This is a genomic window from Gordonia soli NBRC 108243, assembly GCF_000334455.1.
Lineage (GTDB): Bacteria > Actinomycetota > Actinomycetes > Mycobacteriales > Mycobacteriaceae > Gordonia > Gordonia soli.
Genome location: NZ_BANX01000007.1, coordinates 57,672 through 170,994, shown reverse-complemented (window position 1 = coordinate 170,994; position 113,323 = coordinate 57,672). Strand labels below are relative to the sequence as shown.

General features: G+C 67.6%; 111 protein-coding genes (2 of these 111 only partly in view). 64 read left to right on the top strand and 47 right to left on the bottom strand.

The window, feature by feature from the left end:
* Both paaK and GS4_RS06050 read left to right on the top strand, forming a co-directional pair.
* A protein-coding gene (gene paaK, locus GS4_RS06055) for a phenylacetate--CoA ligase PaaK (RefSeq protein WP_007618559.1) crosses the window boundary here: on the top strand, positions 1-1,097 show its 3' portion. 220 nt of this gene lie to the left of the window's left edge; only the last 1,097 of its 1,317 coding nucleotides appear in the window; its start codon lies off the left edge, out of view; the stop codon is at positions 1,095-1,097.
* A gap of 13 nt (positions 1,098-1,110) precedes the next feature.
* On the top strand, positions 1,111-2,079 hold the full coding sequence (locus GS4_RS06050; protein ID WP_007618557.1) for an AraC-like ligand-binding domain-containing protein: 969 nt from the start codon (positions 1,111-1,113) through the stop codon (positions 2,077-2,079).
* A gap of 115 nt (positions 2,080-2,194) precedes the next feature.
* Here the strand turns inward: GS4_RS06050 and GS4_RS06045 are convergent, their stop codons facing one another.
* The 3 genes from GS4_RS06045 to GS4_RS06035 all read right to left on the bottom strand — a co-directional run bounded on the left by GS4_RS06045 (position 2,195) and on the right by GS4_RS06035 (position 6,211).
* Positions 2,195-3,307: an NDMA-dependent alcohol dehydrogenase gene (locus GS4_RS06045; protein WP_007618555.1), complete on the bottom strand. Its 1,113-nt coding sequence runs from the start codon at positions 3,305-3,307 to the stop codon at positions 2,195-2,197.
* Positions 3,308-3,339: 32 nt separating this feature from the next.
* Entirely contained in the window at positions 3,340-4,827 is a 1,488-nt protein-coding gene (gene styD / locus GS4_RS06040) for a phenylacetaldehyde dehydrogenase StyD (protein WP_007618553.1), read from the bottom strand.
* A 184-nt stretch (positions 4,828-5,011) separates the two neighbouring features.
* Complete coding sequence (locus GS4_RS06035) at positions 5,012-6,211, bottom strand: MFS transporter (RefSeq protein ID WP_007618551.1); 1,200 nt, start codon at positions 6,209-6,211, stop codon at positions 5,012-5,014.
* Positions 6,212-6,395: 184 nt separating this feature from the next.
* Between GS4_RS06035 and GS4_RS06030 the strand changes: the two genes are divergently transcribed.
* Positions 6,396-6,944: an MOSC domain-containing protein gene (locus GS4_RS06030; RefSeq protein WP_007618549.1), complete on the top strand. Its 549-nt coding sequence runs from the start codon at positions 6,396-6,398 to the stop codon at positions 6,942-6,944.
* Here GS4_RS06030 and GS4_RS06025 read toward each other — a convergent pair.
* Complete coding sequence (locus tag GS4_RS06025) at positions 6,941-8,116, bottom strand: RsbRD N-terminal domain-containing protein (RefSeq protein WP_007618547.1); 1,176 nt, start codon at positions 8,114-8,116, stop codon at positions 6,941-6,943. The two genes, GS4_RS06030 and GS4_RS06025, sit on opposite strands and share 4 nt — an antisense overlap.
* 221 nt (positions 8,117-8,337) lie before the next feature.
* Between GS4_RS06025 and GS4_RS06020 the strand changes: the two genes are divergently transcribed.
* The 12 genes from GS4_RS06020 to GS4_RS05965 all read left to right on the top strand — a co-directional run bounded on the left by GS4_RS06020 (position 8,338) and on the right by GS4_RS05965 (position 24,222).
* Complete coding sequence (locus tag GS4_RS06020) at positions 8,338-10,962, top strand: aminotransferase class III-fold pyridoxal phosphate-dependent enzyme (RefSeq protein WP_007618545.1); 2,625 nt, start codon at positions 8,338-8,340, stop codon at positions 10,960-10,962.
* 7 nt (positions 10,963-10,969) lie between these two features.
* On the top strand, positions 10,970-12,439 hold the full coding sequence (locus tag GS4_RS06015; RefSeq protein WP_007618543.1) for a sugar ABC transporter ATP-binding protein: 1,470 nt from the start codon (positions 10,970-10,972) through the stop codon (positions 12,437-12,439).
* Complete coding sequence (locus GS4_RS06010) at positions 12,436-13,482, top strand: ABC transporter permease (protein ID WP_007618541.1); 1,047 nt, start codon at positions 12,436-12,438, stop codon at positions 13,480-13,482. The genes GS4_RS06015 and GS4_RS06010 overlap by 4 nt, the downstream gene beginning before the upstream one ends.
* A complete protein-coding gene (locus GS4_RS06005; RefSeq protein WP_007618540.1) occupies positions 13,479-14,492 on the top strand; it encodes an ABC transporter permease in 1,014 nt (337 codons plus the stop codon). Before GS4_RS06010 ends, GS4_RS06005 begins: the two co-directional genes overlap by 4 nt.
* Before the next feature lie 42 nt (positions 14,493-14,534).
* Positions 14,535-15,767 carry a sugar ABC transporter substrate-binding protein gene (locus tag GS4_RS06000; protein WP_007618538.1) on the top strand — a complete coding sequence of 411 codons (1,233 nt, stop codon included), beginning with the start codon at positions 14,535-14,537 and terminating at the stop codon, positions 15,765-15,767.
* Between the two features lie 59 nt (positions 15,768-15,826).
* A complete protein-coding gene (locus GS4_RS05995) occupies positions 15,827-16,588 on the top strand; it encodes a 5-oxoprolinase subunit PxpA (RefSeq protein ID WP_040509708.1) in 762 nt (253 codons plus the stop codon).
* Positions 16,588-17,478, top strand: a complete 891-nt coding sequence (locus GS4_RS05990; RefSeq protein ID WP_007618533.1) for a 5-oxoprolinase subunit B family protein — start codon at positions 16,588-16,590, stop codon at positions 17,476-17,478. The genes GS4_RS05995 and GS4_RS05990 overlap by 1 nt, the downstream gene beginning before the upstream one ends.
* A complete protein-coding gene (locus GS4_RS05985; RefSeq protein WP_007618531.1) occupies positions 17,471-18,445 on the top strand; it encodes a 5-oxoprolinase subunit C family protein in 975 nt (324 codons plus the stop codon). Before GS4_RS05990 ends, GS4_RS05985 begins: the two co-directional genes overlap by 8 nt.
* A gap of 100 nt (positions 18,446-18,545) precedes the next feature.
* Positions 18,546-19,871 carry an aspartate aminotransferase family protein gene (locus GS4_RS05980; protein ID WP_007618528.1) on the top strand — a complete coding sequence of 442 codons (1,326 nt, stop codon included), beginning with the start codon at positions 18,546-18,548 and terminating at the stop codon, positions 19,869-19,871.
* A complete protein-coding gene (locus GS4_RS05975) occupies positions 19,868-21,742 on the top strand; it encodes an acetyl/propionyl/methylcrotonyl-CoA carboxylase subunit alpha (protein ID WP_007618526.1) in 1,875 nt (624 codons plus the stop codon). The genes GS4_RS05980 and GS4_RS05975 overlap by 4 nt, the downstream gene beginning before the upstream one ends.
* Entirely contained in the window at positions 21,739-23,202 is a 1,464-nt protein-coding gene (locus tag GS4_RS05970) for an NAD-dependent succinate-semialdehyde dehydrogenase (protein ID WP_007618523.1), read from the top strand. Before GS4_RS05975 ends, GS4_RS05970 begins: the two co-directional genes overlap by 4 nt.
* 45 nt (positions 23,203-23,247) lie before the next feature.
* The gene (locus GS4_RS05965; protein ID WP_007618522.1) at positions 23,248-24,222 is read left to right on the top strand and encodes an ABC transporter substrate-binding protein; all 975 of its coding nucleotides are present in this window, start codon (positions 23,248-23,250) and stop codon (positions 24,220-24,222) included.
* Between the two features lie 213 nt (positions 24,223-24,435).
* Here GS4_RS05965 and GS4_RS05960 read toward each other — a convergent pair whose 3' ends face one another.
* From GS4_RS05960 to GS4_RS05945, 4 genes are all read right to left on the bottom strand, one after another.
* Entirely contained in the window at positions 24,436-24,846 is a 411-nt protein-coding gene (locus tag GS4_RS05960) for a DUF2834 domain-containing protein (protein WP_007618521.1), read from the bottom strand.
* Positions 24,847-24,925: 79 nt separating this feature from the next.
* Positions 24,926-25,453 (bottom strand): SRPBCC family protein, encoded by a 528-nt coding sequence (locus GS4_RS05955; RefSeq protein WP_007618520.1) that lies wholly within the window; start codon positions 25,451-25,453, stop codon positions 24,926-24,928.
* A 129-nt stretch (positions 25,454-25,582) separates the two neighbouring features.
* On the bottom strand, positions 25,583-26,377 hold the full coding sequence (locus GS4_RS05950; protein ID WP_007618518.1) for a 3-oxoacyl-ACP reductase: 795 nt from the start codon (positions 26,375-26,377) through the stop codon (positions 25,583-25,585).
* Between the two features lie 175 nt (positions 26,378-26,552).
* Positions 26,553-27,068, bottom strand: a complete 516-nt coding sequence (locus tag GS4_RS05945) for a flavin reductase family protein (RefSeq protein ID WP_007618516.1) — start codon at positions 27,066-27,068, stop codon at positions 26,553-26,555.
* Between the two features lie 254 nt (positions 27,069-27,322).
* Here GS4_RS05945 and GS4_RS05940 point away from each other — a divergent pair, with 254 nt between their 5' ends.
* Together GS4_RS05940 and GS4_RS05935 are read left to right on the top strand one after the other, a co-directional pair.
* Complete coding sequence (locus GS4_RS05940; RefSeq protein ID WP_007618514.1) at positions 27,323-28,516, top strand: acyl-CoA dehydrogenase family protein; 1,194 nt, start codon at positions 27,323-27,325, stop codon at positions 28,514-28,516.
* A gap of 60 nt (positions 28,517-28,576) precedes the next feature.
* Complete coding sequence (locus GS4_RS05935; RefSeq protein WP_007618512.1) at positions 28,577-29,413, top strand: mycofactocin-coupled SDR family oxidoreductase; 837 nt, start codon at positions 28,577-28,579, stop codon at positions 29,411-29,413.
* An 81-nt stretch (positions 29,414-29,494) separates the two neighbouring features.
* Here GS4_RS05935 and GS4_RS05930 read toward each other — a convergent pair whose 3' ends face one another.
* A complete protein-coding gene (locus GS4_RS05930) occupies positions 29,495-32,098 on the bottom strand; it encodes an ATP-binding protein (protein ID WP_007618510.1) in 2,604 nt (867 codons plus the stop codon).
* A gap of 279 nt (positions 32,099-32,377) precedes the next feature.
* Between GS4_RS05930 and GS4_RS05925 the strand changes: the two genes are divergently transcribed.
* Both GS4_RS05925 and GS4_RS24740 read left to right on the top strand, forming a co-directional pair.
* On the top strand, positions 32,378-32,773 hold the full coding sequence (locus GS4_RS05925) for a nuclear transport factor 2 family protein (RefSeq protein ID WP_007618508.1): 396 nt from the start codon (positions 32,378-32,380) through the stop codon (positions 32,771-32,773).
* 18 nt (positions 32,774-32,791) lie between these two features.
* Positions 32,792-33,427, top strand: coding sequence for a 3,4-dihydroxy-2-butanone-4-phosphate synthase (locus GS4_RS24740; protein ID WP_007618506.1), 636 nt, complete (start codon positions 32,792-32,794; stop codon positions 33,425-33,427).
* Positions 33,428-33,785: 358 nt separating this feature from the next.
* Here GS4_RS24740 and GS4_RS05915 read toward each other — a convergent pair whose 3' ends face one another.
* The 5 genes from GS4_RS05915 to GS4_RS05895 all read right to left on the bottom strand — a co-directional run bounded on the left by GS4_RS05915 (position 33,786) and on the right by GS4_RS05895 (position 39,237).
* Complete coding sequence (locus tag GS4_RS05915) at positions 33,786-34,937, bottom strand: Rv3169 family protein (RefSeq protein ID WP_007618504.1); 1,152 nt, start codon at positions 34,935-34,937, stop codon at positions 33,786-33,788.
* A gap of 115 nt (positions 34,938-35,052) precedes the next feature.
* A complete protein-coding gene (locus GS4_RS05910) occupies positions 35,053-36,774 on the bottom strand; it encodes a PEP-utilizing enzyme (RefSeq protein ID WP_007618502.1) in 1,722 nt (573 codons plus the stop codon).
* Positions 36,771-37,967: a hypothetical protein gene (locus GS4_RS05905; RefSeq protein WP_007618501.1), complete on the bottom strand. Its 1,197-nt coding sequence runs from the start codon at positions 37,965-37,967 to the stop codon at positions 36,771-36,773. The genes GS4_RS05910 and GS4_RS05905 overlap by 4 nt, the downstream gene beginning before the upstream one ends.
* Complete coding sequence (locus tag GS4_RS05900; protein ID WP_007618499.1) at positions 37,964-38,341, bottom strand: PEP-utilizing enzyme; 378 nt, start codon at positions 38,339-38,341, stop codon at positions 37,964-37,966. Before GS4_RS05900 ends, GS4_RS05905 begins: the two co-directional genes overlap by 4 nt.
* A 116-nt stretch (positions 38,342-38,457) precedes the next feature.
* The gene (locus GS4_RS05895; RefSeq protein ID WP_007618497.1) at positions 38,458-39,237 is read right to left on the bottom strand and encodes a helix-turn-helix transcriptional regulator; all 780 of its coding nucleotides are present in this window, start codon (positions 39,235-39,237) and stop codon (positions 38,458-38,460) included.
* Between the two features lie 186 nt (positions 39,238-39,423).
* On the opposite strand from GS4_RS05895, the gene GS4_RS05890 reads away from it, so the two are divergent.
* From GS4_RS05890 to GS4_RS05840, 11 genes are read left to right on the top strand one after another with little or no spacing between them, the layout of a single operon-like run.
* Positions 39,424-40,134, top strand: a complete 711-nt coding sequence (locus tag GS4_RS05890; protein WP_007618495.1) for a 3-isopropylmalate dehydratase small subunit — start codon at positions 39,424-39,426, stop codon at positions 40,132-40,134.
* 12 nt (positions 40,135-40,146) lie between these two features.
* Positions 40,147-41,658, top strand: a complete 1,512-nt coding sequence (locus GS4_RS05885) for a hypothetical protein (RefSeq protein ID WP_007618493.1) — start codon at positions 40,147-40,149, stop codon at positions 41,656-41,658.
* Positions 41,655-43,154: an AMP-binding protein gene (locus tag GS4_RS05880; protein ID WP_007618492.1), complete on the top strand. Its 1,500-nt coding sequence runs from the start codon at positions 41,655-41,657 to the stop codon at positions 43,152-43,154. Before GS4_RS05885 ends, GS4_RS05880 begins: the two co-directional genes overlap by 4 nt.
* A complete protein-coding gene (locus GS4_RS05875) occupies positions 43,147-43,755 on the top strand; it encodes a hypothetical protein (RefSeq protein ID WP_007618491.1) in 609 nt (202 codons plus the stop codon). The genes GS4_RS05880 and GS4_RS05875 overlap by 8 nt, the downstream gene beginning before the upstream one ends.
* The gene (locus GS4_RS05870) at positions 43,752-45,494 is read left to right on the top strand and encodes a pyruvate, phosphate dikinase (protein WP_007618490.1); all 1,743 of its coding nucleotides are present in this window, start codon (positions 43,752-43,754) and stop codon (positions 45,492-45,494) included. Before GS4_RS05875 ends, GS4_RS05870 begins: the two co-directional genes overlap by 4 nt.
* A complete protein-coding gene (locus tag GS4_RS05865; RefSeq protein ID WP_007618489.1) occupies positions 45,491-46,072 on the top strand; it encodes a biotin/lipoyl-containing protein in 582 nt (193 codons plus the stop codon). The genes GS4_RS05870 and GS4_RS05865 overlap by 4 nt, the downstream gene beginning before the upstream one ends.
* Entirely contained in the window at positions 46,065-47,504 is a 1,440-nt protein-coding gene (locus GS4_RS05860) for an acetyl-CoA carboxylase biotin carboxylase subunit (RefSeq protein WP_007618475.1), read from the top strand. Before GS4_RS05865 ends, GS4_RS05860 begins: the two co-directional genes overlap by 8 nt.
* Positions 47,501-49,003, top strand: coding sequence for a hydroxymethylglutaryl-CoA lyase-like TIM-barrel protein (locus GS4_RS05855; RefSeq protein WP_007618470.1), 1,503 nt, complete (start codon positions 47,501-47,503; stop codon positions 49,001-49,003). The genes GS4_RS05860 and GS4_RS05855 overlap by 4 nt, the downstream gene beginning before the upstream one ends.
* Before the next feature lie 13 nt (positions 49,004-49,016).
* On the top strand, positions 49,017-49,511 hold the full coding sequence (locus tag GS4_RS05850) for a Zn-ribbon domain-containing OB-fold protein (RefSeq protein ID WP_007618468.1): 495 nt from the start codon (positions 49,017-49,019) through the stop codon (positions 49,509-49,511).
* Entirely contained in the window at positions 49,508-50,644 is a 1,137-nt protein-coding gene (locus GS4_RS05845; protein ID WP_007618466.1) for a thiolase family protein, read from the top strand. The genes GS4_RS05850 and GS4_RS05845 overlap by 4 nt, the downstream gene beginning before the upstream one ends.
* A 27-nt stretch (positions 50,645-50,671) precedes the next feature.
* Entirely contained in the window at positions 50,672-51,835 is a 1,164-nt protein-coding gene (locus tag GS4_RS05840) for a tyrosine-protein phosphatase (RefSeq protein WP_007618464.1), read from the top strand.
* 40 nt (positions 51,836-51,875) lie between these two features.
* Here the strand turns inward: GS4_RS05840 and GS4_RS05835 are convergent, their stop codons facing one another.
* Positions 51,876-52,334 carry a nitroreductase/quinone reductase family protein gene (locus tag GS4_RS05835; protein WP_007618462.1) on the bottom strand — a complete coding sequence of 153 codons (459 nt, stop codon included), beginning with the start codon at positions 52,332-52,334 and terminating at the stop codon, positions 51,876-51,878.
* Positions 52,335-52,445: 111 nt separating this feature from the next.
* On the opposite strand from GS4_RS05835, the gene GS4_RS05830 reads away from it, so the two are divergent.
* The 3 genes from GS4_RS05830 (at position 52,446) to GS4_RS05815 (ending at position 54,982) form a co-directional block, all read left to right on the top strand.
* Positions 52,446-52,970 carry a hypothetical protein gene (locus tag GS4_RS05830; protein ID WP_007618461.1) on the top strand — a complete coding sequence of 175 codons (525 nt, stop codon included), beginning with the start codon at positions 52,446-52,448 and terminating at the stop codon, positions 52,968-52,970.
* Between the two features lie 280 nt (positions 52,971-53,250).
* Positions 53,251-53,775: a copper chaperone PCu(A)C gene (locus GS4_RS05820; protein ID WP_007618458.1), complete on the top strand. Its 525-nt coding sequence runs from the start codon at positions 53,251-53,253 to the stop codon at positions 53,773-53,775.
* A complete protein-coding gene (locus tag GS4_RS05815) occupies positions 53,768-54,982 on the top strand; it encodes a Dyp-type peroxidase (protein ID WP_007618456.1) in 1,215 nt (404 codons plus the stop codon). The genes GS4_RS05820 and GS4_RS05815 overlap by 8 nt, the downstream gene beginning before the upstream one ends.
* On the opposite strand, the gene GS4_RS05810 is transcribed toward GS4_RS05815, so the two are convergent.
* From GS4_RS05810 to GS4_RS05790, 5 genes are read right to left on the bottom strand one after another with little or no spacing between them, the layout of a single operon-like run.
* Positions 54,964-55,719, bottom strand: a complete 756-nt coding sequence (locus GS4_RS05810; protein WP_007618454.1) for an ABC transporter ATP-binding protein — start codon at positions 55,717-55,719, stop codon at positions 54,964-54,966. The genes GS4_RS05815 and GS4_RS05810 overlap by 19 nt on opposite strands.
* Before the next feature lies 1 nt (position 55,720).
* Positions 55,721-56,482 (bottom strand): ATP-binding cassette domain-containing protein, encoded by a 762-nt coding sequence (locus GS4_RS05805; protein WP_007618451.1) that lies wholly within the window; start codon positions 56,480-56,482, stop codon positions 55,721-55,723.
* Positions 56,479-57,333: an ABC transporter permease gene (locus GS4_RS05800; protein ID WP_040509647.1), complete on the bottom strand. Its 855-nt coding sequence runs from the start codon at positions 57,331-57,333 to the stop codon at positions 56,479-56,481. The genes GS4_RS05805 and GS4_RS05800 overlap by 4 nt, the downstream gene beginning before the upstream one ends.
* Positions 57,330-58,415, bottom strand: coding sequence for an ABC transporter permease (locus GS4_RS05795; RefSeq protein WP_007618447.1), 1,086 nt, complete (start codon positions 58,413-58,415; stop codon positions 57,330-57,332). The genes GS4_RS05800 and GS4_RS05795 overlap by 4 nt, the downstream gene beginning before the upstream one ends.
* Positions 58,412-60,007, bottom strand: a complete 1,596-nt coding sequence (locus GS4_RS05790; protein WP_007618445.1) for an ABC transporter substrate-binding protein — start codon at positions 60,005-60,007, stop codon at positions 58,412-58,414. Before GS4_RS05790 ends, GS4_RS05795 begins: the two co-directional genes overlap by 4 nt.
* Before the next feature lie 150 nt (positions 60,008-60,157).
* Here GS4_RS05790 and GS4_RS05785 point away from each other — a divergent pair, with 150 nt between their 5' ends.
* Entirely contained in the window at positions 60,158-60,448 is a 291-nt protein-coding gene (locus GS4_RS05785; protein ID WP_007618443.1) for an ArsR/SmtB family transcription factor, read from the top strand.
* Between the two features lie 41 nt (positions 60,449-60,489).
* On the opposite strand, the gene GS4_RS05780 is transcribed toward GS4_RS05785, so the two are convergent.
* Positions 60,490-61,773, bottom strand: a complete 1,284-nt coding sequence (locus GS4_RS05780; protein ID WP_007618441.1) for a lipase family protein — start codon at positions 61,771-61,773, stop codon at positions 60,490-60,492.
* A 108-nt stretch (positions 61,774-61,881) separates the two neighbouring features.
* Between GS4_RS05780 and GS4_RS05775 the strand changes: the two genes are divergently transcribed.
* The 4 genes from GS4_RS05775 to GS4_RS05760 all read left to right on the top strand — a co-directional run bounded on the left by GS4_RS05775 (position 61,882) and on the right by GS4_RS05760 (position 64,865).
* On the top strand, positions 61,882-62,484 hold the full coding sequence (locus GS4_RS05775; protein ID WP_007618439.1) for a MarR family winged helix-turn-helix transcriptional regulator: 603 nt from the start codon (positions 61,882-61,884) through the stop codon (positions 62,482-62,484).
* A 106-nt stretch (positions 62,485-62,590) separates the two neighbouring features.
* A complete protein-coding gene (locus GS4_RS05770; protein ID WP_007618437.1) occupies positions 62,591-63,316 on the top strand; it encodes an MOSC domain-containing protein in 726 nt (241 codons plus the stop codon).
* 12 nt (positions 63,317-63,328) lie between these two features.
* Positions 63,329-63,871: a carboxymuconolactone decarboxylase family protein gene (locus GS4_RS05765; protein WP_007618435.1), complete on the top strand. Its 543-nt coding sequence runs from the start codon at positions 63,329-63,331 to the stop codon at positions 63,869-63,871.
* 118 nt (positions 63,872-63,989) lie between these two features.
* Positions 63,990-64,865 carry an alpha/beta hydrolase gene (locus tag GS4_RS05760; RefSeq protein WP_007618428.1) on the top strand — a complete coding sequence of 292 codons (876 nt, stop codon included), beginning with the start codon at positions 63,990-63,992 and terminating at the stop codon, positions 64,863-64,865.
* Positions 64,866-64,925: 60 nt separating this feature from the next.
* Here the strand turns inward: GS4_RS05760 and GS4_RS05755 are convergent, their stop codons facing one another.
* Positions 64,926-65,786, bottom strand: a complete 861-nt coding sequence (locus GS4_RS05755; protein ID WP_040509686.1) for an LLM class flavin-dependent oxidoreductase — start codon at positions 65,784-65,786, stop codon at positions 64,926-64,928.
* Positions 65,787-65,850: 64 nt separating this feature from the next.
* On the opposite strand from GS4_RS05755, the gene GS4_RS05750 reads away from it, so the two are divergent.
* Positions 65,851-66,648: a PaaI family thioesterase gene (locus tag GS4_RS05750; protein WP_007618424.1), complete on the top strand. Its 798-nt coding sequence runs from the start codon at positions 65,851-65,853 to the stop codon at positions 66,646-66,648.
* A gap of 71 nt (positions 66,649-66,719) precedes the next feature.
* Here the strand turns inward: GS4_RS05750 and GS4_RS05745 are convergent, their stop codons facing one another.
* Genes GS4_RS05745 through GS4_RS05715 form a run of 7 tightly spaced genes read right to left on the bottom strand, consistent with a single transcriptional unit; the run spans position 66,720 to position 74,264 of the window.
* Complete coding sequence (locus GS4_RS05745; RefSeq protein WP_007618422.1) at positions 66,720-67,943, bottom strand: allantoate amidohydrolase; 1,224 nt, start codon at positions 67,941-67,943, stop codon at positions 66,720-66,722.
* Positions 67,944-67,948: 5 nt separating this feature from the next.
* Positions 67,949-68,641, bottom strand: a complete 693-nt coding sequence (locus tag GS4_RS05740) for a helix-turn-helix domain-containing protein (protein ID WP_439644607.1) — start codon at positions 68,639-68,641, stop codon at positions 67,949-67,951.
* The gene (locus tag GS4_RS05735; RefSeq protein ID WP_007618418.1) at positions 68,638-69,963 is read right to left on the bottom strand and encodes an FMN-binding glutamate synthase family protein; all 1,326 of its coding nucleotides are present in this window, start codon (positions 69,961-69,963) and stop codon (positions 68,638-68,640) included. Before GS4_RS05735 ends, GS4_RS05740 begins: the two co-directional genes overlap by 4 nt.
* A gap of 34 nt (positions 69,964-69,997) precedes the next feature.
* Positions 69,998-70,738: a GltB/FmdC/FwdC-like GXGXG domain-containing protein gene (locus tag GS4_RS05730; protein WP_007618416.1), complete on the bottom strand. Its 741-nt coding sequence runs from the start codon at positions 70,736-70,738 to the stop codon at positions 69,998-70,000.
* A complete protein-coding gene (locus GS4_RS05725) occupies positions 70,723-71,622 on the bottom strand; it encodes a class II glutamine amidotransferase (RefSeq protein WP_007618414.1) in 900 nt (299 codons plus the stop codon). Before GS4_RS05725 ends, GS4_RS05730 begins: the two co-directional genes overlap by 16 nt.
* Before the next feature lie 40 nt (positions 71,623-71,662).
* Positions 71,663-73,039 carry a type III glutamate--ammonia ligase gene (glnT, locus tag GS4_RS05720; protein ID WP_007618412.1) on the bottom strand — a complete coding sequence of 459 codons (1,377 nt, stop codon included), beginning with the start codon at positions 73,037-73,039 and terminating at the stop codon, positions 71,663-71,665.
* A 34-nt stretch (positions 73,040-73,073) separates the two neighbouring features.
* Positions 73,074-74,264: an NAD(P)/FAD-dependent oxidoreductase gene (locus GS4_RS05715; RefSeq protein ID WP_007618410.1), complete on the bottom strand. Its 1,191-nt coding sequence runs from the start codon at positions 74,262-74,264 to the stop codon at positions 73,074-73,076.
* 329 nt (positions 74,265-74,593) lie between these two features.
* Here GS4_RS05715 and GS4_RS05710 point away from each other — a divergent pair, with 329 nt between their 5' ends.
* From GS4_RS05710 to GS4_RS05685, 6 genes are all read left to right on the top strand, one after another.
* Complete coding sequence (locus GS4_RS05710; protein WP_007618408.1) at positions 74,594-74,980, top strand: cupin domain-containing protein; 387 nt, start codon at positions 74,594-74,596, stop codon at positions 74,978-74,980.
* 14 nt (positions 74,981-74,994) lie between these two features.
* A complete protein-coding gene (locus GS4_RS05705) occupies positions 74,995-75,498 on the top strand; it encodes a dimethylamine monooxygenase subunit DmmA family protein (protein ID WP_007618406.1) in 504 nt (167 codons plus the stop codon).
* Positions 75,499-75,569: 71 nt separating this feature from the next.
* Positions 75,570-76,481, top strand: coding sequence for a PDR/VanB family oxidoreductase (locus GS4_RS05700; RefSeq protein WP_439644608.1), 912 nt, complete (start codon positions 75,570-75,572; stop codon positions 76,479-76,481).
* A complete protein-coding gene (locus GS4_RS05695; RefSeq protein WP_007618404.1) occupies positions 76,481-77,491 on the top strand; it encodes a heme-dependent oxidative N-demethylase family protein in 1,011 nt (336 codons plus the stop codon). Before GS4_RS05700 ends, GS4_RS05695 begins: the two co-directional genes overlap by 1 nt.
* Before the next feature lie 165 nt (positions 77,492-77,656).
* Positions 77,657-79,024, top strand: a complete 1,368-nt coding sequence (locus tag GS4_RS05690; RefSeq protein WP_007618403.1) for an ammonium transporter — start codon at positions 77,657-77,659, stop codon at positions 79,022-79,024.
* A gap of 147 nt (positions 79,025-79,171) precedes the next feature.
* The gene (locus GS4_RS05685) at positions 79,172-79,819 is read left to right on the top strand and encodes a helix-turn-helix domain-containing protein (RefSeq protein ID WP_007618402.1); all 648 of its coding nucleotides are present in this window, start codon (positions 79,172-79,174) and stop codon (positions 79,817-79,819) included.
* Positions 79,820-79,852: 33 nt separating this feature from the next.
* Here the strand turns inward: GS4_RS05685 and GS4_RS05680 are convergent, their stop codons facing one another.
* On the bottom strand, positions 79,853-80,863 hold the full coding sequence (locus GS4_RS05680) for a LacI family DNA-binding transcriptional regulator (protein ID WP_040509682.1): 1,011 nt from the start codon (positions 80,861-80,863) through the stop codon (positions 79,853-79,855).
* Between the two features lie 200 nt (positions 80,864-81,063).
* On the opposite strand from GS4_RS05680, the gene GS4_RS05675 reads away from it, so the two are divergent.
* From GS4_RS05675 to GS4_RS05650, 6 genes are all read left to right on the top strand, one after another.
* Positions 81,064-82,062, top strand: coding sequence for an asparaginase (locus GS4_RS05675; RefSeq protein WP_007618399.1), 999 nt, complete (start codon positions 81,064-81,066; stop codon positions 82,060-82,062).
* Positions 82,063-82,065: 3 nt separating this feature from the next.
* Entirely contained in the window at positions 82,066-82,944 is an 879-nt protein-coding gene (locus GS4_RS05670; RefSeq protein ID WP_007618396.1) for a polysaccharide deacetylase family protein, read from the top strand.
* A gap of 183 nt (positions 82,945-83,127) precedes the next feature.
* On the top strand, positions 83,128-84,504 hold the full coding sequence (locus GS4_RS05665) for an MFS transporter (RefSeq protein WP_007618394.1): 1,377 nt from the start codon (positions 83,128-83,130) through the stop codon (positions 84,502-84,504).
* Entirely contained in the window at positions 84,501-85,265 is a 765-nt protein-coding gene (locus GS4_RS05660) for an SDR family NAD(P)-dependent oxidoreductase (RefSeq protein WP_007618392.1), read from the top strand. The genes GS4_RS05665 and GS4_RS05660 overlap by 4 nt, the downstream gene beginning before the upstream one ends.
* 24 nt (positions 85,266-85,289) lie before the next feature.
* Positions 85,290-86,027 carry an SDR family NAD(P)-dependent oxidoreductase gene (locus GS4_RS05655; RefSeq protein WP_007618391.1) on the top strand — a complete coding sequence of 246 codons (738 nt, stop codon included), beginning with the start codon at positions 85,290-85,292 and terminating at the stop codon, positions 86,025-86,027.
* Between the two features lie 86 nt (positions 86,028-86,113).
* The gene (locus GS4_RS05650) at positions 86,114-86,302 is read left to right on the top strand and encodes a hypothetical protein (RefSeq protein ID WP_157226517.1); all 189 of its coding nucleotides are present in this window, start codon (positions 86,114-86,116) and stop codon (positions 86,300-86,302) included.
* Between the two features lie 150 nt (positions 86,303-86,452).
* Here GS4_RS05650 and GS4_RS05645 read toward each other — a convergent pair whose 3' ends face one another.
* Complete coding sequence (locus tag GS4_RS05645; RefSeq protein ID WP_051989631.1) at positions 86,453-86,806, bottom strand: hypothetical protein; 354 nt, start codon at positions 86,804-86,806, stop codon at positions 86,453-86,455.
* 209 nt (positions 86,807-87,015) lie between these two features.
* Positions 87,016-87,507 (bottom strand): MarR family winged helix-turn-helix transcriptional regulator, encoded by a 492-nt coding sequence (locus GS4_RS05640; RefSeq protein WP_051989630.1) that lies wholly within the window; start codon positions 87,505-87,507, stop codon positions 87,016-87,018.
* A 118-nt stretch (positions 87,508-87,625) separates the two neighbouring features.
* On the opposite strand from GS4_RS05640, the gene GS4_RS05635 reads away from it, so the two are divergent.
* From GS4_RS05635 to thpD, 4 genes are all read left to right on the top strand, one after another.
* Entirely contained in the window at positions 87,626-88,009 is a 384-nt protein-coding gene (locus GS4_RS05635) for a DUF5313 domain-containing protein (RefSeq protein ID WP_007618386.1), read from the top strand.
* A 239-nt stretch (positions 88,010-88,248) separates the two neighbouring features.
* Complete coding sequence (locus tag GS4_RS05630; RefSeq protein WP_007618385.1) at positions 88,249-89,232, top strand: TauD/TfdA dioxygenase family protein; 984 nt, start codon at positions 88,249-88,251, stop codon at positions 89,230-89,232.
* Between the two features lie 85 nt (positions 89,233-89,317).
* Complete coding sequence (locus tag GS4_RS25555; protein ID WP_157226516.1) at positions 89,318-89,461, top strand: hypothetical protein; 144 nt, start codon at positions 89,318-89,320, stop codon at positions 89,459-89,461.
* A 130-nt stretch (positions 89,462-89,591) separates the two neighbouring features.
* The gene (gene thpD / locus GS4_RS05625) at positions 89,592-90,485 is read left to right on the top strand and encodes an ectoine hydroxylase (RefSeq protein ID WP_040509680.1); all 894 of its coding nucleotides are present in this window, start codon (positions 89,592-89,594) and stop codon (positions 90,483-90,485) included.
* A gap of 102 nt (positions 90,486-90,587) precedes the next feature.
* Here the strand turns inward: thpD and GS4_RS05620 are convergent, their stop codons facing one another.
* Positions 90,588-92,072 (bottom strand): MFS transporter, encoded by a 1,485-nt coding sequence (locus GS4_RS05620; protein ID WP_007618383.1) that lies wholly within the window; start codon positions 92,070-92,072, stop codon positions 90,588-90,590.
* Between the two features lie 105 nt (positions 92,073-92,177).
* Between GS4_RS05620 and GS4_RS05615 the strand changes: the two genes are divergently transcribed.
* From GS4_RS05615 to GS4_RS05605, 3 genes are all read left to right on the top strand, one after another.
* Positions 92,178-92,657, top strand: a complete 480-nt coding sequence (locus GS4_RS05615) for a MarR family transcriptional regulator (protein ID WP_007618377.1) — start codon at positions 92,178-92,180, stop codon at positions 92,655-92,657.
* Positions 92,654-93,547, top strand: a complete 894-nt coding sequence (locus tag GS4_RS05610) for an SDR family oxidoreductase (protein WP_007618375.1) — start codon at positions 92,654-92,656, stop codon at positions 93,545-93,547. The genes GS4_RS05615 and GS4_RS05610 overlap by 4 nt, the downstream gene beginning before the upstream one ends.
* A gap of 99 nt (positions 93,548-93,646) precedes the next feature.
* A complete protein-coding gene (locus tag GS4_RS05605; RefSeq protein WP_245555580.1) occupies positions 93,647-94,366 on the top strand; it encodes a glycosyltransferase family 2 protein in 720 nt (239 codons plus the stop codon).
* Between the two features lie 3 nt (positions 94,367-94,369).
* On the opposite strand, the gene GS4_RS05600 is transcribed toward GS4_RS05605, so the two are convergent.
* The 4 genes from GS4_RS05600 to GS4_RS05585 form a co-directional block, all read right to left on the bottom strand.
* On the bottom strand, positions 94,370-94,978 hold the full coding sequence (locus tag GS4_RS05600) for a class I SAM-dependent DNA methyltransferase (RefSeq protein ID WP_007618371.1): 609 nt from the start codon (positions 94,976-94,978) through the stop codon (positions 94,370-94,372).
* Positions 94,975-95,751, bottom strand: a complete 777-nt coding sequence (locus tag GS4_RS05595) for a PIG-L deacetylase family protein (RefSeq protein ID WP_007618369.1) — start codon at positions 95,749-95,751, stop codon at positions 94,975-94,977. Before GS4_RS05595 ends, GS4_RS05600 begins: the two co-directional genes overlap by 4 nt.
* Positions 95,748-96,722, bottom strand: a complete 975-nt coding sequence (locus tag GS4_RS05590) for an acyl-CoA dehydrogenase family protein (protein ID WP_007618367.1) — start codon at positions 96,720-96,722, stop codon at positions 95,748-95,750. The genes GS4_RS05595 and GS4_RS05590 overlap by 4 nt, the downstream gene beginning before the upstream one ends.
* 460 nt (positions 96,723-97,182) lie before the next feature.
* Entirely contained in the window at positions 97,183-97,653 is a 471-nt protein-coding gene (locus GS4_RS05585; RefSeq protein WP_007618357.1) for an RDD family protein, read from the bottom strand.
* Between the two features lie 447 nt (positions 97,654-98,100).
* Here GS4_RS05585 and GS4_RS25550 point away from each other — a divergent pair, with 447 nt between their 5' ends.
* On the top strand, positions 98,101-98,442 hold the full coding sequence (locus tag GS4_RS25550; RefSeq protein ID WP_157226515.1) for a hypothetical protein: 342 nt from the start codon (positions 98,101-98,103) through the stop codon (positions 98,440-98,442).
* Between the two features lie 1,239 nt (positions 98,443-99,681).
* On the opposite strand, the gene GS4_RS05580 is transcribed toward GS4_RS25550, so the two are convergent.
* The 4 genes from GS4_RS05580 to GS4_RS05565 all read right to left on the bottom strand — a co-directional run bounded on the left by GS4_RS05580 (position 99,682) and on the right by GS4_RS05565 (position 103,151).
* A complete protein-coding gene (locus tag GS4_RS05580) occupies positions 99,682-99,981 on the bottom strand; it encodes a hypothetical protein (RefSeq protein ID WP_007618355.1) in 300 nt (99 codons plus the stop codon).
* Positions 99,982-100,015: 34 nt separating this feature from the next.
* Entirely contained in the window at positions 100,016-100,684 is a 669-nt protein-coding gene (locus GS4_RS05575) for an MspA family porin (RefSeq protein WP_007618354.1), read from the bottom strand.
* Positions 100,685-101,155: 471 nt separating this feature from the next.
* Entirely contained in the window at positions 101,156-102,028 is an 873-nt protein-coding gene (locus GS4_RS05570) for a siderophore-interacting protein (RefSeq protein WP_040509645.1), read from the bottom strand.
* Positions 102,029-102,056: 28 nt separating this feature from the next.
* The gene (locus GS4_RS05565; protein WP_007618352.1) at positions 102,057-103,151 is read right to left on the bottom strand and encodes an alpha/beta hydrolase; all 1,095 of its coding nucleotides are present in this window, start codon (positions 103,149-103,151) and stop codon (positions 102,057-102,059) included.
* Positions 103,152-103,321: 170 nt separating this feature from the next.
* On the opposite strand from GS4_RS05565, the gene GS4_RS05560 reads away from it, so the two are divergent.
* Positions 103,322-104,215 carry a ribokinase gene (locus GS4_RS05560; RefSeq protein ID WP_245555579.1) on the top strand — a complete coding sequence of 298 codons (894 nt, stop codon included), beginning with the start codon at positions 103,322-103,324 and terminating at the stop codon, positions 104,213-104,215.
* Here the strand turns inward: GS4_RS05560 and GS4_RS05555 are convergent.
* The 3 genes from GS4_RS05555 to GS4_RS05545 all read right to left on the bottom strand — a co-directional run bounded on the left by GS4_RS05555 (position 104,212) and on the right by GS4_RS05545 (position 107,568).
* Positions 104,212-105,369 carry a metallophosphoesterase gene (locus tag GS4_RS05555; RefSeq protein ID WP_007618350.1) on the bottom strand — a complete coding sequence of 386 codons (1,158 nt, stop codon included), beginning with the start codon at positions 105,367-105,369 and terminating at the stop codon, positions 104,212-104,214. The two genes, GS4_RS05560 and GS4_RS05555, sit on opposite strands and share 4 nt — an antisense overlap.
* A gap of 101 nt (positions 105,370-105,470) precedes the next feature.
* On the bottom strand, positions 105,471-107,003 hold the full coding sequence (locus tag GS4_RS05550) for an MFS transporter (protein ID WP_007618349.1): 1,533 nt from the start codon (positions 107,001-107,003) through the stop codon (positions 105,471-105,473).
* On the bottom strand, positions 106,984-107,568 hold the full coding sequence (locus GS4_RS05545; protein ID WP_007618348.1) for a TetR/AcrR family transcriptional regulator: 585 nt from the start codon (positions 107,566-107,568) through the stop codon (positions 106,984-106,986). Before GS4_RS05545 ends, GS4_RS05550 begins: the two co-directional genes overlap by 20 nt.
* A gap of 85 nt (positions 107,569-107,653) precedes the next feature.
* Here GS4_RS05545 and GS4_RS05540 point away from each other — a divergent pair, with 85 nt between their 5' ends.
* Positions 107,654-108,502, top strand: a complete 849-nt coding sequence (locus tag GS4_RS05540) for a sulfurtransferase (protein ID WP_007618347.1) — start codon at positions 107,654-107,656, stop codon at positions 108,500-108,502.
* Positions 108,503-108,511: 9 nt separating this feature from the next.
* Here the strand turns inward: GS4_RS05540 and GS4_RS05535 are convergent, their stop codons facing one another.
* The 3 genes from GS4_RS05535 to GS4_RS05525 all read right to left on the bottom strand — a co-directional run bounded on the left by GS4_RS05535 (position 108,512) and on the right by GS4_RS05525 (position 110,019).
* On the bottom strand, positions 108,512-108,862 hold the full coding sequence (locus tag GS4_RS05535; RefSeq protein ID WP_007618346.1) for a UBP-type zinc finger domain-containing protein: 351 nt from the start codon (positions 108,860-108,862) through the stop codon (positions 108,512-108,514).
* Positions 108,863-108,885: 23 nt separating this feature from the next.
* Positions 108,886-109,323, bottom strand: coding sequence for an SRPBCC family protein (locus GS4_RS05530; RefSeq protein WP_007618342.1), 438 nt, complete (start codon positions 109,321-109,323; stop codon positions 108,886-108,888).
* Positions 109,324-109,389: 66 nt separating this feature from the next.
* Positions 109,390-110,019: a TetR/AcrR family transcriptional regulator gene (locus GS4_RS05525; protein ID WP_007618340.1), complete on the bottom strand. Its 630-nt coding sequence runs from the start codon at positions 110,017-110,019 to the stop codon at positions 109,390-109,392.
* 253 nt (positions 110,020-110,272) lie between these two features.
* Between GS4_RS05525 and GS4_RS05520 the strand changes: the two genes are divergently transcribed.
* The 3 genes in view from GS4_RS05520 to GS4_RS05510 are tightly spaced (at most 50 nt apart) and all read left to right on the top strand, a layout consistent with a single transcriptional unit that may run on beyond the window.
* Positions 110,273-111,076 (top strand): SDR family NAD(P)-dependent oxidoreductase, encoded by an 804-nt coding sequence (locus GS4_RS05520; RefSeq protein ID WP_007618337.1) that lies wholly within the window; start codon positions 110,273-110,275, stop codon positions 111,074-111,076.
* A 50-nt stretch (positions 111,077-111,126) separates the two neighbouring features.
* Positions 111,127-112,254 carry a DUF5938 domain-containing protein gene (locus GS4_RS05515; RefSeq protein WP_007618335.1) on the top strand — a complete coding sequence of 376 codons (1,128 nt, stop codon included), beginning with the start codon at positions 111,127-111,129 and terminating at the stop codon, positions 112,252-112,254.
* Between the two features lie 11 nt (positions 112,255-112,265).
* Positions 112,266-113,323 carry the 5' portion of an AMP-binding protein gene (locus GS4_RS05510; protein WP_007618333.1) on the top strand. It continues 490 nt past the right edge of the window, so the window shows 1,058 of its 1,548 coding nt (coding positions 1-1,058); the start codon lies at positions 112,266-112,268; its stop codon lies off the right edge, out of view.

Here is a 113,323-nt window from a genome sequence, read left to right as displayed (position 1 = left end):
CGAAAGCCGATCTGCGCGAGAACTATCCGTTCGGGATGCTGGCGGTGACACAGGACGAGGTGTCCCGCATCCATGCCTCGTCGGGGACCACGGGTCGGCCGACGGTGGTCGGCTACACCGCGAACGACGTGGACAACTGGGCCGATCTCGTCGCGCGTAGCCTGCGAGCCGCCGGGGTGCGGCCGTCGGACAAGGTGCACGTCGCCTATGGCTACGGACTGTTCACCGGTGGACTCGGTGCGCACTACGGCGCGGAGCGACTGGGCTGCACCGTGATCCCGATGTCGGGTGGTATGACCGATCGCCAGATCCAGCTGATCGAGGATTTCCGGCCGGACGCGATCATGGTGACGCCGTCGTACATGCTGACCATCGTCGATGCGATGCTCGCCAAGGGCATCGACCCCGCATCGACCTCGCTGCGTACCGGGGTGTTCGGCGCAGAACCGTGGACCGAGCAGATGCGCAAGGAACTCGAGGCGCAGCTCGACATGGACGCGGTCGACATCTACGGCCTGTCCGAGGTGATGGGGCCCGGTGTCGCGATGGAGTGTGTGGAGACCAAGGACGGTCTGCACATCTGGGAAGACCATTTCTACCCGGAGATCATCGATCCGATGACCGGTGAGGTGCTGCCCGACGGCGAGGAGGGTGAGTTGGTCTTCACATCGTTGACCAAGGAGGCCATGCCGATCATCCGTTACCGCACGCGGGACCTCACCCGGCTGTTGCCGGGGACGGCGCGGTCGATGCGGCGGATGCAGAAGGTCACCGGTCGTACCGACGACATGATCATCCTGCGCGGGGTCAACCTGTTCCCGACTCAGATCGAGGAATTGATCCTGACCGTCCCGGCGCTGGCACCGCAGTTTCAGTGCGTCCTCGAGCGGCCGGGGCGAATGGACCAACTGACCGTCCGGGTGGAGTACCGTCACGACGTACCGGCCGAGCATCGGGGAGCTGCCGCCGTCGAACTGCAGAAGCTGATCAAGAACCGTATCGGCGTCACCGTGACCGTCGATGCCGTCGAGCCGGCCGCTCTGTTCCGCTCGACCGGCAAGGCCAAGCGACTGGTCGACAACCGGCCGAAGGACTGAACGAGGAGCCGCGATGCCGCGACCCGAAGACGATGCGGAGCGCACCGGCGTGGACGTTGCGTCGAGTGTGGGTTTCGACGCCTGGCGAGAAGCGATCTCGTCGGCATTCGTGCCGCTCGACGCCACACCCGTCACCCGGGCGGGAGAGTTCCGTGGTGCACTCGACTCGATCGCCATCGGCGATCTGCAACTCTCCGACGTCATCGGTGATCGGTCCCGGGTTCGCCGTTCGGAGAGGATGATTCGTCGTGCCGATCCCGGAGTCATCAAGGTCGGCGTGCAGCTGAGGGGACACAGCACCGTGCATCAGCGCGGCCGGTACGCAACGCTCGGCCCGGGTGATCTCGCGGTCTACGACACCAGCGTCGAGTACGACCTTCATCTCGAGGATTCCTTCGACATGCTCGTCGCGGTCATACCCCGACGGTCACTGCGCGTGGCCGACCGCGAGCTCGCCGACGCGACCGCACGTACGGTCGGTACCGGCGTCGGGACCGGTGCACTCCTGCGGCCGTTGCTGATGTCGCTGCGTGCCGGTGCATCCGATGCCGGCATGGTCGGCGGTCTGGTCGAGGATGCGGTCGCCGACCTCGTGAGCGCGGTGATCCGGTCGTCCGCGCCGATCGATTCACTCGGTGCGGGGGAGACCGTGCTGCTCAGCGCACGCGCCTACATCGAGGCGCACCTGCACGATGCGAACCTGTCTCCGACCTCCGTTGCCGCACATCATCATGTGTCGGTGCGGCAGTTGCAGAAGTTGTTCGCCTACGACGGGCAGACCGTCGCGACGTTCATCCGCCAGCGGCGGCTGGACCGGTGTCGACGCGACCTCGCCGACGTCGCCCAGCAACATCGCAGCATCGGCGCCATCTGCGCATCGAACGGTCTCGTCGACGCATCGCACTTCTCCCGCCTGTTCAAGCAGACCTACGGCGAGTCACCACGGCGGTTTCGGGACTCCCAGCTCATCGCCGACCTCTGAGCGTTCGGTGGCCGACAGACGACGAAAGTCCTCCGGGACAACCTGGTTGCGGTGTCCCCGGAGGACTCTCGTCGCGTAGTGCCCGTCGATCAACTGTCCCGACCGGCCACGCCGGTCAGTAGCGGATGAGGCCGCGCACGTTCTCGGCGCGCCGCATCGCCGCGTAGCCCTCGTTGACCTGGTCGAGGGTGTACTCGGTGGTGATCATCTCGTCCAGCTTGAGTTGTCCCTCCATGTACAGCCGTAGCAGGTGCGGGATGTCGAAACGGATGTTGGCGTTGCCGAACCACGCGCCCTTCAGCGTCTTCCGCATCGCGGTCAGGTCGAACAGACTGAGGCTGACCTCGGTCTGCGTCAGGTCTCCGACCGAGACCTGCACGCACACACCGCCCTTGGCGACGAGGCTCATCGCCGGTGCGATCAGGGCGCCGTCGGCGACGTCGACGGTGATGAGGACCTTGTCGGCGAGTTGGCCCCAGGTGATCTCCTGCAGCAGTTCGAGCGCCTCGTCGATGGTGGCGACCGCGTGGGTCGCGCCGAAGACCTTCGCCTGGTCTCGCTTGAAGGCCGACGGGTCGACGAGAACGACATGCCGTGCGCCGGCGAGTGCGGCGCCCTGCACCGCGCCGCAGCCGACACCGCCCATGCCGAGGACGACGACGGTCTCACCGGCGGAGACACCGGCCGCGTAGACCGAGGAGCCCCAGCCGGTGGTGACGCCGCAACCCACGAGTGCAGCCTTGTCGAGCGGGATGTCCTTGGTCAGCTTGACGCAGGATGCCTCGTTGACGACGGTGACCGGCGAGAACGTGCCGAGCAGGCACATCAGGCCGGCGTCCTGGCCGTTGACGTGATGCCGCGCGGTGCCGTCCGAGAGCTGCACTCCGGCAAGCAGGTTCGCGCCGAGATCGCAGATGCTGGACTTGCCGGTGGCACACGACGGGCAGCGACCACACGCCGGGATGAAGCCGAGTGCGACGTGGTCGCCGACCTCGACGGTGGTGACGCCCGGGCCGATCTCGGTGACGACGCCGGCACCTTCGTGCCCGCCGATGTAGGGGTACATGCCGACCGGGACGCTGCCGTCGCGGACGTGCTCGTCGGAGTGGCACATGCCGGAGGCGGCCAGTTCGACCTTGACCTCGCCGTACTTCGGCGCGTCGAGTTCGAGTTCCTCGATTTTCCAGTCCTGCCCTGGTTCCCAGAGCACCGCTGCTTGAGTCTTCATGGTTCGGGTTCCTCTCGTGATGGTCGGTGTCGTCAGAGGACGACGGTGACGACCTTTTCCTCGGTGTTGGCTTCGATTCCGGCCCAGCCCAGTTCGCGTCCGATGCCGCTGGTCTTCATGCCACCCCAGGGCAGCGCGGGGTCGATGGCGGCCCAGCCGTTGATCCAGACCGCGCCGGCGCGGACGCGGCTCGCGAGCGAGTGTGCGTACGAGACGTCGCGCGTCCAGATGCTGGCGGCCAGTCCGTAGTCGGTGTCGTTGGCGATCGCGATGGCCTCGTCGACGTCGTCGAAGGGGATGACGGTGCCGACCGGTCCGAAGATCTCCTCGCGGGCGATCGTCATGTCGTTGGTGGCGTCGGCGAAGATGGTCGGCCGCACGAAGAATCCGTCACCCTCGTGGGGCTCGCCGCCGGCGACCACCCGCGCACCCTCGCGCTTGCCCGACTCGATGTAGGAGAGAACGGAGTCGCGCTGTTTGGCGTTCACCAGTGCGCCCAGGGTGGTGGTCTCGTCCAGCGGATCACCCAGCACCTGCGCCGAGGCGGCTCCGGCGAGTCCTTCGACCACCTGGTCGTAGAGCGAACGATGCACCAGCACACGCGTTCCCGCCGCGCACACCTCGCCCTGGTTGAAGAACAACCCCATCGCGGTCCCGTTGATCGCGGCCTCGACATCGGCGTCGGCGAGGATGATCTGTGGTGATTTGCCGCCGAGCTCCAGCGTGACGCGCTTGAACGTCTCGGCGGCGACCTGACCGATGATCCGACCGACGCGGGGGCTGCCGGTGAAGCTGATCTTGTCGACGGCGGCGTGGCGCACGAGTGCGTCCCCGGCCACGTGGCCGAGGCCGGGCACGACGTTCACGACTCCCGCAGGCAGTCCGGCCTCGTCGAGCAGACGTGCCAGATGCAGGATCGACAGCGGAGCGTCCTCCGGCGGCTTGACCACCACCGTGTTCCCGGCCGCGAGGGCCGGTCCGAGCTTCCAGGCGGCAATCATCAGCGGGGTGTTCCACGGGATGATCGCGCCGATCACGCCGACGGGCTCACGCACGGTGTACGAGTGCGTCGGCTGACCGAAGTAGCCTGCGGTCGGGATGGTCTGACCGGTGATCTTGTCGGCCCACCCCGCGAAGTGACGGAAGGTGGCCGCGGCGTTCGGGACGTCGAGCATGCCGGGCTGACCGACCGGCTTACCGATGTCGAGTGCCTCGAGCCGGGCGAGGATCTCACCGTCGCGCTCGATCAACGCGGCGACCCGGTTGAGGATCTGTCCGCGCACCACCCCGGGCGTTGAGCCCCACTCACCGTCGAGCTGCGTTCGTGCCGCACGGACGGCGTCGTCCACGTCCTCCACCGACGCCGAGGCCACCTGGGCAAGCACGCGTTCCGACGCCGGATGCAGGTCGTCGAAGGTCGCTCCGCCGGCTGCGGGACGCCACCGGCCACCCACGAACAGATCGACCACGGTGTCGGGAGGGAGGAGGTCCCCCACCGCCACATCCTGCACTGATGTCATGTTTCGCTCCCATCGCTCGGGCCGAGATCCTCGAGCGGGACCCAGCCGTCAGGCGTACGTGCCTGCTGTCACCAGGGTTGCGAAATGTGATGCCGGTTACTTGCACACATGCGCATGGTTTGTTGTCCATGTGCGCATGGCGGGGCGTGGTCGGCGTGGGAGTCCGACGGCCGGAGCCGACGGTTCAGGGTGTCGGGCGCCGACTGATCTGAACCATGCGCAAGGTCGCGGCCGCTGCCGCGATGCCGGCCAGCACCAGCATCGGCGGCACTATCCCCGCCCACGGCTCGATCGTCGTGAGCAGGACCGGGAGTCCGAACCCGACGTAGGTGAAAACGTAGAAGATGCCGGTGACCGTGCCGCGGGACTCGCGACTCACCCTGGTCTCGACGTCGACGAGTCCGTTGCGGAGGCAGAGGCCGTACGCGATTCCCAGGGTGACGGCGGCGACGCCGAAGAGGGCGAGTGACGGGTGCGCGCCCCCGACAGCGGCCAACGCGAAGCCGATCGCCGACAGTGCTGCACCCACGACTCCCGAACGTGGCCCCCAGTCGAGGCGTCGCGCGATGATCTGGATGACCACGCCGGAACCCAGTGAGACGACGGCGGCGATCCCCGGGACGAGTGGTCCCTCGTATCGGTCGTTCAGACGCTCGGCGAGGGTGACGATCGCGACCGTGACCGAGGCGAAGACCCAGAGCGCCATCGGGATCGACCACGACAGCGCGGGTCCGATACCCCGGTCCCCGATCGCCCGGTCTCCTGTTGCCGGATGCTCGGTGCCATCGTCTGGCGGGGATGTCGGGTCGGCGACGACATTGCTCGCCCATCGCAGTCCGGCCGCGACCGAGACGAGTGTCAGGGCACCTGCGACCGCGAACGGGATCGCGGCGGCATCGGTGCCGAACCCCTGGGCGATGAGGGCCGATGCGAGCGGCCCGATCGCGAAACCGGAGGTGAGGATGGCTCCGGCGAGAACGGCACCACGCTTTCCGCCGACATCGGCCGTCCACGCGGTCCCGGCGCTGACCGCCAGCCCGACACCCAGACCGACGACGAGTCGCCCGACGAAGATCCCGACCTCGTCGTGCCACCCGGCCATGGCGATGTTGCCGAGACCGGCCGCGGTCGCTCCGGTGAGGACGATGACCCGACGGCCGAGTCGGTCCGAGAGGTTGCCCCCGATGAGCAGACTGGGCAGCAGGCCGATGGCATAGATCCCGAACGCGCCGTTGAGCACCGCTCGCGACAGACCCTCGGCGTCGGCGAGTACCGGCAGGACCGCGGCGAAGTGGTTCGCCGACCACCCGCAGCAGAAGAGCACGGCCAGGATCGTCACCAACCGGATGTCGGTTTGTCTCGACGCCGTCGTCCGAGTCGTCACGTCGGCATCTCCTCCTCCGTCGGCAGCCATCGCAGATACGACAATATGCGTTGCTAACGACATCGCGTCCATCGACCGTCGCTCTCGAGGAAAGACTGATCGAGTGGTCAGGGGACGACCGGGACGTCCCGGGGTCCGGCGGCCGGACACCTACGCCGGACGCCAGGCTCGTATCGTCGATCTCATGCAGTACCGCGTCGAGATCGTCTCCCTGCTCGTGTCGCCGGGGCATGCCTACTTCGGTCGGCCCAAGGACGGGCCGGCCGACTCGGTCGAGACCTCGACGCCCGATCGGGTGGAGATCGTCGCGGACAAGGGGATACGCGGCGACCGCTTCTTCGGCGTGCGTGCGCACACCGAGGCCGCGGTCACCTTCCTCGCTCTGGAGGCATGGCAGGCGGCGGCCGGCGCTGTCGATCCGGCGGTCGCGCGGCGCAACGTGGTCACGCGTGGCCTGGAACTCGATCCCCTGCGCGGTGTCGAATTCGAGATCGACTCCGGCGACGGTCCGGTCCGGTTCCGAGGCGGACGGCCCGCCCACCCGTGCTCGTGGATGGACACGATGGCAGGCGATGGTGTGCGGAAAGCGTTGATCGGTCGTGGCGGACTCCGTGCACAGCCGCTGACGTCGGGCGTGTTGCGGGTCGGCCCGGCGGTCGTGGTCACCGACGTCGATCTGGACCCCGAGCGTGCCGCGGAACAGGTGCGGCGTGCGCAACCGCTGGCGGGCTAGCGCCGCCCCGGATGATCGACCGCGAAGGCGATCGCGGTGGTCGCCAGATCGCGGGTCCGGGACACGTCGAGCCCGGTGAGTGCGGTGAAGTCGCGCAGCCGTTTACGGACGGTGTTGCGGTGCCGGTAGGTTCGTTCGGCCACGTCGGCGATGGAGCCACCGTGTTCGACGAGGTCCCCGACCGTCTCGAGGATCGCGGTGCGCTCGTAGTGACTGAGGTCGTCGAGAGGACCGAACACCGCGGCGTGGACCGCGTCGGCGACTTCGCCGCCGGCCCCGGCGACCGCATGTAACCAGTCCTCGCGGACGTGGCGGACGCCCGCCGTCGACCGGCCGTGCACTGCCGTGCGTGCCAGCCGGATCGCGCGCGGGACATCTCCCAGACCGTCCGCGTCGACGATCGTGCAGACGTGATCGCCGAGCGATCCGAGGGCGGTGGCGATGTCGACGTGATCGCGCGGTGCGTGGATCACGGCTCGCAGTTCCTGTGCGTACCAGCTGAAGTAGTACGGCACGGCGATCGTCTCCAGCTGGCGGACGCATTCTCCGACCAGCTCCGGTCGCGGCACCGGAAACGCGCCCACCAGGCACACGAAGTCACCCGACACCGGGAGGTGCAGGATCTGCGCGGCGTTGTCGACCGACTGCTGCGTGTCCGCACCGTCGATGAGGAGCTGGTCGAACGCGGCCGAGCGGATCTCGTCGAGGCTGCCCTGTGCGACCTGGTAGCCGTCCACCACCTCCTCGGTGTTGGTCTCGACCGTCTCCCACACCATCAACGACGACAGCTCGAGGAAGTCCGCCCGGGTCCCGATGCCGAGATGGCGGCCTTCGGTGATCAGCGCTTCCCACAACACCTTCAGGTCGATGCGAAAGGAGTGCAGCACGGTGGCGAGCGGCACCTGCTGTTGGGCGCGGATGCGTCCGACATCGAACGCGGCGTCGCTCAGCGATCGGGGGATGGAGTCGCCCACGAGACGCAACAGCGCGAGACGCAGCGTGCGGTCCATGTGGTAGCGCAGATCGTCCCGGCTCACCGGCCCGCCGGTGTACCCGGGTTCGTCGGCGATGGTGCGGTCGACCGCGCGATCGATCACCTCCTCCAACCGGATGCCGAGCACCCGGCGGGCGGCGTCCCGCACCAGTCGTGTCGTGTGGTCGTCCGTCGCCATCCGTGCCCTCCGTCGCCCGTGAAACCGGGGTGTAACACGCACTTAGTTCGTCCGGAACATGAATGGTCGAACCAGTTCTCAAATGTGCATCACGCACAGAATAGCGGGGATATCCGCGCGATAACTGTCATTGACCACAGCAGAATGGGGCATTTGAATGTGTTGTACCGCACAGGGCCGGCCCGGTCCGGACCCGGATCTCGCGGAGTGAGAGGACGTCGATGACCAACCCATCCACCAGTTCGATCGACACTGGTGATCCCGCAGCCGCCGCCGTGGAGGTGACCCTCCGCGAGGAGTACGACATCGCCGTCGGCGGACTGCACTTCCTCGGTGGGGAACTGGACCGCAACTATCGCGTGCGCACCACCGACGGCGAGGCCTACCTCGCGAAGGTCCAGATCGACGCACATGTCCGCGGCGAGCTGCAATGGCAGGAGGACATCCTCGTCCACCTCGCCGACCACGGTTCCGACGTCGCGGTCCCCAGCATCGTGCGTGCCACCGACGGGCGGCTGAACGTACCGATCGACGCGGGCACCGGAACAGGAGTGCTGCGAGTCCTGAACTGGGTCGACGGCGTCGAATTGGCCCGTGTGCCCGACCACTCCGACGCTCTGCTCGTCGAGCTCGGTGCGACCGCCGCACGGATCACCCGCGCGTTGGACGGGTTCACGTCGTCGAGTCTGCAGCCGACGCATCACTGGGACGTCCTCAACTCCCGACGCGCGATCGAACTGTGCCTCGCCGACGACCCGGCACTCGCCGAGCGTCCCTATGTGCAGACCGCTCTGGCGTGGTTCGACGGTGTCGCCCATCTGCTGGACTCCCTGCCCCGGGCAATGGTCCATCACGACCTCAACGACAACAACGTGTTGGTCGTCGACCGCGACGGCGAGCAACACGTGTCCGGCGTGCTCGACTTCAACGATGCCCTGCTCAGCGCGCGGATCACCGAGCTGGCCGTGGCGGGCGCCTACGCGATGCTGCGCAAGGACGATCCGCTCGACACCTTCGGCCACCTGGTCGCCGGGTACACCTCGGTCACCCCGCTCACCGACGTCGAGATCGATGTCCTCTACCCACTCGCCGCCGCACGTCTCTGCGTGCAGGTGCTGACCTGGACCAGCCGAGGCCGGGCGAATCCCACCGCGTACGGCGCGATGCGGATGCAGTACACCCATCCGGCCCTGCTGCGGGTCCTCCAGATCGACCCGGTCGTCGCGCGTGCACACCTCCGCGCGATGGCCGGGTCAGCCACTCCGCCGCCGATGGACTCCGCGGAGCGGTTCCTCGCTCGTGCGGAACCGGCCGCGGTGCTGCCGGGTGCACTGTCGCCGCGCTGGATCGGTGACTCGGTCGACGCGAGGGCCGCCGACACGGAGGTGACGGCGACGCCGCATCAGTCGGTGCACTCGCATCGATCCGACCGGTGGCATCGTGAGACGGGTGAGCCATCGACCATCTCCGTCGGTGCCTCGTTCTGGTCGTGGTACCCGTTACAGGTCGCGACTCCCTTCGCGGGGCAGGTCATCGGCATCGATCCGCTGACGATCGACCACACCGACGCGAGCGGTGGCCGGGTGGTCACGGTGTGGCCGGGTGTACAGCCGATCGTCGAGCAGGGTGACTCCGTCGAGGCCGGTCGGATCGTCGGGGACGCCCCGACCGGTTCCCCGGACCATCCGGGCTGGCAGTTGCAACTCGCGGTCGATCCCGAGGCCGCCGCCGTCCTGCCCTCGCACATCCGTCCCACCGACGTCCACCACTGGGACGCGGTGACCCCCGACCCGGCGCAACTCCTCGGCGCATCCCCGCTCACTCCTGTTCGCGGATCGGTCAGCCGTGCGGAACGGATGACCCCGACCACCGGTCGGGGGGTCTGGCTCGTCGACGCGGACGGAGTCCGACACCTCGACGCCGCCGACGGCGACGTGATCGTCGGGCACGGCGATCCCCGGCTCGTCGAGGCCGGAGAGCGTCAGCTCCGCGCGTTGGACTCGCATCATGGTCCTTCGTCGGCGTCGGATCGTCTGGCGACGCGTCTGCTCGAGACGATGCCTGATCAGCTCGACACCGTGCTGTTCACCGACTCGCTCACCGATGCCCGTGACCTGGCGTACCGGCTCGTCGTCGCCGTGGCCGGCGACACCGATCTCGTGGCGGCTGACAACGGTTGCGGCGGAGCAGATCTCGCCGCGCTCACCGGAGCCGCGCACCGGCTCGGTGGTCTGCGGATCGCCGACGAGTCGACGGTCGGTCTCGGCCGGAACGGTGTGCATCGGTGGGGGTTCGAGAGCTCCGGCAGCGTTCCCGATCTGGTCGTCCTCGGCGCGGCCCTCGCCAACGGGCATCCCGTCGGTGCGGTCGTCGCATCGCAGGCACTGGTCAGAGCCGCGGGTCTCGGTCCCGACGACGTCGCCGCACACGCCTGCAGTCCGGTAGCCGGCGCGGTCGGGTGCGTGGTGCTCGACATCCTCGAGACCGATGCCCTCCGCGAGCGGGCGGCCTCGGTGGGGGAGTACCTGCGCGAGTCCCTGACGGCCCTGATGGCCGACCACCCGCTGATCGGCAGGATCCGCGGAGCAGGGCTGGCGATCGGGATGGACCTGATCGCCGACCCGGTGGGGCGTGCACCCGCGGTCGGATACGCACGTGCAGTACGTCGACGGCTGAGGAATCACAGTGTGGTGGTCGGGCAGCTCACGACGAGGGACAGCAGCACCCTGCTGATCATCCCGCCCATGGTCTTCTCCCGGGCCGACACCGACCTGCTCGTCGAGCGGTTGTCGGATGTGCTCGCGATGGCCGACATCCGTCCATCCGGACCTGTCACGAATTCATGAGGTCGACATGACACACATCGAGATACGCAATGTCAGCAAGAGATTCGGCGCCACCTCAGCACTGTCGGACGTGAGTCTGTCGGTCGACACCGGTCAGGTGCACGGCCTGCTCGGTGAGAACGGCGCGGGAAAGTCCACCCTGATGAAGGTGCTCTCGGGCATCGTCACCCCCGACTCGGGGACGGTCACCATCGGCGGTCGATCACTCACGCCCGGCTCGCCGACCGCGTCGCGCGAGATCGGTCTCGCGATGGCCTACCAGGAGTTGAGCGCACCGCCGAACATCACGGTCGCGACCAAGCTGTGCCTACCCAAGTTGCCGACCCGCTTCGGGATGGTCTCCCAGCGGGAACTCGTGGCCCGCGCCACCGACCACCTGCAGCGGTGGGAGGCATCGCACATCGATCCCACGGCGACGATCAGTGAGTTGAGTCTGGCTGCGCGACAGGAGGTCGAGATCGTCGCTGCTCTCACCACGGCGCCGACCCTGCTCGTCCTCGATGAACCGACCGCTGCCCTGCCCGACCCGAACTGGTTGTTCCGTCAGCTCGAGCGCGTCACCGCGGAGGGGACGTCGGTCATCTACATCAGCCACAAGCTCGCCGAGATCGAGCGGATCTGCGACACCGGCACGGTGCTGCGCAACGGCCGGACGGTCGGTGAGTTCCGCCGGGGCGAGTTCTCCGAGGACGCCCTCGTGGAGCTAATGATCGGACGATCGTTCAACCACGCATTCCCGGCCAAGTCCGACCGACCGCACGGTGAAATCGCAGTCCGGGTGGTCGATCTCGCGGTCGGTCCGAAGCTCGACGGCGTCACCCTCGAGGTCCGTGTCGGCGAGGTGGTCGGCGTCGCCGGGCTCGAGGGGCAGGGACAGAAGGAGCTGTTCTACACCCTCGGCGGCGAGATCCGCGCCGAGTCCGGGACCATCGACGTCGCCGGCGGCGACGACGGTGTGGACGTCGCGCTCGTACCCGAGGAGCGTAAGACCGAGGCCCTGTTCCTCGACATGCGCTCCGACTTCAACCTCACCTTCCCACTGGCACAGCAGTACTCGACCGGATCGGTGATCTCGGTCAGCCGACGACAGCGCCTGGCGCACGCGCTGGCCGACAAGATCAACCTCCCGTTGCCGATGCTCGAACGTCCGATCTCGAACTTGTCGGGCGGCAACCAGCAGAAGGTCGTCTTCGGCCGCGCCATCGCCCAGTCGCCACGCTGCCTGCTGCTCTTCGATCCCACCCGAGGTGTCGATGCCGCAACCAAACTGGAGATCTACAAGATGACCCGCGAATTCGCCGCGGCCGGCCACGCGGTCCTCGTCTACTCGACCGAGATACCGGAGCTGGTCGGACTCTGCGACCGGGTGTGCTCCCTGTACGAGGGCCGGATCGTCGCCGAACACACCGGTGACGATCTCACCGAGGCAACCATCATGCGCTCCATCCTGGGCCGCACCCCGGAGGAGGTCCGATGAGTTTCGACAGTCTGAGTCGCCGCAGCGTCGCGAGTGGACGGGAGACCGTCATCGCGCTGGCGATCTTCGCGGTCTGCTACGGCGCCGTCCTGTTCGTCACCCCGTTTGAGCGGAATGCATACGCGTTCAACAACTTCGTCGTTCTGATGACGCCCCTCGCGATCGCCGCGGCCGGCACCACACTCGTCCTCATCACCGGCGGGTTCGACCTCTCGGTCGCGGGGACCATCAGTCTGGCGAACGTCGTCGCGGCCACCACCATGGCCAAGTATCCGAGCATGCTCTGGCTCGTCATCATCGGCGTCATCGCGATGGGACTCCTCGTCGGCCTGATCAACGGACTGTTGATCGTCAAGGTCGGGCTCCAATCCCTCGCCGTCACCCTTGGCGCGTTCATCGTGCTCACCGGCATAGCGTTGGTGATCCTGCCCGCACCCGGCGGCGAGGTCCCGGAGTCGTACGCTCTGGCGCTGGTCGACCCGATCGGCGTCCTGCCGGTGGCGGCGATCGTCCTCGCGGTCCTCGCCGTGGCCTGGTGGTTGTTCAGCACGTCGCCGATCGGGGTCTCAGCCTTTGCAATCGGCGCCGACCGGCAGGCCGCCAGGATGTCGGGCATCAAGGTCGACGGTGTCGAGGTGCTGTGCTACACGCTCGCCGGAGGCCTCTACGCCGCGGCCGGCCTCTACCTGACGGCGATCACCGCCTCGGGCGACCCGAACTCCGGTCGCCCGTTCCTCCTGACCTGTTTCGCCGCGATGGCGCTCGGGCTCGTCGGTTTCAAGGGCGGCTCCGGTAGCGCCGTGGCCGCGATGCTGGGTGCCGGCAGCCTGATCGCATTGCCCAAACTCCTCTTCGCCGCGGGTGTCGAGGACTTCTGGTCGGGAGCTTTGCAGGGAGTCGTGATCATCCTCGCCCTGGCGTTGCCGATCCTCGGCCGCCGGATGTCGGCGGCCCGCGCAGCATCGTCCGCGTCACCTACCGCCCGAACTGCAGTCGCCGTACAGGCATCCAGCACACAGAACCCGGAGAAGGTGGCCCGATGACCGACGTCAGTGAAGCCGTGGGCACGACGCCCGCGGGCAATGCGCAGGCAACGCCGGCATGGCGGTCACGACTGGCCGACCTGGTCCGCAGCCAGTCCTTTGTCGTCTGGGTGCTGCTCATCGTCGGGTTCCCGCTGTCGCGACTGGCGAGTGAGAGCTTTCCCTCGACCAGCCTGCTCGTGAACGTCCTGATCCTCGGGTTGTTCCTCTCGGTCGTCGCCTTCGGGCAGGGACTGGTCGTACTGACCGGTGGCATCGACCTCTCGGTCGCCTCCCAGGTCGCCCTGGGAGCCTTCGCGACGGGTTCCCTCGCGTCGTCGGGTGTGCCGGTGGTCGTCGCAGTGCTCCTGGCACTGGTGTTCTGCGCCGTGGTAGGCGCGGTGAACGGAATCCTGGTGACCCGGATGGGCTTCCCGCCCTTCATCGTCACCCTCGCGGTCGGCACGATCCTGGCCTCGATCCTGCTCGGAGTCGCCCAGGGGGCCCCGGCCCAGGCCTCGCCCCAGGTGCTGGCCGACCTGATGGACCGCAGCACGACCCTGCTCGGCGTCCCGGTCGCGATCTGGATCTTCGTCGTCGTCGCCGCGCTCTGTCTCTTCATCCAGCATCGGACGACGCTGGGTATGCGGGCCTACGCACTCGGCAACAGCGTTGCCGCGGCCCGGAACTCCCGACTGGACGTGCATCGGGCGACCACGTCGGTGTACAGCGTCGCGGGTATCGCCTACGGCCTGGCCGGGGTGATGCTGCTCGGGTACTCCTCGGGCGCCGACCTCAATGTCGGTGAGTCGTGGTTGCTCCCGAGCATCGCCGCGGTCGTCGTCGGTGGCTCGTCCATCCGCGGCGGCTCCGGGTCCTACGGCGGCACCCTGGCCGGAGCACTGCTGCTCACCCTCATCGGGATCGACATCAGCGCAACCGGACTCGCGGAGGGATGGAAGCAGGTCGTGTACGGCCTGGTCATCGTCATCGCCCTCGTCGGTGCCCGGTTGGCCGCGCGCCGCCGCTGACCGCCGACACCTCGAACGCCACCACGACAGAAGAAGACCTCCATGAGACTCCGAATCCCACCCAAGTACCTGGCCGGACTGATGGCCGCGCTGACCGCGGTCACCCTGACCGCATGTACCGCGCAGGACGACGGCAAGGACAAGATCTTCCTCGACCTCAGTTACAGCGGCAACAACTGGCAGGACGAGGCAGCGAACCTGGCACTGGCCGTGGCGAACTCGCCGGAGAACGCCGGCAAGTACACGATTCGCAAGCAGATCTCTGGCACCGACATCCAGAAGCAGATCTCAGATCTGCAGTCCATGATCGCCGCCGAGGCCAAGCTGATCGTCCTGTACCCGCTGTCGCCGACCGCGCTCAACCCCGTCATCCGCCAGGGCTGTGAGCGTGGTGTCACCTTCGTCGCCTACGACTCGACGGTGCGTGAGCCCTGCGCATACAACGTCGCCTTCATCACCGGAGCCCGCACGGATCCGTCCGAGGAGGCGTTCTTCGGGGCGCAGACCGCTCAGGCGTTGGTCGATCTGCTGGGCGGTGAGGGCAAGATCTTCATGAACCGCGGCGTGGCCGGGACCTCGACGGACCAGGTCCACTACGACACCGCCAAGGCGGTGTTCGACCGCAACCCGGGCATCCGGGTCGTGTCGGAGTACTACGGGAGTTGGGACACCGCGGTCAGCCAGCAGGAGACGGCCAAGGCGCTGGCGGCGCATCCCGACATCGACGGCGTGTGGTCGCAGGACGGGGAGGTCGGCGTCATCAAGGCGCTGCAGGCGGCCGGTAAGCGGGTGCCGGTCACCGGCGAGAACGGCAACTACTTCCGGAAGATGCTGAGTCGGGGGTGGCCGGGCGTCTCGTCGGGGTCGCCGCCTGCGCAGGCCGGCGTGGCGATGCGGGTCGGTCTGAAGATCCTCCGCGACGGCCCGGACTCGGTGCCCAAGAACGTCGAGATGCCGCTTCCCTGGGTCACCACCTCGACGGCGAAGCCGTGCCCGGGAAGCGAGTTCGTCGACGGCTGCAACTTCTTCCCGAACGAGTCGGACACCTTCGTCACGGAGATCTTCCAGAAGGACCTGCTCCCGCAGAGTTCGCTGACCGCGGCCCGGACCGGGCAGCCGATGGCCGACCTGCAACCCCTCGGTGACATCGACGGCTTCGCGCAGCCCCCGTGGCGCCGGAGTTACACCCGCGCGGAGTGCGACAGTGGATGGACGAACGGCCCCGTGACGTCGGGACAGCTGCCCGCAGGTCTGCCCGGTTGCGTCCAGGAGTGAACGTCGTGGCAGGAGTGAACGTCGTGCGCGGCTCGGCCGGGCACGGAGAGGAAGACACGATGACCGAATCCATCGACATCAACGCCGACATCGCCGAGAGCTTCGGCCGCTGGGGTCTGGGTGACGACCAGGAATTGGTGGGGCTGGTCTCCACGGTCAACATCGCCTGCGGGTGGCATGCGGGCGATCCCGCGACGATGCGCGCCGCAGTCGAGATGGCCGCCGAGGCCGGCGTGAACATCGGCGCCCACCCGGGTTTCCCGGACCTCCTGGGCTTCGGTCGACGGCAGATCGAGATGTCCGACCGGGATGCCGTCGACTACACGCTGTATCAGGTCGGTGCGCTGATGGGACTGGCGAGCACGAGCGGGGTGACGCTGTCGCATGTCAAACCGCACGGTGCGTTCTACGGATCCATCGCACGCAGCGCCGAGCGCTCGGTCGCGATCGGACAGGCACTACAGGCCTTGCAGCCGGGTATCCCGCTGCTGCTCGCGCCGGGGCCGGGGGTCGACGCACTCCGCGCAGCGGGCCTGCCCGTGGTCGCCGACAACGCGTGCGACCTCGAGTTCGACGACGACGGTCGCAACATCATCGAACCACGTCCCGCCCGCCGCGACCCCGACTCCGTCGCGGCCCAGGCGCTGCGGATGGCACGCGGAACCGCGATGACAGTGTCCGGTCGTGAGGTCGAGATGCCGGTGCAGACGATTTGTGTGCACGGCGACCGGCCGAACGTCATCGAGGTCGCCCGTGCGGTCCGACGCGTGCTCGCCGACAACGGCGTCGCGGTGCGGTCCGCATTCGAGGCCGGCTCCTGATGGAACTCGCCGACGGCGCCCGGTTGAGCTATGGCGGAGAAGAATTCGTCTTCGTCGAGATGACCGAGCACATGTCCCTGCCGGGGGCGCTGCGCATCCAGGCGATCGCCGATGCGCTTGTCGACCTCGACATCGACGGGGTACGCGACGTCTGCCCATCGAACGCGTCGTACATGGTCCGGGTCGATCCCGACCGGTGTGATCCGCGGTCCCTGCTCGACCCGATCCGGGATCAGCACCGACGATTCGTCGGGGCCGACGACGTGGCGCTCGAGACCGAGATCCTCGAGGTCCCGGTCCTCTACGACGATCCGTGGACGACCGAGACGGTCATGCGTTTTCGGGACCGACATCAGTCCGACCACGAGAACGACCTCGAATACATCACGCGCGTCAACGGTTTCGAGTCGACCGACGCGTTCATCGCAGCGCATTCGGGCAACCCGTTCATCGTGACGTTCATGTGCTTCGTCCCCGGCAACGCCGAATCGATGCAATTGGTGCCGGAGGAGATGCAGATCCAGGCGCCCAAGTACGTCCGCCCGCGCACCGACACCCCGGAGCGCGCCCTCGGTCACGGCGGCGCGTTCGCGACGATCTACCCGGCACGCGGGGCCGGTGGCTACCAACTCGTGGGACGCGCCGCGACTCCCGTGTTCGACCTGTCGCAGACACTGCCGGACTTCGCAGCTGATCCCGTTCTCGCTCACGCCGGTCTCCTGGTGAAGTACCGGCCGATCGATCGTGACGAGTACGACGCGGTCCGCGTCGAGGTCGAAGAACGGCGGTACCGATACCTTCGCCGTCCCGTCACCTTCACCCTCGCCGACTTCCTGGACGATCCGTTGGACTACAACCGCCATCTTCTCGAGGAACTACACAGTGATTGACGTCGTCGAGGCCGGAATGCAGACCGTGGTACAGGATCTGGGACGACACGGCTACTTCGCGATCGGCCTGCCACCGTCGGGACCGATGGACCACCTGTCCCATCAGGCGGCGAACGCATTGGTCGGGAACGCTCCCGGAGCGGCAACTCTCGAGTCGGTGTACGTCGGTCCGACACTGCATCTCACCCGCGACGCGGTCGTCGCGGTGACCGGTGCGGAGACCGATCTGCGGGTGGACGGGCAGCCGATGCCCACCTGGACGACGCTCCCGATCCGGGCGGGTTCGACCCTCAGCGTGGGCGCCGCGACCCGCGGAGCCCGGAACTACGTCGCTGTGCGCGGTGGGATCGGCACACCGATGGTGATGGGTAGCCGCTCGACCTACCTGTCATCGGGTATCGGCGGGATCGACGGCCGTGCCCTGCAGGTGGGTGACGTGATCGCGACCGCGCACGATTACGGACCCCTGACCCGCCTCGGTCACACCGTCGATCCCGAGCTACGGCCGGACCTCGACGAGACCCAGTCGATCCGAGTCGTGTTGGGCCTGTGTAGTTATCGCTTCACCTCGGCGAGTATCGAGGCGATGTTCTCGTCCGACTTCACCGTCGGCATCGAGGCGAATCGCGTCGGCTACCGACTCAGCGGCCCGAAACTCGAGTTCGTGGATCGCGAGGCTCCGTTCGGCGCCGGCGACGATCCCAGCAACGTCGTCGACCTGGGCTATCCGATGGGGTCGATCCAGGTCCCGGGCGGCGAAGAACTGATCTGTCTGCTCCGGGACGGCGTCACCGGAGGTGGGTACGCCACCGTCGGCACGATCATCAACGTCGACATCGACCGGCTCGCGCAGATGAAGGCCCCCGACACCGTCCACCTCGAACGGGTGGACGTCGACGACGCCCTGCGCGAACGGCGGGCCCGTGGCGAGCTGATCGACCGCCTGTATCGCGCCGCACTGGCCTGACCGAACCGTGTCAGACCCGACCACGCAGACACGCACACCGCATGTCCGCGATCTCGACATGCCCCGACATCGACTGGAGTGAGCAGTGAACACGAAGAGCATGCACATGGCCAACGCCTTCGACGGATCCGCGATCGACGGCCTCGACCCCGCCGCCCGGTCGCTGATCGGACGGCGCGACGCCGTCCTCGCGTCCAGCTACCGACTCTTCTATCAGGAGCCGGTCGCCCCGGTCCGCGGTGAGGGCGTCCACCTCTACGACGCCGACGGAAACGAGTACCTGGACGTCTACAACAATGTGCCGGCCGTCGGCCACAGCCACCCGCATGTACAGCAGAAGGTGAGTGCGCAGCTCGGCGTGCTCAACACCCACACCCGCTATCTGACCGAACCCATCATCGACTACTCGGAGCGGCTGCTCGGACTTTTTCCCGATGCACTGGCCAAGGTCGTGTACACCTGCACCGGCAGCGAGGCCGTCGATCTCGCGCTGCGCATCGCGCGGTATCAGACCGGCGCTCGCGGGATCATCTGCACCACCCACGCCTATCACGGCACCACCGCGTCGGCGGCCGAGATCTCCCCGAGCCTCGGCCCCAACAATCCCGTCGGCTCCGAGGTCGTCCTGGTCGATGTGCCGGACACCTATCGCGACGACCCGACCGCGGCGGCAGAGGATTTCGCCGGCCGCGTCCGGGCCGCGATCGGCGACCTGCAGGAACGTGGCGTCGGGGTGGCAGCGATGATCGTCGATTCGATCATGTCCAGCGACGGTGTCCAATCCCACCCCGTCGGGTTCCTCGCACCCGCCGTGGAGGCGGTGCATTCCGCGGGCGGGTTGTGGATCGCCGACGAGGTGCAGCCGGGTTTCGGGCGTCTCGGCGAGAGCTGGTGGGGGTTTCAGCGTCACGGAATCGACCCCGACCTGGTGGTCCTCGGCAAGCCGATGGGCAATGGTGTACCCGTCGCGGCGCTCGTCGGGACCGAGGCGGCGACCGAGCGATTCGGCCAGGATATCCGCTACTTCAACACCTTCGGCGGCAACCCGGTCAGCATCGCCGCCGCATCGGCGGTCCTGGACGTGATCACCGACGACCTGCTGGTCGACAACGCCCGGGTGGTCGGTGGCCGACTCGACGCCGGTCTGCGTGAACTCGCCGCCGCACACCCCGAGATCGGGGACGTACGCGGCAGCGGGCTGTTCATCGCAGCGGAATTCGTGTCCGATCCGGAGGCCAAGACCCCCGACCCGGCGGCGGCCGCGCGGATCGTGAACGAGTTGCGGCGCAAGCGCATTCTCATCAGCGCATCGGGGCGGCATGCCAACGTGCTCAAGATCCGCCCACCGCTGCCCTTCAGCGGCGCGGACGCGGACCGGTTCCTGACCGCCCTGTCCGAGGTCCTCACCGAGCAGGCGGGCCGATGACCGATCGACGGATCTCGAGCGTGCTCGTCGCCAATCGCGGTGAGATCGCCGTCCGCATCATCCGTGCGGTCCGGGACGTGGGTTGTCGGAGTGTTGCGGTCTACGCCGACCCGGACGCGTCGGCCCGGTTCGTCGGGCTGGCGGACGAGTCCGTCGCGCTCGGCGGCCAGACCTCGGCGGAGTCTTACCTCGACATCGCGAAGGTGGTCGCGGCCGCCGTCGACACCGGTGCGGATGCGGTCCACCCCGGCTACGGGTTCCTTTCCGAGAACGCCGATTTCGCGCAGGCGGTGATCGATGCGGGACTCACCTGGATCGGTCCGTCGCCGGCCTCGATTCGCGCGCTGGGTGACAAGGTCACCGCCCGACGCATCGCCGAGCAGACGGGTGCGCCGATGGCGGCCGGGACCAAGGACCCGGTCGACACTGCTGCGGCGGTGGTCGAGTTCGCCGAGAAGCACGGTGTCCCGGTCGCCATCAAGGCGGCCCACGGCGGCGGCGGTCGCGGCATGAAGATCGCCCGCACCCTCGATGAGATCCCGGAACTCTTCGAGGCGGCGACCCGCGAGGCGCGCGCTGCATTCGGTCGTTCGGAGTGTTTTGTCGAGCAGTATCTCGACCGAGCTCGACACGTGGAGGCGCAGGTGATCGCCGACCAGCACGGCGCCGTGGTGGTCGCCGGGACGCGCGACTGCTCGCTACAGCGCCGGTTCCAGAAGTTGGTCGAAGAGGCGCCCGCCCCGTTTCTGTCCGAGGTGCAGCGGTCCCGGATCGCGGAGTCGGCCAAGGAGATCTGCCGCGCAGCGGGTTACCACGGCGTCGGCACGGTGGAGTTCTTGGTACAGGACGACACCATCTCGTTCCTCGAGGTCAACACCCGGCTCCAGGTCGAGCATCCCGTCACCGAGGAGACCTCGGGCATCGACCTCGTCGAGCAGCAGTTCCGCATCGCCGAGGGCAAGCATCTGGAGATCGTCGAGGACCCGACCCCCCGTGGGCACTCGATCGAGTTCCGCATCAACGGTGAGGACGCCGGCCGTGGCTTCCTGCCGATGCCGGGGCGGATCACCGACTATCGCGAACCGTCCGGACCCGGTGTCCGCGTGGATTCCGGGGTCACGGCCGGAGACGAGATCGGCGGTCAGTTCGATTCGATGCTGGCGAAACTGGTCGTCACCGGCGCCGATCGGCAACAGGCCCTGCGCCGCGCCGCCCGCGCCCTGGCCGAGTTCCGGATCGACGGTATGGCAACGGTTCTCCCGTTCCACCGACACATCGTCACGCACCCCGCGTTCGTCGGCGACGGGGACTCCTTCGGTGTGTACACCACCTGGATCGAGTCGGAATGGGAGAACGTGATCGAGGCGGTCGACCTCGACGATGTCGCGATGTTCGACGACGCCCTGGAGATCGACGACCCATCCGGTCTCGGTGAAGTCGTCGTCGGAGAGGCGATCGTCGGCGATCACTCGGTTGCATCCGCGGCCGGGGCGTCGTCGACCGTGGTGGTCGAGGTCGACGGTTGCCGGGTGGAGGTGTCGTTCCCCGGTGGACGCGGCGCCCATACCGCGACAACTCGTACTGTCGCGTCGGCGACGAGAACTGTTGACACACAACGTAATGTGACTCCGAGAGCCTCGAAGCCGCCGAGGGGGGCGGTGGTCGCGCCGATGCAGGGGACCGTCGTCCAGGTGTCGGTGACCGAAGGTCAGGAGGTGTCCGTCGGCGACCCTATCGCGGTCCTCGAGGCCATGAAGATGGAGAACCCGATCATGGCCCACCGAGCGGGGATCGTGGCAGATGTCGCGGTGGAGACCGGGGCGCCGGTGGCGCGGGGCGCTGTGCTGGCAGAGATCGTGGAGAAGAGATGAGCGGCACAGTGATCACAGCGGACCCGACCACCATCGGCCTCTCGACGGACCTGTGGATTGACGGACGGCGACGCCCCGCGATGGACGGTGGCGAGTTCTCCGTGCACGACCCGGCGACCGAAGTCGTGATCGCGACTGTCGCCGACGCCACCGCCGAGGATGCCCTCGACGCCCTGACCGCGGCAGCGGCCGTACAAGACTCGTGGGCGGCCACCGCACCTCGGGAGCGGTCGGAGATCCTCCGGTCCGCGTTCGAGATCGTCTCCGAGCGGTCCGAGGACTTCGCCCGCCTGATCTCCTCGGAGATGGGCAAGACCCTTGCCGAGGCCCGTGGCGAGGTCGCCTACGGCGCCGAATACCTGCGCTGGTTCGCCGAGGAAGCGGTCCGGATCGACGGCCGGTTCACACGCTCGCCCTCGGGGGCCGGTCAGATCATGGTCACCAAGGTCCCGGTGGGGCCGGTGCTGGCGATCACCCCGTGGAACTTCCCGTTGGCCATGGGAACCCGCAAGATCGGCCCTGCCCTGGCGGCGGGCTGCACCATCATCGTGAAACCCGCGGAGGACACCCCGCTGACGATGCTGCTGCTGGCCGAGGTGTTCGACGCCGCCGGTCTGCCGCCCGGGGTCTTGTCCGTGCTCCCGACCACCTCGTCGGCGCTCGTCGCGGAGACCCTGATGGGCGATCCGCGGCTGCGCAAGGTCACGTTCACGGGGTCCACCGCGGTCGGCAAGGTCCTGGTCCGCAGCTCTGCCGACCAGCTGCTGCGCACCTCGATGGAGCTCGGCGGCAATGCGCCGTTCCTGGTTCTGGACGACGCCGACATCGCCGAGGCGGTCGACGGGGCGATGGCAGCCAAGATGCGCAACGGTGGGCAGGCCTGCACGGCGGCCAATCGCTTCTACGTCACGGAGTCGGTGGCGAGCGAGTTCACCGATGCACTCGCCGCGCGCATCGCGGCGCTTCGCGTGGGCCCCGGCACCGACCCGCTGACCGATGTCGGTCCGCTGATCAACCGCCGCCAGGCCGAGCGGGTGGCTCGACTCGTCGAGGACGCGGTGACCGACGGAGCCCGGCTCCGGGTCGGTGGTGCGATCGGCATGGGCGAAGGACATTTCTTTGCACCGACCCTCCTCGACCAGGTCCCGGCCGACGCCCGGATCCTGCGCGAAGAGATCTTCGGTCCGGTCGCAGCGGTGGTGACCGTGGCCGACGAGGACGAGGCGGTCGTGGCCGCCAACGCCACCGACTACGGACTCGCCGGCTACCTCTACACCCGAGACGTCGATCGTGCGGCGCACGTCTGCGCCCGCATGGCCACCGGCATGGTGGGCATCAACCGGGGCATCATCTCCGACGTGGCCGCGCCGTTCGGTGGTGTGCGCCAATCCGGATTCGGCCGCGAGGGCGGTGCCGAGGGCATCGAGGAGTACCTCGACGCCAAATACATCGCGATCTAGATCTCACCTGGGCCGGCTTGCGCGGATTGGTAAGGCTGCCCTAACGTGCTGGCTGTGAATCGTCGCAGCCGACTCGGCCTATGTGCATTCGTCGCCGCCGTCTTCGTCGTCCTCGCAGGGTGTTCGGCGCCCGACGACGGCGATTCCGGGAGTGGTGAGACGATCACCGTCGACCATCAGTACGGGACGACCACCGTGCCGGCGAATCCGAAGAGGGTCGTCGTGTTCGGTGGCATCTGGACCGACTCGCTCGTGAAACTCGGTGTCCCGATCACCGCGGAGTTCGTCACCGCCGGATACGCCGGTCCCGGCAACCGATTCGAATGGACGCCGGAACACAGTGGTGAGGTCGTCGCCGGCAGCGGGCCGCCCGATGTCGCACAGGTGGCTGCGTTCAAACCCGATCTCATCGTGGCCGGTGAGGTCGGCTACCTGCCGGACCAGAGCACCTACGAGCGACTCAGTCGGCTGGCGCCCACCATCCCGGTGACGACCAAGGGCGCGGTCGGGGACCGGTGGCAGGACACGATGGTCACCGCCGGGAAGATCTTCGGAAAGCAGGAACAGGCGGCTGCGGCGATCGCCGACGTCGAGGGCAAGCTCAGTGCCGCACGCGCCGAGTACCCGAACGCCGCGGGCAAGACCTTCACCTTCGGGCAGCTCAGCCCGGACCAGCGGTTCGCGGTGGTCACGTCCGAGAACGATCCGGCGACCAGACTTCTCGCGCAACTGGGTCTACGGCTCGACCCTGCGGTGATGGGCCTATCCGACAGCGGGCAGCGGACCTTCGTGTCGCAGGAGCGGGTGGACCTGCTGTCTTCTGACGTGCTCGTCTTCTGGCCACTCGTCGGCGGTCCGGCCGCGTTCTCGCGGGTGCCGGGCTGGGACCAACTGCCGGCGGTGCGATCCGGCACCACGCTGTTCCTGAACAACGACAACGCAACCGGGTTGGGCTCGCCGACCGTCTACTCGGTGCCCTGGTTCATCGACACGATGAAGCCGGTCCTCGCCAAGATCTGAATCCGTCGCCGCCGGGTCGGAACCCCTCGGAATCACTCCGTCATGGCCTGGACACCGAGCACGATCGCCAGGGACGCCTCGCTCGGCGGCACCGGTGCCGGGCTCCGCGCTGTAGATCATGATCCGGAGGTCGTCGTCGGCGACGACCATCGTGTCGCAGTCGAGTGTGATGTGTCCGACCTGCGGGTGGTCGATGACCTTGTGTCGGCCGGATCACGAGGTCGGTCGGCCACCGCTACTCGGTGCGAGCTCGGCATCGTCGCGGTTGTTCGGCAACGCTGCGGCGATTGCCCGGTCGCGGGCGTACAGGAACGCTGGTATCGCGGTTGCGATGCCCACACTCCACGTGAGCACAAATGATGCGAACCACCAGCGGAGTATGTTCAGTCGCTTGCTCTCCAGCAGTGCCCACGCGTGAAATCCGATGACGACGAACGTCAGATCGATCATCGCGAAGCGACCCGGAACCGTCTTCCAGATACCCCCGACGAAGAAGTCCTGTGTTGATCGCCAGCCGTTGTCGAGGACGTATGGCACCGCAACCGAGTTCTGTGTGACGAACGCGGTCGCCGCTATAGCTGCCAGAAGCCGGCGTCGTAGTGGCGAGTGTGGACCGATGTCCATCGGGCTCCCCTTCCTTTCCTCGTGTCGGCCCGTCTCGGGCCGTTATCGGTGTGAACCGTCGGAGCGTCGGCGAAACCGTCTAGGGCTTGTGCGCGCTCGCTGTGACAGCGCGCTTCTCCACCTGCTTGAGCGTCAGGGTGAAGATGGCCTTGAAGCAGGCGGCGAAGATGGGTTCGGTCAGTGCAAGAATTGGGTTGTGAAGACCGAAAACCGTAGTCCAGGTGACCTTTGTGCGATCACCGTGCTGCGCGAACTCGACCCGACCGAGTTCATGCTCGGTCTTGGGGCGGGATTCACGAATCCGACACTCCATGAGGTTCGGGCGTTCGAACGCAGTGATCTCTTCGCGGAGGAGTACCAATCCGCTGTCGACTACCCGGACCGCGCCGAGACCGTTCTTCTCGTCCCGTCCGGGGACTGCGATCGTGACCGACCGCACCATCGGCAGATCAGACAAACGCTCGTGGTCGATGTAGGCCTCGAACACGGCTGCGATGGGGGCGTCGATGGTTCGGGTGACGTCGATTCTTCTCATTGCGCGGACCTTCTCACTGGGGGCGGTGCGATCGGGCGGGGCTCGAGTAGGAAGAGACAGGTCGAACTCCATGCCCCCTAACCTGCACTTATATGTAGGCTAACCTACATGCTCTGGCGAGTGTGCGCTATCGCCCGTCCGCGGCGTCCTGTGCGGGTACCCAGTGCCTCGGGAGACAGGGACTGCCCGCCATGACAACGGTCAGTTGCTGACGAGCCCGCCGTCGACCACGAGGTTCTGCCCCGTGACCGCGCGCGCCCAGGGAGACGCGAAGAACAGCACGGCGTCGGCGAACTGTTCGGGCGTCGTGACCTCACGCAGTGGAGTGGCTGCCGCGATCGCGTCGAAGACGGCCTCGGGGGTTGCCGCGCTCGCATCGGTCGTACGCAGCAGCCCGCCGCTGACCATGTTGACCGCGATGCGGCGCGGTCCGAGGTCGGCAGCGAACGTCCGGGTCACCGACAGCAGTGCGGCCTTGGCCGCGGTGTAGTCGTGGTAGGGCACCACCGGATTCTGGAAGAGATTGGTGCCGACGTTGATCACCCGCCCCGAGCCGGACTCCGCGAGATCGGGGAGGGCGGCCTGGATCACGTTGACCGCACCCTGGATCGATCCCGAGAACTGTTGTGCGAAGGCCTCGTAACCGATCTCGTGCGCGTGGGGGCGCGCGTCGCCGTCGAACGAGAACTCGATCAGCGCGTTGTTCACCACGGTGGTGACCGGTGCGTCGAATGCCGCGTGTGTCCGTTCGATCAGTGTGTCGACCTCGGAACGCACACGTACGTCGGCTTTCACGGCGATCGCGCGACCGGGATGAGCGGCGGCCAGTGCCGTCGCGGCGTCGGCACTGCGGTGATGGTTCACCACAACCCGGGCGCCCTCGCGGAGGAATGCCTCGGTGATGCTGCGTCCGAGACCGCGTGCGCCGCCGGTGACCACGACCACCTGGTCGGTGAACTCGATCGAACCGGTGCGCGGGGTGCGTGGCTGTGTCATGTGCGGCCTCTCGTGTACAGCGAAGGCCGAGATGCAGCCGTGGCCGCGGTCGACGTTCCCTTCGCCAGTGCCAACTGGTGCAGGTTCGATGGGTGTGATCTCAGCCGTCTGACGACGGCACCCCTGTCGGACCGCCCGACCCTATCACCGTCGCGTCGCGAACCCGGACCGCTCGTCAGTGCACGAGTGAGTGGAATCCCGAGCGGTAGAAGACCAACGGATGATGCGACTCGTCACCCACTCGCAGTTCCACGACTCTCCCCACCACGAGATCATGATCGCCGAGGCGCTGCACGGAATCGATCTCCGCGTCGATCCACGCGACCGCGTCGTCGAGTCGAGCGGTGCCGAACTCGCTTGCCGACCAATTGGTCTCGGCGAATTTGTCGCCGCCGGATCGGGCGAATCGACGACAGATCTCCTGCTGGTGGTGGCCGAGCACGTTGGCGCAGAACCGGCCGGTCTCCGCGATCCGCGGGAAGGTCGTCGACGTGTGTGCGACGAAGGCTGCAACCAAGGGCGGGTCCAACGACACCGAGGTGAACGAGCCGACGGCGAGTCCGACGGGTGTCTCGTCGTGAGCCATCGACGTGATCACCGCGACGCCGGTGCAGAACCGGCTCAGGGTGTCCCGGTAGAGCTCGCCCGAGATGACCTCCGAGTCACCGGCGGGGGAGGTTGTGGTGGCCATGATCGGCACCTTTCGGTCGGTCGGAGGGGCCCCGAGTGGATGACTGTCGCCGTGTGACAGGCAGGGGCACAGCGTCAATGGTGGACCGGTGTGGTCGGTTTGTCGTCGGTCCACGGCACCTGTTCTCCACAGACCACGTAGTGGACCACGTAGCCGCCACGCTGTGACGGCACTGCCCCACAGAGCAATGTGACTCACGTCATATACAGGGAGGCTGCCACCACGGGCGGCCGGAGCAGAGGGCGGACAACCGCATGACCATCACAGCCGAAACACTCGTCGACATCAGTGCGCGCGGCGCCGAGTACCTCGAACGCGCGCGATCGGCCGCCCGGGTCATCGAGGCCGAGGCCGACCAGATCGAGGCCACCACGACCATCACGCGGACCGCGTACGATGCGATCGCCGATGCCGGGCTCTTCTGGATTCTGGTGCCGCAGGAATACGGCGGTGCCGGACTCGACATCGTCAGCGCCTTCAAGGTGGTCCAGGAACTCTCGCGCGCGGACGGATCGACCGGCTGGGCGTTCATGGCGAACTCCTGCAGCACCGGCGTGGCGGTCGGCTTCATGCGCCCCGACGGCGCGGAGGAGATGTTCGGCGGCGTCGACAAAGGCATCACGGCCGGGATGGTGGTGCCCGCCGGTACCGGTGTGCGCGTCGACGGCGGCTTCCGGGTCAACGGTCGGTTCCAGTTCGCCAGCGGCTCCGCGCATGCGTCCTGGATCGGCGCGGGGTTCGTCGTCCTGGACGTCAACGGCGAGCCGATCATCCTGCCCGACGGCAACCCCGACTGCCGGATCACCTGGCTCCCACGCGACGAGGTCGAGTTCACCGGCAACTGGGACGTGATGGGCATGGTCGGCACCGGCTCATACGACTACCAGGTCAACGATCGGTTCGTCCCGGACAAGTTCACGTTCGAGACGTTCTCGACCACACCGGTGCGGCCGGAGCCGGTCTACCAGCTCGGGCTGCTCGGCATCGGTGTCGGTGGACACGCACCGGTTGCCCTCGGGCTGGCGCAGCGCGCGCTCGAGGAGATCGCGACCCTGGTGTCGACCAAGGTCCGACCGGGCTACGACGGTGTGGTCGGCGACTCCGACCTGTTCCGACACGACTTCGCACGTCACGAAGCCCAGTTCCGTGCCGCGCAGGCCTACGTCTACGAGGCGTTCGGTGAGGCCGAGGCGGCAGCTGCAGCGGGCGATGAGATCTCTGCGGAGCAGCGCGCCCGGCTGCGTCAGGTCGCCACCTGGGCCCAGGAGGTGGCCGGTGACGTGGTCATGTTCGCGCATCGCTGGGCGGGCAGCGGCACCGTCCGCAACCCCAGCGCCCTCGGGCGCTGCGTCCGGGACGCGGCAGTCGCGACCCAGCATGCGCTCGTCGACCGTAAGACCCTCGTCGACGCCGCCGTCGACATCCTGCCCGGATACCAGAAGAGCTGACCCGGCGGGACCCCCGCCACCGATCACAACCACGCCGTCAGGCGCACGAAGGGACACATCATGGGACAACTCGACAACAAGGTCGCTCTCGTCACGGGGGCGGCACGCGGACAGGGCCGTTCGCACGCCATCCGGCTTGCCGAGGAGGGTGCGGACATCATCGCGCTCGACATCTGTTCGTCACTGGACACCACCGAGTACGAGGGGGCGACCCGAGAGGATCTCGACGAGACCGCACGCTTCATCGAGAAGTACGACCGTCGCGTACACACCGCGGTCGTCGACGTGCGTGATCTCGCCGGACTCGAGACCGCCGTCGCCGAGGGCATCGCCGAACTCGGACGCCTCGACACCGTCGTCGCCAACGCCGGCATCTTCTCGTCGGCGCCGCTGCACGAGCTGACCGAGCAGCAGTGGGACGAGATGATCGCGGTGAACCTGTCGGGTGTGTGGAAGACCATGCGCGCCACCGTTCCCCACCTCATCGAACAGGGCGAGGGCGGTTCGATCGTGCTGATCAGCTCCACCGGTGGGCTGCAGGGCTTCCCCAACTTCGCTCACTACGTCGCCGCCAAACACGGCGTCACCGGTCTGGCGCGGACCGCGTCCAACGAGCTCGGCGCGCACCGCATCCGTTGCAACTCCATCCATCCCACCTCGGTGCTCACCGACATGATCGACCACGAGGCGATGTACAAACTGTTCCGCCCGGACCTCGAGAAGCCCACCCACGCCGACTTCCGGGACGCCTGCCAGCAGGGCATGAACGTGCTGCCCATCCCGTGGTTGGAGCCGGTGGACATCTCGAACGCGGTGGTCTGGCTCGCCTCCGACGCGGCGCGGTATGTCACCGGCATCGCGTTGCCGATCGACGCCGGCGCCCTGTCGAAGGTCTGATGATCCTCGGTTGCGGGCCGGCGGGAGTCCCCGGCCCGCAACCGATCCCAGGTATGGAAGCGGATGCCGACGTCGCGGGTGTCAGCCGACGAGTGCTTCGGCGACCTCGGCACGCTTGTTCAGGCACAGCTTGTGCAGGATGTGCTCGACGTGCCCCTCGACGGTCCGGGTGGAGAGCACCAGCTTCTCGGCGATCATCCGGTTGCTGAGGCCGGTCGCGACGAGGTCGGCGACCTCTCGCTCGCGCGGCGACAGGGCCGCAGTCGGTTCGTCCGCGTCGCGCGGCTCGGCCGTCGCGGCCGGCGCCGAACCGAAGACGTAGTCGTAGAGCTCCGAGGTCGACATCGCCCGACCGCGCGCCCAGGCCTTGTCGAAAGCGGCATCGTCGACCTGTCGATGCAGCGTGTCGACCGCTTTGCTGCGCAGCGAGTTCCAGTGCTCAGAGCCGTACAGTTGCTGGCCGAACGATCCCCACATCGACGAAGCCGCACCGAGAACGACGACCGCCCGGAGCCCGGCGCCCTGTTCGGCGAGTGCCCAGCCGAGAAGGTCGGACATCAGCGTGGTCCCCACGGTGTCGCCGAACCCCCGATGCCGTTCCAGCGCATCGGCAGCCGATGTGACGGCGTCGTCGATCCGGCCGTCGAGCAATGCCACCAGCCCGAGGCCGTATGTGGCGTACGAGTGGAACCAGGTCTCGTCGACCGCCAGGGTGTCGGTGTGGACTGCCGAGAACACCCGTTCGGCGCGCTCGATGTCCGGCAGCGACGACAGCAGCATCCCGCGGTGGATGGCGAGGGTCGCCGACAGCACCGGCCCAGCCGCGTTCTCGCCGTATACACGCTCCGCCTCATCGAGATACACGGTGGCAGTGTCGAAGTCGCCTGCGAAGAAGTCTCGGAGACCGAGCGTATGGGTGACGAACCCGGCTGTCACCACATCGTGTTCGCGGTCGGCGATGACTCCTGCCCGCTGCAGGGTGAACGCGGCGGACTCCCGGTCACCCTGCAGTGTCTGGACGAGGGCGAGTACGCCGAGGATGCGGCCCTTGACGATCTGCGGGACATCGGGGAGTTCGAGCGCCATGGTCAGCCACAGCCGGTGCTCGCGCACCGAGATCCCGCACGCCCACAGGAAGCGGCCGGCCCCTAGTGCGTCGGCTGCGACGCGTCCCTGCCCCTCGCCGGGATCGTTGAGCGCGGAGTGCAGTGCGGCGCGGATGTTGCCGCGGTTCTCCTGGACGTGCGCTGCCTTGCGCAGTTGATCGGGTCCGTACCAGCTGTCCGCGCAGTCGACGATGATCGCGGCACAACAGTCCAGCAGTCGGGCATTCATCCGCCGGCGCTCGGCGGCGGTGAGTTTGCCCCAACCGTATTCGCGCAGGGATTCGAGAAGTCGGAACCGGACGTGCTTGCCGTCGCCGATGCGGAGCAGGACCGACTTGGCGACAAGAGCGGTCATCGAGTCGAGGATCGCCGATTCGGGTAGATCGTCGTCGGCGCACACCTCCATCGCCATCTGCAGATCGAATCCGTCGGCGAACACCGACACCCGCGTCCACAGCAGTTTCTCGGTGTCGCTGCAGAGTTCGTGACTCCAGTCGATGGTGGCCTGCAGGCTCCGATGGCGAGGTGTGCGGTCCCGTGATCCCACCGACAGCAATGACACCCGTCGGTCCAGCAGGTCGGCGAGATCGTCGACGGAGAGCACCGTGAGTCGGGTGCAGGCCAGTTCGATTGCCAACGGGAGGCCGTCGAGGCGCTCGCAGATACGTCGAACGGACTCGATGTTGTTCTCGTCCACCGTGAAACCGGTCAAGACGGCCTCGGCTCGCCGGGAGAACAGCTCGATCGCATCCGGCTCGGTCTCACCGCCCGTCGGCAGGGGATCGAGGTGGAAGACGTACTCGCCGGGGATGGCCAGGTACTCCCGGGAGGTCACCACGACCCGGAGGTCGGCGGCCTCCACCATCAGGCGCGCGACGAGTGCCGCTGCGCCGTCGACCACGTGCTCGCAATTGTCGAGGACCAACAGCATCCGACGATTGCGCAGGTACTCGACGAGGGTGTCTTCGGCGGACCTGTCGTGTGCGTCGCGGTTCTCCAACCCCAATGCGTCGCAGAGTGTCTGCCCGAGCATCCCCTCGTTGCGGACGGAGGCGAACTCGACGAACCGCACTCCGTCGGTGAACGCCCGCCGGAACTCGCCGGCCGCCTGCACCGACAGTCGTGTCTTGCCGATCCCGCCCGGCCCGACCACCGAGACGAGACGGTGCTCACCGAGTAGACGGCGCAACTCGCGGAGTTCCACGCGACGGCCGACGAAGCTGGTGCTCGGCCGGGGCAGGCCGGTCGACGTGGCGTCGGTGCGGGGTGCGGTCGCGGGGAGTTCGGCACGGACCGCGTTGACCTTGCGGGACAACAGGGTGCGTGAGCGGGTCCACTCGATCGAGCGGGAGATGTCGGCGATCGAGACGTCGGGGGTCTCGACGATCAGGTCACGGATGAGGCGGTCGGCGTCGTCGGTGACCGACCCCTTGAGTCGACGGTGATCCTCCGGAGGCGTCTCCATCGACAGCGCCCGCCGGACGGTGTTGCGGGACATCCCGAGGCGTCCGGCAATGCCCTTGATCGACTCTCCGCCGTCATGACACCGATGGATCTCTGCCCACTCGTCGACGTTCATCACTCTCCTGCCCACACTGAGATTCAGATCACTCTCCTACGGTTCTACGCGACGCCGCAACCAGGGGGGTCAAGATGTGTCATCGGGCCGTCGGGGGTGACGCCAGTCCGACCCCGCCAGGCGACTCACGGCCGCTGTGACGTGCGATTATTCGTCGATGCGCCCAAGCCGGTCCGGACCGTAGGGGATCACGTAGTCGGACGGTTATCCGCAGTCGCGGTCGTCGGCCAAGGTGATGGGGACCACATGGTCGCAACCGTTTCGCCGAGAGGATCTCCGATGTCACAGCAGAACGCAGAAGCACTGACCAAGGCATTCGCCGCCGCCGACCAGGGCGATCCGGTGCCGCTGGTGGAGCTCTACGACGACGGCATGACATGGGCCGGCTTCACCCTCGACGGAACCCAGCGCCTCTACTCGAAGGCCGAGTTCCTGGAGGCTCTCGGTGTGCTGGCGAAGCTCGACGAGTCGCGCAACGAGGTGCTCAGTTGCGATGTGATCGGTGACGAACTGGTGACCGCAAACGTACGCGCCTACCGTCGGCTCGGTGACCAGGAACTCGACATCACGATGGTGATGACCCATCGCTTCGTCGACGGCAAGGTCACCCGCGGCACCGACATCGTCCCGTCGTCGTTCGAGCGCTTCTGGTCCGACGCCGGCATCTCCCTCTGAGCTGATCGGGAGATGACGATGAGCACGGCTCTTGCCGGCCCGGGCCTGGACGGCTTCGCGGCGCCGAACCGGGCGGCCGTCGATGCGCTGCAGGCCGGCGAGCCGGTGCTCGCCGTCGACGATCTCGACGGAACCGGTTGCGATCTGATCGTCCTGGCGCCGTCGGCGGATGTCCCGGCGATCGCCGAGATGGTCCGATCCGGATCGGGATTCGTGTGCGTCACAGTCGATGACGACCGAGCCCGTCGCCTGGAGCTACCACCGATGACCTGGCCGCCGGGTGAAGAAGGCTTCGGTGGCTGCATGTGCGTGTCGGTCGACGCGGTCGCCGGGACGACCACCGGGATCTCCGCGCGCGATCGTGCGACCACGATCCGCGCCCTCGCCGACCCCACCTCCGAGCCCGGCACCTTCACTCGGCCCGGTCACGTCGTACCGGTACTGGCCGGCGTCGAATCCACCTCGCGGATCGGCATCCTCGCACGCGCCGGCCTGCTGTCCGAGGAGGCTCGCGGCGACGCGGAGATGGTGCCGGTGGCCTTCGCATCCTTGATCTCGCAGCGCGACCCTCTGCGCGCGGCGGCTCCCGAGGAAGCCGGGGACTGGGGCTTACCGATCCTGCGGTACTCGGACTTGCTCAGCGTCGGAGGCTGATCCGCGATCATCGGCGAGAACTCCAGGCGGTTGTCGGGATGCCCTCGCCCGGCGATGTAGTGAGACTCGGATTATTGACACGTGAGCGGGTCGAGGTGGGTGTTATCCACGCTGTGTTTCGGTGAGGTGTCAGAAATCCGGAGCCGAGTAGCGGGTAGCTCGATCGGCGGGGCTCAGTCGCCAGCGGGATTCCTCCGTCGCCGGTTTCGGATTTCTGACACTTGAGCGGCCCCCGCTGTGCGCATTCCATACCGTGCACCCGTCAGGTGTCAGAAATCCGAGATCCGAGGAGTAGGTCCCGTCGACCAACCAGTCGGCCCCCGCCACATGGCGCGGGCCGACTCGTCGCGTGTGCCGATCAGAGGAACGAGTCGGAACCGTCCAGTCCGTAGCGGGGATGATCCCCGATCACGATCGACTCGAAGATGCCGAATCCCGTCGCGTCGCCCTCCTGGGTGCGGATGACGCAGTCCCGCAACTGGTGTGCTTCGTCGATGGTCGCACGGTCGGTCATGTCGGCGTATCGTTCGCCCGAGGTGTGGTCCACCCCGTTGTACTTGCCGTGGCGATCTCCTTTGTAGCCGAAGTAGTTCGCGGTACCGAGGTGGAATCCGGTGTCCGACACGGGCGCGATCTCGACGGTCCGCTCCTTGCCCCAGCCTGCGTCGAAGGTCATGGTGCCGCCGAGCAATCGTCGTGTGGCGGGGTCGTACTTGAGATCATCGACCATGCCGTGCAGCGGTTCCTGACGGCCGTCGGCGTGGTTGACGAACCCGGAGAAGTAGTGGACCTCCCCGTTGACCCATTGCAGGTAGTGGTGGATCTCGTACGGTTCACCACCGTCGGTCGGCTGAAAGTACATCGGGCTCCACGTCAGGATGAAGTCGTCGCTCATCCGGTTGAGGGGCTTGATGTCCGGGGTGGGCTCGCCGACGTCCATCCGGACACCCCAGGAGCGGTCGCGATAGCCGAGCCAATCGGCGTCGTCGATGGTCAGACGTTCGCCGTCGATCTCGACCCAGCCCGAGACCGTGACCAGCTGGTGAAAGCGTCGCAGGTCCGACCCGATGCGGAATCCGTCCGCACCCCGCTGGGCATCCTTGCGCTCGAGGAACGGTGGTAGCTGCGTACTGGTGAGCACGATGTCGAAGCTCAGCGGCTGGACGTCGTTCTCGTGGAGGATGCAGCGCACCTTCTGCATCGGCTCGATGATCTCGTAGTCGATCGGACCGACGCCGATCCGCTCCGGATCGAGGTCCAGCTCGGTGCTGGCGCGCACGGTGATCTGTTCGACTCCGCGGGAGATGCCGGCGAACGCGTCGATCACGTTGCGGTTGTGGTACTTACCGATCCCGAAGTCGATCTGGAGTGATCCGTCCCGCGCGAACAGCGAGCACCAGATCTTCTCGGTCCACGACAGGTCCGCATGGGAGACGGTCGCGAAGGTCTCCGGGGTCTGGTGGATGAGGTACTCGTCGGCGGGCACGATCTTCTGCATGGGTTGACGCATGGTTCTCCTCTGTCGTCACGGACGGTGGTGTCGTCCGGTGCTGCGGCCAGGGGATCCGGCCGCGATGATGCGGTGGGTGGTGGACCGCGGGGGATCTGACTGCGGCGCGGTCAGGTCATCGGATGCCGCGGAAGGCCGATGGGCGGTCGTGTCCGACGAGTGCACCCCCGAAGAGGGCGGCAGCCTTGTCGTCGTCGGCCAAGGGCTCGGGGAACAGGCCCATGGTGCGAGCCGAGATCCGCCACTCGATCCGGTCCTCCACGCCGGCGCGCCGCGCGAACGGTCGTAGGCCGAAGCTGTACATCTCGGTGGCTGCCAGAATCCGTGCGGACCGATCCATCTGCGAGAACGTCTGATAGAGCTTGAGATGGTCTTCGCCCAGCCGTTTGGTCAGGTCTGCCCAGTCCTCGACGGGCAGCACCGAACTGGTCCCGTCGGCGTGGTGGCCGACGATCGATGCCTCGGTCACGGTGGCGAGAAACTGTTCCGGTTCGGTGAACGTCGTACCCCAGTCGTTGATCTCGAAGTCGGTGAAGACGTCGGTGGGGAAGGTCAGCGTCAGCGTGACACCACTGAGCCCCGGATCGGACTCCCGTGCCCACGGATAGCCGAACTGCCCGGCGTCGAGGCTCAGGAAGTCGCGGACGAGGGTCGCGGTGCCGTCGCCGTTGGGGTATGGGCCGTTGTCGCAGATGCCGACACGCGAGTCGGTGAAGTACATGAAGCAGTACCCCGACAGTGCGGCGTTGAGCGTCTGCAGCTCCTTGCGACTGGCGTCGTCCACCGGGCGGAGATCGGCTCGGAGGGTGGACAGGGCGTCGTCGGGCAAGTAGCGGTTGGTGAACCCGGCATCCTTGTAGTCGAGGGTCCCGTCACCGCGGTGTCCCAGGGCCAGACGCCGCCAGAAGTCGACGACCGTGCGCACGTCGTCGATGTCGTCGCCAGGCGCCATTCGCCCCATCTCGATGAGAAGCTCACGGCCACAGAGATAGTGGTACCCGACCATCCAGATCCACAGGGGGCTCACCAGTCCCGGCGAAACACTGAGTCGCCGCCCGATCTCCTCCGCGGGCATCGCGGAGTCGATGATCCGGACGCGCTCAGGGTAGGTGTGGAAGTCCTCGATCACCGACATCGACATGTACGGCATCATCGGGAAGATCTCGGAGGTGAACCCCGAGCGCCGGGTCATCTCCGGTTTGAACGAGCGCCCCATGTGCTGGATCAGCGTGTCGAGGTCGTCGTCGGTGAGCGCCTCGGAGACGAGCTGGGTCACGGTGTCGGCGGTGACCGACGAGGGGAACGGTTTGACTGCGATGTCGTCGCCGACGGTGGCCAGGTAGGTCCACCAGTCGGCGCGCGGATCGCCGGAGGTCGCGTCGGTGAACGGCCGGCCGACCGGATCGGCTGCGTCGGCCGGGTCCACCGCCTCGACAGCACCACCCTCGGGAACGGACGCGGCCCCGACGCTGCCATCCGATGCGGCGAGATGACCTTCGCCGCTCGACGATGATGTGAGGGTGACGGTCTCACCGTCAGCCGGGGTCCAACCATCGAGATCGACTGCCAGCAGGCACGGTACGCCGTATTCGCGGGACACGATCGCGAGGTGCGAGCGGGTGGTGCCGGAGGTGCACACGATCCCGCCCAGCCGCCCCAGGATCGGTGAGAGGAAGGTAGTGCCGCCCGACTCGACCAGCGCAACGACCTCCTCGAGATCGTCCTCGAACACCGCGATCACGTCGTCGGGGGCAGAGAAGTTCTTGATCCGACCGACTTTGGTCCCGAAGTCGAACGAGCTGATCCCGGCGTGGCGGGTCGGTGTGGTGGCTGTCATCGACTCTCTCCGATCGGTCGGAAACAGCTGTCGCGGTCCGCGGGCACGAAGATGCCGCCGATGAGACCGAGGGCGACGGCGGGATCACGGAACTTCTCGTAGGACTCGGTGATCGACGGACTGATGGTCCAGTCGATCTCGTCGTAGCATCCGGCGATCCGGGCCCACGCCTTCAGCTTCCAGGTGTACATCTGGGTGGCGTACAGGTTGCGTTGTTCGGGAGCCGTGTCGGCGAGTCGCGCGTAGAGCTGCCGGTGAGCGCTACGGATGTGTCCGGTCAGGTCGACGACCTCGGCCTGCGAGAGGGGACGCAGCTCACCGTCGCGCGCCGCGAAGACGCGTGCCTCGATGACCTCCGAGAGATAGTCACTGGGTGTGAACCAGGCTGTGCCCCAGACGTTGTTGTCCATGGTCACCGAGTTCGGCAGCCGGTAGGCGAGTACGAAGTCGTGTTCGGGGAGTGACTCCCGGATCCCGTCGAGCCACGGGAAGTCACCTCGGCCGTCGCAGGACAATTCCCGAAGCGCGAGGAAGGTGCCGTCGCCCAAGTCGTAGGGACCCGTGTCGCAGACCGCCGTGCGCGCGTCGCAGTTCTCGAGGAACGCGTACGCGGTCAGGCGGGCGGCGAACTTGCGGATGGTCGCCGTGGTGGTCGGATCGTTGGGCTCGAGATTGTCCAGGATCGTCTGCAACAGATCCGGACCGACGACATGAGAACTGTTCGCCGGTTCGGCGTCCATGTTGAACAGCGACCCGTCCGTACGCATCGCGATGGTCGCCCGGCGCCAGAAGCGCAGCACCGTGAGTTGGTCCTCGAGACCGTCGGCAAGGTCGTTCGTGCCGAGGTCGACATAGATCTCGCGACCGGTCAGATAGTGCAGTGGCATCGCTGCGAGGTTGATGAAGCTCCGCTTGGAGCCGACCGGAAGCCCTTGCCGGACGAGCTCTTCCGGTGTCGCGTGCTCGCTGATGACGCGGAGGCGTTCCGGTACGCGCAGGTAATCTTCCATCATGGACATCACGATGTAGGTGTTCATCCCGAACAACTCCGACTCGAAGACCGTCCGGCGGGCAAGTTCGGATTTGTACGCACGTCCGCCCTGCTGCACGAGCGCGTTCCACTCGGCCAGCGTGGGCTCGTAGTCGGGATCGGTCAGCACCCGATCGTCGACGGGTGCGGTCGTCGCGGTCATGCGATCGCCGCCGCGGACTCGATCGTGATCGTGGCGCTCTCGGGGTCGCCGAGGGCGATGCGAACCCGTGCGCCGTCGGGGATCTCGCCCTCGATGGTGGCAGCCAGAACGCACGGCACAGCCGACTCCCGGGACAGGATCGCCAGGTGAGACTCTCGGCTGCCGGCCGTGCAGACGATCGCCGCCAGGTCGGGGAGGATGGGGGACAAGAAGGTCATGCCGCCCTTGTGCACGAAGGCGATGGTGTCATCGAGGTCGTCGTCGTCGATCGACAACACATCCGAGGTGTCCTCGAACCACCGAGCAGTACCTGTGATGTCCTCGGTGGCAAACAGATTCACGCCGGTACCGACGCGACTTCCGGAGCTTGTCATCAGCTGTAGTTCCTTTCTGCGGGCTTGGGTGCCGACCGCAGAATATGAACTGGATCACAGCATGGGGCAGTGCACTTTGGGGGACAGATGCCCGCAGGAAAGGTGCCGGGTGGGCCTCAGAGGCCGGCGTCACGCGCGATGAGTGCGAGTTCGAGCCGCGATTGACAGCCGGTCTGCTGCAGGATGCGGGTCACGTACTTCTTCACCGAATCCTCTGCCAAGCAGAGGATTTCGGCGATCTGTCCATTCGACTGTCCGTCGGCGACGAGGCGGACGACCTCGCGCTGGCGACCGGTGAGGCTGCGGACGGCCTGCACCTCGGGGCCGATCGGGAGGCGTTTGGTGACCGGGGTGAGTTGCTGCCCGACGAGCCGGAGAACGGCCACGTCGTGGGCCCCGAGTGCGTCGACGTCACGGCTGAACAGGCCGATCAGGGCGGTTCGGCCGCCGGCCAGCGGAAGGCGCATCGCGGCCGCGGACCCCATCTGCCAGCTGCCGTGCAGGAAGTGTCGGACGTATGCGTCCGCGGCCGACGGGAGGTGTCCCTGGGTGACCAGCTCGTCCAGCGACGCCACTGAACTGCTCAGCAGTTGCCGCACTGCGGGAGGCGACCCGAAGACGTCGTGACTCGCCCAACGGTCCTGGTACTCGGGGAGCATCTTCGCGGTCAACCCCTCGACCAGCGGTGCCCCGTCCTCGAAGACCAGGTTGAAGGTGGAGCCGGTGAAGAACGAGACGTTGGCGAGCTCGAGATGGCTGCACAGCGACTCGACCAGGGAGTCGCGGAACTCCGTGAGAGTGGATGCGTCGTGGCAGCCCGAGATGATGCTGAACGCCCGCCGATAGTCCTCCACGTCGAGGATGGCGGCCGGTTCCCAGTGGGTCGTCGCGGTCATGTCGAGCTCCTTTGGCACTGCACTCAAAGTGTCCCCCTATGTGGACTACATCACAATCAGCGCCGCTCCTAGATTTACATCACCAGCTGACCGAGGCGCCACACAGTCCCCTGAACTGCACGGATCTGACTCACCCCGACCGTGATGGATCGACCTCGGCACTGAAGACGCAAAGGAGCACACACCATGGCGGAGTCGACGCGCAGCGTCCCCAAGTGGGCGACGGAGGAGACCCTCACCCTGCCGAACCGATACAACCGGGCGATCCGGGAGTTGGTCGGGCGGCGGACTTCGGACCCCGGGTTCGACTGGTCGCGCGACGTGTTCGCCCGGTCGGCGGACCTGTTCGCGGCCGACGACGCACTCGCCGTCGAGAAGGAGGTCCTGGACTCGGGCTACCGGTTCGAGTTCTCGGCTACGGCCTCGCTGGATGCCGAGCCGGACAAGTACCGCCGTCCCGATGCCGACGGCAAGTCCTTCGTCGCCGGCGGCGAAGGGGATGACGAAGCGCTGAGCGGACGAGGCGACAACGTGCTCGCGACCGCGGCCAACACCACCGGCGTGGTGCTGCGCGTCTCGCAGATCGAACACGTGCTGGAACTGCTCACCGAGGGTGTCCCGGAGAACACCATCGCCGTCATCGACGACTCCGGCGGCACGCTGACCGCTCCGATCCTCGAGGGCTTCCACGGCGTCATCTGCCTCGGCGGGACCGTTCGATCCCACCTCGGCATCCTCGCTCGCGAATACAACGTCCCGACGCTGATGAACTGCCGCATCGACGGACTCGCCGACGGTGATCGCGTCGAACTCGAGACCACCGCCGCGCCGCCCGCGGCGGACGCCTACGAGACCGGCGACACCGGTCATGCCCGTATCTGGAAACTGCAGAGCTGAGGACGCACGAACATGGCACGCGAACTGCGCTACACCGACCTGCTCGAGACCAACAGCTTCCTCCGCAACCTGAGTGACACCACCTACTGGTTGTGCATCACCCGCACGGTGCAGGAATCGAAGCTCTTCCCGATGAACCCGTACATGCTGTTGTCGTATCTCAACAGCTTCTACCGTCTCCCCACGCTGCTCCGTGAAATCGACTCCGTCACTCCGGCAGAGGAACTCGGCGATCGAGTGCGCGAATCCAGCTTCAAGGTCAACACCGTGAACGCGGCCTGGGGGATGCCGACCTTCTACCTGCTCGGTCGCGAGATGCTGCTCAGCTGGGGACTGATCCGCCCGCAGGACGCGGTCGAGGACGTCGTCGACGTCCTGGACTTCAGCCGACGGTTCAACCTCTCGTACCACCGCAACGACGGTCACATCACCAACAAGGAGTTCGGTGATCGGTCACAGTTCCTGCCCGAGCGCACCCTCGACGCGTTCGACGATCAACTGCTCGGCGTCTCCTCGGGAGATCGACTCCACACGGCGACGGTCAAGCTGCTGGCCCAGTTGTCGCAGTACGCGTTCCTGGCCCACTGCGAGTGTCGGATCGGCATTCACAACAGCGGTCCGTACAACTTCGGCGACAACAGGCAGTTGCTGGTCCGCGACTTCTTCGACCTCTCCGAGGGCGACTACCCGTGGCTCGACGGCATCGCGGTCAGCCTGCCTCACAACAACTTGACCATCCCGATCGTGTTCAAGGACACCAACTTCCGACTGGTCGATGACTGGGCATCCTTCGAGGCGGAGCCGAGCTACGACGCGTCCAACATCGCGGCGGTCGGTCTTTACACCGCCGACGCACTCACCGACGGCTACGTTCCGGTTGGGATGGACAACGCCGAGGTGCTGGCCGACACGATGGAGCAGTATCGCGACATCCTCGCGGAGGCGACCGCCGATCTGTGGAAGCGGATGGCCACCTGGAGTCGCGAGCAGATGATCGACGCAGGTGCCCTCGTCTACTCCTCCGTCGGCAAGGACTTCGCGCATCTGGCGGGAACCTATCGGCAGTCGGACTGGCTGGAACTCGACGAGCGCGCACAGCGGTTCAAGGTGCTGATGAACGACGAGTACGCGCGGGACAACCTCGCCGAGATGGTCGGACTGCTCGGACTCCCGCAGCAGAAGACCAACCGGTACACGATGGCCCGGTACTCGGGGCTGAACCAGAACATGATCAGCGCGCTGCCGTACTCGGTTCTCACCGACGACGACTACGCACCGACGGTCGGTGCCGAGTTCGCCGGACACTCGAGTCTCGACGCCAAGACGGCGTTGTGGACCACCAGTGCCGGGCGCATCGACATCGACGACTACAACGCGCGGGCGCGTGGCTTCACCCCGGCCGTCCACGACGAGAAATACCGCTACCTCGACGAGGAGTGGGTCAAGTGGAACCACGCCACGCCCCTCGCGGAGGAGCTGTACCGCGTCGGTCGGCCGCACCTGCCCGGACAGGAGGCGCGGTGACCGGACAGCATCTGCAGATCGCCGACCTCATCAGCAGGGCCGGTGCCAGCTTCGGTCCCGCGCCGGCACTGATCGACGGTGACCGATCGGTCAGCTTCGCCGAGTTCGACTCGCTGACCGACCGCCTCGGCAACGCGCTGCTCGGACGCGGGCTGAGGCCCGGCGATCACGTAGCGGTGTTGGTGTCCAACGGTATCGACGGCGTGGTCGCCTACTACGCACTCGCCAAGGCGGGACTCGTCCGGGTACCGCTCAACGCCCGGGAGACCGATGTCGAACTCGCGTACAAGATCGAGGATTCCGGCGCGCGTGCGCTGATCACCGACGGTCGGCGACCCGCACCCACGGAGATCACCATCGCCGTCGACGAACTGTCGACGATGATCGACGCCGCCGACTCGACACCGTGCCGAGTCGTCCTCGACCCGGAGGCGCCGCTGCGGTTGGCATACACCGGTGGCACCACTGGGAAACCGAAGGCGGTGGTGCTCACCACACGGAGCGAACTGGCAGAGGTCGCCAACTTCCTGGTCGACCTGCTGCCCGACATCCGGCCGGACTCCGTGATGCTGCACGCCGCACCGATCACGCACGGGAGCGGGGCATTCTTCCTCCCGCATCTGGTGAAGGGCGCGGCGAACGTCATCCTGCAGAAGTTCAGTCCGCAGCGCTTCATCGACGCCGCCGTCGAGTACGGCGCGACGGCCACGTTCATGGTCCCCACCATGATCTCGATGCTCCTCGAGGACGCCGCCATCGATCGGGATCGGTTGCGACTGAGCCGACTCTGCTACGGCGGGGCTCCCATCGCGCCGGCGCTGCTGGCGCGCGGGATCGAAACCCTCGGACCGGTGTTCGCGCAGCTGTACGGGCAGGCGGAGGCGCCGTTGGCGATCACCTGCCTGCAACCGTGGGAGCACACACCGGAGCGGTTGGCGTCCGCGGGGAAGCCGTACACGTTCGTGGAGATGGACATCCGCGATGCGGAGGGCAATTCGCTACCGCCCGGCACAGCCGGCGAGGTCGTCACCCGGGGTCCACACACCATGAGCGGATACTGGCACCGCCCCGAGGCCAGCGCCGAGACCCTCGGCGTCGACGGCTGGTTGCGCACCGGCGACATCGGCCAGGTCGACTCCGACGGGTTCCTCTACCTGCTCGACCGCAGGCACGACGTGATCATCAGCGGTGGGTTCAACGTCTATCCGCGCGAGGTGGAGGACGTGCTGCTCACCCATCCCGCCGTCCGTGAGGCCGCGGTGGTCGGCGTCGACGATCCCAAGTGGGGCCAACGTGTCTCCGCTGCCGTCGTCGTCCGTGAGCCCGTCGCCGAAGACGAACTCGTCGACCACTGCGCCCGACAACTCGCCGGATTCAAACGTCCCCGACACATCGAGTTCTGGGACGAGCTGCCCAAGAGTCCGGTCGGGAAGTCGTTGCGGCGCACCGTGCGCGAGACCATGCACAGCCCTCAGGAGGTTACCGAAAATGCTTGATGCAGCCGACTTCGTCCTGCACGGCCTCACCCTGCGGCAGCTCGCCACAGGCGAACAACTCGCCGACATCATCGACGAGGACGCCGAGACCATCACCACTCATCTGGATGCCGCGACCGCCGACGGCAAGGCCATCGCCGCACGTGGGGCATACATGATCACCCCGGCCGGACGCACCCACCTCGACGGTCTCTACCCGGAGGCGTTCGCCGCGCAACGGGGCGATCCCGCCCTGGTCGACACCCTGGCGGACTTCGAGCAGGGCATCAACAAGCAGATCCTCGCCGTGATGACGTCGTGGCAGACGGTGACGGTCGACGGTGCCGAACAGCCCAACGACCACTCCGATGCCGACCACGACGCGAAGGTGATCGACAAGCTGGCTCGGTTGCACGACCGCGCGACCGTGCAACTGGCGCCGTTCGCCGACGCGGACCCGTTGACCAAGAGGTTCCTGGCGCGACTGGAGATCGCCCAGCAACGAGTCGACCAGGGCGACAACGACTATGTGAGCAATGTGCGCATCGACAGCTACCACACCGTCTGGTACCAGATGCACGAGCACCTGCTCCGGGTCATGGGTGAGGAGCGCGACGAATGAGCGCCGGAGTGGTCGACACGACCGTCCTGCGGATCTGCGACGTCGAGGGCGAACCATCGCGCGAACTCGTGGGTGGCAAGGCGTGGAGCCTGTGGCGGATGAGCCGGCTCGGCCTGCGCGTACCGCCGGCGATCGTGATCACCACGCGTTCCTGCGCCGAGTACTTCGAGCAGGGCCGAGTGCTCTCGGACGCGCTGTTCGACGAGATCGTCGACGGGGTGCGATATCTGGAGGAACGGACCGGACGGACCCTCGGCTCGGGGCCGCATCCGCTGTTGGTGTCGGTGCGATCCGGCGCAGCGATCTCGATGCCGGGCATGATGGACACGATCCTCAATCTCGGCATCAACGAGACCACCGAGGCGGCCCTGGCCGACGAATCCGGTCGCCCCGACTTCGCGGCGGACGTCCGGCGCCGGTTCTGCGCGCTGTACGGCAAACTCGTCGCGGGCAGCATCGACGACCTCGAGGACCTGCCGGACACCGCTGCCGTCCTCACGGCCATAGAGGCGGAGACCGGGCACACCGTCCCCGACGATCCGATCGAGACGTTGCGCAATGCTGTTGCCGCCGTTTTCGACTCGAGCCGCTCGCGTCGTGCCAAGGCCTATCGCGCGCATTACGGCATCCCCGACGACATCGGTACCGCGGTGACCATCCAGGCGATGGTGTTCGGCAATCTCGATGACGACTCCGGGACCGGGGTGCTGTTCACCCGCAACCCGCTGTCGGGTGCGCGCGAACCCTATGGTGAGTACCTGCCGCGCGGCCAAGGTGAGGACGTGGTGTCCGGTCGGGTGACCCCGCGGCCGTTGACATGGCTGGCCGACAACCGATCTGCCCTGCACGACGAACTCATCACCGCCGCCGACCTGCTCGATCGAGAAGGTCGTGACGCGCAGGACATCGAGTTCACGGTGCAGGACGGCACGCTCTACCTCCTCCAGTCGCGCGCCGCGAAGCGGACCGCGCAGGCGGCGGTACGCATCGCGACGACGCTGGTGGACGAGGGGGTGATCGATCCGGCGACCGCGTGCGAGCGCGTCACCGCCGACCAGATCCGACATCTGCTCCGCCCGTCGATCGACCCGGACGAGGTCGGTGACACCCGACCGGTGGCCGCCGGCGTCTCCGCCAGCCCCGGCTATGCCGTCGGACTCGCCGTCGGGACTGCCGAAGAGGCACAACAGCATCCGGGCTCGATCCTGGTTCGTGAGTCGACCAGCCCGGAGGATGTGCACGGCATGATCGCCGCAGCTGCGGTGATCACCGAGAACGGCGGCTCGACATCGCATGCCGCCGTGGTCAGCCGTGCGCTGGACACACCATGTGTGGTCGGTTGCGGATCGGGGGCCGCTGCGTCCCTCATCGGGCGGATAGTGACGGTCGACGCGACCGGGGGTCACGTCTACGACGGTGAGATCGGTGGTCGGGCGACCTCGATCGACGGCGATCCCGACCTCGCCGCGCTGCTCGGTTGGGCACGTGACCTCGCCCCGATCACAGTCGTCGACGGCGTGGCCGACGGGGGCGAGGTGTTCGACGGCGACAGGGCGATCGCCGAGACCGGCGACGAGAGCCCGACGATCCCGACAGCGGCGCAGACCGTCACCGGCAGTTGGTTCGACACCGACGCCGGCGTACGGGCCGCACTCGACGCGGGCGTCACCACCATCGTCACCACCAACCCGCTGCCGGTCCTGCTGGCGGCCATCGCACACGGAAAGGCAGCACGGTGAACACGCCCGCAGACCATGCCGACGTCGAGGCTCCCCGCATCGGACCCGACGAGATCAGCCAGATCCTGCAGACCTTCGCCGGCTCCGAATGGTCGGGAATGCAGTTGACCGTCGGTGACGTGACCGTGTCCGCGGGCAAGGACTCGCCGCCACCGGAACGACGCCACGGCGCAGGAGCTCCGGGCGTCGCCGAGATCTCCGGGCAGGCGCCGACGTCCCCTCCGGCGCCTGCCCGGGACACCACCACGACGGCGGGCTCGCCGACCACGCCGGCCACCCCGGCGGCGGCGCCGACGATCGCGCCGCCTGCCGCGGACGTCCTCGACGAGACGGGACTGGTGACGGTCAGCTCACCGACCGTCGGGTCGTTCTGGGCCGCACCCGATCCGGGGTCGCCGCCGTTCGTCGACATCGGCACGCGCGTCGCCGCCGGAGATCAGCTCGCGATCGTCGAGGTGATGAAGTTGATGAACCCAGTGGTCACCGACGTCGCGGGTGAGGTCGTGGCCATCCGGGCCCGCAACGCAGACATGGTCGAGTTCGGCCAGGCCCTCTTCCTCATCCGGCCCGATGAGTAGCCCGCAGGCCCTGGTGACCCGACCCGACCGCGCAGAGCGGGGGACCCCGGTGGCCGCGCTGATCACGCGGGTGCTCGTCGCGAACCGGGGTGAGATCGCGGTGCGCGTGGTTCGGGCATGCCGCACACTCGGGATCGAGAGTGTGGTGGTGTACTCCGAGGCCGACCGCGGCAGCCTCGCCGCGCAACTCGCGGACCGATCGATCTGCATCGGTGCCGCGTCGGCTTCGGCGAGTTACCTCGACACCGACGTCGTGCTGGCCGCGGCGCTCGGCTCCGGATGCGATGCCATTCACCCGGGATACGGCTTCCTGTCCGAGAACCCGACGTTCGCGCGACGATGTGTCGAGGAGGGACTGGCCTTCATCGGCCCGAACCCGACCATCGTCGGCGGCACCGGCGACAAAGCCGCCGCGCGTGAGATCGCGCGTACCGCGGGAGTTCCGGTCCTGTCGGGTTCGGACATCACCGACAGTCCCGACGCCGCCGTGGCCGCGGCCGTGCAGATCGGGTTCCCGGTCCTCATCAAGGCCGTCGCAGGTGGGGGCGGTCGTGGGATGTCGATCGTCGCCGACGAGGCGGAGCTCCGACGTAGGCTGCCGACCGCGATCGCCGAGGCGGCCGCCGCATTCGGTGACGGCCGGATCTACGTGGAGAAGTTCATCGGCCGTGCGCGGCACATCGAGGTCCAGGTGATCGGGGACCGGCACGGCACCGTGGTGCACGTCGGCGAGCGGGACTGCAGCGCTCAACGACGCCACCAGAAGGTCATCGAGGAGTCGCCGGCGCCGGATCTGACCGAGGCCACACGGGCTGCGATCCATGCAGCGGCGGTTCGCTTCTCGGAGGCCATCGAGCTCGACAGCGCGGGTACGGTCGAGTTCGTCTACGACTCGGACACCGAGGAATTCGCGTTCCTGGAGTTCAACGCACGTATCCAGGTGGAGCACCCGGTGTCCGAGCTCGTCTCGGGTATCGACCTGGTCGCCGAACAGATCCGGATGGCGGCCGGACTGCCGCTGTCCTTCGGTCAAGACGACGTGACACCCACCGGCCATGCGATCGAGGCGCGGATCATGGCCGAGTCACCCGAGCGTGGATTCGTCCCGGTGCCCGGCACGGTGACCGTGTGGCAGCCCCCCTCGGGGATCGGCATCCGGGTCGATTCCCACTGTCGGCCAGGAACGGTCATCAGCCCGTATTACGACTCGATGATCGCCAAGGTGATCGCCCACGCACCGACGCGCGACGAGGCCGCCGACCGTCTGATCGCCGCCCTCGACGAACTGGGTGTGGACGGTGTCCCGACGACGGTGGCCTTCAACCGATTCCTATTGCAGAACCCAGCATTCCGGAACGCCGAGGTGACGACCCGATGGATAGACCAGTCGGGCGCCGAGGAGTTCTGCCGCACCCTTGAGGAGACGACATGAGCAGCTACCTCGACTGCGCCGACCGCGCCGTCGGTGGACGCCGGACCATCGAGGTCATCGACCAGACACTCCGCGACGGCCCCCAGAGCTGGTGGGGTATGCGGATGACCAAGGCGATGGGACTCCCGATCGCCGGCGAACTCGATCGCACCGGATTCCACACCATCGACCTGGTCGGCAGTTCGATCTTCGAGGTCTTGGTGCGACACTGCAAAGAAGATCCGTGGGATCAGCTGATCTCGCTGTCGAAGGCGATGCCGCGCACCACCGTCCGCGCGGGCACCCGCAGCAACGGGATCGTCACCTTCGGTCTCACCGCGGACAGCGTGATGGACCTCTGGGTGGAACGCCTGTGTGCCCATGGGATCGGGAGCTTCTGGATCTACGACGGGCTCTTCAACACGGAGAAGATCGGTCGTCTGGTCAAGGTCGCGCAGGCCAACGGTGCGCAGGCGCTGCCGTGCATCCTCTACGCCGACACCCCGTATCACACCGACGAGTACTATGCGGAGCGCACTCGTGAGCTGGTGGCACTCGGTGCCGACGGCATCGAACTCGAGGACGCCGCAGGGCTTCTCACCCCTGAGAGGGCCCGATCGCTGATCGGTGCGATCAAAGCGGTGGCCCCGGATCTGCCGGTGGAGGCGCACTTCCATTCGAACAACGCGCTGTCGCCGCTGAACTATCTGGAGGCCGTGCTGGCCGGTGCGGATCGCGTACACACGGCCAGCCGTCCGCTCGCGGCCGGTGTCTCGCTGCCGTCCACGGAGACCACCGTCGCGAATCTGCGGTACGCGGGATTCGACGTCACGATCGACGACTCGCGCCTCGCCGCAGTCGAACAACACCTGCTGAACGTCGCCGGCATCGATGACCTCCCGGTGGGCACACCCGCAGAGTTCTCGCTCTTCCAGTATCGCCACCAGCTGCCGGGTGGCATGGCCGGGACGTTCAAGGCGCAGTTGCGCGACCGGGGCATGGAGGACCGGTTCGAGGAGGTCCTGGACGAGATGTCGCGAATCCGTGCCGAACTCGGCTACCCGGTGATGGCCACGCCGTTCTCCCAGCTGGTCGGCACGCAGGCCGTGCTCAACGTGGTCACCGAGGGGGAGCGCTACTCGGTGGTCCCGGACGAGGTCCTCTTGTACGTCAACGGCTTCTACGGCGACCCGGTCGCGCCGTTGGACCAGAACGTGCTGGACAAGATCCAGTCGAGTCCCAAGGCGAAGACCTACCGGGACTGGCAGCCGCCGCAACCGGAGCTGTCCGAGCTGCGCAAGAAGTTCGGCGGCGGCATCTCCGACGACGAGTTGATCCTGCGACTCCTGGTACCCGAACACGACATCGACGTGATGCGGTCGACCCCGCCGCGGACCGTCGACTACGGGCTCACGAGCCGTGAGTTGGCGAACATCCGGAAGCTGATCTCGACCTCGGTCGGCGCCTACCTGCACGTCGAGTCCGGCGGTTTCGAGCTGACCCTGCACGGAGACCACTGATGGGGGACCACTGATGGCGGCGGTGACATCCACCGGCTCGGTCACATCGGCCCCGCGGACCGGCGCCACGGGTTCCGGCCCCTCGGAGCTCACGGACCGTCCGAACAAACGCAGGGCAGGCGAGGTGGCCGGTGGGCTGGCCGTGGCCGAGTCCCGACCGCAGGTGGTCGACGGCCTCTTGCGTGGTGCTCGCTGCAGCCGGTGTGCACACCCGTCGGCGCAACCCGATGTGCCGTGGTGCCCGGTGTGTTTCGGGCCGGTCGAGGAATGCGGCTTCGACCCCGAGGGCGTCGTATGGGCCGCGACGACGGTGCACCTGCCGGTTGGGCGGTGGGCCGCGCCGTTCGGCCTGGCATACATCGACGTCGACGACGGTCCACGCGTCCTGGTGCACGTGGCCCACGACCCGCTGCCGAGGGGCGGCGACCGGGTGGGTTTCGGTATCACCGACGACGGCGATCTCGCCCAGCACGGTGTCGGTGACGGTCAGAACGGAGATCCGCGATGAGCATCGACGCCGCCGTGTGGGGAGTCGGCACATCCGCTTTCGGCGTGTTGACCGACCGCCGGGTCGAGTCGCTGGCCTGGGAGGCCGTCGCGGAGGCGGTCCGCGACGCCGACATCCATCCCACGGACATCGATGCCATCATCGTCGGCTCGGTCTTCGGGCCACCCGGCGTCGCGACCCGCATCCAGCGTGGTCTGGGTATCGGCGCCGTCCCGATGTGGACCATCGAGAACGCCTGCGCCAGTGGCACGTCCGCGTATCACGAGGCGGTGGCCGCAGTCCGGCAGGGTAGGTTCGGATGCGTCCTGGTGATCGGCGTCGAGCAGATGTCGACCCTGTTCACCGGCGCCATCGTCCCGGAGGCGACCGATCCGGAGGGAGCGTCGGGGTTGCCTCTGCCGGGGTTGTACGCGCTCACCGCGGCGCGATACGTCGACGAGTTCGGACTGACTCCGGAACAGCTCGCCGCCGTCGCGGTGAAGAACAAGACCAACGGCATGGACAACCCGCGCGCCCATCTCCGCCGGGAGCCGCCGACCATCGAGAAGGTGTTGGCCTCGCGGCCCATCGCCGACCCGCTGACGATGTTGCAGTGCTGCCCGACCACCGATGGGTCCGGCGCGCTCGTCGTCGGAGCCGGTCGCCGATCGACACGAGACGTGCTGGTGGAGTCGTCGGCGATGGTGTCGGGCCGGCCATGGGATCAGCGCAACGACGAGGTGTGGGGCTTCTCGTGTGTGCGTCGTGCGGCCGAAGCGGCACTCTCCGAGGCGCATCGGTCGGTGACCGAGATCGATGTCCTGGAGGTCCACGATGCTTTCACCATCGGGGAGATCACCACGCTGGAGGCGCTCGGCGTCGCCGAGCGTGGCGCGGGGGGCGAACTCGCGACGTCGGGTCACACGGCCCGTAGCGGTCCGCAGCCGGTGAACGCCAGTGGCGGACTGCTGTCGCGCGGGCATCCGTTGGGTGCCACCGGGACCGCGCAACTCGCGGAGATCGTATGGCAGCTACGGGGTGACGCGGGTCCGCGTCAAGTGGGGCGGCACGACGTCGGCATGGTCGAGACGATGGGTGGCGGCGCCGCCGGGATGGACGGGAATGCCTGTGTGGTCACGGTTCTCTCGGTCTGACCGGACGCGCCGACGGATGGAGGAGATATGACGACGGCGGACACCGATCGCGATGTTGCCGGGCTGCTCGGCTTCCGATACGTCGAGGGACTGCGGACCGACGACGGTCGCCGAGTGCGATCACGGGTGCTGATGCGCAGCGCCACACCTCAATTCGTCCCCGCTGCGGAGGCCAAGCGCTTCGTCGAGGTGGCCGGACTCCGGTCGATCGTCGACCTACGGCTACCGCACGAGGTCGCCGCCGAGGGGAGTGGCGGCTTCAGCGCCAGCGGGGTACGGATCACCAACGTACCGTTCGCAGTCGGGACGCGGGTGTCGGCGACGTCCGCGGTGGCGCCGATGCTCGATGCCGATCCGTTGGTCGGCACCTATCTCGGTTACCTCGCCGCGCACGACGCGATACGCGGGCTGGTGGCCGAACTGTTGCGCGACGATGCGCTGCCGCTGATGGTCCACTGCACGGTCGGCAAGGATCGGACGGGGGTCGCGGTGGCGATCCTGCTGGATGCGATCGGCGTGCTGCGCAGCGAGATCAGCCGAGACTACGTCGCCAAGGTCGCCGATGTCGGAGCGATGATGGACCGCCTGCGCACGATGGCCAGCTACGGCGATGCGGTGGACGTGTATCCGCCACAGGCATACACGGCGCTGGCTGCGACCATGCATCGATTCCTGGCCTGGGTCGACGAACTGCACGGTGGTACCCGGGCCTACCTGTCGTCGATCGGCGTCGGCGACGACGAGGTTCGCCTCCTCGCCGATCGGTTGCTGGAGACCGACGATCAGCCACCGGCGCACCAGGTCATCCGCCACACGCTCGTCGACGCCGATCCGGACAGTGCCTGGGCGATCGTCGGCGACGTCGGTGGTGTGCACCGCTGGATACCCGGACTGTCGGACTGTGCCGTCGATGGGGACGTGCGCTCGGTGACCTTCGCCGACGGGTCGGTCGCACACGAGCGGATCCAGTCCCACGACGACGACGCGCGCGCCTATGAGTACACCTACCTCGACGGCCCGATCCCGCTCGACGCCTACGTCTCGACCATCAGCGTCGGACCGCCGGTCCGCGGTGGTGGCCGGACACTGATCGTGTGGGACGCCGCGATGCACGCGGACGCGGCGACGGCGGGTGCGGTCGCCGACCTCTACGACGCGGGGATCGCCACGCTCGTGGAGAGACTCGACTGAGCTCGCGTCACCTGCCGCGACTTCGTGCGCCCCGGCACGTTCAGACGCGTGCGTCGATACGGAATACCGAGCAGACGCCCGCCAGTTCGGTGAAGGCGTCGGGGGTGACGTCGGCGACGACACCGTTGTCCCGCATCAATTCGGGGCCGTCGGAGCCCGCCAGTTCTGGCCATGCGCGGAGCACGGGGACCGAATCGGCCGCGGAGAGTTCCACGAGGAGCACGTCGCGCACGCGCTTGCCCGAGGCCATCGACACCAGGCCGTGTGCGGCACGCACGTTGCGGGCCCAGTCGGCGCCGGGGAAGCCCTCGAGGAGGTAGCGGTCGCCCTCGAACTCCACGACCGTCAGCGGTGTGCGGCGGGGTTTGCCGCTCTTGCGGCCGTCGACGACAAGGATGTTCAGGTCCTTCATGCCGCCGAGGCGGTTGACGGCCATGAGGACCTTGTTCAGCGGCTTGAGCCAGCGGGGTGGCGTGGCGGTGCGAGGGGACGCGGGCATGTGGACCTCCGAGGGGAATCGAGTCGGCAATGCGAGCCTCATTACTACGTATAGTGTACGGAGATTATTCCCGCACGTCGAGCGACTACGACGCACGGTAGTGTTCCCCACATGTCGAGTGCCGCCCTGTTCGCCGCGCGGGTTCGCGGCGTCGCGGTCGGTGCTGCATCCGGTGCCGCGGCGCTTCCGGCCCACGGAATGGGCGGCGGCCACCTGCCGTCGACGGGCCCCCTGGTGGTGCTGGTCGGCGCGAGCGCGGCGATCGGCCTGCTGACCTCGGCCCGCCCCTCTGCGCGTCTGACCACCCTCGTCGCCTATCTCGTGGCCGGGCAGTTCGCCGCCCACCTGATGATGTCGACGACCGCGGGGCACCTGCACGAGTTCGTCCCGACGCCGACCATGCTCGGCGGTCACCTGCTCGTCGCGGTCGTCGTCGGCCTCGCGGCACGGACCGCCGAACATCTCGTGCGGGTCGCCGTCGCATCCATCCGGCGCCTGCTGCGGCTGGTGTCCGCCGGCGCTCGACCGATTTCCCGCGTGCGCTTCGATACGCGGTCGACCCCCTCCCGGCGGCGTGGAGTCCTCTCGTCGGGCGGCGGCACGCGCGGGCCACCCCGCGCCGCGTCGCTCGCCTGATCGCGCGAGCCAACCCGTCACCTCACGTCCGCCGTCGATACGGCCGGACGAACCATTCATGCCGCGGACGGCGCTGCCACGATTGCGGGTCCGCGCATCCCATCGCGCTGCGGTCGCCGACATCCAGCGAGTCCACCGCAGGCTTCGGCGACACCTCGAACCCGGTCGCCCAGCTGACCGGTCCGAGTGCTGACCCGTCGGGGCCGTTCCGGTACACGCCTGATTTGTACGGCGGTCGCGACCGTTCGCGATGGGACATCTCAGACGACAAGGAACATCGATGAACCGAAGGATCTCCACACGTTTCGCACGACTGACGGTGGCCGGCGCGGCCGCGCTCGTGACAATGGGACTGGTCGCGGGATGCGGCGACGACAGACCCGACCCCCGTGCGGCGAGCGCGCTGTCCATCAGCGATCAATGGGTGAAGGGAGCACCCGACGGTATGACGGCCGCATTCGGCGTGCTCACCAACTCCGGCGACACCGATATCCGGATCGTGTCGGCGTCCTCGCCGGCTGCCGGTCGGATGGAGTTGCACGAGGTGGTACCGACCGACACCGGCGCGATGGTCATGCGGCCCAAGAGCGGCGGCTTCGTGGTCCCGGCCAAGGGAACCGCCACCCTGTCGCCCGGCGGCGACCATCTCATGCTGCTCGATCTCCCGGCGGCCGTGACCCCCGGACAAGAGATCGGGTTCGAGCTGACCGCCTCGGACGGCTCGACGATGGACTTCGACGCCCAGGTGCGCGACTTCCCCGGCGCGGAGGAGAACTACCAGCCCGGACACGGTTCCGGTGCCTGACGCTCGCACACCCGATCGCCGCGGTCTGAGCAGGCGGCGTCTCCTGACCGGAGGCGCCGCCGCGCTCGGGGCCGCCGGAGTCGGGGCGGTCGCCACCTCGGCCTCGCGATCGGACGCGGCCTCGATCGGCGGATTCGGTTCCGAGACAATACCGTTTCGCGGTGCACACCAGGCCGGGATCACTACGGTCCCGCCGGCACACGTGGTCTTCGTCGCAGTCGATCTGGCACCATCGGCGACCGTCGGCGACCTGAGATCGATCCTGCGGTTGTGGACCACCGACGCCGAGCGCCTGACGTCGGGCCGTCCGGCGCTGGCCGACACCGAGCCAGAACTGGCCACGGCGCCTGCTCGGCTGACCGTCACGGTCGGTCTCGGCCCGGAGGTGTTCGACCGGGTCGGACTCGGCGACCGACGGCCTGCCTCGGTGCGGCAGTTGCCGCCCTTTGCGGTGGACCGTCTCGAATCAAGCTGGAACGGTGGCGATCTGCTACTGCAGATCGGCGGCGACGATCCGAGCGCGGCCGCACATGCCACGCGCGTGCTGCTCAAGAACGTGCGGTCGATGACGTCGGTCCGCTGGCAGCAGCGCGGGTTCCGCACCGCCCGCGGCGTCCGTCCGGACGGTCAGACGATGCGGAACATGATGGGACAGGTCGACGGAACGGTCAATCCCACGCCGGGCCCCGACCTCGACGGTCTGGTGTGGGATCAGGGCCGTGACCAACCGTGGTTCGCCGGCGGGACGACGATGGTGTTGCGGCGCATCAGGATCGAACTCGACACGTGGGACGAGCTGGATCCGCGGGGACGCGAGCTGACCATCGGGCGGCGACAGGACACCGGGGCGCCGCTGACCGGTGTCCACGAGCACGACGAACCGGATCTCGACGCCACCCGGATGGGTATCCCCGTGATCCCCGCCAATGCCCACATCGCCCGGGCGCATCATCAGACGCCCCGAGAACGGTTCCTCCGTCGGGCGTTCAACTACGACGACCCTCCGCCGCGCGGCCTGACCAGCGATGTGGGACTCGTGTTCACCGCGTTCCAGCAGGACATCGACGCGCAGTTCCTGCCGGTGCAACGTCGCCTGGCGGAGGCGGACGCACTGAACGAGTGGACCACCCCGATCGGTTCCGCGGTGTTCGCGATCCTGCCGGGTGTGAAGGGAGGTGAGTATCTCGGTCAGTCGCTGCTGACCTGATCGGTCGGAAGGCGGCAACCATGCTCGGCCGCGACCTGGTCGGCGCTTTCGAGTTCGGTGGAGTCGAGTTCGGTTCGATCGAGGTCGACGATCGACCGGGCTCGCGGCTCGAGCAACCGACGCTGATGGGTGACGAGGAGTACGCCGACCCCCTCGTCGACCATCTCGTCGAGGAGGCCGATCACGTCGCGCGCCGCGATGGGGTCGAGCATGGCGGTGGGCTCGTCACACAGCAGGTGGTCCGGTCGTTGCACGAGTGTGCGCGCGAGACAGGCGCGTTGGAGCTGACCATCGCTGACCTGCGCGGGCCGTCGGTCGAGAAGTTCCTCGGCGAGACCGACCCGAGAGGCGATCGACTCGATGGCGAGCGGTCGTCCGGGACCCCGGCGTCCGTCGGTACGGCGCACCGACGCCGGTTCGGCGATGATGCGGCGTAACGTCCACCGGGGATTGCACACCAACCGGGCATGCTGAGCGAGTACGGCCAGCGAGCCGGTCGGCGGACGAGCGCGGCCGTCGTAGCGGATCGACCCGGACATGATCGGTACGAGGCCGGCGACCGCGCGGATCAGGGTCGTCTTCCCGGTCCCCGATGCGCCGACCACGCCCGTCACCGATCCCGGTTCCACGGTGACGTCGACGCCCGAGAGAACTGTCGTCTCCCCGAGGCGGACCGTCAGCCCGACGCCGACGATGCCACTCCGTACCAGGCGGTCGGGTCCGTTCGCGACCGACACCTCAGATCACCGGCTCGGTGAATGCGCGTACGTAGTCGTCGTCCGATGCGGCCATGGCCTCGAGAGACTCCTGCCGGAGGATCCGGCCGGACCGCATGAGTGCCACCGAGTCGCAGCGGCCGACGCGCCGCATCGTCTCGAGGTCGTGCGTGACGACCAGGACGGCGGCCCCCGCTTCGGCCTGATCGGCGAGCAGATGCCAGATCCTCTGGGCGAGAACAGGGTCCAGGGACGCGGTCGGTTCGTCTGCGATCAGTACCTCTGGCCGACCCGCGATCGCCGCCGCGACGGCGGCCCGCTGAGCCATCCCGCCGGAGATCTCGTGCGGGTACTTCGACAGCACACCCGGCGGCAGACCGACGTCGGCGCAGAGGCGAGCGGGCGTGCTCTCGCCGGACAGCGCGGTGACGACCTCGTCCAACTGGTCGCCGACCGTGCGTACCGGCGTGAACGACGTCGCCGCGGACTGGGGGACCAACCCGACCCGATGGCCACGCAGTCCTCGCCACCGAGGGTCGTCGGGTGCGAGGTCGATGCCGTCGACGATCGACGCGCCGGACACCGTCGATCCGGGCGGCAGCAGTCCGGTCAGGGCGGCGGCGACCATCGACTTCCCGCATCCCGATTCACCGACGAGGGCGGTGACCCGTTCGCGCTCGACCGTGAGATCGACGCCGTCCAGTACGCGGACCCTAGTCGACTGTCGGGAGCCGCGGACCGCGATGTCGACCGAGAACGAGCGCAGTTGCGCCGCGATGGTCATCGCCACACCTCGCCGACGGGTGGGCGGCTCGAGCGTCGTACGGACGCACCCGCCGCGGCACACGCCAGCGCCGTGACGATCAAGGCGAGTCCGGGCACCACCAGCGTCCACCAGGCCCCGGAGAGGACGTCGCCGCGAGCCTGGCCGAGCAGCGTGCCCAGGCTCGCCTCGTCGGGTGAGAGGCCGACACCCAGGAACGACAGCGTCGTCTCGTGCCAGATCGCATGCGGCAGCAGCATCGCCATCGCGATGAGGGCCTGTCCCAGAACGGCGGGCAGCAGATGGCGGGTTGCGACGAAACCTCGGGTGGCCCCGGCCAGGCGAGCGGCCTCGATCCAGCCCGCACCGGTGACCGCCAGCAGTTCGGCGCGGACCACCCGGGCGACCGACGGCCAGTGGGTGAGCGAGATGGATGCGATGATCGCCACCGGATCGCCTCGCCACATCGCAGCGATCACGACGCCGAGGACCAGGTGCGGCAGTGCGTTGAAGCCGTCCACGATCCGCATGATCAGGGCATCGACCCAGCCGCCGGCGGACACCGAGACGATGCCGACCGCGAGGCCGAGGACCGTCGCGACGACCGCGCAGGTCGCGGCGATCAGCAGCGAGATCTGAAGACCCTGGGCGGTCCGGACGCCGAGGTCGTACCCCGAGTGATCGGTACCGAGGAGGTGGGCGGAGCCGGGTGCCCGGAGCGCGTCCGCGAAGTCGGGGCCCGCACCACCGATTACGAGCGGGACTGCGACGGCGAGCACGGCCACCACCGCGAGCACCAACCATGGCCACCGATCGCGCAGATGCGCAACGGTCGACCACCGAGCGGCCGCGGAGAGCGTGGTCGCCGTCATGCGGTCATCCCGACGCGTGGGTCGATGGCCACCGCGGCCGCATCCGACAGCGCCGATCCGATGAGCACCAGGACCGCAGATCCCATGGTCAGTGCGGCCAGCAGCGAGAAGTCCAGTGCAGCTGCCGAATCGACCAGCGCCTCGGCGAGGCCTGGCCACCCGAACACGGTCTCCACGATGGCCGCGCCCGCGATCAACTCCGGTAGCCGGGTGCCGAGGAGGGCGAGGGTGGGGAACACGGACATCGGCGCGACATGCCCGATCACCAACCGTCGGCCGTCGATCCCGCGCGATCGGGCGGCGCGGACAGCATCCGATGCCGCAGTGTCGATTACCGCGTCGCGCATCGACAGCAGCAACCACGGCACCTGGGAGACCGTGAGCGCGACGAACGGCAACACACCGTGGACCAGGATTCCGCCGACGGTGTAGTCGTCACCGGGGAGTCGCGCTCCCGACGTCGGCAACCACCCGAGCGACACCGAGAACACACTCACCATCACCAGGGACAGCACGAAGGGCGGCGTCGATGCGGCGAGGACCGCGAGGGCCGAGCAGGATCGGGCGAGGAGGCCGCCGGGACGCATCCCGATGACCGCTCCGAGGCCGATGGAGACCACCGCGGCGGTGCCGAGTGCTGCGAACGAGAGCCCCAGGGTGAACGGGAGTCGTTGCGCGATCACGTCGGTCACCGCCCGCGACTGTGTCGACGACCAGCCCAGATCGCCGTGCGCGAGAGCCGTCCACCATCGCCACCAGGCCTCCCACCAGCTCACGTCGAGCCCCTGCGCGGTGCGTACCGCGGCCCGCTGCGACTCGGTTGCCGATTGGTAGGCGTCCCCGAGGTGTGCGACGAGCGGATCGAAAGGGGACAGCGCAGCGACCGCGAAGATGCCGACGGAGATGAGGACGAGGGTGGGGATGGCGACCAGAGCGCGTCGCCCGAGAAGCCTGCCGACGATCCGACCGCGACGTCGCAGGGACGCGGACGTCGTGTCGACCCCGATCGCGTCCGGCTCGGCCGCGTCATCGGTCGGAGTTCGTCGCGACGTCGGCGTCGCGGGGGTCGACGTACGGGTCATCGTCGCCAGGATTCGAGATCCCACCAGGGCCCCCAGGCGACGCCGTGCGAGTGCGGCTCGAGAATCGGTGCGGCGTGCCGCCATCCGGAGTCCCGCGTTGCGTAGGTGTGGTGGAGGAAGGCGAGGAACACCGACGACGGCTGGGCGGCATAGATCCGTTGGATCTGTCGGTACCGCTCGTCGTCGGCGGGTCCCGGGGCACCCGCTCGGGCATCGTCGAGGAGGCGGTCGAGACCAGGAGCGGTGAAGTCGCCCGGGTTCGCGTACGGCGATGAGTCGGGCACCCGCGTGTGCAAGGTGTCGTACACCTGGGAGTCGATGCTGTACGGCGTCTCGCCGCCGCCGAGGATCACCGCGTCCGTACCCAGCCGGGAGTCGATGTCGTCCCAGCTGGTGCCGCGAGGTGTCACGGCCACACCGAGAGGTTTCATCGCCGCAGCGAACGCCACCGCGAGGTCCCGTCGCAACGTGTCCTGGGCGTTGTAGAGGAGGGTGAACTCAGCGCGGACGCCCGACCTGGTCCGGACACCGTCGGGGCCGGGCAGCCATCCGGCGCGATCGAGAGTGGTTGCGGCCGAGGCGCGGTCGAGTCGGTACTGGGCTGCGGGTTCGAAGGCGGCGCCGTACACGTCGGCGACGGGGGTGCTCGCAGGAGCGCCCTTGCCGGCCAGCACGTCGGCGACGATGGCGTTCCGGTCGACTCCCTGGTTCATCGCCAGACGCGCCTGCGGGTCGGCGGTGAACGCGTTACCCGCAGGGAGCGAGACATTTCGCCAATCGGCAGACCTCGCGGCGACCACCGACACGTCCGGTTGCCTTCCGAGGGAGTCGGCGAGCCGGGGAGGGAGGTTCGCGCCGTCGATCTCGCCGGCCGCCACCCGCTGCGCGCGCGTGTTGTCGTCGGGCACGTAGGAGTACACGATCCGCTTCAACCCCGGCGATCCGCCGCGCCGGTCGTCGCGGGCGACCAGCACCGCTTGGTCGGGTTCGAGTGACTCGAGTCGGTAGGGCCCGGTACCGACCGGAGCGGTGTTCAGCGACCAGTCCGAGGCCGGGCGTGCCTCCACTCTCTCCGACGGGACGATGCCGAGCAGCAGGTACGGCGTGGGATCGGCGTCTGTCGACAGTCGCACGGTGACCGCACGCGGTCCGTCCGGTGCGACATCGACGATCGGCGCGAAGTGGGTGGAGATCTCCGATGCCACCGCCGGATCCCGGACCGCGCGGTAGGTGGCGACGACATCGGCCGAATCGAAGGCGCTGCCGTCCGAGAATCGCACGTCGGGGCGCAGCACGATCCGCCACTGACGGGCCCCGATCCGGCTGGGGGCTGATTGGGCCAGCGCGGCAACGAGATCCGGGACCCGACGATCGTCGCTTGCCTGCGGTCGGTACAGACCCTCATAGATCGGCGAGACGCCGAGCTCGCCGTAGCCCGCGATCGGGTTGTAGCCGCCGAGCTCCTGCCCCTCGGCGAGCACGATCTGGTCGGCAGAGCTCGACGACTGCGTCGAGCAGGCCGCAGCGACCAGAGCAGCGGTGACGACAAGCGGGGCAGTGACGACCAGCGACGCCGGGACGGATCTGCGCACGCTTGCTCCGGATCTCTCTGGTGTCCTCGGCACAGATGTCCGACAAGACACATGTTGTTGGGGACACATATTGCCGCATCATCGCCGGTGCCGCACGATGGACACCGTCGATCGCCGTCCGGTGTTCGACCCGCGACGAGAGGCGAGTGGATGCGCGACTCGGAGGTCGGCGAGTGGGCCACTCGCTTCGCCCTGCTCAGCGACCCGACCCGGCTGCGGCTGCTGGTCGAGATGCACGCCGATCCCGACCTGCCCGTCGCCGAGCTCGCGCAGCGCGTCGGGATCACCGAGAACGCGGCGTCGCAATCCCTTCGCGCGCTACGGGACCAGGGGTGGGTCGAGACGCAACGTACCGGCCGGACGGTGCACTATCGCGTGGTCGCCGACGCGATCGTGCACCGGATACTCCACGACATCCTGGGTGCGACGCACAGTCACTGAGCGCTCACGCACTGAGGGCTGACGTCGGCTGCGCCCGGTGGTCACGGGATCGGTGTCGGTGCCAGGCTGTTGCCGCGCGGGATGGTCGCGCAGTTGCTCCGGGTGGGTAGTCCGGCGAACCGCTCGGTCAGGTATTGGAAGGCCTGCGGCTCGAACGCGGCGAAGGCCTGCTGGTGCTTGAGGCCGTCGTACTGCGCATAGGTGACATCCACTCCGCGACCGCAGTACTGGTGGGCGAGGCCGATCACGTCGCCGGTGATCATCAGGGTGTCGCCGATGGCGTTGTAGTGCCCCACCGCGAGGAAGAGCGGCGCGCGGGGTGTGCCCTGACTGCCCATGATGTTGTCGTTGATCGCGCGTACGACCTGCGGGACGTCGAGTAGCCCGGTGTACGGGGCCTTCACCATCTGTGCGCTGGTGAGGCCGGGGAACTTCGATGCGAACTGCGAGATGCACAGCGCGCTCACCTGATTCATCGCCTGCGTACCGCGCGCCGACACGAACGTGTCGGTGGAGAGGCGGTATGCGCGCTGATAGGCGACGATCAGCGCGGGGATGACGCCTGCCCAGTCCGGGCTGCCGTTGATGTACGGCAGATTGTGGGCGAGGTCGACCGGGAGCCCACCGGCGGCCACACCGACGATGTTCAGTTCGGGCGCGTACTTCGGTGCGAGCTCGGCGCCCCACTCGGTGGGGATGGAACCGCCGGAGTAGCCGAGCAATCCGACGGGCGTGGACCGCGGCAGGCGTAGGAAGTTCTGCGCCGCTCGGACCCCGTCGAGCGCCGCGTAGGCCGACTGTCGACCGATGGTCCATTCGAGCCGCTCGCCCTCGTAGTCGGGCACCACGACGGTGTATCCGGCCGCGAGATAGCCGGCGATGATCGCCTGCTCGGCGGTCGCGGTCGCGTTCGTGTAGCCGCCGCTCAGGGTGTACGACGGATCGCATTGCGAGCCCAGCGCGTCGTAGGCCATGTGGTACGAGATGAGTTTGGTGGGTCCCGGCACCAGCGGGCGCAACACGGTCGCGACCGTCGCGCGCCCGGCTCCCGACTGATCGGTGGTGCGGTACAGGACCTGCGAGCCGGTGATCGGGGTGCGCAGCGTCGGAGTCTGGAAGGTCATCGGCCGACTACGCAGCACCGCGCCTCGGGCCACACCCGACAGCGAACCGCTGTAGGAGTAGAACGGGTCGGCCGAGGGAAGCGGTGACCCCGGGCCGGGGGCTGCGGTGGCGGTCGGCCCGAGGGCGAACGTCAGCGAGCCGATGACGAGGACGACGAGGGCGAGAATCCGCAGGCCGCGTGCGCGACCGTCGAGGGTCATGGCTCATTACAGCATCGCTGTCGCGTGCTGCGGGTCGTATCATCGATGATGAGGAGTCCTACGCAGCCCGGCAGGGGACGCGATGTCCGGTGAGGTGGTCCGACGGCGATGGTCGATGCGGCGGGTGCGCCGGACCTGAACAGGCGATTGGCCGATGCGGTCGAGCGGCTGGGCAACGGTGTCCGAGCGTTGGCGCAGCGTAGTGCTCGGGACTGCGGACTCACGCCCCTGCAGCAGCAGGTCGTCCTCGCACTCGTGCGCCAACCCCCGGTTCGCAACGAGGTGACCGTCCTCGCCGCCGAGTTCGACGTCACACGGCCGACCATGTCGGATGCTGTTGCGGCACTCGAACGCAAGGGCATCATCGACCGATCGGCGAGCTCGGACGGTCGACGTCGGGTGCTGTCCCTCACCGCCGAAGGACTTGCGGTGGCCGACCGTCTGCAGGTCTGGGATGCGCCGGTGACGGAGGCGCTCGACCGCATCCCGGTCGATGATCGCGCCGTGGTTCTGCAGAGTCTGCTCGGGACGATCGCGGACCTGCAACGACGCGGCGTGATCTCGGTGGCGCGGGTCTGCCCGAGTTGCCGGTTCTTCGAGCGGGACGCGCACGACGACGCCGCGGCGCCGCACCACTGCTCGCTGCTCGAGGTGGCGTTGCCCCCGGCCGATCTGCAGTCGGACTGCCCGGAGCACCACCCCGCAGCCTGACGGTGCGCCTCGTGTTCGTGCTGGTGGAGAACGTTCTCGTAGCAATAGGTAGGAGTCCTACCTAATTCGTGCCATACTCATCGTCGACGAGAGATCGGAGTCGCAGATGGCCGAGCCACGAGTGCTCACCGTGTCGGTGGGGAGGGTCGTCGACCTGCCGTGGCGGGGCCGCGCGGTCGCATCGGCCATTCGCAAGACGCCGCAGTCGGGACCGGTGATGTTCACACCGGACGGCGCGGTCGGTGATCAGCAGGCCGATCGCAGACATCACGGTGGTCCGGACAAGGCTGCCCTGGCGTACCCCGTCGAGCACTACGCCCGATGGTCGGATGAGATCGGCAGAGACCTTGAGGTCCCCGCATTCGGAGAGAACCTCACCACCGAGGGCCTGCTCGAGTCCACCGCCGTACTCGGCACCGTGTACGAGGTCGGGACCGCGATCCTGCAGGTGTCGCAGCCCAGGCGTCCCTGCTTCAAACTCGCTGCCGCACATGCGGTCGACGACATGGCGGTCGTGACCGAGAGGACCGGGCGCACCGGTGTGTACCTCCGAGTGCTCCGAGCGGGTGAGATCCGTGCGGGCGATCGCTTCGAGACGGCGCGTCGGCCGTCCCATGGGATCACCGCCGCCGAGGTCCATCGCGTGCTCAACATCGACCGCCACGACCTCCTCGGGTCCGGCCGCCTCCTACATCATCGTGAACTCTTACCTGAAGCGTGGGTCACGTTGCTGCGCAGGCGGTTCGACGGAGAACTCGACGACCAGAACCTGCGTCTGCACGGCGCGCCCCAGACCGCCGATCGCCATGCCGGTCGGCATCCAGAAAAGTAGAGAGGCACCATCATGTCCCGTATCGAACTCATCCAGTCCGACGAGGTCACCGACGATCGAGCTGACGTGCTCGCGCAGATCCAGGGCGCCTTCGGCTTCGTCCCGAACATGTTCAAGGCGGTGGCCAATTCGCCTGCGGCCCTGCACAGCATGTGGGGTAGCTTCGGAGCGCTCGGCGATGGCAGCCTCGGCGCCAAGATCGGCGAGCAGATCGCTGTCGCGGTCGCCGACCGCAACCGCTGTGACTACTGCCTGTCCGCGCACACCCTGCTCGGCACCAAGGCCGGGGCCACGGGGGAGGAGATGGCCGAGGCGCAGAAGGGGATCTCGCACGATCCGCGCACCGCCGCGATCCTGACGCTGGCCACCGATCTCGTCGACCGTCGCGGTCAGGTCGATGACGAGGTGATCCGCGCTGCCCGCGACACCGGGCTCTCGTCGGAAGAGATCGTCGAGACCGTCGCCCACGTCGCGCTCAACGTGTTCACCAACTACATCAACGTCGCACTCGACGTTCCGGTGGACTTCGATCGCATACGGCTCACCTCGAAGTAGCCGCCGACCGGGATCGGGTTGCGATCAGCCCGATCCCGGAGGTCGCCGGTCGCGGCGCCGAGGCCTAGGGTGGGTTCGAGCCGCTCCGGTTTCGCCGCCATCGACCAGAGGAGATCGAATGTCCAGCTCGCACGGCTCGCCGACACGATCGGAGACGAGAACCCGGACCGGCGTGCGCCGACATCCCCTGGCCGTCCGAACCGTCGCGGTGATCACCTTCCTGGTCGCGGTCCTCGGCCTGACCGTGGCACCTGATGCGATGGCAGCACCGAAGCCGACGATCGTTCTCGTCCACGGCGCGTTCACCGACGCATCGGGCTGGCGCGACGTGAAGGCGGACCTGTCGGGGCAGGGATACGCCGTTCAGACCTTCGACAATCCACTCCGCGGTCCGGCCTACGACGCCGCCGCACTGCAGAAGAAACTCGGCACCATCCGGGGGCCGATCGTGTTGGTCGGACACTCCTACGGCGGTTCGGTGATCACCGACGTGCACGACCGCGACGTCGTCGCCAACGTCTACATCGCGGCATTCGCTCCCGCGCAAGGCGAGTTCGCCCTCGGTCTGCTCGATCCGATCCGCTATCCGGGCAGCCGGCTCCTGCCGCCGGCTCTCCAGGTCAAGCCGGTGGTCGACCCGTCGGGGCCCGGCGGTCGCAACCTCGACGGCTACATCGCACAGCCGTATTTCCGCGACATCTTCGCGCAGGATCTGAGTCCCGCCAAGGCCGCTCAGCTGTACTCCCACCAGAAGTCGGTGGCGCTGGCCGCCAATCTCGAACCGTCGGGTCCGCCGTCGTGGCGCACCGTCCCGAGCTGGTACCTGGTCTCGCGGCAGGATCGGGTGATCCCGCCCGCCCTGCAGCGGTTCCTGGCGAAGCGTGCGGCGCCGGGCCGCACATCCGAGGTGAATGCCGCGCACGCATCACCCGTGTCGCAGCCGGGCGCGGTGGCCGCCGTCATCGAGAAGGCGGCACGGGCGACCCAGCGTTGAGCCGCTGAGCCGTCGATCGCTGAGCTGCCGACCCGGAAGTACCGCTCCGGAGATGGCGTCTCAGGACGCGTCGAGTCCGCGTGATGCCAGTGACTCGAGGACATCGGGGTCTGCGCGGTAGGGATCGGTCGGACGTGGCCAGTGGACGACCACGTCGGTGAACCCGATCTCTGCCGCGCGTCCGACGAGGTCGTCGAACACCCCGACGCTCTCGAGTGCGGTCTGCGGTGACGCGTCGAGGCTGAGGTATGTGTCGAGCGGGTCCCGGCCGGCGGCCGCAGCGGTTTCCTGCAGCAGCTCGTGATTGCCTGCCACGTCGGCGAACCAGGCCTCGACGGTGTCGGCGCCACGCCCCGTGGTCACCCAGCCGTCGCCGTTCCGGGCGGCGAAGCGCACCGACCGGGGGCCGTTCCCGGCGAGCAGCAACGGGGTCCGCGCCCGGACGGAACCACCCACCAGTCGCATGTCCCTTGCCTGGTAGTAGGTGCCGTCGGCGTCGACGTGGTCGGCATCCAACGTGCGGTCGAGCAGGTCGACGAACTCCTGGAATCGGTCGACCCGCTGACGAACGGTGAGCTCCGGTTGGCGCAGGATCGCGTCGTCGGGCGAACCGCCGACGCCCAGCCCGACGAGGAGTCGGCCGTCGGAGATGTCGGTGAGGGTCTGCAACTCGCGCGAGGTGGAGACCGGGTGCCGGAAGTTGGGAGAGATCACGAATGCGCCCAGCCTGATCCGAGTCGTCACCCCGGCCGCGGCGGCCAGCGTGGGGACGCAGGAGAACCACTGCGAATCGGGTAGACCTCCCCACACGAGATGGTCGTAGGTCCACGCGTGATCGAAACCCATCTCCTCGGCGCGGGTCCAGAGCGGGGCGGTCTCCCGCCACGGCTTCTCGGGCAGGATGCAGATGCCGAATCGCATGGCCCGATCGTAGAACCCGACCCCGACACCGCGGTGGGTTGCGGCGCGGGGCACTGTAGAGACCGTGTTCACACCCGTCTCGTTCCACATCGGAGGCGCGGAGGTGCTGCTGCGGATCAGCCCCGGCGAGTTCACCACCGCAGGTGGTGAGGTGTTCGCCGACACCGGGCCCTGGCTGGCCGATCCGATCGCCGGCGTCGCGCGCGGTGCCCTCGCGGTCGCGCTCGACGACGTCACCGGTTATGCGATCGCCGCGGGCGTACCCGCCGACCGGTGGCCGGTGAGCCTGGGCATCCGCGTCGACTTCCTCGCCGACCCGTCCACGTGCCCCGGCCGATTGTCGGTGACGGGCGAGGTGGTGGGGCGCGATTCCCGCGGCGGCACCACCCGAGGTGCTGTCACCGACGACGATGGTGAGGTGTTGGCGATCGCCGTGCAACGGTCGCACCTCATCCAGAGCACCGGCCTGTCCGCGGCGGTGGCGGCGGGATCACTCGTCGATGCCGATGCCCCGATCCGATCGCAACTCGGGCTGGTCGATGCGGAGGACGCACCGGCCGGCGCCGTCGCGCTGGCGATGCCGGCGACCCCGTTGGCCGCGAACGGGATGGGAAACGTCCACGGTGGCATGCTGATCGCGGTGTCCGAGCTGGCCGCGATGTCGGCGATCGATGCCCGCTGCGAGTACCGCACGACCAGCATCGACATCGCCTACGTCCGGCCATGCGATGCTGCCGCGCCGACCACCTTCACAGCCGAGCCGCAGCACGTCGGCCGGTCGCTGGCGGTCGTCCGGGTGGTGGCGGCGAACCCGTCGGGCAAACCGTCGTCGATCGCCACGGTGATCCTGCAGCGTCGGTGAGTCGGCCGGATGTGTGCTTCCCCGCTCGACCAATCCGACCAGAAGCCGCCCGACCGACCCGACCAGAATGCTCAGGCGACCCAGTCGGCCATGACATCGGCGAGAGCTTCCACACCGCGATGGCAGTCGTCGACCTCGGCGTGTTCGACAGGGGAGTGTGACACCCCGGTCGGATTGCGCACGAACAACATCGCCGTCGGCACCTTCGCCGACAGGATCCCGGCGTCGTGGCCGGCCGCGGTCGGGAGCACGGGGATCTCGCCCAGGTGGCCGAGCGCCGCCTGCAGCCGGGCGCGGGTGTCTGCCGGGAACTCGACGATGGGGGTGACGGATTCGGCGTCGATGTCGAGGCCTATCCCATCACCCTCGGCATACTTGAGGGCCTGCGCGGAGATTTCGGCGACCAACGCGGTCAGGGTCTGTTCGTCGGCGGCGCGGGCGTCGAGCCATGCGGTGATCTCGGACGGGATCGCATTCGCGCCGTTGGGGAGCACCTGCACTTTGCCGAAGGTGGCGACCGCGTCGTGGAGTTGCGCCGCACCACGTGCCGTGTGGACCGACGACGCGAAGGCAAGCATGGGGTCGCGGCGGTCGACTAGTCGGGTCGCGCCGGCGTGATTGGCCTCGCCGGTGAACCGGAACAGCCAGCGGCCATGCGGCCAGATCGACGATGCCACGGCGATCGGCTTGCCCACGAGGTCCAGTCCGCGCCCCTGCTCGACGTGCAACTCGACGTAGACGCCGACTCGGTCGGTGAGGGCGGGATCGGCGCCGAGGTGGTCGGGTCGCCGACCGGATGCGGTGAGCGCCTCGGCGAGACTGATCCCGTTCACGTCCCGAAGTCGCAGCGCACGTTCCGGTGTCAGGCTGCCCGTGGTCAGTTGCGAGCCGACACAGGCGACGCCGAACCGGGCACCTTCTTCGTCGGCGAACGCCGTCACCGCGATCGGGCGGGTCGGGACGATGTCCTTGGCCCGGAGGATGTCGACGGCGGCGAATGCCGACACCACACCCAGCGGACCGTCGAAGGCTCCGCCATCGGGTACCGAGTCCAGGTGTGAGCCGGTGACGAAGGCGTCGCGCGGTTCGCCCTGCCACCCCGCCGGCATCCACCACGCCCACAGGTTGCCGTTGCGATCCTCCTCGACGGTCATCGAGCGCCGTTGTGCCTCACCGTCGAACCATTCACGCAGGGTCATGTCCGCGTCGTTCCAGGCGAATCGCCGGTAGCCGCCGGTGGTCCCGTCGCGACCGACATCGAGGATCGCCGCCCACATGGCGTCGAAAGAGTTCATGGAGTTCACTCCGTGTGGTTGTCGGGATAGGCGGTGACGGCGAGGAAGCGGATCGGCAACCGCACCAGGGCACGTGGGCCGTGGACGCCCTCGCCGTCGAGCAAGAGCGAGTCGCCGGGGCGAAGCGTGTACTCGGAACTGTCGTGGGTGTAGATCATCTCGCCGGCGAGCATGTACAGCAGTTCGGTGCCGGGGTGTTGGAACCGCGGGCTGGCCTCCGACTCCTCGAGAAGTGTCACGACCACTGCCTCGAGACGTCGGTGCTGCCCCCGCAGAGCGCCGAGCATCTCGTAGTGATGCCCCGCCCGCGTCCCCCGCCCGACGATGTCGGCGCCGGAACCCGCTCGGGTGAACACGGATTCGCGCTGTGTCTTCTCACCCCGGAACAGCGAGGTGACCGGCACGTCGAGTGCTGCGGCGAGTTTGGACAGGGTCCCCAGACTGCAGGACGCCTGGGCGTTCTCGATCTTGGACAGCATCGACTTGGAGATGCCGGTCCGGATCGCCATGTCGCTCACAGACAGTCCCGCGTTGACGCGGAGCCGGCGGGTCTGGGCGCCGATGACCGCTTCCAACGAGTCCGGACCGAAGCCGACATCGGGGACCTCGCGTGTGGTGGTGTCTTCCACCACCGCACGCGAGATCGGGCTCGACGCAGACCGCTCCGACTCCGGAAGGGTTGTCGGGACCACTGTCAAATCCGGCCGGGAATCCATGTGGTACCGGCCAGTGGGACGCGCGCCATCGCAGACGACTCGACCGTCAGCGCCACCAGGTCCTCGGGTTCGAGATTGCGCAGATGCGACTTGCCGCATGCGCGGGCCAGTGTCTGCGCCTCCATCGTGAGCACGCGCAGGTAATTGGCAACGCGTCGGCCGCCCTCGACCGGATCGAGGTTGGCGGCGAGATCGGGGTCCTGCGTGGTGATCCCGGCGGGGTCGCGGCCGGCCTGGAAGTCGTCGTAGAAGCCGGCGTCGGATCCGAGCGCTCGATACTGCTCGGCGTACCGGGGACTGTTGTCGCCCAGCGCGATCAACGCGGCCGTGCCGATGGCTACCGCGTCGGCACCCAGCGCCATCGCCTTCGCGACGTCGGCGCCGCTCCGGATGCCGCCCGAGACGATCAGTTGGACACCACCGGGCCGTCGGTGCACACCCATCTCCTGCAATGCCTGGGTGGCCTGCGGGATGGCTGCCAGGGTCGGGATCCCGACGTGCTCGATGAAGACGTCCTGGGTGGCCGCCGTACCGCCCTGCATCCCGTCGACCACGACGACGTCGGCGCCGGCCTTCACCGCGAGTTTGACGTCGTAGTAGGTGCGGGTGGCGCCGACCTTGATGTAGATCGGCTTCTCCCAGTTGGTGATCTCGCGGAGCTCGGTGATCTTGATCGCGAGGTCGTCCGGGCCGGTCCAATCCGGGTGGCGGCAGGCACTGCGCTGGTCCACCCCCTGCGGCAGTGTCCGCATCCCGGCGACCCGCTCGGTGATCTTCTGGCCCAGCAGCATGCCACCGCCGCCTGGCTTGGCGCCCTGACCGAGCACGATCTCGATGGCATCGGCCTTCCGGAGATCGTCGGGATTCATCCCGTACCGCGAGGGAAGGTATTGGTAGACGAGGTTCTTCGACTGCCCGCGCTCCTCTCCGGTCATCCCGCCGTCGCCGGTGGTGGTCGATGTACCGACCTCGCTCGCGCCCCGCCCGAGGGCCTCCTTGGCCTGACCGGAGAGTGCACCGAAGCTCATCCCGGCGATCGTCACCGGGATGTCCAGGTGCAGAGGGAACTTCGCATTGCGATCGCCGAGTACGACATCGGTGTCGCAGCGCTCGCGGTACCCCTCCAGCGGATAGCGGGACATGGATGCGCCGAGGAAGAGCAGATCGTCGAAATGTGGGAGGGCGCGCTTGGCGCCCCAGCCACGGATGTCGTAGATTCCCGTCTCGGCGGCGCGCTGGATCTCGGCGATGACGCCGCGGCCGAAGGTCGCCGACTCGCGCAGTGCGGGATCGGTGGTGGTCATGAGTGTCTCCTGGAGTGTTCTGTCGAGCGGTGGCTCAGTAGGACGAGGCGTTGTCGACACGGAAGTTGTAGAGCTCGCGGGCGGACCCGTACCGGGTGAAATCTGCTGGTTCGGCGTCGAATCCGGCGGCCGCGAGCAACTCCGTCAATTCGGCGAGGTGCTCGGCACGCATCTCCTTCTTGATGCAGTCGGCGCCGAGGGAGGCGACCGAGCCGCGCACGTAGATCCGGGCTTCGTAGAGCGAGTCACCCAGGGCCTCACCGGCATCGCCGCAGACGACGAGCCGTCCGGCCTGACCCATGAACGCACTCATGTGCCCGATGTCGCCGCCGACGACGATGTCGACGCCCTTCATCGAGATGCCGCAGCGGGCCGCGGCATTGCCCTCGATGACCAGCATGCCGCCATGTGCGGTGGCACCCGCCGATTGCGACGCGTCGCCGCGGACCCGCACGCTGCCCGACATCATGTTCTCTGCCACCCCGACCCCGGCGTTGCCGGTCACCGTCACCTGTGCGCGCTGGTTCATCCCGGCGCAGTAGTAGCCGACGTGGCCGTCGATGGTCACCTCGACGTCGGCGGTGAGGCCACACGCGAGGGCGTGGGCTCCGCGCGGAGCGGACACGGTCGATCGGGCCGGGGCATCGGGTGCCTGCAGGATCTCGTTGACCTCCCGAACTGTCGTCTCGCGGAGATCGAGGACGGCTGAGTGGATCTCGTCCTGCGGTGCCGCGGTCCGGCGCTCGGCGGGGATCTCGGTCACTGACGGTGCCATACGTACACCTCTTCTGGTTCGGGCTCGAAGATTCGGGCGGTCTCGACGCCGGGCAGTTCCGCCAGGGCGCGGAATTCGGATGCCATCGCGACCCAGCGGTCGGTCTCCGCGACGACGGCGGGCTTGCAGGAGATCGCGTCGCGGACGACCGCGAAGGAGTCGCTGGTCGACACGAGCAGGGTGTAGAAGCCGTCGAAGGTCTCGTTCAGCATCAGGAGTGCCTTCTCGAGGTCGACGCCCTGGGCCAGCTGCGCGGCCACGTATCGGGCGCCCACCTCGGTGTCGTTCTCGCTGTCGAAGAGAACACCGTCACGCTCGAGTTCGTGCTTGATCGACATGTGATTCGAGAAGGAACCGTTGTGCACCAGGCACTGGTCGGGACCGACCGAGAACGGGTGTGACCCTTCCGCGGTCACGGCCGACTCGGTCGCCATCCGGGTGTGCGCAACCCCCTGCCAGCCGGATGCTCCGGGCAGACCGAACCGGTTGGCGAGGTCGGTCGGGTATCCCATCCCTTTGAGCACGGTGACGTCGTGACCGAAGCCGATGACCCGGGCGGTCGGGGCCACCGCACGAACGGCGGCGACCAGTTCCTCAGGGCTCGTCGGCCCATGGACCACAGTGGTCGGGTCGAGATCGGTGACGCTCACGGTGACACCGGTCTGCCCGGACAGTCCGGCTGCGAGTTCGGTGGCGGGAAAGGGGGATTCGAGCAGCGAGACCGTCGCGCTACCGGTCGGTGACCACGTGGGATCCCCGTAGATCGACATCCCGGCCGAGTCCGGGCCGCGGTCGCACATCTGGTCGAGCATGCCCGTCAGCAATTCACCGAGTCGCGGGTACAACTCGGGATCACGCAGGTGTAGGCCCACGATTCCACACATGTCGGTGTGACTCCTGTTCTTCTCGACGCGTCGTGAGGGTTCAGAACGCGGTCAGGTAGTGGTCGATCTCCCATTCGGAGACCGTGTTGTGCCACGCGAAGAACTCCTCGCGCTTGCGGGTCATGAAGTAGTCGGCGACACCGGAGCCGACGATGTCGAGAGCCGCGGTCAGCACGCTGTCGGAAGCAAGCGAATCCATCGCGTGCAGCAACGTCATCGGCAGCGAGTCGCTGGGCGACTCACCACTCCCGGGTGTCCCGGGGTCGAGCGCTCGCTCCACGCCGTCCAGTCCGGCGGCGATGGCGGCGGTCGCGGCCAGGTAGGGATTCGCCGATCCGTCACCACCGCGGAGTTCGACGCGATTGGAATCGGGCACGCGCAGGTAGTGCGTGCGGTCGTTGCCGCCGTACGTGGCGAACCGCGGCGACCAGGTTGCGCCGCTGCTGGTTGTCGTCGCCCCGGTCCGCTTGTAGGAGTTGACCGTCGGGGCGATGATCCCCTGCAGCGCGCAGGCGTGTTCGAGGATGCCGGCGATGAAACCGTATGCGGTGTGCGAGAGTCCGAGTCCCTTGGCGTCGGTGTCATCGGGGAACGCCGAGCCGTCGGCGGTCCACAGCGACAGGTGCAGGTGCATCCCCGACCCCGTCCGGTCGGTGAACGGCTTCGGCATGAAGGTCGCCTGCATACCCCGCCGTTCGGCGATGACCGACAGCAGGTATCGCGCCGTGATGACGCGGTCGGCGGTGACCATTGCGTCGTCGTAGTCGAAGTTCTGCTCGAACTGGCCGTTCGCGTCCTCGTGGTCGTTGGCGTAGTTGCCCCAGCCCAGGGCGTTCATCGCCGTGGAGATCTCGGTCAGGTGGTCGTACATCCGGGTCACGTCCCGGGCGTCGTAACAAGGCTGCCGCTTGGTGTCCGACGAGTCGGCAGTGGTCAGCCGGCCTGCATCGTCCTTGTCGACGAGGAAGTACTCGATCTCGGCGCCGACCTTGACCTCGAAACCGAGGTCGGCTGCGCGACGCAGGGTCTCGCGCAGGATGACACGCGGCGCGAACGGCCACGGCCTACCCTCCACGTGGGGATCGCAGTGTACGAGCGCGAGTCCCGGCTGCACGAACGGGATGGGAGTGAACGACGTGACGTCCGGCATCGCGACGAGGTCGGGGTCCTTGGGATCCTGGCCCATCATCCCGGCCGCATATCCGGCGAAGCCGACCCCGTCGGACTCCAGCTGTGTGACCGCCTGTGCCGGTACCAATTTGGCACACGGCTTGCCGGAGAGTGTGACGAACAGAGCGAGGATGAACGTGGTCCCGGTGGCCTCCACCAGATCGGACAGCGAAGGCCGGTTCGGGGTGAGCTCGGTGACGGTCGAGGATGGTGCTGCGGAGAGAGCGGCGGCGGTGTCGATGGCCATGGTGGCTCCTGTGGTGGTCGGAAGGGTGGTCGGGTCAGCGCATCTCGCCGGCGCCGACGTAGGGGTTGAGGCTGATGAGTGGTTGCCCCTCGGCGAAGCGGGAGTATCGGAAGTCACGCGGGTCGACGTTGGGCAGCGTGGTGGTCCCGGTGGTGAGGAGGTCGGCCACCAGCTCCCCGACAGCGGGGGAGATCTTGAATCCGTGACCCGAGAATCCGGTGGCGAGGAACAGACCGTCGACCGGCGCGGGGCCGATGATCGGGTTGTAGTCCGGGGTGACGTCGTATGCGCCGACGTAGGAGCTCGTGATCCGTGGGTCCGGCATGTCGGGGAGTCGGTGGTCGAGCTTGTGGATCGTCTTCTCGACGGTGCTGTCGTCGGCGCGGTTCACGAAGTCGTCGGGGTCGATGTATTGCGGTGCCTGGTGGTCGGAGTTGCCGACGAGCAACTCTCCGTTGGGTTCGCGGCAGATGTACTGCAGGCTGGCGAGATCCGACAGCACCGGCACCTCGGGGGTCGGTGCGCCCTGGTCGACCATGACCAGCTGTGCGCGCTGCGCCCTGACGTCGACGTCGACGCCGACCGGCGCGACCAGGTCGGGGGCCCATGGTCCGGCGGCCACGATGACCGTCTCGGCATGGATCTCGGTGCCGTCGTGGAGTTCGACTCCGTACACGGCTCCACTCGCAGCGGCCAGCAGTCGGGCGACGGGCGTCGACTGGCGGACGCGGACCCCGAGTGCGCGCGCCGATGCACCGAACGCCATGCCGGCCATGTAGGCCTCGCCGCGGCCGCCGCGGGGTTCATAGGCGAATGCCGCGTAGTCGTCGACACGCAGACCCGGCCAGAGGTCGGCCATGGTGTCGGGGCCGATCAGGTCGACGTCGATGCCGAGGCCCTGCATCATCGCGACATTGGCCTTGAGCGGGACGAGGTTCTCCTCGCCGACACCGACGACGTACCCGCACTGTCGGAACGCCATGTCGTCACCGAAGATCTCGGTGGCGCGCGAGAAGATGTCCACGCCGTACCACGACATGGCCGCCAGAGACGGAGTCCCGTAGTGGCATCGGACGACGCCGCTGGACTTACCGGTCATCCCGGAGCAGAGTGTGCCGCGCTCCAGGACGAGGACATCCCGCTCGCCACGGTGGGCGAGCGACCAGGCGATGGCGAGCCCTTCCAGGCCCCCGCCGACGATGACGTACTTGCTCGTGTGTGTCACTGTTCTGGTCCCTGTCGACTTCCTGCTCTCGGCCGACCGTGAGGTGCCGGCGTCGGTGCGACCACTGCGTCCCGGCCCGATGGCCGTTTCACTTGATGAGCCGCTGTTGTATGAGATGAAACAGGGGGAGTGTGTCCATTTTGTTTCTTGCCCGTCAACCCAAGGTAACTAGGTGAGACGACGCGGCTGGTCGAATCCGTGCCCATCTGCGCAGATACCGAACAGTCACACGTGTTAACGCGTTCGACACTGTCCACGTGGTTTCCTATCAATATCGCTGGTTTCATGACAGCGACCGCACGAAACATCCTGGCAGCGAGGAGATCGAGATGACCACCATCGATTCAGAGCAGACGGTGACACCGTTCCGCGTGACGAGTGACTTCTGGCGGACACTGCCGCAGATGCCGCTGAAGGAGTACCCGGGCACCGAGGGGTTCATCGACGACGTCTACGCCAATCCGGGCGGCTCGGAGATGTCGGCGGGCTACTTCGAGTTGAAGAGCACCGATGCGCCGTTGGACTACTACTACGCCTACGACGAGATGAAAGTGGTTCTCGACGGCGAGTTCCGTTTGGAGAACCTGGACACGGGACAGGTCGAGCATGCCGGGCCGCGCGACGCGATCTTCTTCCCCAAGGGGTCGCGTATCCGGTTCTCCACACCCGACCGGGCTCTGGCGTTCTTCGTCGGTCACCGATCCTTCGCGCCCTGACCATGGCGGTGTCGATGGCGACGACCAGTGTCCCGCGATGGTCGGCCCGCGCTCTGGACGAGGCCGACATCGACCCGCTCGCGGCCAATGTCCTGGTCGTCACCACCGGGCCGACCGCAGCCGCCCACGTCGAGAACCGACGCGACGCGATGGCGGCTGCGCACACCGTGATCGACGTCGCCGAGCTCGGCGACGCGTTGTCGGAATCCCGGACCGGCTGGCGGTTCGTACTCGTCGGAGATGGGGCGGCCGTGGCCCGCGCGCGGACAGAGGTGCTCGGCGCGGGGGCGATCGACGACGAGATCGTCACCGTCGCGCTCGACGAGATGTCGGGATTCGGCGACGGCGCTCGGGACGTCTTCTGCGCGCACTGTCATGCGACCACTGCGACCGATGCGGGTATAGACGAGTCGATGGTCTGCGACGGGTGCGATGTGACGTTGGTCGTGTATCACCACTTCTCGCGCCGCCGCCACGCGTACCTGGGGTACCGACCGGATGCCGAGGAACTGTCATGACACTCGAGATCGACACACTCGGAACCGATCAGGCGCCGGTCGTCGGTCCGGTCGGCCCGCGCGAGCTGCTCATGCGGGTCGTCGGTGTGCGCGACCTCTGTCCGGACGTCAGAGAGGTGACGTTCGCCCGCGCCGACGGCGTCGATCTGCCGTCCTTCGCCGCGGGATCGCACCTGGCCGTCGCCTGGCGTGACGGTGAGCGGAACTCGTACTCCTTGACCGGCCCGATGATCGAGCCGAGGGACTACACGATCTCGGTTCGCCGAGACCGGTCCGGGCGTGGGGGATCAGCGTGGATCCACCGATTGGCTGTGGGAGATCTGGTGGTGACCTCCACGCCCCGCAGCGCCTTCGCGCCGGTGGCGGCGGCGCGTCACTCGGTGCTGGTCGCCGGTGGCATCGGGGTGACGCCGATCCTCTCCCATGTTCGCGACGCGGTGCTGTGGAACCGATCCTTCGAGGTCCTGTACGCGCACCGTCCCGGTTTCGGGCCGCATGCCGACGACCTCCGCGAACTGGCCGGGCATCGCGTGACGATCGTGCACAGCGGTCGGGATCTGTTGGCGGAATTGGCGTCCCGCCTCGCCGATGCGCCATTGGGTGCCCACCTCTTCACGTGCGGGCCGGTGGGCATGATCGAGGCCGTGGCCGCCGCCGCCCGCGACGCCGGGTGGCCGGGCAAGCGTGTCCACTCGGAGCCGTTCGCGTCCGCGGCACCGTTGGGGGGCACCAGCTTTGCCGCGCGCGGGGCGGTGGTCCCGGTCGGTGAACAGACAACGCTGCTCGAAGCCCTGCTCGCACGTGGTGTCGCGGTACCGAACCTGTGTCGCCAGGGCGTCTGCGGCGAATGCAAGCTCACCGTCCGCGGTGGACGCATAGACCATCGCGATGCATATCTGACCGACGACGAACGAGCCGCGGGAGACGTGATGATGCCATGCGTGTCCCGTGCGGTCGGCGACCAAGTGGAACTGGAGCTCTGATGACCATCGCACGCGCTCTCGGCGCGGCAGATGTTGCGAACTATCCGTTCCCGTTCCCGCGGGACAGCTATCGCTACAGCACCAATGTCGAGCCCTCGGGCCCGCGCAACGCCACCGCGGCCGGCGGCTGGGGCGAGCGACGGATCGTGCTCGACGACCACCTGCATCACGAACTCGACGAGCGCGCCGCCATCCTGCGTCGCGATCCGTCACGTTCCCAATGTCTCCCACACATGGCCGCCGCGACCTGGGACGCGATGATCACGATCATGCGCGATCTGGCGGCCGATCATCCGGAGTCGATGACACTGGACCGGTTCGCCGACCGTGATCGCGTATATCGCTGGCAGAACGCTCTTCTCGGTATCGACGACACGTTCACCCTCGGGGATCCCGACAGCCTGCCGGCCCCGCCGCTCGACTACATCTGCGGCCAGATCCAGGAAGATGTGATCCTCCTGGACCAGCGCGACGGTCAGCTCTGGGCGGATGCAGGGGTCGTGACCTTCGCCGCCGACTGGTCGTTCGGCTTCGACGTGGGCATGAGCTTCCTGGAGATCCACGGTCCCGTACCCCGGGTCCACAGCGAGAAGATCATCACGCGCGCACACGATTTCCTCATGCGTCTGGAACCCGGGCAGAGCTATCGGCGGACCAACTGGACGCTGACCGTGGACGGTCGGCTCGACACGTCGACCGAGACCTATCCGGAGTGGGGGCGTGACCGGCGGACGCTGGCCGACGGTCCGCTCGCCGGTGTCGGTCGTCGCCTGTTCCTGCGCACCGAGGTCCAACACCTCGTCCGGCTCCGGCAGAGTTCTGCGGTGATGTTCCTGATCCGCACCTATCTGCTGCCGTTTTCGGCGGTGGCGACGGTGCCGGAGTGGGCCGATCGCCTGTACCGCGTGCTCGAGGACCTCCCGCTCGACATGGCCGATTACAAGGGCATCACCCGGACCCGGCCGGCCGGCATGCGCTGGTTGTCGACCTTCGGGGGCGTCGTCCCCTGAGTCGGCGCCGTCCCGGGCGGTGAAACTCCGCGAAACGGATGTCGTTACACGGCAGCAACACCGGAGCGCGGAGACGCAACACAGCGATGGTGGACTGACCTCAGTCCACTGATGGTGGACATAGTTCTCTCGGCGTACACACGCCGACGACTCTCGAGGTGAAACATGGAAGAAGCGATCGCGGCCGCCGACACCGCCTGGCTCCTGGCGGCCTTTGCCGCGGTGAGCCTGATGGTCCCCGGCCTGGCGATGTTCTACGGCGGCATGGTGAGCGCCAAGAACACACTCAACATGGCGATGATGACGTTCGGCGCATTTGCCGTCGTCGGCATCCTCTGGGTGCTGTTCGGGTACTCGGCCGTGCTCGGCGACTCGATCGGTGGCCTGGGCATCCTGGGCGATCCCCTCGAGGCGCTCGGACTCGGCTCGCTGCTGGAGGCGCCGGCCGATCCCGGCCTGCCACCCGCCCTCGTCGCCGGTTTCCAGTTGCTCTTCGCGGGTATCACCGTTGCCCTGATCTCGGGGGCGGTCGCCGACCGGATGAAGTTCGGCGCCTGGATGGTGTTCGCGGGAATCTGGGCCACCCTGGTCTACTTCCCGGTCGCCCATTGGGTTTTCGCCTTCGACTCCGAGGACGGATCGGTCGTGGGCGGGTGGATCGCGAACACGCTGGCCGCGGTCGACTTCGCGGGCGGTACCGCCGTGCACGTGAACGCGGGGGTCGCGGCACTCGCGCTGGTATTGGTCCTCGGCAAGCGCCGCGTCTTCCCGGCCGCACCGCGGCCTCACAGCCTGCCGCTCACCATGCTCGGTGCCGGCATCCTGTTCTTCGGCTGGTTCGGCTTCAACGGTGGATCGGCTCTGGCGGCGGGAAACAGCGCCGCGGTCGTGGTGCTCAACACGGTTGCGGCCGCATGTGCCGGCATCTGTGCCTGGTTGCTCGTGGAGAAGCTGCGGGAGGGCCACGCCACCTCACTCGGCGCCAGCTCGGGTCTGATCGCCGCCCTCGTCGGCATCACCCCGGCCTGCGGAGCCGTGTCGCCGATCGGCGCCCTGATCATCGGCGCGGCCGCAGGTGCGCTCTGCTGCCTGGCGGTGTCGATCAAGTTCCGTCTCGGGTACGACGACTCGCTCGACGTCGTCGGAATCCATCTGGTCGGCGGCGTTCTCGGCACACTGCTCATCGGTTTCCTCGCCGACCCGGCGGCGCCGAACGGTGTGGCGGGCCTGTTCTACGGCGGCGGTCTGGACCTCCTCTGGCGACAGGCGGTGGCGGTGGCGGCCGTGGTCGGATACTGCTTCGTCGTGACCTGGTTGATCGCCAAGCTCCTCGACAAGACGATGGGCCTGCGCGTCCACGAGGACTCGGAGACCGAGGGGCTGGACGTGTCGGTCCACGGTGAGTCGGCGTACGTGATGGAGCACGCTCCTCTCGGTGGACCACCGACGACCGGCAGTGAAGCGGTCGACGCAGCCGAGGCAATGACGGCCTCGGCGGTGGACGGGCCGACGATGGCGGCACCGAAGGCCTGACGGCTCAGTCCTTCCGGCGCACGTCCACGATCGGCCATCACCGGGTCCCCGAGCAGAGTCTCGGGGACCCGGTGTCATCGTGACCGAGATGTTGCATCGGGTTCCGTCCGTTTCCCGTCAGGAAACGTCGTCAGATAGGATCGACGCATGCCCCCACGATCCGCAGACGTCGTGCACGACACCGCCGAACGGGAGGTCGCACCTGATGCGTTGACCGGAGACGACCTGGAACAGGCCATCGCGCACCAGGTTCGGACGTTGCGGAAGGCCACCGGACTGTCGGTGGGAGACATGGCAGAGAAAGTCGGCATCTCGAAGGCGATGCTCAGCAAGATCGAGAATGCCCAGACGTCCTGCAGTCTCTCGACCCTGGCGCGTCTCGCCGCCGGACTCGACGTGCCCGTGACGTCGTTGTTCCGGGGCGCGGATGCCGAGCGGGAGGCCGTGTATGTCGAATCCGGTCACGGCGCGGTGATCGTCGGCCGGGGCACCCGGGTCGGCCACCACTACGAGCTGCTGGGAGCCCTTCGCGGACAACACAAGCGACTCGAGCCGGTGCTGGTGACACTCACCGACTCCAGCGAGGCGTTCCCGCGGTTCCAACACGCGGGCACCGAGTTGCTCTACATGCTCGAGGGTGTGATGGTCTACGGGCACGGCCACGCCGAGTACACCCTGCGTCCGGGCGACTCGCTGCTGCTCGACGGCGAAGGGGTCCACGGCCCGAAAGATCTGGTCCGCCTGCCCATCCGCTTCCTCGCCGTGACGGCCTACCCGGACAACCACCAGGACTGAGTGTGTGGCGCTGACATCACCCCGACAGGCGCGTCACCCTGACAGGCGCGTCGTCTCGGCAGCCGACGTGCTGCTGCGACGGATGATCAGCTCCGGTTCGAGCAGTACCGACTCCGGGGTCTTGCCGGCGAGTACCTCGAGCAGCAATCCGACTGCCTGGCGGCCCATCTCGTGCATCGGTGAGCGGATCGTCGTCAGCGGGACCGCTCCGCCCTCGGCGAGTGGGGTGTCGTTGTAGCCGACCAGCGCCACGTCGTCGGGTACGTGGATGCCGTGGTCGCGCAACACGCCGAACGCGCCCAGCGCGGCGAAGTCGTTGGTGGCGAAGATCGCGTCGGGAATCCGGCCGGTGGCGAGAATCTGCTCCATCGCCGACCGTCCGCCCGTCGGATCGAAGCCGGAGAACACGACACGATTATCGGGGACGCCGATCCCGTTGTCCGCCAGCGCCTCCACCAGTCCACGTGTGCGGTCACGCGCCGTCGACGCGAACTCCAGGCCGGCGAGTACGGCCACCTCCCGGCGTCCGGTGTCGGCGAGATGCTGCCCGACCAGGCGGCCGCCCTGCACATCGTCGACGGTCGCCGACGGGTAGTCACCCGCCCGGCGGGAGGCGAGTGTGAACCGTAGTCCCTGACCATGGACCTCGTCGAGAAACCGGTGGTCGAGGTGGGCGTCACCGTAGATCATGCCGTCGACGCGACGGTCGATCATCATGCGGGTGCGGGCGCGCTGGTTCTCGGTGGTGTCGAGCGAGTTGGTGACGAAGGTCGACAGCCCCGACTCCGACGCTGCCTCCTCGATGCCCTCGTAGATGGTCGCGAGGACGTAGTCCTGCAGGCGTGGCACCAGGACGCCGATCAGCCCTGATCGGCGGGTGCGCAGACTCGATGCCTGCGGGTTGGGGGAGTAGCCGTGCTCCTCGGCGAAGGCTCGGATCCGGGCGACGGTGTCCGGTGAGCCCCAGCGCAGTGCAGCGTCACCCTGCGTGTTCAGCACCCGGGACACCGTCGAGGGGCTGACGCCGAGCTCTGTTGCGATCATGCGGAGCGTCAACGGGCCCTGTCGTGGCGCGGTCACCGGCTCTCCTCCCTGGTCGTTGCCATGAGACTACAGAACGCGGCTGTTACGCGGTGGTTTACACAAACGTTTGACGGAAGTTACACAAACGATTGCGCCAAACGATTGTGTCGTGCTTCACTCGTATCCATGCACCACCCGGACACATCATCGGCAGGACTCGAATGCCTCGCGTAGCGGTCATCGCCACCGGCGGGACCATCGCGTCCACGGCCACCGACAGCGGTGTCGTCGCCAGCCAGTCGGCGGCCACACTGCTCGAGGCTGCCGGAGTCGTCGGCGTCGACGTCGAGACCGTCGACCTGATGACCGTCGGCTCCTACCGACTGACGCTCGGCCACCTCCGCGAGATCAGCGATGCGGTCGCCGAACTCCTGGCGCGTGACACCGACCGTGTCGACGGCATCGTCATCACCCACGGCACCGACACGCTCGAGGAGACCGCGATCCTGCTGGACCTCGTGCACGACGATCCGCGACCGGTGATCTTGACCGGCGCCCAGCGGGCAGGCGACGCCGTGGACGGCGACGGTCCGCGGAACCTGGCCGACGCCGTCCGGGTCGCGGCATCGCCCGAGGCACGCGACCTCGGCGTCCTCGTCGTCTTCGCCGGTCGCATCCTGGCTGCCCGCGGAACCCGCAAGATGCACACCACGGCGCTCTCCGCCTTCGACTCCGTGATCGGCGGCAGCGTGGGGGATGTGAGCGCCGGGACGGTGTCCATCACCTCGACGCCACGCCGACCCAAACCGCTGCCGCGCCCGACCGTCGACTTCGACCGCATCCGAGTCGATCTCGTGGAGACCTATCCCGGGGCCGACGCCGCCCTCATCCGCGCCGCGGTGGCTGCCGGGGCGACGGGCGTGGTCATCGCGGGTACCGGGATCGGCAACGCGAATCCCTCGGTGGTGGAAGCGGCGACCGAACTACTGGCATCCGGGACCGTCCTACTGCTGTCCACACGTGTGCCCGAGGGGCCGGTCGCCGGCGTCTACGGCAACGGCGGTGGCGCCGACCTGGTCGCGGCAGGCGTGCCTGCGGCCTCCGGGCTGCCGGCAACCCAACTCCGAATACTCCTGGCCCTCTGGATCTCCCATCGAAGACACGAGTCGGAACAGGCCCGCTCACTGATCGACATCTATGCAGACAACAAGGAGGACTGAACAATGGCCAAAGAGATCTTCGTCGCCTTCGGCATCGACGTCGACGCGGTCGGCGGTTGGCTCGGCTCGTATGGAGGCGAGAACTCGCCCGGCGACATCTCGCGCGGCGTGTTCGCCGGCGAGGTCGGCGTACCGCGACTGAACAACCTGCTCGCCAAGTACGATCTGCCCGCCACCTGGTTCTGGCCGGGTCACTCGATCGAGACCTTCCCCGAGCAGTTCGACGCCGTCGTCGCCGCGGGACACGAGATCGGCCTGCACGGCTACAGCCACGAGAACCCGATCGCGATGACGCGCGAGCAGGAGTCCGAGATCCTGGACCACTGCATCGAACTCATCGACACCCGGACCGGCAAGCGCCCCACCGGTTATGTCGCGCCCTGGTGGGAGTTCAGCAAGGTCACCAACGAGCTCCTCGTCGAACGCGGCATCACCTACGATCACTCGCTGATGCACCGCGACTTCGAGCCCTACTACGTCCGTGTCGGCGACTCGTGGACCCCCATCGACTACGACAAGCCGGCCGCGGAGTGGATGAAGCCGTTCGAGCGCGGCGAAGAGACCGACCTGGTCGAGATCCCGGCCAGCTGGTACCTCGACGACCTGCCGCCGATGATGTTCATCAAGGGCAGCCCCAACAGCCACGGCTTCGTGAACCCGCGGCACATCGAGGAGATGTGGCGCGACCAGTTCGACTGGGTCTACCGCGAGAGTGACTACGCCGTCTTCACCTTCACCATCCACCCGGATGTGTCGGGACGGCCCCAGGTGCTGCTGATGCTGGAGCGCCTCATCGAGCACATCAACTCGCACGAAGGCGTCCGCTGGGCGAACTTCGACACCATCGCCGAGGACTTCAAGAAGCGCTCACCGCGCCGCTGAGCCACGAGTCAGTTCACTCACCCACCCGCCGACCCTGACGGGTCACCCACCCGCCGACCCTGACGGGTCACCCACCCGCCGACCCGGGCTATCCACCCACCCGCCGACCCTGACGGGTCACCCACCCGCCGACCCGATGACGCGCCGGCGCCCCATCGAAGTATCGAGCAAGAGAGCACGACCATGACCCAGCAGAACACCTCCCGGACGCCGGGGCTCCGGCGCGTCACCGGCAAGGAGACCCGCCGCGCCTCGGGAATCGCCTTCTTCGCCTGGACCATCGCGGTATACGACTTCATCCTCTTCGGAACGCTGCTCCCGCGGATCGAGGAGTCCTTCGGGTGGACCACCAGCCATGCGCTGCTCGTCTCGACGCTGGTCAGCGTCGGCACGGCCATCGTGGTCCTGCTGGTGGGCCCGATGGTCGACAAACTCGGCCGCCGCAAGGGCATGATCATCTCGGTCGGCGGCACAGCCGCATCGTCGGCAGCCACCGCGGCCACCTTCGGCGCGACCTCGCTGATCGGCGTCCGCGCCATCAGCGGTCTCGGGCTCGCCGAGCAGTCGGTCAACGCGACCTACCTCAACGAGCTATACGAGCTGACCGAGGACGAGAAGATCAAGAAGCGTCGTGGCTTCGTCTACTCGATGGTCCAGACGGGTTGGCCCGCAGGTGCTCTGCTCGCCGCCGGCTTCGTCGCTGTGGTCACCGCGATCTTCGGCGCCGACTCCTGGCGGATCGCGTTCCTGTTGGCGACCATCCCGGCGGTCGTCGTCGCCCTGGTGTGCCGCACCCTCAAGGAGAGCCCACAGTTCGAGGCGCAGCACACGGTCAAGCAGCTCCGCAAGGCCGGAAAGCACGACGAGGCAGAGGCTCTCGCCGCCGCGACCGCCACCGTCGAGCAGACCGCCGCGCCGTTCAAGCGCATCTTCACCGGCAAGCACCTGCGCAACACCGTGATCCTCTCGCTCGCCTGGCTGCTCAACTGGTTCGCCATCCAGACGTTTTCGGTGCTGGGCACCACGGTCCTGGAGAAGGGCAAGGGCATCGATGCGTCCAGCACACTGATCCTGGTCGTCCTGTCGAACCTGGTCGCCGTCGCCGGCTACCTCGCCCACGGCTGGGCGGGAGACCGCTTCGGACGTCGCAACACGATCGCGGTCGGATGGCTCCTCGCCGGCGTGTTCTTCGGAGCCATGCTGCTCGGCCCGTCGAACCAGATCTACGTCCTCATCACCTACATGATGGGTCTGTTCTTCCTGCTCGGACCCTACGCGGCGATCATGTTCTTCCAGGCCGAGTGCTTCGACACCGATTGTCGCGCAACCGGAAGTGCGTTCATCGGTGCCATGTCGCAGCCGGGCGCGATCATCTCCGGGTTCATCCTGACTGGTCTCACCGCTGCCTCCATCGGCTACTCCACGGCCGCGCTGTGGGTCGGCGCCCTCGGTGCCATCGTCTCGGCGGTCGTGGTGCTCTTCGCCCGGAAGGTCGCTGACACACCGCCCGCGGACACGCCGACGACCGCCGGCCCGAACGCTGTAGGAGCGCAGGCATGAGTGGACAACCCGTCGCGATGATCACGGGTGCCGCTTCCGGAATCGGTGCGGCCACCGCGGTCTGCCTTGCCGAACGCGGTGTGCGCGTCGGCATCGGAACCTTCGCCGGGGACCCGCACGATCCCGAGACCACCTTGCGCGACGTGCGCGACGCAGGTGGCGAGGGGCGCATCGTCGAGGTCGACGTCCGGTCGACGGAGTCGGTCGATGTGTTCGCGGAGACCCTGGTGTCGGAGTGGCAGCGGTTGGACGTCGCCGTCGCCAACGCCGGGATCCTGCGGGAGTCCGGATTCGACACCATCACCGACGATCAGTGGCACGACCTGCTGGACGTCGACCTCCATGGCGTGATGCGCACGGCCCGAGCCGGTCTGCGGCACATGCGCGAGGGCGGTTCGGTCACCGCGATCTCGTCGATCGCCGGCGGTGTGTACGGCTGGCAGAACCATGCCCACTACGCGACCGCCAAGGCGGGCGTGATCGGTCTGGTCCGGAGTCTCGCGGTCGAGTACGGGCCCAAGGGAATCCGGGCCAACGCGATCATCCCGGGACTGATCCGCACCCCGCAGTCGAGTGACGCCGTGAACTCACTCGGACCCGAGGGTCTCGATCGGGCCGGGGGCTACATTCCCTGGGGTCGTGTCGGGCACTCGCGCGAGGTCGCCGAGGTCATCGCCTTCCTGTCCAGCCCGCAGGCGTCGTACGTGAGCGGCCAGGCGATCGTCGTCGACGGTGCCCTGACGACCGCGATGCGCGACTGATCCCCGAGAGACGAGAGGAAAGCAGTGTCCGGAATTCTGGAGGGACGCCGCGCCCTGGTGACAGGTGCGGCGTCCGGGATCGGTCGCGCGATCGCCGCGGCCTACGTCGATGCCGGCGCGCAGGTGGTGCTGGCCGACCGTGACCGGCGCGTCACCGACGTCGCCGACGAGATCGGCGCGGCCCGCGGCGTGCCCGTCGACGCGACCTCCGAGCCGGCGGTCGACGGACTGGTGGCGGATGTCGTCGCCGATCTCGGCGGTATCGACATCCTGGTCTGCTCGCACGGGATCCTCACCCAATCGCCGACCGTCGACATGGCTGCCGATCAGTGGCGCGAGACCATCGACGTCGATCTGACGAGCGTGTTTCTGCTCAACCGGGCGGCGCTGCGGCCGATGCTGGCGCAGGGCGCGGGCCGCATCATCAACGTGGCATCCCAGTTGGGCATCAAAGGTGGTGTCTCGCTTGCGCATTATGCGGCCGCCAAGGCCGGCGTGATCGCGATGACCAAGTCGATCTCACTGGAGACCGCGGCTCAGGGCGTGCTCGTCAACGCCATCGCACCCGGCCCGATCGACACCCCGATGGTCGCCGGCATCGATGACGAGTGGAAGCGCGCGAAGCGTGCCGAGTTGCCGCTAGGGAGATTCGGGACCGCCGAGGAGATCGCGCCGACCGCGGTACTGCTCGCATCGGACCCGGGTGGCAACCTCTTCGTCGGTCAGGTGCTCGGCCCCAATTCCGGCGACGTGATGCCCTGATGTGCGGCGGGTGCGCGGGCGCCCCGCTCGACTGGGCGGCCGACCTCGTCAGCGGACCACGCCGACGCGCTGCGGTCGCCAGACGAATGTCGATGCTGTTGCGGCGCGACACCATCCGGGCCATCCCGTCCGGATGGGTGGTCGCCGGGCCGACCGGATCGTCGGTGGTGTGTCGCACCTACGACGAGTTGGTCGAGGCCGTCAGTCGGCGCTCGCAGACCGCGGTCGACGACATCCGACATCTGGGGCTGGGGGATCCGGCGCAGACCGCGTGACTGGCCGGGCGCGACTCCGACGTTCACGCCCTTCGCCGGGGCGAGCCGGTACCGGAGGACCCTCCGATGTACGACGACGCCCAGTGCGCGGTGTGTCGTAGGACCAGACAACTGCAGTTGCGTTTGGCGCGGTGAACCTCGGGCTCGGCGTCAGGCGTTCTCGTACTCGGGAAAATGCAACTCTCGCAGCACGTACCCATCAGGGATGTCATCGTTCTTGTAGTAGTGGAAGAACAACTCTGCGGCTTTGTCGGCGACGAAGATCTCGTTCGGGTACACCGGCGTGGTGTGCTCGCCGAACCGGATGACCTCTGCCGGTGGCTCAGTGGTGCAGTGAGCGGGTGGGTGACCGATGGTGAACAGTCGATCGCTCTGGTCTTCGACCGGTTTCCGGATCTCGACTGTCATCCGATCTGCGGAGCCTGCAGCCTGGATGAAGTGTGCCGCCGCGATCTCGTCCTCGGTGAACTCATCAGGCCACCCGGGACGAGGCAAGCGCGACATGACCCGCTGGAAGATCTCGACACCGTCGAACGCTCTGAAAGGTTGTTGGAAAGAGAACAGTTGCTGATGAGGACCAACAAAGCTCTGGAGGTCTCTGTCGTCGATGAAATGGGTCGGCGTAGCCAAGCTTCAGCCTCCTGTCTCTGATTTGGGGACACGAATCATGAAGGTGTCCGTGACGTCGACGGTGCGACCGTGACCGCCAGGGCTCAAACGGATCGACCAGCCGACGTCGCTGCCGCGTTGACCTCGGTGAGCACCGCGTGCAGCCGTTCGAGCATCGGGTACCCGACGCCGAGTCGGGACACGACGGCGTCCGGAATCGCGAGCGCCTGCTCGCGAAGGCCCCTGCCTGCGTCGGTGAGTCCGACGACGGTGCTGCGCTCATCGCCCGGGTCCCGGCCACGAGTGACGTACCCGATGGCCTGCAACCTCTTCAGCAGCGGTGAGAGGGTCGCGGAGTCGAGTTGGAGGGCGGCGCCGATCTCTTTCACCGATCGCGGTTCGGCTTCCCACAGCGCCAGCATCACCAGATATTGCGGATGGGTGAGGCCCAGCGGCTCGAGCAGCGGACGGTAGATCCCCAGCACCGAGCGGTTGGCGACCGCGAGCGCGAAACAGACCTGCTTCTCGAGGGCCAGCTTGTCGACCTCGCCTGTGTTCGCCACGGAAGCCGCCTCTCGGTGTCGGGGTATGAGCATCGGGCGTGAAGGGATCCTGCGCACACCCGCATCGTCTCCGAGCTATCGTAGTCTACGATTAGATAGCGCACGATCTAAAAGGGTAGTGAATCTGATCGCCAGAAGGACGGACGTGGTGATGGCCGCAGACGCGAGTCGACCGAGGGGTTGGCAGTACGTGAAGTATTGCTACGGCGGGACGCTGCCGCCGTCGATGCGTGACTGGGTCGCGCAGGATCTCGCCGGCCCGGGCGCCGTCCGCCGGATGATCGTCCGCTGGGCAATCCCCTGCGTGATCATCCTGCTACCACTCCTCTTCGTTCCCGCCATCTGGCTGGTCCGGCTGAACATGACGGTGCCGATCCTGTTGCCGTACATCATGTTCTCCGTCGCGCTGAACCGCGTGTGGCGTCGCCACCAGTTGTCCAAGCACGGTCTCGACCCCGACCTCATCGACAAGCGCGCGCACGAGCGCGACGCCGATCTCTACGACGAGTACCACCGCAAGTACCGCGGTCGTTGAGCGCTGAGCCCGCGCGTCAAGGCTTGAGCGGGTTTCTGCGACGGTGCGTCGAAACCGTTGACCGTCCTCTTCCTGAGGTGGAGAGTGCCGCGATGGACCCGCCCGCATCGGGCGACGTCGACAACTGTCAGGGTCCGGGTGGATGGGCCGATCCGTACAGCCTTGCGGTGGCCGTGATCCCGGATCTCCGTGCGGGGAGTGCGCAGCACCCGCGAGAGCGCGAAGGGATCACCGAGGCGATGACGTCAACGCAGATCGACCGGAACATCGAACGGGACTCGAGGGCGCAGGCCGCCTACGACGAGGCCGGCATCACCGTCGACAAACTCGGTGAGCACATCGGTGCGCGCATCGGCAATGTGACGCTCGGCGGAGACCTCCCCACGGAGCGTGTGGAAGCGATCCGACTGGCGCTCGCCGCCAACAAGGTGATCGTCTTCGAGGGACAGCACGCGCTCGACGATGAATCGCAGTACGCCTTTGCGGAATTGCTCGGGCAGCCGACCACGCCGCACCCGACGGTCACCTCGAAGGGCAGCCAGCTGCTGACCATCGAGGGAGCGGCGAACAGTTGGCACAGCGACGTAACCTTCGTCGACCGCATCCCGAAGGCATCCATCCTGCGCGCGGTCACGCTGCCCTCCTACGGCGGCGCGACGACGTGGGCGTCGACGGTGGCGGCTTACGAGCAGCTGCCGAAGCCGTTGCGCGCGCTGGCCGAAGAGCTGTGGGCGACCCACAGCAACCTCTACGACTACGTGAGCCAGACCGAGCCCTCCGGCGGCATCGACGTCGCGAACAAGGCCGAGCACTACAAGGAGTTCACCAGCACCGAGTACCAGACGCTGCACCCGGTGGTGCGTGTCCACCCCGAGACCGGTGAGCGCAGCCTGCTCCTCGGTCACTTCGCCAAGGAGTTCCGTGGACTGAAGGCGTCTGAATTCAACGATCTCTATCAGCTGTTGCAAGCGCGGATCATCAAGCTCGAAAACACCTTCCGGTGGAACTGGAAGCTCGGCGACGTCGTGATCTGGGACAACCGTGCCACTCAGCACTACGGCATCGCCGACTTCGGCAACCAGAAGCGTGAACTCCACCGCATCACCCTCGCCGGTGACGTGCCGGTGGATGTGAACGGAACGCCGAGTCAGGTGTTGCAAGGCGACGCGTCGCACTATTCGGACGTCGAGGCATCGCAGCGGCTGGCGGCGTACGCAGCCTGACCCTCGCACGTACGCCGGACGAGAGTGAGAGATAGGCGGCCCCTCCGTCGCTGAGCTGTGAGATGGCGCACCTCCTGTCCGCGGCGTGGCAAACGGCGGTGCGATGCGCTGCGTCATCGCCGACGCCGCGTGTGCAGACGCGACGGGATGGTTGCGCGAGATGTGCCGCGGCTGGCAACGTCGAGCGCAGTTGGTGCTGATGCGGGCCGTCCACGAATGCGGTGTGTGACAGTGCGCTTCGCGTGGTACCCGCACGCGTCGTCGAAGTCCAGCAGCGGCTTGCGACGACGGATATGCGCCATCGACAAGTGAAGATCCCCGGCTCGAATGCCGATTGAGGGAAAGGATCAGTGCCGATCGTGACAACTCAAACAGCAACCAGGCCCAGGCCCGTCGACGTCTACCGCACCCGTCTCGCCGAGCGCGGACACGTCGAGCCACGACCCCATCCGACCGTCTGGGGGGACACGTCGGCTCGGGGCCCGTTGACCGCGCCGCAGTTGCGGTCGTATCGCGACCTCGGCTACCACACCGAGAAGAACGTCCTCGCCGACGACGACATCCGGGACTGCATCACCGAGGTCGACGAGATCACCGCTCGCCTCGGCGACGACGATCGAGTGATCCGCGAGTCCTCGTCGGGTGACGTCCGCTCGCTGTTCGCGGTGCACCGACTCAGCGACGCGATCGCCGAGATCTGTGCCCGCGAGGAGATCGTCGGGGTCGCACGACAGATCCTCGACGACGACGTTCACATCCACCAGAGTCGGATCAATCTCAAACCGGGCTTCGCCGGAGGGCCGTTCTACTGGCATTCCGACTTCGAGACCTGGCATGCCGAGGACGGAATGCCGAGACCGCGGGCGCTGAGTGTGTCGCTGGCTCTCACACCGAATTTCGAGTACAACGGCGCGCTCATGATCATCCCCGGTTCACACCAGAAGTTCGTGAGCTGCGTCGGCGAGACCCCGGACGACTACTACCAGCAGTCGCTCACCTCGTATCGACCGCCGTTCGGCACACCGGAGGAGAGCGACGTCTCCGATCTCGCGGAGGAGCACGGGATCGACATGATCACCGGACCGGCCGGTTCGGCGTTGTACTTCGACTCCAACTGCATGCACGCGTCGTCGGGCAACATCACGCCGTTCCCGCGAAGCAATCTGTTCGTGGTGTTCAACGCTGCCTCCAATGCGATCGGCGAGCCGTTCGCGGCCGATTCACCGCGCCCGGACCACCTGGCGCATCGATGATCTGGCAGCACTCCTGATCTGGCGGCACACCCGCACGGATCCGACACACAGACGACGAGGGGCCTACCGCGCCATGCGGGAGGCCCCTCGTCGTCGTGGCGGTCAGCGCGACGGCACCGTCTCCGGCTCGGCCGCGGACTCCCGGGCGGCGGCGCGCTTGCGGGCGGTCGGGATGGCCAGGGTGATGGCCACGCCGACGAACGCCGCGATGGCGGCGATCAGGAACGCGATGTGGAACGCCGACTCCGACGGAACCTCGGCACCGCCGAGTTCGATCGTGTTGCCGGACAACACGAGCGCCACCACAGCCGATGCGCAGGTGGTGCCGATCGAACGCATCAGACCGTTCAGTCCGACGGCCGCGCCGGCCTCGGCCGGCGGCACCGCGCCCATGATGAGTGTCGGCATCGCCGCGTAACCGATTCCCACGCCCGCGGAACTGATGATCGACGCGATCATCAACTGCCACGGCGCATCCATCAGGACCAGCGCGACCAAGTATCCGACGCCCAGCACCCCGGCGCCGATGGCAAGGGTGATCTTGGCGCCCGCGTTGGTGATCAGGGCGCTCGAGACCGGGGCGAACACCAACATCATCAGGCCACCGGGTGCCATCCACAGGCCGGCGGCCAGGATGCTCTGTCCCAGTCCGTATCCCGTCGCGGCAGGCATCTCCAGCAGGGTCGGGATGACGACCGCCTGGGCCATCATGCCGAAGCCGATGGCGACCGCTGCGACGTTGGTCAGCAGCACGGCAGGCCGTGCGGTGGTGCGCAGATCGACGAGCGGGTCGGACTGCCGGAGCTCGAACCATCCCCAGACGAGGAGTACGGCGAGTCCGCCGAAGAGCAGGCCGAGGGTGGACCCTTCGGTCCATCCCCAGTCGTTGCCTTTCGACACCGCGACCAGGATGGCCACCAGACCGACCGCGAGCCCGAGCGCGCCGACGATGTCGAAACGTCCACCGACGCTGTCGTTCACGTGCGGCACCACGAGAAGGACCAGAGCGGTGATGACCGCGGCGAGGACCGCGGAGATCCAGAAGAGCATGTGCCAGTCCCAGGTCTGGGCGATCCACGCCGACAGCGGCAGACCGATGGCGCCACCGACACCGAGCGTCGCGCTCATGGCTGCCACGCCGGTGGTCGTCAGCCGCGGCGGCGTGATCTCACGGATCAGGCTGATGCCGACCGGGATGAAGCCCATCGCGAAGCCCTGGATTGCACGACCGGCGATCATCGGCACGAGCGAACTGCTGAGCGCGCACACCACGCACCCGATGATCAGCAGGACGCCGCTCGCGAGCAGGATGCGCTGCTTGCCGAACATGTCACCGAGACGTCCGGCGATCGGCATCGTCACGGCTGCGGCGAGCAGGGTTGCGGTGATCACCCACGATGCGTTGCTGATCGAGGTGTCGAGCAGTCGCGGCAACTCGGGCTGGATCGGGATGATCAGCGTCTGCATCAGCGAGACGACCAGACCGCCGAAGCACAGCACGATGACAGACGCGATGGCCGCGCGGTTGGTCGCGTCGGCGTGGGGGACCTCGTCGGTCGTCGGCGCCCCCGACAATTCGTTCGACATGCGAACCTCCTTAGACCATGTGCATGGTACATATGTAACGTACATACATCAATCGAGATAGATTGTCGGGTACCGAGAGCCTGAGCAGGAAGGTGGGAAGCGCCTGTGGGAATCGCAGATCAGACCGATCACGACCCATGGCCGTCGCCGCTGTTCCGGGACATCGTGGAGGAGTTGCAGACCTTCAACCGGCGCAAGACGAACATCTATCCGCACGCGATCCTGGAGGCCTCGGCCTTCGCGATCCTCCTGGTGCTCGCCGACGGTCGGGCTCGGACCCTGCGGGAGCTGACCGAGGAACTCGAACTCGAACAGTCGACGGTCAACCGACAGGTCAACTCGGCCATCAACCACGGCTACCTGGAGCGGTTCGAGGTTCCCGGCTCGGTGAGTCGGATGATCCGGCCCACACCGGCCGGTCAGGAGGCATTCGAGCACGACGGCCAACTCCGAGTGGAGAGACTCAACCGCGTGTTCGACGACTTGGCCCCCGGGACGCCCGAGGGACTCTTGCGTGAACTCCGTGCCTTCAACCAGGCCTATCAGCGGACCGTCGACCGATCGACCGAGCGTTCCCTGCGATGAGCTCGGTCGACCGGCCCGCCGCAGCCGTCGCTGTGACCGGCTCTGCGTCCGGGATCGGTCGTGCGGTCGCCGACGCGCTGCGAGCCGACGGCCGTCGCGTGATCGGTGTCGACCTGCACGACGCCGATGTCATCGCCGACCTCTCGACCGCTGACGGGCGGTCGACAGCGGCCCGGGGCGTTCTCGAACTCGCCGGCGGCACTCTCGGCGGTGCCGTCCTCGCCGCCGGGCTGGGGCCTGCGGCCGGGCGCGAACGGGCCACCATCGAGGTGAACCTGCTCGGGGTCACCGCTCTGCTCGAGGCGTGGCGTCCGGCTCTTGCCGTCACCGGGGATGCCCGTGTGGTGGTGCTCGGGTCGAACTCGACGACCACGACGCCGTTCGTCCCGCGTCGTGCGATCCGTGAACTCCTCCGCGGGGAGGTCGATGCGGCGACCCGCCGTATCCGTCGTCGGCGTGGGCTGTCGGCGCCGGTTGCATACGCGGCATCCAAGATCGCGGTGACCCGATGGGTGCGTCGGCGCGCTGTCCGGCCGGAGTGGGCAGGCGCCGGTATCCGACTCAACGTGCTGGCGCCGGGGCCGGTGCTGACCCCGCTGCTACGCGCTCAGCTGGACGGTCCCACCGGCGAGAACGTGCGGTCGTTCCCTATCCCGGTGCGCCGCTTCGGTACCGCCGACGTGCTGGCGTCGTGGGCGCTGTTCATGCTGTCGCCGGCGGCCGACGTGTTGGTGGGCAGCGTGATCGTGGTCGACGGTGGAACCGACGCGCTCATCCGACCGTCGACGTCGCCCGCTGCGCTTCCGCTCCGCGGTGTGCCCCGTCTGCTGTGGCGGATGTACCGAGCCCCGCGTGACGGACAGGTCGCCGATTACTCCGGCTCCGACTGAAGTCGGGCTGGTTTGAGTCGGACCATCCTCGGGAATCGGATGAGGGTGACGTCGCCCGCCAGCTCCGCCATCACCTCCGGGGTCCCGTGTGCTGTCGTGGTGGTTCCGGCGCATGACGAATCGCTTGTGCTGCCGGACTGCCTCGCTGCCCTGGCGCGGGCGGTACGCCGCGTCGACGGGCCCGTGGACGTCGTCATCGTCCTCGACGATTGCGACGAGGCGACTGCGATGGCTGCCCGGGCAGGTGTGGCCGCCCATGGCGACACACGGTGGCGGGTGCGTCACATCGATTCACGGACTGTCGGTGCTGCCCGCGCAGCGGGATTCGCGCACGCCGCGTGGGACGACCGGACCTGGTTCGCGACCACCGATGCGGACTCCCGCGTCGGCGACGACTGGCTGACCACCCATCTCGCACTCGCGGCCGCGGGCGCCGACGTGGTGGCCGGACTCGTCGAACCCGATGACAGACAACACTGGTCGACCACGATGACCGAGCTGTACGAGGCGCACTATCGACGGGTCGACGGCCATGGTCACGTGCACGGCGCCAACCTCGGGTTCCGGGCGAGTGTCTATCACCGGATCGGCGGCTTCCGGTCGATGGCGCTCGACGAGGATGTCGACCTGGTGTCGCGGGCATCGCTGTCGGGAGCCGTCGTCGCGCGGACCGCTCTGGCCCCGGTCCTCACCTCGGTTCGTGAATCCGGCCGCACCGCAGGTGGATTCGCCGGCTTCATGCGGGATCTGCGACAACTGGCCGACGTCACCGATGGCACCGACGACACCGACGTCATCGCCGAGCAGCGGACCGCCTGACGATCAGGAGAGTCCTTCGGCGGCTGCGACCGACGGCGTACCCGGATGGGTGAAGAGTCCGAGCTCGAGATCCTCGTCCAGGTACCGCGCCGATTCGTGCAGCGCGCCACGCAGGGCGGTGTGGACGTCCCTTGCTGTCTGGGGGTACTCCGCGACGTCGGCGCGCCAATGCACGGCGACTAGTGCCCCACCCGCACGCAGGTGCTCGGTTGTCCAGTCGAGAGTCTGCGAGAGTTGCTCGTGGGTGGCGTAATAGAGGACCTCGCTGTAGACGATGAGGTCGTAGGAGTCCGACGGTGGATCGGCGAAGAAGTCACGCTGCTCGATGACGATGCCGTCTGACGACGCCAGGCGTTCGCGCGCGAGTTCCACCGCGCGTCCGTCGAGTTCGAGACAGAGCAGGCGATCGCAACGGTCGGCCAGCAGTGCACTGAGCACCCCGATCGAACTCCCCACCTCGAGTGCGGTGCGGTACCGAGGGCGGGGAAGGGCGGCCATGGTGAGCGCTCGCTTGCGCTCCTCGTACCACCGTGAGGTGAAGCCCCACGGATCGTCGCTCGCGCCGTACATGGCGCGGAAGTACGCCGGTTCCATCGGCTCACGGTCGCTCATCCGAACAACGCTTCCCAGGGACGGAGGTGGCGGGCCAGGACAGCGGGAGGGAGAACCGGACGATCCGCGCGGGCATCCGACAGTTGTCGGGTCTGACTCGGGAACTGTGCGATGGCTTCGCGCTTCCGGCGCAGATCGGCCGGCCGCAGCGGGTGGAGGCGCATCGTCGACCAGGGAATGTCCGGATCGCCGGGAAACGACCAGTGCCACAACCAGATCGGATAGTGGGCGACCGATGTCCCCGAGGCGCCCGCAGCCCGGGTCGCACATCGTCCGACAGTCTCGTGATCCGGGTGACCGTCGAAGCCGGACGGAGCCAGTACCAGGGTGTGCTGGGCCCCGCTGTCGCTGCCGATCGCAGCGGCGATGATCTCGTGCACGGTCGACTCCAGCGGAGTGAGCCCGCCGTCGGGTAGTCCGGCACACACCATGTCATCGACACCGAGTACCGTCAGAGCCGCGCGGAGCTCACGAAGTCGGATGTCGGCCAGTTGATCCGGGGTCACGGTGGTGGAGTCCGGGTGGGATCCCCGACCGTCGGACAGGCAGAGTACGGTCGCCGCGGTACCGGCGTCGACCGCCTGACTCATCAGTCCTCCGACGCCCAGGACCTCGTCGTCGGGGTGTGCGCCGACGACGAGTAGACGCTCCGGCGGATCGAACGGCGACCGCGGAGCGCGATCCGGATCGTCGAAGGCGTCGGCCCACAGCCGCACCGGTGTCCCGTGATCGTCGGCGCCCCCGAACCTTCCCTGGCTGTCGGTGACCGTCATGCCGACGTCCGATCGGTGGCAGTCGGCTCGGGATGAGCCTCGGCCAGCAGACGACCGAGTGACGCGAGGTCCCGATCCCCGTGGGACTGGCGGATGTACACGGTGAGGTCGGCGACGCGGTCGGCATGGTCGGCGTCTCCGACGAGAGGTCCCGGACCGAGCGTGCGACCCACTCCGGTGACGACGGTGGAGGCGATCTCGTCGATCGCGGATCGGACCCGCAGGGCGCGAATCCTCGCGGAGCTGAGGTCGTCCGGGGCGTCGTCGATCTCGGAAGCGGCGTCGGACAGCAGTGCTCGCGCGGTGGCGAGGGCGGTGTCGATCCGCCCCGCTGCGAGGAGCCGGAGCTCGTCCGACGCCGGTGTCACCGAGCCGAACAGTCGATCGGCGACCGCGTGTGCGCCACCTGCCCAGCACGCGGCCACCCCGATCCCGCCGTGCCAGAAACCGGCCCGTTCGAGGTACGCATCGGCGTCACCGAGCGGTTCGGCCGGTACGTCGGCGAAATGCACCGCGCGGGTGTCGGTCCGAGCCATCCCGGCCGCGTGCCACGCCGACGGTTCCGGGCGGACGCGCGGGTGGGTCAGATCGACCGCGAACAGTGGTCGGGTCGCACCGACCGTCGCGGTGACGAGTGCATTCGTGCACCCGGAGGCCCCGGAACACCACGGCTTCGTCCCGGACAACCGCCATCCCGACGATGTCGACGTCGCGGTCAGCACCGGTGAGGGGGGTTCGGCGGCCCACACGCCCCACAGTTGATCGGCGCCGGGGCTGCTCGCGGCGAGTTCGTCGAGGATCGCCGTCGCGTCCAGGTGCGCCTCGACGAGTCGTCCGACCGGTATGTCGGATCGGGTGTGGTCGAGCAGAAAGCGGAACCGGCCGCCGGTGTCGCCGCGACCGGGCAGCGGAACGTCCGGGTTGTCGCCCACCAGGCGGCGGGCGATGTCGGTGGCACTCGCGGCGGTCATCGACTCATCGGTACCCGAAGAGTCGACGTGTCAACCGTCGCCGGGATAGTCCGGGTCAGGGGTCCAGTGGTGGCGGCATCGGCCCAACGGTGGATGGGGTCGCGTGGTCGCCGACGAGATTCACGCGCCACTGCCTTCGCTGGGCGCGGAATCCGCCCCATATCTTGACTCTCATGAAAGGTGAGAACGCCGCCAGGTTCGGTGTGTCACGAGATCGGGCTCGATTTCGCATTCGCGTCGTCGGCGTCCAGGACCGCAGCACCTACTTCATCCGGAGCGCCCGGCACGAACTCCTCCAATAACGTCAATGGTGTCGGATGGTCGCGCTGCTCTGGATGAGTTCTTCGAAAGCTCGAATGCTAGCTAGCCTAGCTATCATCACAAGCTCTACTGGAGATCGGGGTCCTGGTGGCAATTTGAGCCATGAACACCCCAGATTGAAAGTGCGGCGATCTGGGTCTTACCGGCGTGGTAATTGGTTGATGACGAGGGTGTGGCAGGTGCGATCGGCGAGGGTGCGGCCGTGAGGAGTGAGGACGATAAGTGCGGGTCCGATCAGGGTGGGTAGGTCGATGAGGTAGGTGATCGCCGCGCGGAGCAGTGCCCGGTTGAATCCGATGGGGGCGTCTGTGGCGTCGTTGACGACGTCGATGCCCATCAGGTGTTTGCCGAGGGTGGCGCCGCTGAGTCCTTGCAGTAGGACGGCGTTGCCGAGTATGTAGAGGATGGGGCTGGCGATGGTGGTGGCAATCCAGATGGTGCCGGCGAGGGTGGAATCCTGAGGTGCCCACGCCGCGATGATGTTCGCTGCGATCACCAGCGCGATGATGACGGCGATAAAGAACGCGCCGTCGAGGGCGGCTGCGGCCAGCCGCCGTCCGAGAGATGCGAGTGGATACGGGGTGGAGGCCTCAGTAAGGTTCGTCGACATCAGATGGCACCTTGACTGGAGCGAATCCCGGTGACCTCGATCGACCGAATCGTCTGGTCGAAATCAGTCAGACACCGTTCAGCCGCCGCGGCTGAAGACATGAAATCGACCACCACGAGCGGTCCTGGCTGGCCTTGGTGCGGGATAGACCAACGAAATCCGAATACATAGAGTGCTCCGCCATCGAATTCAGCGTCAGCAATGCTCGTGGTCAACACAGCCGCTGGCATGCCCGCAATCAACTCCAGTTCCGCAACTTTGAGTGGACGGGTGAGGGCGGGGACGTTCAAAGCAGGGTGTGGACCACGGTCAGCAGCATCTGGTACGGCTGCTTGTTCGTCAAGAGCTATGACTGCAGAGCAGACGCCGCCTTGTGTGTGCAGCCGCAGTGGACGCGGCCAGGGCGGTGGACTGTCAATCGGTGTCCAGTGCTGTGGGAAGGTGACGGTGACGCCGTCGATGGTGTGTCTAGTCAAAGGGATTCAGTCTCCTGAAGATCTCCCCAGGGCTGGGGGTATGGACGGTGATGCTTGTTTCGGCCCCCGGCCCCGCCGCGAATCCGAAGCGCGCACCAATCTTCAACCGGCCATCGGGTTGTTGTTCGATGCCGCCGCCGATTTCGACACCAATACCGACACGGCCGTCGACTCCGGCCTCAACATCTGTCGACGATGGTTTGTCGCTTTCCATGCCGACCTTGCCCTCGGCTTTCCCGCCGGCGAAGCCGCCTCCGCCGACCCAAAAGCCTTTCCTCCCGATGCGTGCTTCACCATGTGCCTCGGCCTGTGAACCGGCCCGACCTTCGGCATAGGTCCTGTGACGTTCGGTCTGATCGTTCCATTCCACTCGGGCCTCGTGGGTGGGACCTGTCTCTCGTGCCCATGCTTTGCCTTTGACGGCGGTTCCTTGGCATCGACAGAGGCATCAGCTCCGGTCGAGCGCTCGGGCGGTTTCTTCTCGTAGCTTCCTCGCCATTGCCGTCGGGGGCTTTCGGGTCGAAGTCGAGCTGCCGGGGAGTGGGACTTGACTGCGATGGTGGCGGGGCTGGGGTCGGCTGCGGAGATGGCACTGTGCGAGGGCTCGTGTCCGGTGCAGGTTCAGGCGCGGGGGCGGGGCCGTTCTGTGGTGCTGCCGTAGTGCCAGAGTCGCCGCCAGCTCCAGCGCCAGCCGATGAATCGCCACCGTCGATGGTGGCTTGCCCTTCGTTGCCAGTGACCGAAGGGGACTGATGCGCATCGTAGCCGCTGCCGGCGTCGCCGTTGTTTGAACGCTCCCAAGAAGGCTGCGAGTTGGTCGGACCTTGCTGGATGTTGGCGGCATTACGTCGTCCCACGCCGATCGCTCGGAACGCGGCTCCTCGGCCGCGCCGCGGCCGCGAGACCGCCAACGCGGCGGCCCCGGCAACGACCCATGCCCCTAACGGAATCGTCGAACCACCTACAGGCGGGGCGGGCCGATCCGCCTCGACACCCTTGTCCAAAGGCTGCTGCCGGGGTGCCTGCGTGCTCGAGGACCCGTCGCTACGCCCGGGTGGGGGCGTCGGATTCGGTGTCGACGGGCTCCGAACGTCTGAGTGCTGGCCTCGATCGCTCGGTGACCGGTCGTGGCGTGGTGTTCCGGGCACGGGAACAATCGTCAGTTGACCCGGCGGCGGGGCGACCGGTTGTCCTGGCACGGGCACGATGGGTGTGCCGTTGCCTTCGCCGGGGCCTGGTCCGGGGTTGCCGGCTATGCCGGGGCCGCTCGAGGAGCCCCGGTTGTTGCCGCCGGTGGTGGGTGGCGGGGTGTTCTGCGTGGGTGGTGGGGTGTAGGTAGGGACGCTGATGCAGGGCCAGCCGGGCCCGTATTGGGCGCGCATCTGGTCACAGAGTGGGTCGGCGTGTGCGGGCGAGGAGGGGCCGGTGAGTGCGGCTGTGGCGAGTGCGATGGTGCCGGCAAGTGTTCCTGTCAGGGCGAGAAGTGTTGTGGTGGTCCGTGTGTGGGACCGTCGAGGACGGCGGGTACCTGGTTTCCGATGACTTGTGTGGGTCATTGGTTGCCGATGGTTTTGGCCAGGATGGCGTCGGTGCCGGTCCAGAACCACCGTCCGGCGATGGACATGAGGAGGAAGAAGCCGAGGAACACTGGGATCTGTCCCCATCGTTGTGACCATTCGGTGAGGTGGGTGAGGTTGGCTGCGGCCAGGACCAGCAGGGCGCATCCGGCGACGAATAGTGCTGCTTGGAGCAGGGGGAAGCCGCTTGGATCGTTGTCGGCGTCGGGGGCATGACTGTCAGCGGGATGGCGTGACGGTGTGCGCGATTCGGCGCCGGTGGTGGGTGTGGTCATGAGGGTGGATCTCCTGGACGTGCCGGGGCGGGTGTTACAGGTAGTGGGGTGTGCCGTAGACGTTGACGGTGTTGTCGTTGATCGGAGTCGAGATCGCCACGGTCACATACGAACGCACCGCGACCGGCCCCAGACAGCCATCGACTTTGACGTGCACCCCGTCGACGGTCAGACCTGCGCGGGGCCCGGCGAGTCTTTTCACCCCGAACGCGATGTCGGCGATCGTTCCGGGTTTCAACGTGGTCGATACGTTCCCGCTGGCTTGGGCTCCCACGATCAACGCTGGTGGCCACGAAATCGACATCTGCGCAGTCGGACCCGCCGTGACCCCCAGGGTCAGCCCCGAGGTGACGTCGGTATTGCACCCGATCTGGAATCCCGCGCGCACCGTGCCCGCAGAAACCGCCACCCTCCCGGCACCGCTGATGCGGCCTTCACCGCGTAGCGACAGGAATCCCTCACGCGTCCAAGTAGATTGATTCAACGGCGCCACCGAACGAACCCGCTCCTCGGCTTTGACCGCAGTCACCCGCCAACCGTCTTCGGTCACCTTCGACACCGACCGATCGCCGAACGAATCAGGCGCCGCCACCACCGGACCCGCACCCGCGCCGGTCAGGACACCGACGGCAATCGTCGCCGCAGCAACACCCGACACCGCGACACGGCCATATCCGCACCGCCCGAACCCGCCCGTACCCATCCACCACTCCACACTGATACTTTGCGATATTGAATATTGCCGATCACAGCACACGCCCCGAAAGCTCACCAACAGGAACTATTGGTTTGTGATCGAGGACACGGCCGGGTCATCCGAACGAACGACAGCAAACCAGCGCCCACGTCTACCGCACCTAGGCGTATATGAGCACCAGCCTGCCCTCAGCGCGAGCACCTCAATCGCGGAGCGGAAAGAATACGCCCGAGGCGGCGCTCCGTTTCGATGAGCTAGGCAGCGAAGCGGGTGCGTTCGGATTCATCGCGTGGAGGGCCCGCGGAAGTATCAATCGTGTAACTGATTGCAGGACAATCGATTTAGGCAATGACGTATTCAGAGGAAGAGGTTTCTGTCGTACTTCGCGCGCTGCTTTCGGCGATCTTTTTGTATGTTGGGCAGGTCATTCGGAGATCAGGATAGAACGCGCTGTTACTAACTCCCACGGTCAGCGGCTCAGAGGCCGGCGCGTTCGAGCGCGGCATCGAACTCCTCGGAGGCGGCCTTCTCGCCCTTGCCGTCGGCGATGGCACGCTGGTAGACCTCGAGGAGTTCGGTCCCGTGCTCGGCGTACCGCTTCGCCCAGGCCTCGCCGTCGAACCGCCAGTAGCCGATGATGTCGTATTGCTCTCGCTGCCATCCGAACTCGCGTCGGAGCTGTTTGCGGACCGCGCGGGACGCGGATGCCTCGGCGGCGAACCAGCAGTACCCCGGTCCCTCGGGATGGTCGAAGTCGGCGACCGCGGACGGCAGTGCACTCGCACCGTGACCGTTCCCGCCCTCGATCACCGCGCGGACTTCGACGTCGTCGCGGCGCGGGAGATAGTCCAGGTCCGATTCGTCGACGACCTCGACGATCGCAGTGGCCGCAGTCCCGGTCGGCAGTTCTTCGATGATCCGTGCGAGTGCGGGCAGGCCGGCGAGGTCGGCGACGAGCAGTTGCCATGCGGCGTCGGTCGGTGGGCGGTACCAGCCGCGCCCGTGGGCGAGGACGACCTCGTCATCGATGGACGCTTCGCGCGCCCAGGTCGTGGCGACACCGTGGTCGTGGATCACGAAGTCGACGACCATCTCACGCGTCGCGGGGTCGAGCGCTCGCACGGAGTAGTTGCGGCCCGGCGGGATCGGTTCGTCGAAGTACCCCCACGCGCCGTCACGGTTCTCCATCTCGGGTGGCCGGCGACCGTCGGTGGGGAAGTAGATCCCGACCGCCTCGTCCCCTTGGTCGGGAAGCCCGAGCGCATCGGGATCGGCGACGTCGAGTCGCACCCGGCGCAGTCGCGGGTTCAGGTCCTCGGTGGCGGTCACGCGCGCGAACGAATAGCCCATGGCGACCAAGGCTACCCTTACCTGCGGATCAGCTCCGTGCGCCGGCCTCGACTCGGCCGTTCTCGTCCAGGGCCGCGAGGAAGGTGTCGATGCGGGGCCATGTCCCGGCAGCCGCCTCGGCGCCGGCGACGAGTCCGAGATGGCTCGTCTCGACCGTGGTGAAATGCACCTCCGGCGCGTCCGCGAAGAGATCGACGCCGTGGCGGGCCGCAGCCCAGCTCACGATCGCGTCTCGGTGGCTGCCGAACAACTGGATCGGTACGCCGATGGACGTCAGATCCAGCACCCGGTCGTCGATGTGGAGTACGCCGCGCGCGATCTCGTCCCGGAAGACGAGGTTCTGCCACATCTGCTCGGCCAGTCGGCCCGGGTAACCCGGCATCGAATCCTGGAAGCGGTCGATGACCTGCATCCGCGCGAGGGCGTCCGGGTTGTCGGCGTTGCGCATGATGAAACCGGGCTTGCGGAGCTCGCGCTGCCAGGCCGTGCCGCGATACGCCAACCGCACAAGCGGCGCCGGGATGCCGCCGAGCGCGCGCAGTGCCAGTGTGAGCGGACGATCTCCCACCGGTCGCATGACCTTGCGGACCAGCGGATACGGAGCGACCGCGCCGTAGTCGAGCGGGGTGCCGACGGCGGTGATCGACCGGATCGGCAGCTCCGGGTGCGCGGCGATGGTCAAGAAGCTGACCGTGCCACCGAGGCTCCAGGCGACGAGGTCGACACCCGGCTGATCCGCGTCCGCCGACGGGTGATCGTCGAGCGCGGTGAGGATGGCCTCCGGGATGACCTCGTCGAAGAAGTGCTCGAACCCGAGGTGGCGGTCGGCGTAGGTGATGTCGCCGAAATCGAGGACGTAGGGCACCCGGCCTTCGTCGAGGAAGTGCTCGACCACGGACATCCCAGGGGCCAGGTCGTAACAACGTGCCGAGACCGCGAACGGGGGTACCAGCAGCACCGGCGGTCGGCCGAGGGCGCGGAGTTCCTCGACGCGCTCGTCCGAGCCGTAGCGGCGCAGGGTCCGATGCGGCCCGTCGGCGATGGTGCGATGGGTGGTCGGCCGGTCCTCGGCGACCTGCTCGCCACGAGCGAGTCGAACGAGGGTGCTGACGCCGTCGAGCATGTCGTCCTCCGCAGGTGTTGGCCGGTGGTCCGTCGACGGCTGTCGACGGATGGTGCACCGACCGTGAATGTTGCCATTGAACACTGTCGAGGTCATGCGCCGGCGGCGAGGTCGTGGCGGTGTGTCGTGGGTCTCATCCGATGGTCGGTGACGGTGGCACACTCGCCGACATGGGCGGCGACGCGATGGGGCAGGCTCCGGGAGGGATCGCCGTGGTCGGCACCCTGAACCTCGATCTGGTGGTGCGCGTCGAGCGTCGGCCCGACGTCGGGGAGACGGTGCTGGGAACCGGGTACTCCGAGCGGCCGGGTGGCAAGGGCGCCAACCAGGCAGCAGCGGCTGCGGGTGTCGGGCCGACGGCACTCGTCGGCGCTGTCGGTAGTGACGATGCCGGTCGGCTGCTGCTGGACGCTGCCGAGAGCGCGGGCGTCGACACGCGATTCGTCGGCAGACGTCCGGGACCCAGCGGCAGGGCGGTGATCGAGGTCGATGAGTCCGGCGACAACCGCATCATCGTGGTGGCAGGCGCGAACGACGAGCTCGCGGGAGGCGAGGTCGTCGCTGCCCTCGACGAGCTGCGTCCCACGTCCGTGCTCACCCAGCTCGAGTCGCCGCGTGCGGTCACCGTCGCGGTTGCCGGATGGTGTCGAGACTCGGGTGCACGATTCGTGCTCAACCCGAGCCCGGTCGCCGACCTCGACCCCGAGATCGTGGCGCTGGCCGACCCGCTGGTGGTCAACGAGGGCGAAGCTGCCCACTACGATCCCGGCGGTCCTGTCCGGGACGGTGACGTCGAGGAGCAAGCGCGTCGCCTGTTGTCGGTGGCGCGATCGGTCGTGATCACTCTCGGTGGTCGCGGCGTGGTCGTCGCCGACGGCCGACACGTGGACGGTCCACGCGTACAGCACATCCCGGTGCCCGAGGTGGAGGTTGTCGACACCACCGGGGCGGGCGATCAGTTCGTCGGCACGTTGGTGGCGTCTCTCGATCGTGGGCAGACCTTGGTCGAGGCGAGTGCCGCCTCGGCGCAAGCGGCGACCGAACTGGTTGCGCGCGAGCGCTAACCGGCGCGTGCGGAGGTGCGCAGGGTCAGGATGCTGATCTCCGGCGGAGCTCCCACTCGCACCGGCGGGCCCCATGCTCCCGCGCCTCGGGTGGTGTAGATCTCGGTGTTCTCCACCCGATCCAACCCTTGAACGGTCGGCTGCTGCAGGCGCACCAGGTACGGGATCGGCCACATCTGCCCGCCGTGTGTATGACCGGAGAGCTGAAGGTCGACACCGGCATCCGAGGCGTCGAAGGCCTGCAGCGGTTCGTGTGCCAGCAACAGCGCGAACCGCCGGGGATCGCGGCCGGCCAGTGCTGCATCGAGGTCTGGTTCGTACGGAGCGGGTGCGGTGCGGTCGTGTATTCCGACGATGTCGATACTCGCCCCGTCCCGGGTGATCGCCGACCGCTGGTTGCGGAGCGTCGTCACGCCGTGCCGCTGCCAGACGTCGAGCCACTTGCCGCCGTCGTCGGCGTAGAACTCGTGGTTTCCACTGACGCCGAAGATCCCGAGCGGGGCCCGGAGGTCGGCCAGCGGTCCCAGGTCGGCACCGACGAGATCGACCGTGCCGTCCACGAGATCGCCGGCGATCACGACGAGGTCGGGACGCTGACGGTTCACCTCGTCGACGACCCGTTGGACGAACGCGCGACCCCGTGCGGGTCCGACGTGAAGGTCGGAGACGAGGGCGACCCGGACACCGTCGAACTGCTGGGGAAGGCGGGCGAGCGGGACGTCGGTGTGGGTCACCTGTGGGCGCGCTGCCTCGGCGACCCCGTATCCGACGGTGGCGACGGCGGCGATCACCACCACCACCGAACCGAAGCGCACGAATCGCTTCCGTGCCGAATCGGTCGCTTCGCGGCGCTCGGTGCCGCGCACGCGTCCGACCAGGCGGAAGACCACTGCGACCAGTCCGACGACCAGCAGTCCGAGGACCAGATAGAAGACCGTTGCCAACCAGACCCATCCGGCGAACGCAAAGGGTCGGGCCCACGCGGGGTCGAGGAGCACGCCGCTGCTGACACCGATCAGCGCGAGCACGTACAGCAGTACCAGCGCGCCATCGGCGACGAGCGACCACGGCCGCGTGAGACCGGTCGCACGGACCAGGCGTCGATGGAACCAGAACGTGATGAGTGCGAGCACCACGGCCAGGACTATCTGCATCGGATGATGTCACCCCTCTTGCCGACCGGGACGCGCGTGGGTCGCGGCAACCACCGCCGGTGTGCCTGCCAACGGTAGCGTCCCGGTCTGTCGGGGCGTGGTCAGTGGTGCTGCGTGCTCACATCCGTTCCCCGGGGCGTGATCGCGAAGACCGCCGCCGCGACCGCGATCATCGCGAGACCGCCGATCAGGAAGGTGTCACGCATCGAATCGGTGAACGCCTCCGATGCGCGAGCAGCCAGCTGCGGCAATCCCAACTCTGCAGCCGTGTGCATCGCCGACCCCAGCGATTCCGACGCCGCCGAGGTGACATCCGCGCCGACGCCGGGTGACGGCGAATCGACCAGTGATGACCGGAAGAGTGCCGACGCGACGCTGCCGAGAACCGCCACGCCGAGCACGTTGCCGAGATCGTACGAGGTCTCCTCCAGCGCGGCGGCGTTGCCCGCCTTGGCATCCGGTGTTCCGGACATGATCATCGCAGAGGCGATGGCCAACGAGCCGATCGCGACACCGACGAGAGCCTGCGACAGGGCGATGAGCCAGTACGGGACGGGCCCGGTGCCGACAGCGAGCACGGTCATGCCGACTCCGGCGATGCCTACGCCGCCCGCGAGCACCGTGCGTGCGCCGAGCCGCCTGGCCAAGGGGGCGGCGACCAACGAGGAGACGATCGCCATCCCGGCGACCGGTAGCAGGCGGACGCCGGTCGCTATCGGCGACTGTCCGTCCACGAGCTGAAGCCACTGGGCCAGCAACAGAAGGGCGGCGGCCATCGCGAACATGGTGCCGAGCGCGGCGAGGACGCCTGCACTGAAAGCCCGACGCCGGAAGAGTCCGAGGTCGATCAGTGCGTCGGGGTCGCGCAGGCAGCGTCGGACGAACACCGCGAGGATCGCCACCGCCGCGGCCAACGCCAGCCAAGCCGACGGATCGACGAGCTCCGATTCCTTGGCGAATCTCTTGATGGACCACACCAGCAAAACCATTCCGGCGACCGACATGCCCGCGCCCACGTAGTCCCAACGACCTGGTTTCGGATGGCGCGACTCCGGCAGGATCAGTGCGCCGGCGACGAGTGCGATGACCATCAACGGCACATTGACCAGAAACGCTGCACGCCAGGAGAAGTACTCCAGCAGCAGGCCGCCGACGATCGGCCCGATCGCGGCGCCGAGGCCGGAGACCGCAGCCCAGAGTCCGAGTGCGGTGGCACGTTCGGCGGGGTCGGTGAACACGCTACGAAGCATCGACAGGGTGGTCGGCATGATCATCGCGCCACCGACACCCAACAACGCACGCAGGGTGATGACCGCGGCAGGAGAGTCGGCAACCAAGACCAGGCCCGAGGCGACGGCGAAGACCGCGAAACCGGCCAGCAGCATGCGCTTTCGGCCCCATCGGTCGCCCAGCGAGCTCATCGTGACCAGCAGGCCGGCGAGCACCAGTGAATAGGCATCGACGATCCACAGCTGCTGGTCCGATGTCGGGCGCAGGTCGGCGGCGAGATCGGGGAGGGCGATGTTGAGGATCGTCAGGTCTACGGTGATGACCAGCAGGCTGAGCGACAGTACGGTCGCCGACGCCCATCTCCGGCGGAAGGAATAGCCGGTCTCAGCGGTCGTCACGGACATCGTTGCCTCCGGAGGTCAGCAGAGCATTCAAGGTGTGGGTGATCTCCTCCACCGACATCGGTGTCCCGTGGAGGAGGGCGTGGATGGTCGCACCGTCGACGAAGGCGGTGACGGCGCGAGCTGTCCCCGCACCGACGTGCGGAGACAGCAGGTCGATCAATCCGGTGGACCATCGCAGGGCGAGGTCGCGGAGGTGCGGGTCGACCATGGCGGCCGACAGCAGCGCCATGTCGGCGCGTGCCATCTGCTCGTCGGAGATGTAGTCGTGCAGAGTCCGCGCGAAAGCCTCTGGCGAGGGCCCGTGCCCGATGAGTGCGTCCGCGACCTCGGACAGGGACACGTCGACCTCGTCCGCCAGCGCGGCCAGGGCCTCCGCGCGCAGGTCGTCGAGGGTTGCGAAGTACTGCGTGGTGGCACCGAGTGGCACTCCTGCGCGCTCGGCGACCAAGCGATGGGTCAGACCCGCGGACCCGAGTTCGCGGACCAGTTCGGTGGCGGCCGCGACGATGCTGCGGCGTCGCTCCGCCGGATCCCGCCGGCGACGTCGAGGTGCGTTCTCGGCCATGACATCCTTTCTGTACATAAGTACATGTACGTTTGTACATTAGCGCGGCCGTCCTGTCACGCCGATCAACCGGCATGATGGCGTGATGGCGCAGATACTCGTGGACGTCGACGCACTGACCGAGGCGATGCTGTCGGATCGCCCGCCGGTGATCCTCGACGTCCGTTGGCAGTTGGGCGACGATCGCGGGCGCGAGCATTACCGGGAGGGACACATCCCCGGTGCGGTCTTCGTCGACCTCGACGCCGAACTGGCTGGCCCGGCCGCGACGGAACGTGGCAGGCATCCGCTCCCCGACATCGCCGACCTACAGGCAGCGGCGCGGGCGTGGGGTATCGACGACGGCTCGCCGGTGGTCGTCTACGACGACATCGGAAATCTCGCCTCGGCCCGTGCCTGGTGGCTGCTGCGGTGGGGCGGACTCACCGACGTCCGGCTGCTGGACGGTGGCCTCGGCGCCTGGCGGGACGCCGGGATGCGACTGTCGTCGGGCGACACCACGCCGCGCGCGGGCGCCGTGACGCTCGAAGCCGGCCACCTCCCGGTCGCCGACATCGACGAGGTCGCGGGTACTTCGTCGGTCCTGCTCGATGCCCGCGCGTCCGAGCGGTACCGCGGCGAGGTGGAGCCGATCGACCCGCGAGCCGGGCACATCCCGGGGGCGATCTCCGTACCGACCGCGGAGAGTCGCACCGCCGATGGGAGGTTCCTACCGGCCGATGAGCTACGAAAGCGATTCGCCGACAACGGAGTCGAGGACGGAGCGGCGGTCATCACCTATTGCGGATCGGGTGTCAACGCCGCACATCAGGTCGCGGCCCTGGAGATCGCCGGGCTGACCGGCGCACTGTTCCCCGGCTCCTGGTCGCAATGGTCCGCCGATCCCGATCGACCTGCCGCCGTCGGTCCGACGCCGGAAGGGGAGCCGACCTGACCGGTCGCCTCAGCGGGCCTCGAGTTGCTGGACCCAATCGGCAGGGACTCGTTCCCGCGGTCCGGGCACTGTCTGGTCGACCGGATGCGATGTCGGCTCCGCCAGGGTCGGCCCCTCGAACACCGAATCGTCGGTGAAGTCGTAGAACCAGTCCTCACCCGGCTCGAAGCTCTGGATGATGGTGTGCCCGGTGGCATTCACATGGCCGCGGGCATGCCGGTGCAGCGAGTCGTCGCAGCAGCCGACGTGCCCGCAGTCGACGCAGCGGCGGAGGTGGAACCACCACGAGCCCGTTGCTTCGCAATCCGCGCAGCCGGGTCCGCTCGGACCCACGGAGGTGTTGATCGGTCGGTCGGCCATCGTGGGCTCCGTTCTTCAGGGTCTCACAGCGCTTCGAGTCGGCTGCGCAACGCCGAATCCGTCTGTCGCACAGCGTGCCCGACGGCGGGCTCGATCACTGCACCAAGGGCTCTGCCGGCGATCCCGCCGGGCAGGTCGTAGGTGAACTCCACGTCGACGTCCGTACCGCCGTCGACGTCGGCGAACCGCCACACGGTGCCCGCCGCGAAACCCTTCACCGGCTCCAGCCGCACGATCTCGTTCTCCACGAACTCGGTCACCTCGACGGTGGACGACAATGCCTTGGGGCCGATGCGCATCTCGATGTCGAAAGTCGCGCCGAGACCGTAGGTGACATCGGTGACCGGATCGAACCGATCGACTCCGAACATCCAATCGGGCACGTGGCGATGGTCGTTCACATAGGCGAACGCTCGATCACGCGGTGTCTCGACTGTCGATCGATGTCGGACTATGCCCACCTCGGCTCCTTCGTGTCGCATCGCGCATCCCGGTGGATGCCATCGCCACGAACTCTAGCGCGTCGATCAGCAGTGCGTTCGGAACTCGAACACGGCAGCCAGTTGTCCACGCGCGTCGTCGATCTCGGCGTCGCGGCCGGCGATCTGATGGAGAAGCGCGCGCTGGAAGATCCCGTCGATGGTGATGTAGGCCGTCGCCGGGGTGATCGACGGTTCGACGTCGGAGAGTTCGCAGAATCGGGCGATCACCCGCCAGATCATCTGCTCGCGGCGTTCTTCGATGTCGAGGACGTCGGCACGGAACGAATCGTCGAACAGGCTCTGGTTGCGCAGGTCGTACCAGAGGCGGTGGATGGGCGCATCGGCACGAAGGGTCTCGAAGAAGGTCTCGGTGAACTCGATCTGTAGCTGCTCGGCGCTCTCCGCGCGTGCCACCACCTCGTCGTAACGGGTCACGCAGACCGCCTCGTACTGCCGGACGGCATGCGCGATCAGGTCGAGTTTGTCGGTGAAGTAGTAGTGCAGGACGCCGTGGGAGTACTCCGAGTTCTGCGCGATCTCACGCAGGCTGGTCCGTGCGTAGCCGAGTTCAGCGAGCGTGTGGAGGGTGGCCAACGCCAGTTCAGTGCGACGCGCCTCGAACTTGCCGGGGGCGCGCTCCTCCGCTCTGGTCGTGGTGTCGGCGACCTGTGTCACGTGTTCGTCCTGTCCCTGTGCAGACGCTCCTGGCCGATGCCGTCGGCTCGTGGTCGGCATCGCACCGTGTGGCGATGAGTGTAGCCGGTCACACCGAAGGAGGCCTCTCTGGACAACTGTCAAGGATTCTCTTGACGACTGTCAAGAACTCGCCATAGTGTGATGCGCAGCACAACGTCACCAGTGTGTGTGCTGTAGCGCACCGACTCGGTGCTCTTTTCGATCTGCTCGACTTCAACGGAGAGGTGCGGACATGACGAGTTATGACCTGACCGGGCGGACAGCCCTGGTGACCGGGGGTGCGCAAGGCCTGGGCGCCGGTATGGCCGAAGCGCTTGCCGCGGCCGGCGCCTCGATCGCAATCGGGGACGTGAATGCCGATGGTGGCCAGGCGACTGTCGAGGACCTGCGGTCGAAGGGAGCGAAGGCGGAGTTCGTCTCGCTCGACGTCACCGACGACAGTGCCTGGGAATCCGCGGTCGCGTCGGTGGTCCAGTCGCTCGGCGGCCTCGACATCGTGGTCAACAACGCCGGGATCGAGGTGACGAATCTGATCGTCGACCTGGACGCCGCTGCCGCGTCGAAGATGCTCGACGTCAACATTCTCGGCACCGCACTCGGCATCAAGCACGCGTTCCGGGCGATGCGCCCGGGAGGAGCGGCGGGCAAGGGTGGCGCGGTCGTCAACATCGCGTCGGTGGCGGCGACCATCGCGTTCCCGGGCATCAGCGTCTACTCGGCCACGAAGTCCGGTATCGACCGGCTGACGAGGGTGGCGGCGGCCGAATCGGGCAAGCTCGGCTACGGAGTCCGGGTCAACTCCATCTACCCGGCCCTCACGCCGACCGCGATGGGCAACAAGCTGGCCGTCGAGACCGCCGAACTCGGCCTCTTCCCGTCACCCGAGGCGGCGGCGCAGGCCGTCGCCGAGCTCACGCCGCTGGGACGTCTCGGACAGGTCGACGACATGGCCGATGCCGTGGTCTTCCTCGTGTCCGACGCCGCCAAGTTCATCACCGGCGCCGGCCTGCCGGTCGACGGCGGCATGGGTATGTAAGACCACGCCACCTCTCACCCAGATCACACCGACACCCGAGGAGTTCGATCATGCCCACCGACAAGCGCGTCGTCGTATACGGAGCATCCGGCTACACCGGCCGACTCATCTGTGAATACCTGCGCGAGTACAACATCCCGTTCCTGGCGGCCGGCCGCGATCACGGCCGGGTCAAGGTTGCCGTCGACGCGGTTCCCGGGATCGACACGGTCGACCACGAGATCGTGGAGGTCGAGCACACCACCGCCTCTCTCACCGAGGCGTTCCGGGGCGCCGACATCGTGCTCAACACGGTCGGCCCGTTCGCACGCTACGGCCACGAGGTCGCCGAGGCCTGCCTGGAGATCGGCGCCCACTACACCGACACCAACGGCGAGCAGAACTGGATGATCGACGCCGAGGAGCAGTACGGCGCCGAATTCGCCTCGCGCGGACTGGTCATCACGCCCGGACTGGCCCAGATGTACTCCATCGGCGAGATCGCGGCCAACATCTGTCTCGAGAACCCCGGCCTCGACACGCTCGACATCCAGGTGTTCTGGAAGGGACATCCGACGGTCGCATCGACCAACACCATCCTGACCAACGCAGCGTTCGCGAAGGCGTACTACCTGGAGCAGAACGAGTACGTCGAGTGGCCGCCGGAGGACGGCCTGTACACCGTGAGCGTCCCCGGGCAGCACGAACTCGGGCTCGCGCTGCCGTGGGGCGGCACCTCACATCCGGTGTGGTTCAAGAACGACCCGCGGGTCCAGACGGCCAAGGCACTCGGGGGCGTCTTCAACCGACCGCTGATGCAAGGGGTCCCGGTGCTCGTGGCCGCGGCTCTCGAGCAGATGGAGGGCAAGTCCGAGGAAGAGAAGTACCGGATCATCGACGAGCAGTCGTCGGCGATCCGCAGCGAGATGCCACCTCGCGAGAACCCGCGGATCAATACATCGCTGGACTCCGTGTACGCATCCGGTCCGCTGGGCCGCGCGCACTGCGTGATCCACGGTAACTGCAACTACAAGCAGACGGCCCTGCTGAACGCCCATGCCGCAGGCGAATTGCTCCAGGGACCGCCGCGACGGGTCGGATTCGCATCGAGCTGCCAGGCCTTCGGTCATCGCGAACTCCTCGGTACGCTGCGGGCGTTCGGCCTGGTGCTCGATCCGATCGTCTCCGTCCACCGCTGAGTCGGGCGATCATGCGTCTCGTCGAGTATCTGGACAAGGGCGCCTCGATGGGCCGTGGGGCACCGTGCCTCACGGCCGGTGGGGTGAGTGCCACCTACGGTGAGGTGCAGGACCGGTCGGTGGCGATCGCAGGTGCGTTGCAGCACAACGGGATCGAGGCCGGTGACCGGGTCGCGGTGCTGTCGGGAAACGATCCGCTGGCCCTGACGTGCGTGTTCGGCATCTCGCGCGCGGGAGCGGTGTGGTGTCCGGTGAACCCGCGCAACGAGGCCGATGAGAACCGGCAGTTGTTCGATCTGTTCGGATGTCGGTTGCTGTTCTTCCAGGAGAAGTTCGCCGACCTCGTCGATCGAATCCGGGCCGATCTGCCCGAGCTGACCTGGCTGGTCTGTCTGGATGGGACGGTGGAGTGGGCAATCGGATTCGAGGAATGGCTGGCCACCCATGATGCCGCAGCAGACGAATCGCGTCGGCCCGAGGGCGGTCTGTGCATGCTGGCGGGTACCGGCGGCACGACCGGGCGTCCGAAAGGTGTGCGGCTGACCGAGCTGAACATGATGACCTCGACGGCGTCGGCGTTGATGAGTTATCCGTTCGGGCAGCGACCGCGGTATCTGGCACTCGCGCCGCTGACACACTCCGCGGGGGTGCTGACGTTCCCGATCCTGAGTCTCGGCGGCGAGGTCGTGATCATGTCGGCCCCGGACATCGGGGTGTTCCTGGAATTGATCGAGTCGCACCGGATCACCCATGCGTTCTTGCCGCCGACGGTGATCTACGGGGTGCTCGACCATCCGGATCTCGATCGACGGGACCTGAGTTCGTTGCGGTGTCTGTGGTACGGGGCGGCGCCGATGTCGCCGACGCGGTTGGAGGAGGCGTTGTCGCGGATCGGTCCGGTGTTGGGTCAGCTCTTCGGGCAGACCGAGGCGCCCAACATGATCGCGACGTTGGCGCCGGCCGATCACTTTCGGCCCGACGGGTCGGTCGCGACCGAGCGGCTGAGCTCGGCGGGACGGCCGACGCCGTTGACGACGGTTGCGATCATGGGGGCCGGCGGAACGCTGTT

Coding starts and splice junctions, on each gene's coding strand:
- GS4_RS05905 (WP_007618501.1), bottom strand. CDS start 37,967: ATGACCGCGACGACCGCACCCGTCGACGATCGGGTGCTGACCGATCCC.
- GS4_RS05925 (WP_007618508.1), top strand. CDS start 32,378: ATGTCACAGCAGAACGCAGAAGCACTGACCAAGGCATTCGCCGCCGCC.
- GS4_RS24740 (WP_007618506.1), top strand. CDS start 32,792: ATGAGCACGGCTCTTGCCGGCCCGGGCCTGGACGGCTTCGCGGCGCCG.
- GS4_RS05775 (WP_007618439.1), top strand. CDS start 61,882: ATGGTCGATGCGGCGGGTGCGCCGGACCTGAACAGGCGATTGGCCGAT.
- GS4_RS05930 (WP_007618510.1), bottom strand. CDS start 32,098: ATGAACGTCGACGAGTGGGCAGAGATCCATCGGTGTCATGACGGCGGA.
- GS4_RS05600 (WP_007618371.1), bottom strand. CDS start 94,978: ATGAGCGACCGTGAGCCGATGGAACCGGCGTACTTCCGCGCCATGTAC.
- GS4_RS05975 (WP_007618526.1), top strand. CDS start 19,868: ATGACCGATCGACGGATCTCGAGCGTGCTCGTCGCCAATCGCGGTGAG.
- GS4_RS05590 (WP_007618367.1), bottom strand. CDS start 96,722: ATGACCGCCGCGAGTGCCACCGACATCGCCCGCCGCCTGGTGGGCGAC.
- GS4_RS06015 (WP_007618543.1), top strand. CDS start 10,970: ATGACACACATCGAGATACGCAATGTCAGCAAGAGATTCGGCGCCACC.
- GS4_RS06030 (WP_007618549.1), top strand. CDS start 6,396: ATGCAGTACCGCGTCGAGATCGTCTCCCTGCTCGTGTCGCCGGGGCAT.
- GS4_RS05595 (WP_007618369.1), bottom strand. CDS start 95,751: ATGACGGTCACCGACAGCCAGGGAAGGTTCGGGGGCGCCGACGATCAC.
- GS4_RS05635 (WP_007618386.1), top strand. CDS start 87,626: ATGGCCGCAGACGCGAGTCGACCGAGGGGTTGGCAGTACGTGAAGTAT.
- GS4_RS05830 (WP_007618461.1), top strand. CDS start 52,446: ATGTCGAGTGCCGCCCTGTTCGCCGCGCGGGTTCGCGGCGTCGCGGTC.
- GS4_RS06010 (WP_007618541.1), top strand. CDS start 12,436: ATGAGTTTCGACAGTCTGAGTCGCCGCAGCGTCGCGAGTGGACGGGAG.
- GS4_RS05950 (WP_007618518.1), bottom strand. CDS start 26,377: ATGACACAGCCACGCACCCCGCGCACCGGTTCGATCGAGTTCACCGAC.
- GS4_RS05770 (WP_007618437.1), top strand. CDS start 62,591: ATGGCCGAGCCACGAGTGCTCACCGTGTCGGTGGGGAGGGTCGTCGAC.
- GS4_RS05890 (WP_007618495.1), top strand. CDS start 39,424: ATGGCGGAGTCGACGCGCAGCGTCCCCAAGTGGGCGACGGAGGAGACC.
- GS4_RS05580 (WP_007618355.1), bottom strand. CDS start 99,981: ATGACCACACCCACCACCGGCGCCGAATCGCGCACACCGTCACGCCAT.
- GS4_RS05685 (WP_007618402.1), top strand. CDS start 79,172: ATGCCCCCACGATCCGCAGACGTCGTGCACGACACCGCCGAACGGGAG.
- GS4_RS05820 (WP_007618458.1), top strand. CDS start 53,251: ATGAACCGAAGGATCTCCACACGTTTCGCACGACTGACGGTGGCCGGC.
- GS4_RS05680 (WP_040509682.1), bottom strand. CDS start 80,863: ATGATCGCAACAGAGCTCGGCGTCAGCCCCTCGACGGTGTCCCGGGTG.
- GS4_RS05850 (WP_007618468.1), top strand. CDS start 49,017: ATGGCGGCGGTGACATCCACCGGCTCGGTCACATCGGCCCCGCGGACC.
- GS4_RS05535 (WP_007618346.1), bottom strand. CDS start 108,862: ATGGCCGACCGACCGATCAACACCTCCGTGGGTCCGAGCGGACCCGGC.
- GS4_RS05610 (WP_007618375.1), top strand. CDS start 92,654: ATGAGCTCGGTCGACCGGCCCGCCGCAGCCGTCGCTGTGACCGGCTCT.
- GS4_RS05645 (WP_051989631.1), bottom strand. CDS start 86,806: ATGTCGCGCTTGCCTCGTCCCGGGTGGCCTGATGAGTTCACCGAGGAC.
- GS4_RS05700 (WP_439644608.1), top strand. CDS start 75,570: ATGCGGGTCGTCGGTGTGCGCGACCTCTGTCCGGACGTCAGAGAGGTG.
- GS4_RS05660 (WP_007618392.1), top strand. CDS start 84,501: ATGAGTGGACAACCCGTCGCGATGATCACGGGTGCCGCTTCCGGAATC.
- GS4_RS05895 (WP_007618497.1), bottom strand. CDS start 39,237: ATGACCGCGACGACCCACTGGGAACCGGCCGCCATCCTCGACGTGGAG.
- GS4_RS05910 (WP_007618502.1), bottom strand. CDS start 36,774: ATGACAGCCACCACACCGACCCGCCACGCCGGGATCAGCTCGTTCGAC.
- GS4_RS05900 (WP_007618499.1), bottom strand. CDS start 38,341: ATGACAAGCTCCGGAAGTCGCGTCGGTACCGGCGTGAATCTGTTTGCC.
- GS4_RS05550 (WP_007618349.1), bottom strand. CDS start 107,003: ATGTCCGTGACGACCGCTGAGACCGGCTATTCCTTCCGCCGGAGATGG.
- GS4_RS05565 (WP_007618352.1), bottom strand. CDS start 103,151: ATGCTCGACGGCGTCAGCACCCTCGTTCGACTCGCTCGTGGCGAGCAG.
- GS4_RS06005 (WP_007618540.1), top strand. CDS start 13,479: ATGACCGACGTCAGTGAAGCCGTGGGCACGACGCCCGCGGGCAATGCG.
- GS4_RS05515 (WP_007618335.1), top strand. CDS start 111,127: ATGCCCACCGACAAGCGCGTCGTCGTATACGGAGCATCCGGCTACACC.
- GS4_RS05870 (WP_007618490.1), top strand. CDS start 43,752: ATGAGCGCCGGAGTGGTCGACACGACCGTCCTGCGGATCTGCGACGTC.
- GS4_RS05520 (WP_007618337.1), top strand. CDS start 110,273: ATGACGAGTTATGACCTGACCGGGCGGACAGCCCTGGTGACCGGGGGT.
- GS4_RS06025 (WP_007618547.1), bottom strand. CDS start 8,116: ATGGCGACGGACGACCACACGACACGACTGGTGCGGGACGCCGCCCGC.
- GS4_RS05885 (WP_007618493.1), top strand. CDS start 40,147: ATGGCACGCGAACTGCGCTACACCGACCTGCTCGAGACCAACAGCTTC.
- GS4_RS05760 (WP_007618428.1), top strand. CDS start 63,990: ATGTCCAGCTCGCACGGCTCGCCGACACGATCGGAGACGAGAACCCGG.
- GS4_RS05575 (WP_007618354.1), bottom strand. CDS start 100,684: ATGGGTACGGGCGGGTTCGGGCGGTGCGGATATGGCCGTGTCGCGGTG.
- GS4_RS05690 (WP_007618403.1), top strand. CDS start 77,657: ATGGAAGAAGCGATCGCGGCCGCCGACACCGCCTGGCTCCTGGCGGCC.
- GS4_RS05960 (WP_007618521.1), bottom strand. CDS start 24,846: ATGGACATCGGTCCACACTCGCCACTACGACGCCGGCTTCTGGCAGCT.
- GS4_RS05640 (WP_051989630.1), bottom strand. CDS start 87,507: ATGCTCATACCCCGACACCGAGAGGCGGCTTCCGTGGCGAACACAGGC.
- GS4_RS05735 (WP_007618418.1), bottom strand. CDS start 69,963: ATGACCACCACCGATCCCGCACTGCGCGAGTCGGCGACCTTCGGCCGC.
- GS4_RS05555 (WP_007618350.1), bottom strand. CDS start 105,369: ATGCAGATAGTCCTGGCCGTGGTGCTCGCACTCATCACGTTCTGGTTC.
- GS4_RS05835 (WP_007618462.1), bottom strand. CDS start 52,334: ATGCCCGCGTCCCCTCGCACCGCCACGCCACCCCGCTGGCTCAAGCCG.
- GS4_RS05990 (WP_007618533.1), top strand. CDS start 16,588: ATGGAACTCGCCGACGGCGCCCGGTTGAGCTATGGCGGAGAAGAATTC.
- GS4_RS05935 (WP_007618512.1), top strand. CDS start 28,577: ATGGGACAACTCGACAACAAGGTCGCTCTCGTCACGGGGGCGGCACGC.
- GS4_RS06045 (WP_007618555.1), bottom strand. CDS start 3,307: ATGAAGACTCAAGCAGCGGTGCTCTGGGAACCAGGGCAGGACTGGAAA.
- GS4_RS05755 (WP_040509686.1), bottom strand. CDS start 65,786: ATGCGATTCGGCATCTGCATCCTGCCCGAGAAGCCGTGGCGGGAGACC.
- GS4_RS05805 (WP_007618451.1), bottom strand. CDS start 56,482: ATGACCATCGCGGCGCAACTGCGCTCGTTCTCGGTCGACATCGCGGTC.
- GS4_RS05730 (WP_007618416.1), bottom strand. CDS start 70,738: ATGGCACCGTCAGTGACCGAGATCCCCGCCGAGCGCCGGACCGCGGCA.
- GS4_RS05620 (WP_007618383.1), bottom strand. CDS start 92,072: ATGTCGAACGAATTGTCGGGGGCGCCGACGACCGACGAGGTCCCCCAC.
- GS4_RS05675 (WP_007618399.1), top strand. CDS start 81,064: ATGCCTCGCGTAGCGGTCATCGCCACCGGCGGGACCATCGCGTCCACG.
- GS4_RS05705 (WP_007618406.1), top strand. CDS start 74,995: ATGGCGACGACCAGTGTCCCGCGATGGTCGGCCCGCGCTCTGGACGAG.
- GS4_RS05980 (WP_007618528.1), top strand. CDS start 18,546: ATGCACATGGCCAACGCCTTCGACGGATCCGCGATCGACGGCCTCGAC.
- GS4_RS05785 (WP_007618443.1), top strand. CDS start 60,158: ATGCGCGACTCGGAGGTCGGCGAGTGGGCCACTCGCTTCGCCCTGCTC.
- GS4_RS05665 (WP_007618394.1), top strand. CDS start 83,128: ATGACCCAGCAGAACACCTCCCGGACGCCGGGGCTCCGGCGCGTCACC.
- GS4_RS05940 (WP_007618514.1), top strand. CDS start 27,323: ATGACCATCACAGCCGAAACACTCGTCGACATCAGTGCGCGCGGCGCC.
- GS4_RS05745 (WP_007618422.1), bottom strand. CDS start 67,943: ATGAACTCTTTCGACGCCATGTGGGCGGCGATCCTCGATGTCGGTCGC.
- GS4_RS05725 (WP_007618414.1), bottom strand. CDS start 71,622: ATGTGTGGAATCGTGGGCCTACACCTGCGTGATCCCGAGTTGTACCCG.
- GS4_RS05970 (WP_007618523.1), top strand. CDS start 21,739: ATGAGCGGCACAGTGATCACAGCGGACCCGACCACCATCGGCCTCTCG.
- GS4_RS05800 (WP_040509647.1), bottom strand. CDS start 57,333: ATGACGGCGACCACGCTCTCCGCGGCCGCTCGGTGGTCGACCGTTGCG.
- GS4_RS05585 (WP_007618357.1), bottom strand. CDS start 97,653: ATGTCGACGAACCTTACTGAGGCCTCCACCCCGTATCCACTCGCATCT.
- GS4_RS05915 (WP_007618504.1), bottom strand. CDS start 34,937: ATGCGTCAACCCATGCAGAAGATCGTGCCCGCCGACGAGTACCTCATC.
- GS4_RS06050 (WP_007618557.1), top strand. CDS start 1,111: ATGCCGCGACCCGAAGACGATGCGGAGCGCACCGGCGTGGACGTTGCG.
- styD (WP_007618553.1), bottom strand. CDS start 4,827: ATGACATCAGTGCAGGATGTGGCGGTGGGGGACCTCCTCCCTCCCGAC.
- GS4_RS06000 (WP_007618538.1), top strand. CDS start 14,535: ATGAGACTCCGAATCCCACCCAAGTACCTGGCCGGACTGATGGCCGCG.
- GS4_RS05780 (WP_007618441.1), bottom strand. CDS start 61,773: ATGACCCTCGACGGTCGCGCACGCGGCCTGCGGATTCTCGCCCTCGTC.
- GS4_RS05540 (WP_007618347.1), top strand. CDS start 107,654: ATGGCGCAGATACTCGTGGACGTCGACGCACTGACCGAGGCGATGCTG.
- GS4_RS05630 (WP_007618385.1), top strand. CDS start 88,249: ATGACGTCAACGCAGATCGACCGGAACATCGAACGGGACTCGAGGGCG.
- GS4_RS05795 (WP_007618447.1), bottom strand. CDS start 58,415: ATGACCCGTACGTCGACCCCCGCGACGCCGACGTCGCGACGAACTCCG.
- GS4_RS05710 (WP_007618408.1), top strand. CDS start 74,594: ATGACCACCATCGATTCAGAGCAGACGGTGACACCGTTCCGCGTGACG.
- GS4_RS05955 (WP_007618520.1), bottom strand. CDS start 25,453: ATGGAGTTCGACCTGTCTCTTCCTACTCGAGCCCCGCCCGATCGCACC.
- GS4_RS05570 (WP_040509645.1), bottom strand. CDS start 102,028: ATGGGCTATTCGTTCGCGCGCGTGACCGCCACCGAGGACCTGAACCCG.
- GS4_RS05650 (WP_157226517.1), top strand. CDS start 86,114: ATGTCGATGCTGTTGCGGCGCGACACCATCCGGGCCATCCCGTCCGGA.
- GS4_RS06020 (WP_007618545.1), top strand. CDS start 8,338: ATGACCAACCCATCCACCAGTTCGATCGACACTGGTGATCCCGCAGCC.
- GS4_RS05840 (WP_007618464.1), top strand. CDS start 50,672: ATGACGACGGCGGACACCGATCGCGATGTTGCCGGGCTGCTCGGCTTC.
- GS4_RS05995 (WP_040509708.1), top strand. CDS start 15,827: ATGACCGAATCCATCGACATCAACGCCGACATCGCCGAGAGCTTCGGC.
- GS4_RS05560 (WP_245555579.1), top strand. CDS start 103,322: ATGGGCGGCGACGCGATGGGGCAGGCTCCGGGAGGGATCGCCGTGGTC.
- GS4_RS05545 (WP_007618348.1), bottom strand. CDS start 107,568: ATGGCCGAGAACGCACCTCGACGTCGCCGGCGGGATCCGGCGGAGCGA.
- GS4_RS05945 (WP_007618516.1), bottom strand. CDS start 27,068: ATGGCCACCACAACCTCCCCCGCCGGTGACTCGGAGGTCATCTCGGGC.
- GS4_RS05855 (WP_007618470.1), top strand. CDS start 47,501: ATGAGCAGCTACCTCGACTGCGCCGACCGCGCCGTCGGTGGACGCCGG.
- glnT (WP_007618412.1), bottom strand. CDS start 73,039: ATGGCCATCGACACCGCCGCCGCTCTCTCCGCAGCACCATCCTCGACC.
- GS4_RS05670 (WP_007618396.1), top strand. CDS start 82,066: ATGGCCAAAGAGATCTTCGTCGCCTTCGGCATCGACGTCGACGCGGTC.
- GS4_RS05875 (WP_007618491.1), top strand. CDS start 43,147: ATGCTTGATGCAGCCGACTTCGTCCTGCACGGCCTCACCCTGCGGCAG.
- GS4_RS05860 (WP_007618475.1), top strand. CDS start 46,065: ATGAGTAGCCCGCAGGCCCTGGTGACCCGACCCGACCGCGCAGAGCGG.
- GS4_RS05695 (WP_007618404.1), top strand. CDS start 76,481: ATGACCATCGCACGCGCTCTCGGCGCGGCAGATGTTGCGAACTATCCG.
- GS4_RS05845 (WP_007618466.1), top strand. CDS start 49,508: ATGAGCATCGACGCCGCCGTGTGGGGAGTCGGCACATCCGCTTTCGGC.
- GS4_RS05765 (WP_007618435.1), top strand. CDS start 63,329: ATGTCCCGTATCGAACTCATCCAGTCCGACGAGGTCACCGACGATCGA.